Source organism: Vibrio sp. Y20_XG_PY13 (assembly GCF_024181925.1).
Classification (GTDB): Bacteria; Pseudomonadota; Gammaproteobacteria; order Enterobacterales; family Vibrionaceae; genus Vibrio; species Vibrio parahaemolyticus.
This window is the reverse complement of the sequence record NZ_JAMZAL010000003.1, coordinates 344,156-447,868: the sequence shown is the minus strand read 5'-3', so window position 1 is coordinate 447,868 and position 103,713 is coordinate 344,156. Positions and strand designations below refer to the sequence as shown.

General features: G+C 46.1%; 90 protein-coding genes and 1 pseudogene. 35 read left to right on the top strand and 56 right to left on the bottom strand.

The genetic code is table 11. The features are described 5' to 3' along the window. Nucleotides 1–453: pseudogene (locus NL646_RS10970) on the top strand (hypothetical protein); the annotation flags it as partial. 4 nt (nt 454–457) lie between these two features. Next, nucleotides 458–2,104 (top strand): BatD family protein, encoded by a 1,647-nt coding sequence (locus NL646_RS10965; RefSeq protein WP_253664223.1) that lies wholly within the window; start codon nt 458–460, stop codon nt 2,102–2,104. A 47-nt stretch (nt 2,105–2,151) separates the two neighbouring features. On the opposite strand, the gene NL646_RS10960 is transcribed toward NL646_RS10965, so the two are convergent. From NL646_RS10960 to NL646_RS10935, 6 genes are all read right to left on the bottom strand, one after another. Further along, nucleotides 2,152–2,697 (bottom strand): outer membrane beta-barrel protein, encoded by a 546-nt coding sequence (locus NL646_RS10960; RefSeq protein WP_224067160.1) that lies wholly within the window; start codon nt 2,695–2,697, stop codon nt 2,152–2,154. A 178-nt stretch (nt 2,698–2,875) separates the two neighbouring features. Beyond that, complete coding sequence (locus NL646_RS10955) at nt 2,876–4,942, bottom strand: GGDEF domain-containing protein (protein WP_025605658.1); 2,067 nt, start codon at nt 4,940–4,942, stop codon at nt 2,876–2,878. A gap of 379 nt (nt 4,943–5,321) precedes the next feature. Next, nucleotides 5,322–6,071, bottom strand: coding sequence for a phosphate ABC transporter ATP-binding protein PstB (pstB, locus tag NL646_RS10950; RefSeq protein WP_020838153.1), 750 nt, complete (start codon nt 6,069–6,071; stop codon nt 5,322–5,324). 60 nt (nt 6,072–6,131) lie between these two features. Next, nucleotides 6,132–6,995, bottom strand: coding sequence for a phosphate ABC transporter permease PstA (gene pstA, locus NL646_RS10945; protein WP_005478161.1), 864 nt, complete (start codon nt 6,993–6,995; stop codon nt 6,132–6,134). 22 nt (nt 6,996–7,017) lie between these two features. Continuing rightward, a complete protein-coding gene (gene pstC, locus NL646_RS10940) occupies nt 7,018–7,950 on the bottom strand; it encodes a phosphate ABC transporter permease subunit PstC (protein ID WP_193253157.1) in 933 nt (310 codons plus the stop codon). Nucleotides 7,951–8,049: 99 nt separating this feature from the next. Further along, nucleotides 8,050–8,871 (bottom strand): phosphate ABC transporter substrate-binding protein, encoded by an 822-nt coding sequence (locus tag NL646_RS10935; RefSeq protein WP_005462954.1) that lies wholly within the window; start codon nt 8,869–8,871, stop codon nt 8,050–8,052. A 337-nt stretch (nt 8,872–9,208) separates the two neighbouring features. Here NL646_RS10935 and NL646_RS10930 point away from each other — a divergent pair, with 337 nt between their 5' ends. Then, nucleotides 9,209–10,852 (top strand): methyl-accepting chemotaxis protein, encoded by a 1,644-nt coding sequence (locus tag NL646_RS10930; protein WP_021450598.1) that lies wholly within the window; start codon nt 9,209–9,211, stop codon nt 10,850–10,852. 105 nt (nt 10,853–10,957) lie between these two features. Here the strand turns inward: NL646_RS10930 and NL646_RS10925 are convergent, their stop codons facing one another. The 6 genes from NL646_RS10925 to NL646_RS10900 all read right to left on the bottom strand — a co-directional run bounded on the left by NL646_RS10925 (nt 10,958) and on the right by NL646_RS10900 (nt 21,101). Further along, complete coding sequence (locus NL646_RS10925) at nt 10,958–11,524, bottom strand: DUF1566 domain-containing protein (RefSeq protein WP_005462950.1); 567 nt, start codon at nt 11,522–11,524, stop codon at nt 10,958–10,960. Nucleotide 11,525: 1 nt separating this feature from the next. Continuing rightward, nucleotides 11,526–12,968: a DUF1566 domain-containing protein gene (locus NL646_RS10920; RefSeq protein ID WP_253664222.1), complete on the bottom strand. Its 1,443-nt coding sequence runs from the start codon at nt 12,966–12,968 to the stop codon at nt 11,526–11,528. A 5-nt stretch (nt 12,969–12,973) separates the two neighbouring features. Next, nucleotides 12,974–15,280, bottom strand: a complete 2,307-nt coding sequence (locus NL646_RS10915) for a proprotein convertase P-domain-containing protein (protein ID WP_253664221.1) — start codon at nt 15,278–15,280, stop codon at nt 12,974–12,976. Between the two features lie 12 nt (nt 15,281–15,292). Beyond that, nucleotides 15,293–17,431, bottom strand: coding sequence for a TonB-dependent hemoglobin/transferrin/lactoferrin family receptor (locus NL646_RS10910; RefSeq protein WP_253664220.1), 2,139 nt, complete (start codon nt 17,429–17,431; stop codon nt 15,293–15,295). Next, nucleotides 17,432–19,432, bottom strand: coding sequence for a prolyl oligopeptidase family serine peptidase (locus NL646_RS10905; RefSeq protein ID WP_253664219.1), 2,001 nt, complete (start codon nt 19,430–19,432; stop codon nt 17,432–17,434). Nucleotides 19,433–19,754: 322 nt separating this feature from the next. Continuing rightward, nucleotides 19,755–21,101, bottom strand: coding sequence for a DEAD/DEAH box helicase (locus NL646_RS10900; protein WP_253664218.1), 1,347 nt, complete (start codon nt 21,099–21,101; stop codon nt 19,755–19,757). A gap of 551 nt (nt 21,102–21,652) precedes the next feature. Between NL646_RS10900 and NL646_RS10895 the strand changes: the two genes are divergently transcribed. Next, the gene (locus NL646_RS10895; RefSeq protein ID WP_005462467.1) at nt 21,653–21,907 is read left to right on the top strand and encodes an Lpp/OprI family alanine-zipper lipoprotein; all 255 of its coding nucleotides are present in this window, start codon (nt 21,653–21,655) and stop codon (nt 21,905–21,907) included. Nucleotides 21,908–21,933: 26 nt separating this feature from the next. Here NL646_RS10895 and NL646_RS10890 read toward each other — a convergent pair whose 3' ends face one another. Genes NL646_RS10890 through NL646_RS10875 form a run of 4 tightly spaced genes read right to left on the bottom strand, consistent with a single transcriptional unit; the run spans nt 21,934 to nt 26,044 of the window. Further along, entirely contained in the window at nt 21,934–22,860 is a 927-nt protein-coding gene (locus tag NL646_RS10890; RefSeq protein ID WP_005462944.1) for a L,D-transpeptidase family protein, read from the bottom strand. Between the two features lie 6 nt (nt 22,861–22,866). Beyond that, nucleotides 22,867–24,282: a deoxyribodipyrimidine photo-lyase gene (phrB, locus tag NL646_RS10885; protein WP_253664217.1), complete on the bottom strand. Its 1,416-nt coding sequence runs from the start codon at nt 24,280–24,282 to the stop codon at nt 22,867–22,869. Between the two features lie 9 nt (nt 24,283–24,291). Continuing rightward, the gene (locus NL646_RS10880) at nt 24,292–25,104 is read right to left on the bottom strand and encodes a MerR family transcriptional regulator (RefSeq protein WP_253664216.1); all 813 of its coding nucleotides are present in this window, start codon (nt 25,102–25,104) and stop codon (nt 24,292–24,294) included. Then, nucleotides 25,094–26,044 (bottom strand): DUF523 and DUF1722 domain-containing protein, encoded by a 951-nt coding sequence (locus NL646_RS10875; protein ID WP_025592283.1) that lies wholly within the window; start codon nt 26,042–26,044, stop codon nt 25,094–25,096. Before NL646_RS10875 ends, NL646_RS10880 begins: the two co-directional genes overlap by 11 nt. Before the next feature lie 398 nt (nt 26,045–26,442). Between NL646_RS10875 and deoD the strand changes: the two genes are divergently transcribed. From deoD to NL646_RS10830, 9 genes are all read left to right on the top strand, one after another. Then, entirely contained in the window at nt 26,443–27,153 is a 711-nt protein-coding gene (deoD, locus tag NL646_RS10870; RefSeq protein WP_005462930.1) for a purine-nucleoside phosphorylase, read from the top strand. Between the two features lie 68 nt (nt 27,154–27,221). Next, the gene (locus NL646_RS10865; protein WP_005462928.1) at nt 27,222–28,691 is read left to right on the top strand and encodes a transposase; all 1,470 of its coding nucleotides are present in this window, start codon (nt 27,222–27,224) and stop codon (nt 28,689–28,691) included. 163 nt (nt 28,692–28,854) lie between these two features. Next, nucleotides 28,855–30,339: a hypothetical protein gene (locus tag NL646_RS10860; protein ID WP_005462926.1), complete on the top strand. Its 1,485-nt coding sequence runs from the start codon at nt 28,855–28,857 to the stop codon at nt 30,337–30,339. After that, on the top strand, nt 30,323–31,906 hold the full coding sequence (locus NL646_RS10855) for a GGDEF domain-containing protein (RefSeq protein WP_005485863.1): 1,584 nt from the start codon (nt 30,323–30,325) through the stop codon (nt 31,904–31,906). The genes NL646_RS10860 and NL646_RS10855 overlap by 17 nt, the downstream gene beginning before the upstream one ends. A gap of 245 nt (nt 31,907–32,151) precedes the next feature. Then, a complete protein-coding gene (locus NL646_RS10850; RefSeq protein ID WP_005478107.1) occupies nt 32,152–32,532 on the top strand; it encodes a DUF3302 domain-containing protein in 381 nt (126 codons plus the stop codon). After that, entirely contained in the window at nt 32,532–33,662 is a 1,131-nt protein-coding gene (locus NL646_RS10845) for an HlyD family secretion protein (RefSeq protein WP_021452976.1), read from the top strand. The genes NL646_RS10850 and NL646_RS10845 overlap by 1 nt, the downstream gene beginning before the upstream one ends. Nucleotides 33,663–33,999: 337 nt before the next feature. Beyond that, on the top strand, nt 34,000–34,548 hold the full coding sequence (locus NL646_RS10840; protein WP_005375133.1) for an ECF-type riboflavin transporter substrate-binding protein: 549 nt from the start codon (nt 34,000–34,002) through the stop codon (nt 34,546–34,548). 6 nt (nt 34,549–34,554) lie between these two features. Beyond that, on the top strand, nt 34,555–36,294 hold the full coding sequence (locus NL646_RS10835) for an ABC transporter ATP-binding protein (protein WP_253664215.1): 1,740 nt from the start codon (nt 34,555–34,557) through the stop codon (nt 36,292–36,294). Continuing rightward, complete coding sequence (locus NL646_RS10830; RefSeq protein WP_253664214.1) at nt 36,291–37,130, top strand: energy-coupling factor transporter transmembrane protein EcfT; 840 nt, start codon at nt 36,291–36,293, stop codon at nt 37,128–37,130. Before NL646_RS10835 ends, NL646_RS10830 begins: the two co-directional genes overlap by 4 nt. Before the next feature lie 82 nt (nt 37,131–37,212). On the opposite strand, the gene NL646_RS10825 is transcribed toward NL646_RS10830, so the two are convergent. The 3 genes from NL646_RS10825 to napG all read right to left on the bottom strand — a co-directional run bounded on the left by NL646_RS10825 (nt 37,213) and on the right by napG (nt 40,221). Continuing rightward, nucleotides 37,213–38,394, bottom strand: coding sequence for an MFS transporter (locus tag NL646_RS10825; RefSeq protein ID WP_005499771.1), 1,182 nt, complete (start codon nt 38,392–38,394; stop codon nt 37,213–37,215). A gap of 202 nt (nt 38,395–38,596) precedes the next feature. Continuing rightward, nucleotides 38,597–39,451 (bottom strand): quinol dehydrogenase ferredoxin subunit NapH, encoded by an 855-nt coding sequence (gene napH, locus NL646_RS10820; RefSeq protein WP_029824341.1) that lies wholly within the window; start codon nt 39,449–39,451, stop codon nt 38,597–38,599. Continuing rightward, nucleotides 39,451–40,221: a ferredoxin-type protein NapG gene (gene napG, locus NL646_RS10815; RefSeq protein ID WP_025499671.1), complete on the bottom strand. Its 771-nt coding sequence runs from the start codon at nt 40,219–40,221 to the stop codon at nt 39,451–39,453. The genes napH and napG overlap by 1 nt, the downstream gene beginning before the upstream one ends. 395 nt (nt 40,222–40,616) lie before the next feature. Here napG and NL646_RS10810 point away from each other — a divergent pair, with 395 nt between their 5' ends. After that, a complete protein-coding gene (locus tag NL646_RS10810; protein ID WP_029824340.1) occupies nt 40,617–41,117 on the top strand; it encodes a GNAT family N-acetyltransferase in 501 nt (166 codons plus the stop codon). 46 nt (nt 41,118–41,163) lie between these two features. Here NL646_RS10810 and NL646_RS10805 read toward each other — a convergent pair whose 3' ends face one another. Then, nucleotides 41,164–42,138 (bottom strand): ecdysteroid 22-kinase family protein, encoded by a 975-nt coding sequence (locus tag NL646_RS10805; protein WP_253664213.1) that lies wholly within the window; start codon nt 42,136–42,138, stop codon nt 41,164–41,166. A gap of 2 nt (nt 42,139–42,140) precedes the next feature. After that, nucleotides 42,141–42,416, bottom strand: a complete 276-nt coding sequence (locus tag NL646_RS10800) for a GNAT family N-acetyltransferase (RefSeq protein ID WP_005462904.1) — start codon at nt 42,414–42,416, stop codon at nt 42,141–42,143. A 150-nt stretch (nt 42,417–42,566) separates the two neighbouring features. Between NL646_RS10800 and NL646_RS10795 the strand changes: the two genes are divergently transcribed. After that, nucleotides 42,567–43,301 (top strand): flagellar brake protein, encoded by a 735-nt coding sequence (locus NL646_RS10795; RefSeq protein WP_005462902.1) that lies wholly within the window; start codon nt 42,567–42,569, stop codon nt 43,299–43,301. A 123-nt stretch (nt 43,302–43,424) separates the two neighbouring features. On the opposite strand, the gene NL646_RS10790 is transcribed toward NL646_RS10795, so the two are convergent. Both NL646_RS10790 and NL646_RS10785 read right to left on the bottom strand, forming a co-directional pair. Next, the gene (locus NL646_RS10790) at nt 43,425–45,053 is read right to left on the bottom strand and encodes a methyl-accepting chemotaxis protein (RefSeq protein WP_005478090.1); all 1,629 of its coding nucleotides are present in this window, start codon (nt 45,051–45,053) and stop codon (nt 43,425–43,427) included. Nucleotides 45,054–45,287: 234 nt separating this feature from the next. Next, nucleotides 45,288–47,648: a Lon protease family protein gene (locus tag NL646_RS10785; protein WP_253664212.1), complete on the bottom strand. Its 2,361-nt coding sequence runs from the start codon at nt 47,646–47,648 to the stop codon at nt 45,288–45,290. Nucleotides 47,649–47,835: 187 nt separating this feature from the next. On the opposite strand from NL646_RS10785, the gene NL646_RS10780 reads away from it, so the two are divergent. Together NL646_RS10780 and NL646_RS10775 are read left to right on the top strand one after the other, a co-directional pair. Next, nucleotides 47,836–48,333, top strand: a complete 498-nt coding sequence (locus tag NL646_RS10780) for a hypothetical protein (protein ID WP_065779280.1) — start codon at nt 47,836–47,838, stop codon at nt 48,331–48,333. 89 nt (nt 48,334–48,422) lie between these two features. Then, nucleotides 48,423–50,054 (top strand): ABC transporter ATP-binding protein, encoded by a 1,632-nt coding sequence (locus NL646_RS10775; RefSeq protein ID WP_253664211.1) that lies wholly within the window; start codon nt 48,423–48,425, stop codon nt 50,052–50,054. Between the two features lie 236 nt (nt 50,055–50,290). Here the strand turns inward: NL646_RS10775 and NL646_RS10770 are convergent, their stop codons facing one another. Both NL646_RS10770 and NL646_RS10765 read right to left on the bottom strand, forming a co-directional pair. Then, a complete protein-coding gene (locus NL646_RS10770; protein WP_253664210.1) occupies nt 50,291–52,324 on the bottom strand; it encodes a prolyl oligopeptidase family protein in 2,034 nt (677 codons plus the stop codon). Between the two features lie 115 nt (nt 52,325–52,439). Further along, nucleotides 52,440–53,339, bottom strand: coding sequence for a LysR family transcriptional regulator (locus tag NL646_RS10765; protein WP_005499789.1), 900 nt, complete (start codon nt 53,337–53,339; stop codon nt 52,440–52,442). A 162-nt stretch (nt 53,340–53,501) separates the two neighbouring features. On the opposite strand from NL646_RS10765, the gene NL646_RS10760 reads away from it, so the two are divergent. Next, nucleotides 53,502–55,193 carry an L-lactate permease gene (locus NL646_RS10760; protein ID WP_024702140.1) on the top strand — a complete coding sequence of 564 codons (1,692 nt, stop codon included), beginning with the start codon at nt 53,502–53,504 and terminating at the stop codon, nt 55,191–55,193. 314 nt (nt 55,194–55,507) lie between these two features. Continuing rightward, nucleotides 55,508–56,647 (top strand): FMN-dependent L-lactate dehydrogenase LldD, encoded by a 1,140-nt coding sequence (gene lldD / locus NL646_RS10755; RefSeq protein WP_020838182.1) that lies wholly within the window; start codon nt 55,508–55,510, stop codon nt 56,645–56,647. A 93-nt stretch (nt 56,648–56,740) separates the two neighbouring features. On the opposite strand, the gene NL646_RS10750 is transcribed toward lldD, so the two are convergent. Next, on the bottom strand, nt 56,741–57,088 hold the full coding sequence (locus NL646_RS10750) for a helix-turn-helix transcriptional regulator (protein WP_005462888.1): 348 nt from the start codon (nt 57,086–57,088) through the stop codon (nt 56,741–56,743). A 259-nt stretch (nt 57,089–57,347) separates the two neighbouring features. Between NL646_RS10750 and NL646_RS10745 the strand changes: the two genes are divergently transcribed. After that, entirely contained in the window at nt 57,348–58,445 is a 1,098-nt protein-coding gene (locus tag NL646_RS10745) for a mechanosensitive ion channel family protein (RefSeq protein WP_005462887.1), read from the top strand. Nucleotides 58,446–58,528: 83 nt separating this feature from the next. Here NL646_RS10745 and NL646_RS10740 read toward each other — a convergent pair whose 3' ends face one another. The 11 genes from NL646_RS10740 to NL646_RS10690 form a co-directional block, all read right to left on the bottom strand. After that, a complete protein-coding gene (locus tag NL646_RS10740) occupies nt 58,529–59,245 on the bottom strand; it encodes a carbonic anhydrase (protein ID WP_005485792.1) in 717 nt (238 codons plus the stop codon). Nucleotides 59,246–59,386: 141 nt separating this feature from the next. Further along, a complete protein-coding gene (locus NL646_RS10735; RefSeq protein ID WP_021450574.1) occupies nt 59,387–60,355 on the bottom strand; it encodes a spore coat protein U domain-containing protein in 969 nt (322 codons plus the stop codon). Then, nucleotides 60,352–62,727: a fimbria/pilus outer membrane usher protein gene (locus NL646_RS10730; protein ID WP_253664209.1), complete on the bottom strand. Its 2,376-nt coding sequence runs from the start codon at nt 62,725–62,727 to the stop codon at nt 60,352–60,354. The genes NL646_RS10735 and NL646_RS10730 overlap by 4 nt, the downstream gene beginning before the upstream one ends. Nucleotides 62,728–62,786: 59 nt before the next feature. After that, nucleotides 62,787–63,545: a molecular chaperone gene (locus NL646_RS10725; protein WP_069546035.1), complete on the bottom strand. Its 759-nt coding sequence runs from the start codon at nt 63,543–63,545 to the stop codon at nt 62,787–62,789. Nucleotides 63,546–63,566: 21 nt separating this feature from the next. Continuing rightward, on the bottom strand, nt 63,567–64,064 hold the full coding sequence (locus NL646_RS10720; protein ID WP_069545964.1) for a spore coat U domain-containing protein: 498 nt from the start codon (nt 64,062–64,064) through the stop codon (nt 63,567–63,569). A gap of 39 nt (nt 64,065–64,103) precedes the next feature. Then, entirely contained in the window at nt 64,104–64,649 is a 546-nt protein-coding gene (locus NL646_RS10715) for a spore coat U domain-containing protein (RefSeq protein ID WP_005478315.1), read from the bottom strand. A gap of 399 nt (nt 64,650–65,048) precedes the next feature. Continuing rightward, on the bottom strand, nt 65,049–66,080 hold the full coding sequence (gene tdh / locus NL646_RS10710; RefSeq protein ID WP_005478141.1) for an L-threonine 3-dehydrogenase: 1,032 nt from the start codon (nt 66,078–66,080) through the stop codon (nt 65,049–65,051). A gap of 165 nt (nt 66,081–66,245) precedes the next feature. Further along, nucleotides 66,246–67,439 (bottom strand): glycine C-acetyltransferase, encoded by a 1,194-nt coding sequence (locus NL646_RS10705; RefSeq protein ID WP_253664208.1) that lies wholly within the window; start codon nt 67,437–67,439, stop codon nt 66,246–66,248. Between the two features lie 212 nt (nt 67,440–67,651). Then, a complete protein-coding gene (locus NL646_RS10700) occupies nt 67,652–69,976 on the bottom strand; it encodes a bifunctional diguanylate cyclase/phosphodiesterase (protein ID WP_253664207.1) in 2,325 nt (774 codons plus the stop codon). Continuing rightward, on the bottom strand, nt 69,973–70,905 hold the full coding sequence (locus NL646_RS10695) for a transporter substrate-binding domain-containing protein (RefSeq protein WP_005462861.1): 933 nt from the start codon (nt 70,903–70,905) through the stop codon (nt 69,973–69,975). Before NL646_RS10695 ends, NL646_RS10700 begins: the two co-directional genes overlap by 4 nt. 63 nt (nt 70,906–70,968) lie before the next feature. After that, complete coding sequence (locus NL646_RS10690; RefSeq protein ID WP_005478185.1) at nt 70,969–72,375, bottom strand: aminotransferase class V-fold PLP-dependent enzyme; 1,407 nt, start codon at nt 72,373–72,375, stop codon at nt 70,969–70,971. A 545-nt stretch (nt 72,376–72,920) separates the two neighbouring features. On the opposite strand from NL646_RS10690, the gene sodC reads away from it, so the two are divergent. Further along, entirely contained in the window at nt 72,921–73,436 is a 516-nt protein-coding gene (gene sodC, locus NL646_RS10685) for a superoxide dismutase family protein (protein WP_029795473.1), read from the top strand. Between the two features lie 27 nt (nt 73,437–73,463). Here the strand turns inward: sodC and NL646_RS10680 are convergent, their stop codons facing one another. The 4 genes from NL646_RS10680 to NL646_RS10665 all read right to left on the bottom strand — a co-directional run bounded on the left by NL646_RS10680 (nt 73,464) and on the right by NL646_RS10665 (nt 77,154). Further along, nucleotides 73,464–74,837, bottom strand: a complete 1,374-nt coding sequence (locus NL646_RS10680) for a sensor histidine kinase KdpD (RefSeq protein ID WP_140089062.1) — start codon at nt 74,835–74,837, stop codon at nt 73,464–73,466. A gap of 24 nt (nt 74,838–74,861) precedes the next feature. Continuing rightward, complete coding sequence (locus NL646_RS10675) at nt 74,862–75,593, bottom strand: response regulator transcription factor (protein ID WP_253664206.1); 732 nt, start codon at nt 75,591–75,593, stop codon at nt 74,862–74,864. Between the two features lie 172 nt (nt 75,594–75,765). Further along, entirely contained in the window at nt 75,766–76,461 is a 696-nt protein-coding gene (locus NL646_RS10670; RefSeq protein ID WP_005499831.1) for a spondin domain-containing protein, read from the bottom strand. A 9-nt stretch (nt 76,462–76,470) separates the two neighbouring features. Then, a complete protein-coding gene (locus NL646_RS10665) occupies nt 76,471–77,154 on the bottom strand; it encodes a spondin domain-containing protein (RefSeq protein WP_253664205.1) in 684 nt (227 codons plus the stop codon). A 220-nt stretch (nt 77,155–77,374) separates the two neighbouring features. On the opposite strand from NL646_RS10665, the gene NL646_RS10660 reads away from it, so the two are divergent. The 3 genes from NL646_RS10660 to NL646_RS10650 all read left to right on the top strand — a co-directional run bounded on the left by NL646_RS10660 (nt 77,375) and on the right by NL646_RS10650 (nt 79,231). Beyond that, the gene (locus NL646_RS10660; protein WP_024700201.1) at nt 77,375–77,848 is read left to right on the top strand and encodes a hypothetical protein; all 474 of its coding nucleotides are present in this window, start codon (nt 77,375–77,377) and stop codon (nt 77,846–77,848) included. Nucleotides 77,849–77,925: 77 nt separating this feature from the next. Next, nucleotides 77,926–78,855, top strand: coding sequence for a LysR family transcriptional regulator (locus tag NL646_RS10655; protein ID WP_020841459.1), 930 nt, complete (start codon nt 77,926–77,928; stop codon nt 78,853–78,855). Next, nucleotides 78,848–79,231, top strand: coding sequence for a VOC family protein (locus NL646_RS10650; protein ID WP_023584531.1), 384 nt, complete (start codon nt 78,848–78,850; stop codon nt 79,229–79,231). The genes NL646_RS10655 and NL646_RS10650 overlap by 8 nt, the downstream gene beginning before the upstream one ends. A gap of 47 nt (nt 79,232–79,278) precedes the next feature. Here NL646_RS10650 and NL646_RS10645 read toward each other — a convergent pair whose 3' ends face one another. From NL646_RS10645 to NL646_RS10620, 6 genes are all read right to left on the bottom strand, one after another. After that, nucleotides 79,279–80,718 (bottom strand): PepSY domain-containing protein, encoded by a 1,440-nt coding sequence (locus NL646_RS10645; RefSeq protein ID WP_218756284.1) that lies wholly within the window; start codon nt 80,716–80,718, stop codon nt 79,279–79,281. A gap of 149 nt (nt 80,719–80,867) precedes the next feature. Beyond that, on the bottom strand, nt 80,868–81,227 hold the full coding sequence (locus tag NL646_RS10640) for a hypothetical protein (RefSeq protein ID WP_071936908.1): 360 nt from the start codon (nt 81,225–81,227) through the stop codon (nt 80,868–80,870). A gap of 163 nt (nt 81,228–81,390) precedes the next feature. After that, a complete protein-coding gene (locus tag NL646_RS10635) occupies nt 81,391–81,780 on the bottom strand; it encodes a cytochrome b562 (protein ID WP_005462833.1) in 390 nt (129 codons plus the stop codon). Between the two features lie 153 nt (nt 81,781–81,933). Then, entirely contained in the window at nt 81,934–82,686 is a 753-nt protein-coding gene (locus NL646_RS10630; RefSeq protein WP_180757815.1) for a phosphatase, read from the bottom strand. Between the two features lie 139 nt (nt 82,687–82,825). After that, entirely contained in the window at nt 82,826–83,278 is a 453-nt protein-coding gene (locus NL646_RS10625) for an SRPBCC domain-containing protein (protein ID WP_005462830.1), read from the bottom strand. Between the two features lie 100 nt (nt 83,279–83,378). Continuing rightward, the gene (locus NL646_RS10620) at nt 83,379–84,305 is read right to left on the bottom strand and encodes a DMT family transporter (protein WP_031812657.1); all 927 of its coding nucleotides are present in this window, start codon (nt 84,303–84,305) and stop codon (nt 83,379–83,381) included. 112 nt (nt 84,306–84,417) lie between these two features. On the opposite strand from NL646_RS10620, the gene NL646_RS10615 reads away from it, so the two are divergent. Continuing rightward, complete coding sequence (locus NL646_RS10615) at nt 84,418–85,308, top strand: LysR substrate-binding domain-containing protein (RefSeq protein ID WP_253664204.1); 891 nt, start codon at nt 84,418–84,420, stop codon at nt 85,306–85,308. 87 nt (nt 85,309–85,395) lie between these two features. Beyond that, complete coding sequence (locus NL646_RS10610; protein ID WP_253664203.1) at nt 85,396–86,433, top strand: trypsin-like serine protease; 1,038 nt, start codon at nt 85,396–85,398, stop codon at nt 86,431–86,433. Between the two features lie 37 nt (nt 86,434–86,470). Here NL646_RS10610 and fliJ read toward each other — a convergent pair whose 3' ends face one another. From fliJ to NL646_RS10570, 8 genes are read right to left on the bottom strand one after another with little or no spacing between them, the layout of a single operon-like run. Next, nucleotides 86,471–86,911 carry a flagellar export protein FliJ gene (gene fliJ, locus NL646_RS10605; RefSeq protein WP_005462826.1) on the bottom strand — a complete coding sequence of 147 codons (441 nt, stop codon included), beginning with the start codon at nt 86,909–86,911 and terminating at the stop codon, nt 86,471–86,473. Nucleotides 86,912–86,926: 15 nt separating this feature from the next. Beyond that, nucleotides 86,927–88,276, bottom strand: coding sequence for a flagellar protein export ATPase FliI (gene fliI, locus NL646_RS10600; RefSeq protein ID WP_005478244.1), 1,350 nt, complete (start codon nt 88,274–88,276; stop codon nt 86,927–86,929). Next, entirely contained in the window at nt 88,269–89,024 is a 756-nt protein-coding gene (fliH, locus tag NL646_RS10595; protein ID WP_253664202.1) for a flagellar assembly protein FliH, read from the bottom strand. Before fliH ends, fliI begins: the two co-directional genes overlap by 8 nt. A gap of 3 nt (nt 89,025–89,027) precedes the next feature. After that, complete coding sequence (locus NL646_RS10590) at nt 89,028–90,047, bottom strand: flagellar motor switch protein FliG (RefSeq protein WP_005478340.1); 1,020 nt, start codon at nt 90,045–90,047, stop codon at nt 89,028–89,030. Next, nucleotides 90,010–91,764 carry a flagellar basal-body MS-ring/collar protein FliF gene (gene fliF / locus NL646_RS10585; RefSeq protein WP_031831263.1) on the bottom strand — a complete coding sequence of 585 codons (1,755 nt, stop codon included), beginning with the start codon at nt 91,762–91,764 and terminating at the stop codon, nt 90,010–90,012. Before fliF ends, NL646_RS10590 begins: the two co-directional genes overlap by 38 nt. A gap of 3 nt (nt 91,765–91,767) precedes the next feature. Then, nucleotides 91,768–92,124, bottom strand: coding sequence for a flagellar hook-basal body complex protein FliE (gene fliE, locus NL646_RS10580; RefSeq protein WP_005462799.1), 357 nt, complete (start codon nt 92,122–92,124; stop codon nt 91,768–91,770). A gap of 16 nt (nt 92,125–92,140) precedes the next feature. Then, nucleotides 92,141–93,472 carry a sigma-54-dependent Fis family transcriptional regulator gene (locus NL646_RS10575; protein WP_253664245.1) on the bottom strand — a complete coding sequence of 444 codons (1,332 nt, stop codon included), beginning with the start codon at nt 93,470–93,472 and terminating at the stop codon, nt 92,141–92,143. After that, nucleotides 93,472–94,494: an OmpA family protein gene (locus tag NL646_RS10570; RefSeq protein ID WP_025539821.1), complete on the bottom strand. Its 1,023-nt coding sequence runs from the start codon at nt 94,492–94,494 to the stop codon at nt 93,472–93,474. The genes NL646_RS10575 and NL646_RS10570 overlap by 1 nt, the downstream gene beginning before the upstream one ends. A gap of 386 nt (nt 94,495–94,880) precedes the next feature. On the opposite strand from NL646_RS10570, the gene NL646_RS10565 reads away from it, so the two are divergent. The 9 genes from NL646_RS10565 (at nt 94,881) to lafA (ending at nt 103,097) form a co-directional block, all read left to right on the top strand. Further along, nucleotides 94,881–95,699 (top strand): FliM/FliN family flagellar motor switch protein, encoded by an 819-nt coding sequence (locus NL646_RS10565; RefSeq protein WP_017447233.1) that lies wholly within the window; start codon nt 94,881–94,883, stop codon nt 95,697–95,699. Next, nucleotides 95,696–96,067: a flagellar motor switch protein FliN gene (gene fliN / locus NL646_RS10560; protein ID WP_005462794.1), complete on the top strand. Its 372-nt coding sequence runs from the start codon at nt 95,696–95,698 to the stop codon at nt 96,065–96,067. Before NL646_RS10565 ends, fliN begins: the two co-directional genes overlap by 4 nt. Nucleotides 96,068–96,085: 18 nt before the next feature. After that, on the top strand, nt 96,086–96,844 hold the full coding sequence (gene fliP / locus NL646_RS10555; protein ID WP_005462793.1) for a flagellar type III secretion system pore protein FliP: 759 nt from the start codon (nt 96,086–96,088) through the stop codon (nt 96,842–96,844). 12 nt (nt 96,845–96,856) lie between these two features. Continuing rightward, nucleotides 96,857–97,126 carry a flagellar biosynthesis protein FliQ gene (fliQ, locus tag NL646_RS10550; protein WP_140056777.1) on the top strand — a complete coding sequence of 90 codons (270 nt, stop codon included), beginning with the start codon at nt 96,857–96,859 and terminating at the stop codon, nt 97,124–97,126. Next, a complete protein-coding gene (gene fliR, locus NL646_RS10545) occupies nt 97,126–97,902 on the top strand; it encodes a flagellar biosynthetic protein FliR (RefSeq protein ID WP_253664201.1) in 777 nt (258 codons plus the stop codon). The genes fliQ and fliR overlap by 1 nt, the downstream gene beginning before the upstream one ends. After that, nucleotides 97,899–99,026, top strand: a complete 1,128-nt coding sequence (gene flhB, locus NL646_RS10540; RefSeq protein ID WP_005462787.1) for a flagellar biosynthesis protein FlhB — start codon at nt 97,899–97,901, stop codon at nt 99,024–99,026. Before fliR ends, flhB begins: the two co-directional genes overlap by 4 nt. Before the next feature lie 31 nt (nt 99,027–99,057). Next, complete coding sequence (gene flhA / locus NL646_RS10535) at nt 99,058–101,148, top strand: flagellar biosynthesis protein FlhA (protein WP_005478396.1); 2,091 nt, start codon at nt 99,058–99,060, stop codon at nt 101,146–101,148. After that, nucleotides 101,141–101,938 (top strand): EAL domain-containing protein, encoded by a 798-nt coding sequence (locus NL646_RS10530; protein WP_253664200.1) that lies wholly within the window; start codon nt 101,141–101,143, stop codon nt 101,936–101,938. The genes flhA and NL646_RS10530 overlap by 8 nt, the downstream gene beginning before the upstream one ends. 304 nt (nt 101,939–102,242) lie before the next feature. Next, entirely contained in the window at nt 102,243–103,097 is an 855-nt protein-coding gene (lafA, locus tag NL646_RS10525; RefSeq protein ID WP_253664199.1) for a lateral flagellin LafA, read from the top strand. Nucleotides 103,098–103,167: 70 nt separating this feature from the next. Here lafA and NL646_RS10520 read toward each other — a convergent pair whose 3' ends face one another. After that, the gene (locus NL646_RS10520) at nt 103,168–103,455 is read right to left on the bottom strand and encodes a hypothetical protein (protein ID WP_253664198.1); all 288 of its coding nucleotides are present in this window, start codon (nt 103,453–103,455) and stop codon (nt 103,168–103,170) included. Between the last annotated feature and the right edge of the window lie 258 nt (nt 103,456–103,713).

Below are 103,713 nucleotides of genomic sequence, written 5' to 3'. Positions count from 1 at the left end.
CAGCAACAGCAACAGCAACAGCAACAGCAACAGCAACAGCAACAGCAACAGCAACAGCAACAGCAACAGCAACAGCAACAGCAACAGCAACAGCAACAGCAACAGCAACAGCAACAGCAACAGCAACAAAAGTCTCAGAATAGTACTAAACAAGAGCAAGGACAGCAGTCACAAAATCAGCAAGACGCTGAAAATAAAAAAGAAAAACAAGAATCCGAACACAAAGCTAAGCAGCAAAAGGCCGAAACGGAAGTAGAAAAGCAAGGTGAGCAAAAAAGAGGTGAACCTATGCAGGCGCAAGTCCAACCAAAAAAATCACATCAGGATGATCCTGAGTTCCGCCGCCTAGAAGCTGTCGAAAGTGCTCGAGATCCAAGCTTTTTGATTCGTGCACAAATGCAGTTGCAAGCTCAACAAAAACAACGTCCACAACAATCTCAGAAGGAGTGGTAAGCCCGTGATGAAAAAAGGCGTACATCTGGTCTTTATTCTTGTGGCCAGCCTGTTATCTAGTTTCTCGGTGATGGCACAAAGCCTCCAGGCAAGTGTCAACAAAACTGAAGTGGCTAAAAATGAAGTCATCAACCTACGGATAATGGCAGACTCAGAAGTTGCGTCCGACGCCATCGACTTCAGCGTATTGGAAAAAGACTTCTTCCTAGGACAGCCTCGCTACGGGCGTTCGAGTAACAACATCAATGGTCGAAAATATCAGCGCACAGAATGGAGCATTTCTATAGCGCCAATGAAAGAAGGGATAATTACGATCCCGAGTTTTTCGGCCGATGGCATGAAAACCGAGCCAATTCAGCTAAAAGTCACGGCGAACAAATCGGCACCCGATCTGGATGATTTGTTCAGCTTCAATATGAGTGTCGATAACCATACGCTATATCCGCAGCAATCTGCGAATTTACGCATGCAACTGATCATCAAGGCCGACACTCGCCGTTTAGACAACCCACAAGTTGTGCCACCACGTATTGAAGGCATGAAGCTTGAACCTGTTGGTGAAATGCAACAAGGGCAGCGAGTCATTGCTGGGCTTGAAGTAACAGTGGTGGAGCAATCTTTCCGCTTAACCGCAGAACAACCGGGAACATTCACGCTCCTTGGCCCACAACTGACTGGATCTTATATCTATGGCGATAGTCTGACGGGCTCAACCAAGATCATGCCGATCAGCACAAAAGTGGAGCAAATGCCAATAACGGTAAAAGCCATACCTAGTGCGTTTAAAGGCAGTTGGTTACCCGCATCGGCACTGCAAATGACTCAGAGCTGGCAAGACGATCAAGGCAATACGCTATCCGCCAATACGGTAAATAACGTGAAACAAGGTTCGTCTATTACTCGTACCATTCAAATCAAAGCTCGCGGTACACAAGCCGAATACTTACCGCGTATTACTATGGATTACCCAAACTCCTTACGCGTTTACCCTGAGCAGCCTCAATTCGACACAGCAAGAGATGGCACGGTAATCATGACGGTAAAACAAGTGCTGATCCCAACAGAAGCAGGCGAATTCACGCTGCCAGGCTACGCACTGAATTGGTGGGACAGTAAAAGCGATGAAGCAAAGCAGGCAAACTTGTCTGAGCTAAAACTGAATGTGGAACAAAGCGATGCAGGCTTGATTACCTTACCTGAAACCGCGCTTCCTATACCAACCGTTTCAAATGCAGCTCCTACCCAACAAAATAGCGTAGACAAACTTTGGCAAACGCTCACTTTTGTTTTTGCAGGCTTGTGGATTCTTACTTCCGCAATTGCATTTGCAATTTGGAAAAAGCGTCCTGTTGCTTCCACAGTACCATTGTCGGCATCAGAAAGACCACTTTGCGTTGAAGCGTTGAAACGCATCATTAATGAAGGCGACGAAGCGAAAATCGAACGCTCAATAAACGAGTACTTGAGTACCCATCGTGACCGACTAAATCCCGAAGATGTTCAAGCGGTCAAACTCGAACTCGATGCCATGAACAGAGCACGTTTTAGTCCAAATCAACAGCCATGGAGTCACAAAGCCCTGTTGGAGAAAGTGCAAAAACTGGCCAAGGCCAAACGTGACAAATCTAGCCACCAGCTAGAAAAACTATAAACTATAAATAAGAATGGCAGCGCTCTAAACGCTGCCATTTTTATGAGTTATAGACGATAAACAATATTTAAATTAATTCCGCTTAAATCTAATCCGTTATCGTCATAAAGCTTCATCCATTCAATCTGTAGTTCTAATGGTGTTCCTTTATTAAAAGCAAATCCAATCCCATATTGCAAATCTTCATCACTTTCAGAAGCGCCATCCGCTGACGCTGTTATTTTCCCGTATCCTAATAACCCATACAGGTCTACGTTTTCACCTAAAGGCACCAGGCCTTTTGCCAACAAAGCAAAATTACGCTCTACTTCTAGTGAAATGCCGTATAACTCATCATCAGACACACTTCCATAACCTCGGACTTCAACACCAAAGTTTTGATGAAACCTATAGCCAAACATCGCGCCGAGGAGAGAGTTATTCAACGAGTACGATCCTAAAGAACCAAGATTTATATCAGCGTCGGCATACTGATAACCAATCCCCAAGTATCCGAAAGGTTCAAACTCACTTACATTATTGTATTGCTTTCCTTGAGATACACCGGTGAAACTCAACGCGAGTATTGCTAGTAGCACATTACCTTTTTTCATAATCACATCCATATTGATCAAATTGCACACTGCAATATAAAAGTAGTGGACTAGATAGATACCAGCAGTAAATTTATAAATAAAAATAACAATAGTGAAGACGTTGGCCAAACCTAAAAAGCACTAAGTACTCTTTGATTTTGGGATAACTCGTTAGCAGATAAAATTTTTGCTCATGTCACGCCACAATTTGATCTTTTAACTCATATCGTTTCACGCAATTTCTCCCACTGCTTTTCGCCTGATAGAGCGCCTTGTCGGACAACTGATACAAGTGGTCGAAATTGAAGTCTTTACCTTTGGTTTTGTAGCATGAGTACCCCACCGAAACCGTCAGCAATTCACCTTCAGGGTTATGTTGATGCTTGATGCCTTCATCTTCAATGCATTGACGAATGCATTCCGCTCTCAATCTAACCTCTTCTTGGTTTGAGCCGATCATCAATAACACAAACTCTTCACCCCCAATACGACAAAAGACCTCGTCTTCATCTTTGGTATGGTGTTCAAGAATGTTCCCAATCCGCATCAATGCAATGTCCCCTTCAAGATGACCATAGTGATTGTTAAACAAACCAAAATGGTCGATATCAATCAGAATCAGACCAAATGACATCGCCTCTTCGCAATCCAATGCGCAGTATTTTTGCATCACATGCTCCAGCATACGGCGATTGCCAAGGCGCGTAAGTGGATCGAGTTTAGACAGTACTTCGAGCTGGCGATTCGCCTCTTCTAGCTCTTTGGTTCGGTTCTGCACTTCTAACTCAAGGTTTTCATTTAACTCTCGAATCGCCTCTTGAGCTTGAGTGCGTTGCAGCACCTCGGCCAAACTGGAAGAGAACATACGAATCACTTCGCGCAGTTGAGAGGTTAACGGCGCGCGAGTGAGCAGGTTATCGACGGCAATAAAAGCGATGGGGCCACTGCTGTTTGAGGTGAGAACCGTCATTGCCGCCCAACCAAAACCGACGATATTACAGTCGTGGTAAATGGGAACGGATTCTTCGAATGCGACTTCACTCGGTACGGCGCGAGCTAAATTGATCAGAGAAAAGTTTTGCGTCTCACCAAAGAAATAGGACTCATCGACGACATTCCCTTGAATGTCCGTGCCCCAAGTTCCCTGCATGTATGAGCAGTTTTCATCGGTCAAAAATACCGCCATACGATCAATGCCGAGGTTTTTAATCGCGAAAGTCACTGCCGATTTACACACATCACTCACGGTTGTACAGCGTGATAGCTCAACCATGCTTGAGTGCAACATGCGCACATTTTGCTCTTGGCGCTTACGGATATAAATTTGTGAGAAAAGAGAACCAAACGAGTCCAACATCTGTTTTTGATACGCCGTTATCGGCTTGCGATGAATGAAGTTATCAAGCGCAAACCAACCGAAGGGCTCATTGCCGTCACGCAGGATTAACATCGCGTTCCATCCCTGCCCGACCACTTTGCCCGCCGTGTATATTGGCGCATCTTCGATGATCACTAAATTACTCTCAAGGCTCGACAGCGCAGCGATGTATTCCTCACTCAGTTGATGTAGATCGTATTGCGTGTGGAATTCATCGATCGTAACGCCAGACTCATCTGTGCCGTATGTACCGCTGAAACTGCGCTTTTTCATGTCCAGTAGCATCAGTGTGGTGCGGTCAAAGCCCAATCGTTCACGCAGGGCTTCGACGGCTTTGTAATACAAATCTTTTAAGGAATCAGGGTTGGAGATCTCGAGTGCGACTTGCTGAACTAACTTCATGTTTTCGATAAAACGTTCGCGCTGGCTAATTTCATCGACGTATTGAGCTTCACGGATGTCTCGATGTCGCATCTCTTGTGATGCATTTTTCTCGGCTCGAATGCATTGCCAACGCGCAGCCGCGAGCTGCATTGCGTCGTAGCTTTCTTCGTAAATATTGTGTGCGGTGCGAGCTTGGACAGATTGGATAAGTAAATAGGTGCGTTTTATTGGCGTGTTGTCGAGCATCATTATGTAGCTGTCGCCACCTAAATCTTGGGTGTGATTCCAGTTACAAGTGTTAATCGCCAGAGGAATAATGCTTTCGGATGTATCAAATTGGCAGGCCCAGTCCCAGAAAATCTCAGGGTACTTTTGAATAGGGTAAAGCTCTCCGCGAGAAAAACTCACAGAACAACGAGGATTGGTTAAAGGGTCTTCAAAAATGGCGATCGCGTGGGGGGAAAAGAGGTTCTCTAATTGATCGAATATTGCTTCGGCCAGCAGCCGGTGGTCCCTCGTTGAAGACACTTTTCTCGTAAAACTTTTTAAATTCACCCTACCAACCTAATTTACTTTTTTATCCTCGATAAAAAACTACGCAGGTGGTGATATGCAATCAATATAATCAATTTTGAGCTGTTAAGTAATTCGCAAAATTTTCGGACTAAATTTCACATTCGAGAACTCTTCAGCACTTTTAGCACCATGTTTCACGAGAATTACATGTTGCATAAAAGTGGCCAATGTCGCTTAATTTTTAATAACTATTTATGCAGATAGATTTTATAAATCAGCATCTTAAAAAGAAAAAGGCCCCTCATAAAGAGGGGCAAAGTTACCATCGCTTATAGTTATTTGGTTATTTCAAAAAATGCGGTTGTTAACCGAAGTCGCCGTTTACGTACCCTTGCGTACGGTCGTCTTGAGGGCTACTGAAGATCACTTGAGTATCGTTGTGCTCAACCAGTTCACCCATTAGGAAGAACGCGGTGCGGTCAGAGATACGACGCGCCTGTTGCATTGAGTGAGTCACGATTACGATGGTGTAGTTCTTCTTCAGTTCTTCCATCAATTCTTCAATTTTGTGAGTTGCAATCGGGTCAAGTGCCGACGTCGGTTCATCCATCAGGATTACGTCCGGTTCCATCGCGATAGTACGCGCGATACACAAACGCTGCTGCTGACCACCAGAAAGGCCGAATGCGTGTGATTTAAGGCGATCTTTCACCTCATCCCAAAGTGCAGCGCCACGCAGCGAACGCTCTACCACTTCATCAATTGTCTTTTTGTCTTTGATACCTTGAGCGCGCAAGCCGTAAGCCACGTTCTCGTAGATGCTCATTGGGAATGGGTTTGGCTTTTGGAATACCATGCCGACTTTGATGCGAAGATCCGCAACGTCAATGTTGCCGTAGATGTCTTCGCCATCCATCGCGAGCTTACCCGTAATTTTTACGCCTTCGATAAGGTCATTCATGCGGTTCAAACAGCGTAGAAGCGTTGATTTACCACAACCTGATGGGCCGATAAGTGCCGTCACTTGACGAACAGGAATAGGCAGGTTGATCGATTTCAGTGCTTGGTTTTCACCGTAGAATAGGTCTAGGTTTTCAATATCAAACTTGTTCATTGTCTTAATCTCTTAAATCTTGAATTCGTGTCTTTTAACGTGCGTTCTTAATTGGTTTTGTTAGTAAGTTGCTGTGTTAAAACGTCTTGCAATCAGTTTAGTCACCATGTTGATCAAAAGAACAACGACGATCAGCACTGTTGCCGTACCGTAAGCCTGATTCCATTCTTCAATGGTAAACAGCTCGGTAGTCAGTTTGTAAAGGTGAACGGTTAGCGTACGGCCTGAATCCAATAGAGAATCCGGAATACGTGCAACCATACCTGCTGTCAGGAATACTGGAGCAGACTCACCAATGACACGACCAATACTTAGAATGACCGAGGTTAAGATACCTGGCATCGCGCTCGGAAGAATCAAACGCCAGATAGTGTAAATTTTTGAAGCGCCAAGGCCGTATGAGCCTTCACGATACGTTTGTGGCACTGCCATCAATGCTTCTTCCGTGGTACGGATGATAACTGGCAGGATTAGGATACTTAGCGTCAGTGCACCCGATAGAATCGAGAAACCAAGACCAAGAATTGCCACGAAGAAAGTCATACCAAACAGACCGAAGATGATCGACGGGATACCTGCTAGGGATTCTGTACAGAATCGAATCACTTTCACCAAGCGGCTGCCTACTTTTGCGTATTCAGTCAGGTAAATTGCCGTCATGATACCCAATGGTGCCGCTACCGCGATGGATGCAATAACCATGTAGATGGTCGACACAATCATCGGGAAGATACCGTGCTCATCGCCGGTACGAGTGTAATTGTCAGTAATGAAGTTCCAATCTACGTGTTGTAGACCGTTTGATAGGATGTACCAGATAATCCAGAACAGAAAACCTACCGTTAGTGCAGCCGAAATCCAAACGAAAGCGTTAAAGACGTTATCTTTGAACTGGCGTGCTTTTTTCAGTTTTGCGCGATCCATAATAGTCACCTTTAACGAGCGATTACTTCGCTTTTTCTCGGTTTAGGTAAAGAAGTACAGCGTTCAACGACATGATGAAGACCAGCAGTACCACACCTGTTGCGTACAGTGCGTTCGCGTGAACACCACTTGCGTAAGACATTTCAATCGCGATGTTCGCGGTCAGCGTACGTGCTGAGTCGAGAATGCCTTCTGGCATTGCCGGTGCGTTACCCATCACCATGATGATTGCCATTGTCTCACCCAACGCACGACCGATACCAAGAATCACACCAGTCATGATGCCTGAACGAGCCGCAGGAACGAGCAGTTTGAAGATTGTGTAGATTTTTGAAGCGCCAAGAGCCAAAGAGCCTTCTTTGTAAGCACGAGGCACCGCTCGAATAGACGTTTCAGATACCGTGATTACGGTCGGTAGAATCATCACACCAAGAACAATGATACCCGCCAAGATGGTGTTACCCGCTGGCACATTGAAGATGTCTTGAATCAAAGGAACGATGATAACGAGGCCGAAGAAGCCATACACCACCGAAGGGATACCCGCTAGCAACTCAACCGCAGGACGAATAACATCAGCCAAACGCTTAGGCGCGATTTCAGCGATGAAGATTGCGGTAAGCACACCAACAGGAACGCCAACCATCACCGCACCCGCAGTAGAGACTACAGAAGCGACAATCATTGTTGCTACGCCGTAAAGCGCAGGTGGAAGCCAGTTTTGGCCAAGAACGATGCCCGATACTCCAGCTTCTTGGAAGGCAGGAATACTCTCTCGAACAATAAAGTAAGCAATTACTGCTAACGACACAATGCCGATAACAGCACTGGTTAGGAACAAGCCGTGGAAGATACGCTCTTTCCAGTCTACACGACGTTTCTCGCGCAGGCCTGTCTTGCTGATAGCTTTAGCGTCAGTATTCATAAGCTTTTCACTATTTGTTGCGATGGTCATTTAAAAATCTCACGGTTCTGGGTATTGCCAATGAACGCTATGGATAGAAAAGGCTCAGCCCTAAACGGTGGGCTGAGCAAACTTAAGAGTCCCGATAAATTAGTGAACTGAGATGTAACCGTTTTGGTCAACTAGCTTTTGCGCATCTTCAGTTAGCATCCAATCTAGGAATTTTTGCGTTTCTGCAGATGGCTTGCCTTCTTTGTAAAGCACAAGGAATGGGCGAGCTACTTTGTAAGAACCGTTTTTCACGTTAGCAACTGTTGCATCAACACCGTCGATTGCTAGAGCGTTAACTGTGTTGTCTACTGTACCTAGTGAGATGTAGCCGATTGCGTATGGGTTAGATGCAACCATTGTTTTAAGTGCGCCGTTACCATTAGCAACTTGAGCACGTTGAGAAATTGCTGAAACTTTCTTGCCAGAAATTTTCATTTTCAGCGCCATGATGTCTTCAAATGCACCACGAGTACCAGAAGCGGTATCACGAGTGATTGCTACGATAGGCTTATCTTCGCCGCCCACTTCTTTCCAGTTTGATACTTCGCCTTTGTAGATTGCTGTCACTTGCTCAGCTGTTAGACCTGCTAGCTTGTTTTGTGGGTTAACAACAACCGCGATACCGTCACGAGCAACCACTTCTTCGACAAGTGTTGGCTCTTTTTCTGATTCCTTCAGGTTACGAGAAGACATACCTAAGTCTGCTGAACCGTTTTTCGCCGCTTTAACGCCAGCTGAAGAGCCAGGGCCTTGAACCTCGATGAATACGTTCGGGTTCGTCTTCATGTATGTTTCAGAGAAAACTTCCATCAGTGGAGTTACGCTGCTAGAACCCACTGCAGAGATAGTTTCTTTAGCAGAAACAGGAGTCACTGCCATTGCGCCTAGAAGTGCGATTGCACCGATTACTGTCTTTTTCATCACAATTTCCTTAAAGTGGCTTTATTGCCGTTGTGTTTCACTTGAACGGTGCCCACTTTAGAATCCGAATATGACAGTTGTGTTTCACTTAGTTGAACCCTCTATGACACGTTGTCATTTCTGTATATTAATTCCGCAACATTTCAGGTTGTGTTATTTCCTCGCCTACTTCCGCGCCTTTCTACTTCTATACAAAATGCCAAGTCCTTCAATTTTGCTACATTTCATAACAATTCGGCATTAGTAAGTAATTGATTTGAAAAATGTATTCATTAGAATCCTTAAGGTTATTAATAATAATAATAATGATAATAATCAAAACTATAGAGGGTCAATCATGCGTCAATTTCTTAGTACGCTTTCTATTAAACTTCAGGTCTTTTTACCTGTTCTATTCACCGTTGTATTACTCGTCATTGGATTGAGCGTCGGAATCGGCAAGCTCGATCAAGCATTCAATAAGGTTTCCACTTCCACCAACAAGCTGATCATTCATAAAGAGGAACTCAGCGCCATCGTAGACAACACCTACGCCATGCGCATCAAAGCCATTTACAGTCTATTTAGAGCCAAAGATGTCCAATCTCTCAACCAAGAACTGTCTGATAGACAAAACAAAAACCGCGATTTTCTGAATTCCATCGATAGCCTCCCAGGCGTTAAAACCGAAGTGAATGCCATGCGCAAAGCCATGGATCACTATGTTGATTTCACGCGCGTCACCATGACACCTCTGCTCACCACCAAACACTCTTCTGGCTACACCACATCCGATTTCAATCAAAAGTACGAATCTGCGATGGCAGAATATCGATTGGCTGGCGAAGCAATGATCAACGCCATCGACAACCTGTCTAAGCAATTGAATCAAATCGTCACTGATGAAGTGGAAGCGAATGGCGAACAGCATTCAACCACGCTCACTTACAGCGCGGTCTCGCTTGCAGTGATCTTGAGTGCCGCTTCGCTTATTAGTTGGATACTAGCTAGCTATATCGTTGCACCGATTCGTAACCTTCAAGGAACCATGCAAGAAGTCGCGAAGGGAAATCTATTGGTTAAAGCCGAAGCCATCGGAAAAAACGAAGTGTCGCAGCTGGCTCAGGATGTAAACCAAACCATCGACAAACTGCGTGAAACAGTGAGTGCATTAGTTCGCATTAGTGAAGATGTGGCATCAGCATCGACCGAGTTAGCGACCGTTATGACTCAAAGCAGCGTCAATTCGGATCAAGAAAAACAAGAAGTTGAGCAAGTGGCTTCGGCGATCAACCAGCTAGAATCTACCGCAGCTGAGGTGTCGACCAATGCACAAGAAGCAGATAGCGCATCAAATCAAGCACGCATGCTGACCTCACAAAGCCTGAGCATGTTTGAAGAAAGCACTCGCGCAAGCGAAAAAATGGCGGAGCAACTCAACGAAGCCGCTGCCGTCGTGACGTCGCTAAAAGATCAATCAGAACATATTGGTCGCGTGATCGAAGTGATTGAAGGCATTTCTGAGCAAACCAATCTGCTTGCACTGAATGCAGCGATCGAGGCTGCACGTGCGGGCGAAAGTGGCCGAGGCTTCGCGGTAGTGGCCGATGAAGTCCGTATGCTAGCGGCGCGAACTCAGGAATCGACAAAAGAGATCCAGACCATCATTGAAGAGCTTCAACAGCAATCTGGTCACGCGAATGAAAGCATGCACTCTAGCTTAGCCATGCTGTCAGACAACCAAGCTCTGGCACAAGAAGTTAGCCAATCACTTGCTAATATCAGTAACGCTATCGCCGAACTGAACTCAATCAACACTCAAGTGGCGACCGCATCAGAAGAGCAGAAACAGGTCACGGCTGATATCAACAACAACTTAACGAACATCTATGAGCTGGTGAGCCAGAACGTAACTGGCATTACGCAATCCGCCGCTGCCGCTCAAGAGCTTTCTGGCCTAGCGGAAAACCAGCAGCAACAGTTAAGACAGTTCCAAGTGTAATCACTCATTGTGGCGTAAACACATGCGAAACACTGAATGAAATACGAAAAAAGCTCCGCAAATGCGGAGCTTTTTAACGTCATTGTCTTAACAGCCACTTGTCGATTAATCTTCGTCTGTGACAAGCAACACTGAAAACTGGTTCGCCTCAGGAGAATAGCCAATAACATCTCCATTCACGCTTTCGAACGTCATGATTTGTCTAGCGTCGGTGCCGGGCGTGTTGCTCCAGATATAGCTACCTAAATCACCAGTTTCCAACGAGTATGCGCTTTCAAACGCCGTACCATTCATCGAAGGATGGAAACAAGCACGCTCTGTGAGTGTAACTAACTCTTTAATATTCGGTAATCGCCACTGTTTTTTATCTGCAAAATTGTGTAGTACATGGTTGCCCGAGGCATTCCGAATTTGCTCCGCAGTAAGCAGCGCGTTTTGCCATGTTACTTTTTGAGCTTCCCCAGAACACGCTTTTTGAGCCATATCCCATGTCATACCAACTGGGCAGCGCATCCAAGTGAGTCCTGTTTTCAAATCAGTTACAACACCTAGATCAGAGTATAAGTAGCGAGAATTCGGCGCTGACTTCACAAAATCCAAAGAGCATTCCTGAGCGGCCATCGACGCGTAAGAAACAAGTACAAGAGATAATGCGGTAATAAGTTTTTTCATCTTACTCTCCTTTCTCAGCAACTAGACGAATTGGAAATTGGTATGAGTCATCAGCTGTTGGATCTTTTTTATCGGAATAAATCTCAATCGAGCTAGATTGTCCACGGTCGGCACCTCGAACCGTTACCAACGGCATTCTTAAGTACTCGGGCGTTTTTACCTTGTCATTTTCAGTAAAGGTAAACGCCTGGAACCAAACCGAACCGTATTCCAAATAAGGACTACCTAACGTTTGCTGTGGGAAGAACTTAAAATTCATTCCATAAGCGACGCCACTTGCATCTTTCTCTGTTTCACCGAAGTCGAGAACATCATAAAACTCCTGATAATCCGGTAAGCGCCAATTTGTGATGCCACACAGTGATTTCTGGTTGATGTGCTCAATGTATTGCTTAGTTGAGCAAATATCATCTCTTGCGTTGACACAGCCAACCTGTTCCAAGTCTTTAGAAAACGGCTTAAAGTCTTCTGATTCGTAAACAAACAGACGATCTTTAAACTGAAGCGAATTTTCGTCAGCACTTTTGTTTTCCCAAACCAAACCCGTGCGCTCATCTAATGTACAAGCCCAAGTGGTTGCATCCACCTTTAGCTTCTCGCCCGTTGCACTTAACTTAACAAACTTGAAGCCATTACCTGTCGCCGCATGCTTCTCTAATTTGTCAAAACCAAATTCAGCATCTTGTCCTGGGAAAAGTTCTTGAGGCGTCGCTGTGTTCGAATGTCCTTTAGCGACCGTATAATACAAAACGGTACCCGTATCATTACCTACCGAACCAAGCGCAGATAAAGAAGACAACTTGGCCGCTAACTCAGAGACCTCCGCATCACTCAACAAGTACGCTGCGAGAGATTTGTCGTTATAGCTGAGTGTTTGCGCCATCGTCGTCATGCCAAGTGTGATGTGTTCTGGCTTCATTTTGCTTAGCAACCCGACCGTGTTTTGCTCGATGTATTCCAACTCAGACGCATTGGGATCCGACATCACGGTGCCAGGCAGCTTCACGTTAGCATGTGCAAGCCAATCTTTTAGAACTTGTTCTGCTTGGCTGACGGTTTTACCATCAATAACCAGCGCCGCGATTAATGTGGTAACGCCATTAATGTCGTTACCTTTGCTCAAACCACGTCCCGGCGTCATCATGTTCAGTGTGAGCTCATCGCCTTGGTCAACCTGAGCCAAAATTGGACTGGTTAAAATGTTCTTGTTTGTCGAGGTAATCGAGAACTCACCTGCGTTATCACTTTTTGTGCTCGGCTCAGTCGCATCACACACAAAGTTCTGGTTGAGGTCGATGCACACTGGTGTATCTAACAACGTACCTTTCGCAGAAATGGTTCCCGCTACGTTGTAACTTGGCGCCGTTGCGTCACCACCACCAGAACCGCCACCACAACCAACAAGGGCCAGTGAGACTGCAATGAGAGAATATTGAAACTTCATAGGTCTTATCTTCTTTTTGATGAATCGTTATTACGAGAGCGAACCACTCTCAACATTGAAAGCACAAGCAAGCCAAAGAGCGCCCAAGGTGAGCCACTCCCACCCGAGCCATTGCCGTTGCTTTTCGAAGTGGTATCAGCACCGCACTGATACTGGTTAAAGTGACTCACACCCCACGCTTTTAGTGCGCCCGAGTTACCGACCACCCGATCGGAGACTTCTAGTCGCCACGTTCCCCAACTAGGCTCTCCAACCAATGCTTGCAGCTGTGGATCGTGCTGAACCGTGAAATAGCCCGTAAACCCACCCGATTGACTTGGCTGATGGTTAAACAGCACTACAGACTGGCCTTGTGGCGACGTCAACGTGATGTGTAAATCCGCTAAATTCGCGTGTTCGATATCGAGATAAACGGCAAATGAGTCATCAATTTTCTGCGTTTTGTCTGATAGTGTTTGAACAAAAATTTTGTTTCCTTGCACTTCTTGACCGCGCGAGTTAATACTCGCATCGGTGAGCGCATCCTCGATAGACTTGGGCTTATTCAGAAGTAGAGGAACACCGTTCACTAGCGCCGTCACGTTTTGCCAAGATTGCGCCTTAAGCCCTTCAGCAAACTGATAATCCAACGAAACTTTAGATTCAAACGGTGCACCACACGTCAGCCCCGTTGGTAAGTTGGCACTGAATGAGGCCGTGTTTGCCAGTTCCACATCGACCGCTTTCGATGTGTCGTTGTTCAGTGACCAATTGCCCTTTACGCTTGCAGATCGGCCAGTGTGAGAAAGCGTCAACTCGACCGTTTCTCCAGCGTTGATGTAACGAGATTGATATCGGGCGTTAAAAGGAACTTTGAGTAAGTTATGTTGTGCGAAGCTGTCTTTCAGAATTTGTGCGTACTCTTTTTCAGGGAAAAGCATTGTCGCGGCAAATACGGTGGACTCCGCCAAATCATGCATTTTTACACCACGACCCACGCCGTACATGCCTTCAAGCACAATCGAGTCAAAGTCACGGAAAACACGATCCGAACCATCGCCATAACGAGCAACGGACGCTTTCAAGGCTTGGAACAAAGGTGTCGACCACAACTCGTCGCCCAATTCACCACCAACGCTTTCATGCGCTCGGTATTCCGCTCCTTCAAAGTAGCGAGCACGTTGATTCCAGAGACTGCGTGTTGCGTGGCGAACGCCAAACATGCCATCCCAGTTGAACACGGTATCAATCTCAAATTCCTGACCACGGCGAGCCGCATCTAAATACTGTGTTCGGTAGCTCGCGCTGCCCGCCCAGTAATCACCGACACCTTCTCCAATCGCGCCAGTGTGGCCATACGCCCAATCGGGAACAATTTGATAGTGAATCCCGTGTCCTAGCTCGTGCAAAATCACATCTGCATCCGCAGCATCCGGAGATACTCCACCCACGCCTAACATCAGCGCACGCGAACCTGTGTAGTAAGAAGAGTTGTCTAGCGCTAAACCACGTCCATCAAAACGAAGCGGCTCTTCAAATAAGTCATAGCTCAAGCTCGATAGGTACTGCAGTGAGTTGTCAAGATGGTAAAACGCCATCAACTGCAAAAAGGCATTGTCGCCAAGCTGAGCACTTTGCATCGCTTTTACATCAGCAAAAGATTGAACGCCTTCAGGCGGCAAAATACTGCTTGTATCGCGTACAGGCTCCGCACCTACCGCAGGTGTAGGCAGTAATGCAAGTGCATCCACCTGTTTAACGCGCTCGTTGGCTAGGTAGAACTTGCCGTCAGACTGCAAAACTTGAATCTGCTTCTCAACATATTGAAGTGGCTGCGGATAATCCTCTAACGAATTCCAAGCGGAATCAGGCGCAGCTTGTTGCTGCATCGTACGTAAATCAGGATCAAACACTGAGACGGGAACCGTCACTAACTCACCGGAGCTCAACGCTGGCGGCTCGGTCACTTCCAATCGAACAGGCAATTCCAGTTCTGCGGCTGGCATCGCCTCGCCATTACGAATAACCGTATCTTCAAGGCTTTTGAAAATACGCTCGATTTGGCTGTCTTGGTTAGTCGACAGCACAATGGTGCGTTGCGGTTGATACTGACCATCGACACACACATCAAAGTTGTAATGATCTCCAAGCTGAGAACGGGTCTGATAGCGAAACTTGAGTTCGCCAGCGCTAGCGTAATTGTCTTGTAAGTAGCGTAGCGCTTCGGCTTGGTTCGTGACCGTAATAGCCGCGCTAGGGTAATCCCACTGCGCTGCGTTCGTCACTTGAGCGCCTGCCAACGCAAGAGAAAGCGCTAAAAGTTTGAGTTTCATGCTGAGCTCCTACTAAAAGATGTACTTCGCGTTAACCGTAAAGTAACGACCTGGTTCCGTTGAGTAGCGTTTGCTCTCATCTGCTATGCCAGCCACGTCTTGGTAACGAATGTATTCTTTGTCGAACAGGTTGATGATGGTCGCACTCAAACGAAAATCTTTGGTGATTTGGTAACTAGCCCCCAGCTCGAGCGTGTTCCATGCCTCTGTTTGTGCGCATTCTGTCTTTTGTCCGAGCGACGTTTGGCAACTCGGCACACGATCCATTGAACCAGCCCAATTCCACGTCGCGAACGCATTAAAGTCTTGTTGCTGGTAGTTCAGCCCAACATTGCCCTCAAAAGGCGTGATGCTACGAACGTATTCGCCCTCAGCGTCCTTTCCATCCACATAACCAAGCTTGGTACTTAGCTTCCAAGACGATGTGAAAGCATACGCAGCAGAAAGCTCCGCGCCGTAGGTTTCAACGCCGTGTAAGTTTTGGTATTGCTTGACGTAGTTGCCGAAGTTATCTTGACCCGTGGTAACAACATCAATGAAGTTTTGGAACTTGTTGTAAAACGCAGAAACGTAAAGTTGCGCTCGGCCATTATCGAATTTGTTACCGATTTCAAACGAGTCCGAAGTTTCAGCCTCTAGATCCATATTTGGTGCAATAACAAAAGGCGTCAGCGGCACAAAGTCGTGGCTTACGAAGCCATACGCCTTATCGTATTCTGGCGCTCGATAGCCGTGATCGTAAGAGAGGTAAACGCGGTTGTTTTCGAACACTTCACGAGAAATCGACAAACTTGGTGAAACCTCAGAACTGTCGATATCTTTCAATGGATATCCACCGATATCATTCTGGCCATCAGGTGAAAGTCGGTGCGCATCGAAACGCAAACCGCCAGTCAATGTCCATTTATCCAGCTCAATCATGTCACGGAAATAAAGCCCAATGTTGTATGCACGTGCAGCGGCAAAGGGTTGTTTTTGCGATGCGTTGGAACCCGTCCAATCGAGGACTTTTTGATTATCTTCACGTTGGTAGTAATCCGATGCTATCTCAACGCCATACGCTAACTTGTGCTCAGCCGATGAGGCGTGAAGCGTCTGTTTGAAATCCGCTCTCAAACCGACGGTGCTATCGGTAAATGTTTTGTGCTCAAGTTCGCGGCGCTTGATCAACAGACCATTGGCGTCGGTAGAGTTCATTAAGCGATTGGTGTCTGTGATCACTTCGGTATGACGCCAATAAACTTTGGTATCCAACTCTTCAAACCATATTGGATCAAGCGGCGTTAGCTCGGCACCTAAATATGCACTGTATTCTTCTGTCGATTCATCTTCTGCAAAGTCTTCGATATGCCACTTGCCATCTTTTTGTATGGATGACGAACCTTCAAGGCGTTGTTGGTCTTGTCGATAAAGTTCGGCACGCGCTTTGATCATCACTTCATCACTGAAGAAATGATTGATGGCGTATGACGCGCTGTAACCATCCAAATCGCGGTTGTACAAATCTTGGCTGAAGTTACGCGTCTCTTCACCTTGCCAATAAGCCGCGTTGACCAAGCTTTCCGTATCGCCAGAACGAAATGCCAAATTGCTCGCACCTTTGTATTTATTGCTGATCCCCGTATAAGTGCCCGTGGCGTCAACATAAAAGTCACGATCTTCTAAAAACTCGCCCGGCTGTTTGGATTTTAGAATCACAGCGCCACCAATGGCACCAGAGCCCAAAACTGAGGAGCTTGCCCCTTTCACTACTTCTAATGATTCAAGATTAGATAGATCGAACGTGTCGCGGCCCACTTTGTCATTGTTGTCATTCGCACCAAAACCGTCTGCAGAGCGAATACCGTCACGAATGATCATAATGCGATTACCCGTCATGCCCCGAATCGTGATGTTTTGTGGACGACCAGCGCCACCCGACACACTTACCCCAGGCTCGTGACGCAGCGCATCATAAAGCTCTGTTTCGCCCTTTTGTTCAATCTCTTCGCTGGTGACAACCGCAACGCTGCCTGCTACTTCAGACACAGGTTGTTCAATCCGATTCGCCGTCACCACAACCTCTTCCATAGAGAAAACGTCAGATTTGGCGTGCACTTGGCTGGCAGCTAGTACCGAAAGTACTGCCGCTGACACTGGGGTAAGCTTCATTTACTGCTCCGCTTTAGATGTATTAATCAGTGATAAAAGAAAGGCGTATTCTTTTGCTTGTTGTTCTTGCGCTTGTCGTGGGTCCATTTGATGACCCGAGTTAAAATCGGTCTGTAACAAGTACGGCCCGGTGTGCTCACTTAGCTCAGAAACCTTGGCGAGATACTTGGCACCTTCCCAGTAAGGCACGCGCTGGTCGATCAAACCGACTTGAACCAGCATGGGTGGGTAAGCGTCTTTGTGAATGTTGAGAATTGGATCGTACGCCTTCATTAGTGCCAGTTGCTCAGGTTTGGTTGGGTTACCCCATTCGCCATACTGCTGTGTGGTCAGCGGAAGTGAGGTATCCGACATGCTGGCTACCACATCAACAAAAGGCACTTTAAGCACGACGCCTGAAAACAACTTAGGATCTCGATTAACCGCTCCCGCGACCAACGTGCCACCAGCACTAAAGCCAATGGCGAAAACCTCTCTATTACCGCGTTCAAACGTTTTCAGCGTCTTAGCGGCCGCGACAAAGTCGCCAATAGAATTGGCTTTGCGCACACCACGGCCTTGCTCATGCCACTCATCACCAAAGTACCCACCGCCACGAACATGGGCGATAGCGTAAATCACGCCTTGGTCGAGCAAGCTTATGACTTGAGGCATAAAGTACGGTTTCATCGTAAAACCGTATGCGCCATAGCCATAAATCATCACGGGTGATTGTGCGTGTAATTTGTCTTTGCGATACGCTAAAGAGACGGGAACAGAAACACCATCGTGCTTAATGAAAATTCGTTTTGAAACATAATGTTGGCTATCAAAATCTTGGTAAGCATCTTGAGAGTACAAAGATTTAGTCAGCGTTTTTACATCGAACTCTTCCCATTGAGGAGGCGTGGTCATCGACATGCTTCGGATACGAATCTTGTTTGATTCAAAATCGCCTAACGTGCTCAACCAAGCGACATTGCCATCGTGTTCCAATGGCAGTATCACTTTTTCCTGACCTTGATAAGAATACACCGTCAACGTCGACACATTGTTTGGCTTACTAAGTGCCACAACTCCTGCATCATAAAGGTAGAACTGCTCAAGCGGCTCACTAGGGTTGGTAAAGCGTTGCCATGTTGCGCTAAGCGGCGTGAGTTCGGCTTGGTAAAGCGCGAACTTTCCTTCAAGATTACTGTTGAGGTAAACATGCCCTTTCGCGACATCTGCGTAATATTCCACGCCCACTTCTGGCACTCGCAATGAATCGGTGACGGTGCCCGTTTCTAGATCGACAAGCTTCTGCTCTGTTGTTGACTCGTTGTTGCTTTGCAGCACAGCGTAACGGCTATCTGCCGCGCGATAAAAAGAGAGTAACCAATCTGATTTGTACTCATTCCATACTACTGTTTTAGCCAAAGACTCCGTGGAAATACGTAGGATCTGATGAGGTCGCTGGGTACGCTTGTCCTTTGCCACAAGGTACGCCATTTTTCCATTTTGTGATAACAGTGCACCACTATCGACGTGTGTTGCCAGTTCCGAAGATTGGCCTGAGAGTAAATCAACAACCACGGCTCGATATTGCTCGCTGCCGTCGATATCCTCAGTGAAAAGCAGTTTATCGCCACTCACATGCCACTGACCAAGTTGATAGTATTGATGCGCCGATTGTCGCTCAGCGAAATCAAACACCGCGTTTTCTGGTGCATGCTGACTCGCACGTGATAACAACACGTAGCGACCGTCACGACGCGTTAACGTCCACTCTCTTCCATTCACAATCGACCATGGCTGCTCGCCTTTGTCTGCCACCATGGTTTCCCACTGTGCCAGCAGATCTTGTGTCAGTGCCTGATAACTTTTTTGATACTGTTTGGTCTTGCGGTTTTGCTGCGTCAAGTAGGTAAGAACTCGCTCATCTTTACGAGCGTCATCTCGCAGCCAGTTAAAATCATCAGCGGCAGTAGCGCCAAAACTAGAGGTAACTATGAGCCCTAAAAACACATGAGTAAATTTCATATAGAGAGCGAATTCATTTATAGGATTAATGGAATCCGCGTATTCTGCCCTTAAATAAAAATGAGATCAATTATCATTTTCATAATTAAATGATATTTTTATCTAACCTGCTTGAAAAAACGTTTGCTTTAACCAGTGTAAACACAATAAACATCTTGCTAAATTAGCAATCTGTACTGTTTATATGAAGTCAGACAAATATAAGCATTGGGAGAAACGGCTAGTAAGAAAAGACAAGGGTTGGCTAAGTGACGGGCATAAAAAATCCGAGTGCGAACACTCGGATTTTGTAAACATCAGAATCAGTTTAGAACTGAGGCAATCATGACTCTTCAGAGCTTGGTGCCGCAGGCTTTTTCTTAGGGATGAACACGTCATCACCCACCGATACGTTTTTGTAGAAGCTTTTGTCGCGTTTAGCTGGTTGCTTCGCCACTTTCTTCGCTTGAGGACGCGCTTTTTTCGTCGTCGCTTTCTTATTACGGAAATCTTTCTTAGGTGGTTTCAGACCTTTAAATTTACCTTTCAAATCTTCAAACACTGAGAATGCAAGATCTTGCTGTAGGTAAGTTTCGATACGCTTGAAGCTATCCCAGTCTTTTGGACCAACAAGAGAAATCGCATCACCTTTGTTACCCGCGCGGCCAGTACGACCAACGCGGTGCACGTATTCTTCTGTATGCTTTGGCATATCGAAGTTGATGACGTGAGTCACTGTCGCAATATCCAAACCACGAGAAGCGACATCAGTCGTTACCAGAATCTTAAACACTGCACGCTCAAACTGGCTCATGATGGTGTTACGTTGCGTCTGGTTCAGGTTACCACTCAGAGCAACGGCCTTCAGTTTTTTCTCGTTCAGCTTCGCGGTTAGACGTTCGGTATCGTCACGCGTTGCCGTAAAGATGATCACTTGACGGTATTCTGCTTCAGAAAGTACGCGTTCCAGAATCGCTTCTTTGTGATCAAGGTGATCACACAAGTAGAATTTTTGCGTGATGTCTTTGTGTTCTTCGTTAGATACGCCAACTGCGATACGTTTTGGTGCATTGAGCATTTCAGAAGCAATATCGTTCACTTCTGCGTGGTCCAGCGTTGCTGAGAACATCAACGTTTGACGACGACGGTGCTTCGCCGCGTTATGGATTCGACGTAGCTCAGGCGCAAAGCCCAAATCCAACATACGGTCTGCTTCATCAAGAATCAGCGTTTCCAAACCGTCAAGGTACAGAGAGCGGTGCTCTAGGTGGTCAGCCAAACGTCCTGGTGTTGCCACGATGAATTTCGGGTAACGACGCAGTGCTTTTACTTGATCGTTAAAGTTCTCACCACCAAGAATCAACGCTGCATCGTAAGATAGACCAGCCTGCATAGAGCGAAGTTCGCCATACACTTGTTTAGCCAACTCACGCGTTGGAGCCAGAATCACAGCACGAGGATCTTTCGCTGAAAACGATTTTGTCTTCAGTGACTTGTGAAGCATTGGCAATACAAACGCCAAAGTCTTACCCGAACCCGTTTTCGAAGATGCCAATAAATCCTTGCCTGCAATCGCAACAGGAATAGCCTGTTTTTGAATGTCAGTCGGTTTTTTAAAATCGTAGTGTTTTAGGTTCTTCAACAATCGGTTGTCTAGGCCTAGATCTTTAAATTGCAAAGTATTCTCCAATAAATCAGTCAGCGTCTGAGCGCTCTGTAATGTCGTTTCCGCTCTAACGCAGCAAAAAAATAAAGCTCGGTATAATACCGCAAATCATAGGAGTATAGATAGAGATCACACAAACTAATTCCCGCGGATGAAAACAAAACATCATTTGCAGCCCAGTGAAGAAGAAGCGTCGTCTGTAACTGGCGAAAACCTTGGCTAGAATTCGAGAAAAAACACGCCCATAAAAGTGTCGAATTCACTTCGTAGAATTAAGCTGATTGCAGTTATTTAGGGGTAGAAACTTTCATTTGTGTCAATATCGTCTAAATTATTGATATCAGGAACGTGGCAAAAATACCTGCTATGTGGACTGTTGTGGGAGCAATCGAAAGGATGAGTAATTACTTTTGTTAGGCTCAGGTAAAAGTTAACGTCAGGTACTCCATGAAATTCTTGGATTTTTTTGACTTTTGCTACATCATGTACTGATAAAATGTAACCACATTTAACCTCGCTACTGTATAAAAAAGAGTTATAGGGCGAGACTTTCACTATAAGCAAGGAGTTCTTATATGAACAAAACGTTGATCGCAGCTGCAGCAACTTCAGTACTTCTACTAGCAGGTTGTGCTTCATCTGATGACGCAGCAACAGCAAACGCAGCTAAACTAGATGAACTAAGCAACCAAGTTAGCCAACTAAGCCAAGACGTACAATCTCTTCAATCTGACGTTCAAAAATCAGGTGACGCAGCAATGGCTGCTCAAGAAGAAGCAGCACGTGCTAACGAGCGTATCGATAACATCGCTCAGTCTTACACTAAGTAAGATGTTGTTCCGCGCTTTAACGCCCGTTAAGGCGCGGTTATTTCTACTGGAACCCCATTCTGAGCGGCAATAACGGCTTTCGCTTTCACATTCGTCAATCCAAATTCATTTAGCCACCAGCCCAATTCTTTCGGAACTTGTAAATGATCTTTCTCGCCATTGCTACGAGTTAACGGTTCATGCGCTTCCACAAACACACTACGATCCGGCTCTAGAGACACTTTCACTGGCTGATTGATGATGTTTACTTTTTCACCACGACGAACTTTGTCGAACAACCATTCGATATCACTTGGGTCCATACGAATGCAACCAGCACTCACGCGCATTCCGATGCCGAAATCTTTGTTGGTACCGTGAATAAGGTACTCACCATTTCCGTAAGCTAGACGAAGTGCAAACAACCCAAGCGGGTTGTCGGGGCCAGCTGGCACAACCGCAGGTAAATCCACCCCTTTCGCTCTGTATTCGGCACGAATAGACGCAGGTGGCGTCCATGTTGGGTTCGGACGTTTTTGGCTGATGCTGGTTGTCATCACTGGTGTATCTCGACCAATTCGGCCAATACCAACAGGGAAAACATGCACCACATCTTCGCCCTCTGGGAAGTAGTACAAACGCAGCTCTGCCAAGTTAATCACGATGCCTTGGTGAGGAACTTCAGGAAGAATAAGTTGAGATGGAATAGTAAGCACGCGCCCTTCTTGAGGAAGAAATGGATCAACGCCTTTGTTCGCTGCCATCAACGCTAGCATACCCACGTCATAATGCTTGGCGATGTTTGCCATGGTCTCGCCTTCTTGCACGACGTGGTTTTCGAGGCGACCAATCAAACGGCTGCCGTCCTCTGGTAACTCGTACATTTTGGCGAATGACAATCCACTCACTAATGATAACGAGACAGATAACAGGGTTCGTTTTGCAAAACTCATTGATCGCTTTTTGCTAAGCATTTCACTCTATTCCTTGGCACTTTTGAAGAGCCGTAAGGTTATCTCTCTTTCAACCTTGTGATCAACCATCGGCTTGTGATATTCCAGTAAAGAAAATCCCTCCCAAGTCCATGGTTTATGGACGAACTTATTCGGCACCCTCTTAATTTCTGGCACCCAGTGACGCACGAATTGACCGTCGGAATCGAACTTCTCGCCTTGGCTTATTGGATTGAAGATACGGAAGTATGGTTGGCCATCACAGCCAGTCGATGCCGACCACTGCCACCCACCATTATTTGCCGCAAAGTCGCCGTCGACGAGCTTGCTCATAAAGTATTCTTCGCCCCAGCGCCAGTCGATATGTAAATCCTTGGTAAGAAAGCTTGCGACAATCATGCGAAGTCGGTTGTGCATCCAGCCAGTTTGGTTGAGTTGACGCATTGCCGCATCAACAATTGGATATCCAGTCGTCCCCATTTTCCAACATTCAAAAGCTTGTTCATCGTAAGACCATTGAATTTTGTCTTCCCAGTCGATGAATCCGCGACCTTTGACAAGTTTAGGTTCAAACACCAATAAGTGCTGGTAGAACTCACGCCAGATGATCTCGCTCAGCCACGTTGCTTTGCCTTCTGATAAATCCGGTTGTGGATTCTCAGCATACAACCTCGCGATGCACTGTCTTGGCGACAATGCTCCGATGGCAAGATAAGGCGAGAGCTGACTCGTACCATCGATAGCGGGGAAATCTCGCTTCATCTGGTAACCGTCACTACGCTCGCGTGCAAACGTCCTCAATTGCTTGAGAATGTGGTTGGTCGATGCACACCAAGCTTCGCTCGATTCCCTCGGATAAGAGAACGTAAAATCGTCATCAAAACCGTCTTGTTTTACCGCTTCTAACTGCTCACTAGGCAGTTCATTTTGTCTCTGAGGCTTGGATACCGTTGGCAAGGAAAACTTTTGCAACCATGCTCGTTTGAATGGCGTAAATACTTTGAAATACTCGCCTTGCTTGTTGAGTACGGTCGTTGGCGCATGAACACATTTGTCGTGAAAGGCGTGAAACTCTACCCCACGATTATCCAGTGCTTGAGATACCTTTCTATCCAACTCAACTTCATTCACTTCATAATTGATGTTGACCATTACCGCCGTTGCGTTGAGCTTATCCGCCCAATCGCAAATGACTTGTGTACAGTCGTCAAAACGCGGAACTTCTTTATACAGAAGAGGAATGTTTAGCTCTGTGAGCTCTTGATGAACATGCTCAAGACGCCTAGCGATTAAATCCGCCTGCATAGGCGCCATGTGGTGCTCTTGCCACTGTTCTGGCGTTGCAATAAAACAAGCAACAACAGGTTGTCCTGTATCAAGTGCCGCCTTTAACGCCGTGTGGTCTAACGTGCGTAAATCACGCCTAAACCAAACCAGAATCATGTGGTCTCCTTACTGAATCTGTGTTTGTGCAAGATGAAGTTTCTCAATAACTTCCGAACACTGCACTTGCTCAGGATAACGCGCTAACAGCGCTTTGAATGCTTCCACTTGCTTGGCAGGTAGCGCCTTATTCGAGAACAAATAAACACGCTGGTAGCGTTCAATTACGTCGTGCCCCACCAAGCCAGAAACGTCGTCCACCTTGTCGATTAAGGTGATGTGGTAACCTTGCTCACACAACTTCGCCGCCTGAATCCAGCTTTCTGCATCTCGACTTTGTTCAAAGCTGATCAACAGACATTTCCCCTTAGTAGATGCTTTGTTTTCAGAATCGATCACCAATGCCAAACGCGTGATTAAACAGGTTTGGAACAATCCCATCTGCAAAGAGCGCAGCGAGCCCTTAACCAAATCCAATGCCTCAAACACAGGATTGATAAACTGATCTACGACTAAGTTGAGCGGGTACTCTTTCAATACCGATGACAGGACGCTTTCCGTTTTGCCACGATTAAGTTGCGACAACGCAGACAGTACGGTTTCCACTTCTTCAAGCGAATGGTTTTCTGCACTGATTTCTACATCCGATTGGCCGAGCAATCCTTTCACTTTGCCGATCGCAATGCCTTTGGATAACCAACCTTGAATTTCACGAATCGTATCGAGATCTTGCTGACAATATAAGCGATGCCCTTTTTCCGTTCTTTGTGGTTGGATTAGGTTATAGCGTCTTTGCCAAGCTCTCAGCGTCACAGGCTTAACGCCCGTAATCTCTGCAACATCTCGAATTGCGTATAGTTTTTCTTCTGAACTACAAACCATATCGTAATCTCATCTCCTGCGGGTGTGGCTCTAAAAACTTCTGTTTTTGCAGATATTCATCTGGATAAGCATTTAGATAGTGTTTAATTAATGTTAGTGGCGCGAGCAATGGCAGCGTGCCAGTGCGATAGTCTTGAATCACGGTCGCGAGTTCTTCTTTTTCATCTTTGTTTAGAGAGCGTTTGAAATACCCTTGAAGATGCATCAACACATTCGTGTTGTTTTTGCGACTGGCACGATTCGATAGCGCCGTCATCAGACCTAATCGATATTCTCGGTAAAACTCGTCAATCTCATAGCTGGCAACATCTGCGACTAAGCGCCCCAAAGATCGATACGACTCTGGATGGTGCGCCATAAGCGTTAGCTTATAACGAGAATGGAAATCGATGATCTTACCGCGTGTCGGCTCACCTGCCATCGATTCATAAAAATCGTTGAGACAGTAAATACGAGTAATGAAGTTCTCTTTAAGAACGGGATCATTTAAGCGTCCATCTTCTTCGACAGGTAACCACGGCATTTTTTCCATCAACGTTTTCGTGTAAAGACCAACCCCTTCTTTTGCAGCGTTGTTTTTGCTGTACACTTTTACGCGTTCCATACCGCATGTTGGCGATTTGGCACAAACGATGTAACCACACAATTGCTCATTTTGAAGCTCGTCCACTTTATTTTCGGAGTAAGTCAGCATGTTATCTGTGTGATCATTGTCGGGGTTTTTCGTTTCAACCAACGCGATGCGTTCTTCATTACTGATTAAACGAATCGTCGGGCGTGGCACCGGCATGCCTACCCCCACCTCTGGGCATACAGAAACAAAGTCAAAATAATTGCTAAGCTCTTTAGTCACAAAGTTACTGACTTTATGACCAGAATCGAAACGCACGCGTTCACCTAACACGCAAGAACTGATACCTACTTTGATTGAAGATTCCATAGCAACGTCATCCCTATACAAAAAGTTTAGTTGTATAACTAATAGCAAACCACCCTAAATTGTACAAGAAAATTAGTTGTACAATTTAATCGTTTTACTTACTCCTCCGCGATTTCGATCAGCTCGATTTAAAAAATATTTATCTTTTTCTTTGGCTATTTTGTGTGCGCAATCAACAAATCGCTCAAAAGCAAATCGATTGCCTTTTTGCTTTCAACAGATTTAGTTATCAATAGCTTGGTTAGTTTCGAAAAGGGTGGTTTTTGTGACTAACCTCTCAAGGGATCACTGTACGTCCCGATATTATTGCCTCAACGAAAACGAACAAGTTCAACAGAATTGGTAATAGCATCCTATAATAGATGCGTTTTATCAGAACAAAACTTTGGAGAGCACTTATGGCAACCCCACACATCAACGCACAACCAGGTGATTTCGCTGAAACAGTTCTAATGCCAGGCGACCCTTTGCGTGCTAAATACATTGCAGAAACTTTCCTTGAAGATGTGAAGCAAGTTTGTGACGTTCGCAACATGTTCGGCTTTACTGGCACTTACAAAGGTAAAAAAGTGTCTGTAATGGGTCACGGTATGGGTATCCCTTCATGCTGTATCTACGTACACGAGCTAATCGCTGAATACGGCGTGAAAAACGTTATCCGTGTAGGTAGCTGTGGCGCGGTACGTGACGACGTTAACCTAATGGACGTTGTTATCGGTATGGGTGCTTCTACAGACTCAAAAGTTAACCGTATCCGTTTCAACAACCACGATTTCGCTGCAATCGCTGACTTCAGCCTTCTAGAAGAAGCGGTTAAGCAAGCTCGCGCTCAAGAAGTGCCAGTGAAAGTAGGTAACGTATTCTCTGCAGACCTGTTCTACACACCAGAAGCAGACATCTTCGAGAAGATGGAAAAACTAGGTATCCTAGGTGTAGACATGGAAGCGGCAGGTATCTACGGCGTAGCTGCAGACCTAGGCGCGAAAGCTCTAACTATCCTAACGGTTTCTGACCACATCATCCGTGGCGAAAAACTAAGCTCAGAAGAGCGCCAAAAGTCGTTCAACGACATGATGAAAGTTGCACTTGAAACAGCAATCAACATCTAAGAAGTTATTAAGTAATAATTTGCAGCCAGTGCCTGACTGGCTGCCCGAATTATCCCGAGGGGGCGATTGTGTCTAACGGCGAACTGCCAAAAGACGCAGATGGGTTACAACTCAACTTTTGTAAAACATTGGCGTGTGACAACTTTGGATTGAGTGATGCAAAGCGTTACGTTCTGCAACATGCGAACCCTAAGCGTCCGGCGATGGTATGCCGTGAATGTGGAGCTTTCCCCCCCTTACTTAACAACCGCGATGTCGTGAACGAACTTCATCGCCTCCGACACGTCCACAGTGACGGGTTACCTGCTTGTCGCAACGACGCGTGTGACAACTTCGGACTCTCTGTCCACACTCATAAACACCTCTATCACGCTTTCGGTTACAGTGGCGATCGTCAACGTTACCGTTGTAAAGCGTGCCAAAGCACTTTTGTCGATAAATGGTCTGGCGCCAATAAAAAGCTGCAGTTTCAAGAAAACCTGATGGGCCTTTTGTTCACCGGTTATTCCGTGCGCGAAATTTGCCGCAAACTCAGCATCAACCCAAAAACGTTTTATGATCACGTTGACCACATCGCCAGTCGTTGTCGTCGTAAGCTCGCGACCATTGATGCTCGTTGGGTTAATCACGCCAGTCACTACGAGTTGGCTTCCAGCTACATTGCGTTGCAGCCACACAGCAATAATGGTGTGTACTGGATTGTGTCTGGTGAAGCGCACTCGGGCTACATTCTTTGCCAACACGTGAACTACTCTTCGGATGAAGAACCTATCGCGACGCTGGATCACAACCCGTACGACGAAGTTTCTCGTTTTGTCTCTCAAGAGTACACAGCGGAAGCAAGTGAGCCACCAGCGGAACCTTCTAATCACCTTAGAGAGCGTATTGACCAAAAATACCAAACGATTTTGGCTCGTGGTAACGTCGAAGATCCGCTCGGTAACTTATCGGTATTTCATTACCCATCGAAAGGCGCGTTAGTTCGTCCTCCTTACACCTCGTACGCGCACTATTTGCATGTACTTGATATGTGTTGCCCTAACAAGCGGGTTTCGATTTACATGCCACAAGATCCCCTGCTCCGCTCTGCAGCGTTGAGCGTTTGTTTGTCTCGTATTCAAGAGAAAAATGTCGATCTGATGTATGTAGAAGAAGACGCTGGCTGGGACATGACCGCTCCGTTTGGCAAAGTGGATATTGCCTACATGAGTTGGTGGCGCGATCGCTGGGCGATCTCCAGTCAAGGCGAAAGCCACAAAGGCATTTGCTACCTTGCTGGCGATAAAAATGAACCAGAAAAGTGGTTTAACGTTGCAACAACTCGCCATGTGCAGTTCTATCAAAATCGCTTCCAGCTGTTGTTCGAAAGTTTCATTAACGAGCCACGTCGCAAATTGCGACCTGCCGGAATTTTACCTCTTTTAGATATATTCAGAGCTTGGCATAATTTGTGCTATCAGGACAAACAAGGTCTTACTGCCGCACAAAGGCTAGAAGTCACTGACGCACCTCTAACCATTAAGCAGCTCCTATCGTAACTATTTAACTCATTTAGATGTGGTAATTAGGGGCAGTGACGGTATACATTACGGCACCTGATATTTTATGATGTGGCTTTCATGCTGCACTCGTAATGAAGTACGCATCTAACCACTTATTATTTAGGTGTAAATTCCAGTTCGATAGTCATGGATGTGAACGTTGGATAAAACCCAAATTCAGCTAGAAGACGAGCTTAACTCACTCAAAGGGCAAGTGAAAACGCACCCTGAACGCACTCTTCGCCTCGCCGAGCAGTGCCGCATTCGCGCGGAACAAATACTGTTTATTGACGGAGAAATCAAAGCGTTACTCGTCATGGCACACAGTTGTTGGTGTTTGATGGAATATCGCCAAGGGCTGAAATTCATCAAAGACGCCTACAATAAGCAAATCCAACTGGACACTGACGATCACCTTCCAGAAATTCTGCATATCTTCGCCCTTCAATACTGGGGACAAGCCAAATATTACTCGGCGCAGCAATATTGGATTAATGCCTTGGAGCAATCGGCTTTGGTCGATGATATTGAGATTCAGATTGAATCCCTGATTGGTCTTGGCAATGTTTGGCGCATCACCAACGAACACAAACTTGCCGCATCGACTCATGAGCTGGCAGTTAAAGTGGCAAACAACGTCCGAATTGCATGGTTAGAAGGGAAAGCTCGCATTCTGCTTGCTTGGGACTACTACCTCCTCAACAACTTTATTGAGATGCTAACGGTACTTGATGGCGCAACAGAAGTGCTCAAAGACCATGAAGACAGCACTTGGCAAGCCGAAATTTGGGACTTTAAAGGCTTGGCTCTCCTTGGCTTAGAACGCCTAGACGCAGCGGAAGAAGCAACCCAAAAAGCACACAAGCTGGCCATTGAGCACGATCTAACGTGGATGAAAGCACACTCTTTCATCAGTCGAGCAAGACTAGAGCTACTGCGTAAAAACACGGACAGCGCAGCCGAGTTGTTGCTTGCCGCAGAAGAATCCGCGCTTAATTTCGATAACGGCGAACTGCTAAGTCAGATCTGTTTTCAGCAATCTCGCGTTGCTGAAGAGCAAGGCGATTTCGAAGCGGCATTTAATGCGTTTAAAAAATACCGAAAACATGCACTGAAAATGCTCAAAGAGCAGACCAATCGGGTTAGCATGGATAAAGCACGCGGCTCAAAACGCCAACTCGAACAACGTGCTCGCAAGCTCATCAATCGTATTCGCTCTCAACATGAATACGATCCCGAAAAGCAGTTTTCTAACGTCGTTTCCGAAACGTACTGGTGGGAACAACTGGTTCTATTTAAGACTGAGCTTAAGCGCTCTAACCATGCCGTGATCATGATTCGTCACTCCAATCCTGCGTTTCTCGATGCGTGCACTGAACTGGTTCACTCATTAACGACGCCAAGCGATCTCATTTCACGCCTATCTAGCGATCGACTCGCTATGCTGATTGCCGAAAAAGATCAAGCCGCAGAAGAGCTCTACCGAACCGTGCATGCCATGTTAGACATTTATCCATGGGAACGACGTGGTCTCAAAGGGCCAAAACCGACATTGTATTTACAAGACATCCTGACTTTCCCATTTACTTTAGAGCAGTTGGAAGAAAGCTATATTGAGGTAATGAAGAATGGAACTACTGCTTAGCAAAGTCACTGACGCAGGCATCGATCCTTCTTCTGTTTCTGGGGAAGAAGCCATCACGCTTTGGGAACATATCGGTCGACACATTGCGTCCACCAGCCGTGAAAAAGCACACTGCCTAGTTATCAGCGCAGAATACCGCCGCGAAATCAAACAGCTTTGTGACAGTATCGAAGAGCTTAGACAAGCATTAGAACTGCTCTCATTACCTGAGGATGTCGAAGATATACTGTCGGTCAAAGCAAGTTTAAGCGAACGCTTAGTTGAAGTTGGTGATTACAACTCTGCCCTCACCGAGTACATCGCTTCCACCAACATCGCAGTGGAATACGGTTTTATCGACGAATACGTTTTAGCGATCATTGGTATGGGCAACTTATGCGATGCTTATGGCGATCATAACCGTGCTCTACGTTACTACCAAAAGATCGACGCGATCGATCATGCCATCAGCAGTCGCTCACTTCGTTTGCGTTACAAACTGTATATGCTCGCCTGTTACATCAGTCTAAAACGCGTGGCCGAAGCCAGCGAATTATTGGGTGAATGTGAAGAGCTCAGCATCCTAGTAAGCGACAAAAACCTCGCCGCTCAAACGCATTTGTATCGCGCTAAATTGCATCGTCTGCAAGAAGAGTATTCCGAAGCGCTGCTTTCCATATCCAGCATTAAGTACACCACCGGAAGTGCGACCACCTATTGGCTCTCAACCATGGTCAAAATTGAAACGGCCTATTGCTTGAATGGTGTTGGCCACACTTCGTTGGCTAATTTGCTGTTGGAGTCCATTGGGAAGCGAATTAAAAAGCATTCTTCGCCCATTCTGGCGAAACGTTTTTACAACGCAATGAGCAAAGTCAGTGCGTCACAAGGGCAGTTTCAGCAAGCTTTAAGCTGTGAGAAACGCGCTTTTCGTATTGAATCAGACTTAATAAAACACATCCCAATCAGCGAATTGGGCGCGGCTCAACTGCGTCGATTGTCTCGCTTTGAATTGCAGTTAAAGCTCATTCTGTCTGAGATTGAAAATAAAGAGCTTAAAGAGACGACCAAACAACACAAAAATACCGTAGCTCAGTTGCAGCAAGACGTATTTACCGATCCCCTTACCTCGTTGCACAACCGCCGCTGGTTAGAGGTAAAACTGAAAGACATGTTGCTGCACGACACTCCATTCGCATTGATGGTCATCGACATCGATCACTTCAAATCCATCAATGACGAACTGAGCCATTTGGTGGGTGACAAAGCGATCAAAAGTGTGTCACAGGAGCTGGCAGCCTACTTCAAATTTAAAGGTGCATCGTGCGTGCGATTTGGTGGTGAAGAGTTCCTTGTAATTCTTGAGAACAGCCAATTGGAACGCGCAGAAATGCACGCTGAAAACTACCGCGAGCGTATTTTTAAATATGCATGGCGAGACATTCTTGGCGAACGCGGCCTAACCGTTTCCATCGGTATTACACTCCATCGCGAAGGGGAAAACACTCAGCGCACCTTCTACCGCGCCGATAAAGCCTTGTATCGTGCCAAAGCCAATGGCCGAAACCAAGTCTGTACCGAACTTTAAGCCACGCCCCAGTTGAAATCTGGGGCTTTATCATGCTTTTTATCAGCCCTACCCGAATCTATTCACTTTTTGTTTAAATCTGTACTCAATCTCGCCAAACTTGCCTACAACTATCAGTACGTACTGATATCGCATAAACATAATTCGCACATAAAAACCGCTTGATTCATCTATAGTTAAGACAAATACTTAAACCGTTAATTTACGTAAGTTTTTCCAATTCGCAACAAGCACAGGTAAGTAAGATGTTTCTAGACTATTTTGCACTTGGGTTACTCATCTTCGTTGCTTTAGTTATCTTCTACGGAATCATTGTTATCCATGACATCCCGTATGAAATTGCTAAAGAGCGTGAACACCCGCACCAAGACGCAATTCACTACGCAGGTTGGGTCAGCCTGTTCACACTGCACGCACTTTGGCCATTCCTTTGGATATGGGCAACATTGTGGCGCAAAGAGCGTGGTTGGGGTTTCAAACAACTTGAGCAAGAAACACACGACATTCATCACCGTCTTGAAGAACTCATTGACGAAGTCAACGAACTCAAAAACGAAGTATCGATGTTGAAACAACAAAAGATTCAGCAAAAGCCTTTGACTGAACAAAGTAAAGAGGACGAATAATGGATTTATTGCTGATTCTGACTTACGCAGCTCTTTGTATCGCCATTTTTAAAATCTTCAATATTCCTCTAAACAAATGGACGGTCCCGACAGCTGTACTTGGTGGCGTAGTGTTGGTGGGCACACTTGTGCTGCTTATGAACTACAACCACCCATTTACTCAGTTAGGTAACCAAGTGTTCCCAACTACGCCTATCGTCTCTGGTGTACGAGGCCGCGTTGTGGAAGTGCCAGTTCAAGCGAACCAACCGCTCAAAACTGGCGATATTCTTTTCAAAATAGACCCTGTGCCATTTGAAGCGGAGGTCGCTCGCCTTGAAGCGAAAGTCAAAGAAGCAAGCCAAGGTGCGTTGGGTTTAGAGTCTGATCTAAGAGAAGCAGAAGCTGCAGTTTTAAAAGCACAAGCTGATAGAGATAAAGCGCAAAGAGAGTTTAGCCGATATCAAAGAGGCTTTGATCGCGGCGCGTTTACTGAACAAGATTTAGATACTCGACGCCAAGCGTATAAAGCGGCAGAAGCCATGCTAGACGTTGCGATTTTGCAACAAGAACAAGCGCAAATCGCTCTGGACTCTGAAATTGGTGGTGAAAACACTCAAGTCGCGCAACTTCTCGCAGAGCTGCGTAAAGCAGAGTTTAACCTAGAACAAACTATCGTTCGTGCGCCAACCGATGGTTACGTTACGCAATTGGCCTTGCGTCCTGGCGTGATGGCTGTGCCGTTACCGCTTGCTCCTGCAATGACCTTCGTACATACCGAAGACATTACGTACACCGCAGCGTTCAGACAAAACTCGCTACAACGTTTGAAGCCGGGCTTTGAAGCAGAATTTATGTTCCGCGCAATTCCGGGCAAAGTGTTCCGTGGCGAAGTCATTGACGTGATTCCGGCCATTGGTGAAAGTCAAATTCAAGCCAGAGGTGCTCTACTCGGTACCGATGCCTTGCGCACGAGCGGACGTGTATTTGCGAAGCTAAAAATCACGGACGATTTGAACGAATACCACCTGCCAATGGGTACTGCGGTTGAAGTCGCAGTTTACTCAGACAGCTTTACTCACGTATCAGTGATGCGCAAAGTGCTTATTCGCATGAAGAGCTGGCAGAACTATTTGTACCTAGACCATTAATGAACTGCTAGCTCATTCATTTATCGATGAAAATAGCATCATAAAGTGTAATCGGGGGCTGACAATCAGCCTCCGATTTCATTCTAGCCATCCAGACAGATAGCATTCCCACTTTTATCAATATTCTGTATAATGCGCGCCTTATTTTTAATGCTTGCTAAAAAACAAAGCCAGTCAAAGGGATACGTGAATCAAATCACACATTTCCTGAAGAAAAATAGAGCAAACAATAAGCAGCTTGGTTGTTTTGGATATATGTTACACAATCAAATAACCAATGCTTTCCAACAATATAAATGAACGTTCTTTAAAATCGACAATTGAACTGAGGTTATCTATGAATCTTTCTGCTAAAACCGTTGTGGTTATTGCAATTGGTGCTGCTCTTTACGGCATCGGTGGCTTACCTATGTTTGGCATCCCTGTGTTTGCAAACACAACGCTAAAACCAGCAATGGCAGTATTAGCATTGTTCTCAGTACTATTTGGCCCACTTGTTGGCTTTTTGGTTGGTTTTATTGGCCACTGGGTCACCGACCTATTTGCAGGTTGGGGCGTATGGCTCACTTGGGTACTTGGTTCAGGTATTGTTGGTTTGATTATCGGTCTATTCCCTTCTCTAACACGCTACCGTTTGGAGAAAGGTGATTTCAATATGAAAGACTTCGCGTTATTCGTGGTACTTGCACTATTAGGCAACGTATTTGGTTACGGTTGCTCTGCATTCCTCGACACGATTTTGTACGCAGAACCGTTCACTAAAGTGTTTACCCAGCTTTCTATTATCGCAATCGGTAACACCATTCTTATTGCTATTGTTGGCTTCTTCATTCTTAAGTCTGTCGCTAAACGTAACAAGCAAAGCCGTAACTTAACAGAGGCTTAATGTCGAATGACAATCGAATTTTCTAACTTCTCTTTTAGATATGAGTCGCTGGACAAACCGACGCTAAAAAATATCAATCTAAGGATAGAGAAAGGAGAGAAAATCGTCATTATTGGTCCAAGTGGTAGTGGTAAATCTACCCTTGGGCAATGTCTTAACGGACTGATCCCACACGCAATCAAAGGGGAAACCAGTGGAACATTGACCATCAATGGTCAAGACACCGCCCCTTTCGACATGCATCAATACACAGAGCAAGTTGGCACCGTACTGCAAGATACGGACAGCCAATTTGTCGGCTTGAGCATTGGCGAAGACATCGCATTTGCGCTGGAAAACCAGCTAACTTCTAACATCGACATGTACCCATTGGTCAAAGCCACGGCCAAAATGGTCGACTTGGAACAGATGTTAGATCGCTCTCCCCACGATTTATCTGGCGGGCAGAAACAGCGTGTTTCTTTGGCGGGTATTCTCGTCGATGACGTCGATATCCTTTTGTTTGATGAACCACTAGCTGCGCTTGACCCTAAAACGGGTAAAAAAACCATCGAGATCATCGATGATCTACACCGCGAAACAGGCAAAACCATCGTAATCATTGAGCATCGTCTTGAGGACGTTCTGCATCGCTCAGTTGACCGTATTATCTTGATGGAAAGCGGCGAAATCATTGCCGATACAACGCCAGATGAAATTTTAGCGTCGCCTCTGCTAGAAGATTACGGCATCCGCGAACCGCTTTATATTTCGGCTCTGAAAGAAGCAGGCTGCGCGATTGAGGGTGATGCAAAACCTTCTAGCTTAACTACCTTACCGTTGGAGCAATATAAACCAGCAGTACAAGCATGGTTTGATGGTTCAACAGCACAACCACCTAAAACGCCAGCCGAGACTTTGCTTGAAGTCCGTGGCCTCACCTATTCTTACGACGGTGATAAAAACGCGCTAGAAGACGTGAGTTTTGACATCAAGCGTGGCGAGTTTGTCTCTGTACTTGGCAAAAATGGCTCGGGTAAATCGACCATCACCAAACTGATTATGGGCGTTATTGAAGCGGATAGCGGCTCAATGAGCTTGAATGGTCAAGATCTAAACGAACTGACCATCTTCGAGCGCAGCCAGAAAGTGGGCGTGGTGATGCAAAACCCGAACCACATGATTTCCCATCACATGATTTTCGACGAAGTGGCCTTCGGCCTCCGTAATCGTGACGTTGAAGAGAAACAAATCGAAGCTAAAGTACTTGAAGTCCTTGAGCTGTGCGGTTTGAGCAAATACCGTCACTGGCCAATCGAAGCATTGAGCTACGGCCAGAAAAAGCGCGTAACCATTGCGTCAATTTTGGTCTTGGAACCAGAGCTTCTGATCCTTGATGAACCGACGGCAGGTCAGGACTACCGGAACTACACGTCTATGCTGAGTTTCATCGAAAAGCTCAATCGCGAGTTGGGCGTAACCGTGATGATCATCTCCCACGACATGCATTTAGTGCTGGAATACACCACGCGCTCTATCGTTATTGCAGACAGTAAATTAGTCGCGGATGCACCAATGACACAGGTATTCAGCAGTCCAGAGCTACTAGACCAAGCAAACCTCACCACAACAAGTCTGTTTGAGTTGGCTACGAAAGTTGGCATCGAAGATACCAATGGCTTTATGCAGCATTTTATCAATGTAGAAAAAGCGCACCGCCAACAAAAAAGCGGCGAAGTAAACCAACCAGAGAAAGCGGTGGCATGAAAGACAATAAGATGAAGTTTGGTATCAACTACATCGATACCCAATCGCCACTTCACAAGTTGAATGGCATTACTAAGTTCTTGCTTTTCATTGCTTGGGTGACGGTGGTGTTGACCACATTTGACTTGCGAATCATCGCTCTGTTGATCGCGCTTGGTTTAGGCTTACTGAAAATGACCAAAGTGCCATTTCATGTCTACAAACTGCTTTTACTGGGTACAGGCACGGTATTGCTGATCAATGCCCTGTTTATGTTCGCGTTAGCGCCACAACAAGGTACTGAGTTCATGGGCTCATCAACGGTTTTACTCTCGTTACCCGGTAATTACTCGCTCACTCAAGAGACGTTGTTTTACTTAGTAACAGTGACGTTGAAATACTTCAGCATGTTCCCAATCGCGTTGGTGTTTGTATTTACCACTCACCCGACGGAGTTTTCAGCCAGCTTGAACCGCTTAGGTGTACCTTACAAAATCGCCTATGCCGTGAGCTTAACGCTGCGCTACTTGCCGGAAGTGAAAAAGGACTTTGTTAACATCATGCACGCGCAACAAGCACGCGGAGTAGAACTGAGTAAGAAGGCTCCGTTGTTCACTCGTATGAAGAACGTGGCGAAGATTCTTGGCCCTCTGATTTTCTCTAGTTTGGACAGAGCCGACCAAATCTCCAACGCGATGACGCTGCGTGGTTTCGGCCGTCACTCATCTCGCACCTGGTACAGTCTAAAACCCCTGACCAAAGCCGATATGATCTGTATGACGGGGATTGCGGTGATAGTGATTGCTGCAATCAGCAAGCGTATTATGGACACACAACTGTTCTGGTATCCGTTTTAACGCGAGATAATCATAAAAATGGGATGCCGATGCATCCCATTTTTCTATCCAGATTATGGCTTAGTCTTTTGAGTAGTGAGCACTAACTCCACCTCAACAATCGCGTTTCGTTCCCCTCTTCCGGCTTCGCTGGAATATTGAGTGACAACAATAAGCTAACGGCGGCCATACCCGCTCCGATGTAGAAAACGCTAGAAGGCGACACTAACCAAATCATCCCGAATGTAACGGGAATCACCACCGCTGCGATGTGGTTGATGGTAAACGCAACGCCAGCGGTCGACGCCATATCGGCCGGATCAGCAATCTTCTGGAAGTACGTTTTAATCGCCAAGGCAAGCGCAAAGAACAAGTGGTCGACAACATACAGCGCCGCAGCCCATTCCGCCGTTTGCACCAAACCATATCCCACAAAGACGAAAATCAAACCGACGTATTCAAACGTTAATGCCTTACGCTCACCGACAACACCGATGAAACGGCCAATGCGCTTGGCAAATAAAAAGTTAAACAGGTAGTTGATCAAAAACAGTAAGGTAATGTCTGCGGCAGAGTAGCCAAACTTCTCTACCATCAAGAAACCCGCAAATACGGTGAAAATCTGTCGACGCGCACCACTCATAAAAGTGAGCGCGTAATACAACCAATAGCGTTTACGTAGTACGAGTTTCTTATTTTGTGGCACAGCCGTTTTGAACTGAGGAAACGCCAGTGCCATCACGATGATCAACACAAAGCCAACGCCACCCGCCAGCAAATACACGGTTTTGAAATCAAATTTAAGCTGCTCTAGCAAAATCCAAATCGCGCCGTAGGTAAACAGCGAAGCCAGCGCGCCGACCGAGATAAACTTGCCTAGCATTTCTGGCGCTTCTTCTTTCGATAGCCATTGCAAAGACAGGGACTGCTTCAATGTTTCAAAGTAGTGAAAACCAGTGGACATCAACAAGGTCGTAAAAAGTAAACCGTACAAAGTGGGAAAGTAACCTGTTAATGCTGTACCAAGTGTTAGCATCGCTAATGACACCAACATGAATCGTTGTTCGCGGATAAACAACAACACAAACACGGCGGTAAAGGCTAAAAAGCCCGGTATCTCACGCACGCTTTGTAACAAGCCAATGTCCGCCCCATCAAAGTTCGCTTTTTCAATAACAAAGTTATTCAGCAACGCCATCCAGGTAGAAAAGGCAATGGGCACAATAATCGAGATCAACAGAAGGAAATTTTGCGGCGTTCTCCAGCCGTGAGAAGAGGTATTCATGATGCATCCTTTAGATATGAAGTCATCATCATAGCTTTAAATGTAACAAATTCGCAATATCATTATTATTTATGGTCACATACGCACTGTTGCGATTCTAAGTGCACTGAGGATATGACCAATACAGAATACATCGCGCCCAATGAGAAAGTGAGCGCGATGTGTAAAAGGCAAGAAAAAGGTTGATAAGTGACTTATCGACTTAGTCGATGTTTTTCACATTAAGGCGATTTTTGAACTCAAATACATGCTCTGGACAAACATCCAAACAACGGCCACAACTTATGCAGTTTTGATCCATAACTCGACGATCTCCCTCTTTCAAAGGCTGCCGAAGCACTTCTGGCTCTGGGCAAACGTAAAAGCAATCCATGCATTTCGTGCAATCCTCGCGGCGAACAGCGGTAACGCGCAACAGGCTTTTTCGGCCTATCACGCCATAGGTAGCTCCCAGTGGACATAAGTGCCCACACCACCCATGCTCAACCAAGAGTAAGTCCAGTACGAACACCAGTGCGATAAGCACCCAACCTGCGCCTATACCAAACACCAATCCGCGATGCAGTGCCGCCACAGGATCTAACCATGTCCAAAGAATCGCGCCAGACAGCGCACTGCCCAACATCAAAACAGGGATCAGCCAATAGCGAATAGCCGGAGACCAACGATAGCTCGCTTTAATGTTGAACTTTCGGCGCAGCCACGCCGCCAAGTCCGTCACGATGTTCAACGGGCATACCCAAGCACAAAATGCGCGCGGCGCTAAAATCGCGTAGAACACCACAACAATCACTACGCCTAACAACGCATTGAACTCCGGAATATGGCCTGTCGCCAAAGCTTGAAGCACTATTAACGGGTCACTTAAAGGGACCGTATCGAGCAACATACTCGATGAAAGGTTACCGGTTAGAACCCCTAATGTCGGCCCAGCCATAAACAGCGCAATGATGGTGAGCTGACATAGCCGACGTAAAACCAGAAACCGATGCGCGCGCCACCAACCAAGCTTTTCAATCGCCTCTTTGCCAGCATTTTGAGCTAAGTTCTTTGCCATTACTTACCTCCTTTTAGCGATTCAAGCGCACCTTCCGGTACAGGCGTCTCACTGGGGAGGATATTTTCGAGTGGTTTGTCGATCTCTTTCCAACCAAAATTGTAGTGACTGCCCACTTTGCCTTTCGCCAAATCCGTCGGGACAATTTTAATAGCAGCGACATCCAACACGCACGCTTGTTCGCACTTACCGCACCCAGTACACACTTCTGAATTCACTGTAGGGATAAGTTTGGCGTGATAGCCAGTTCGGTCGTTATGAACCATCTCTAATGTGATGGCTTCATCAATCAGCGGACAAACGCGATAACAAACGTCGCATCGCAGCCCTTGCCAGTTAAGGCAAGTTTCATGGTCAATAAGAACCGCTGTGCCCATTCGAGCATCATCAATATCGGTTAACTTCGGATCCAGCGCCCCACTAGGGCAAGCCACCACACAAGGAATGTCTTCGCACATTTCGCAGGGAATATCGCGCGCAGTAAAGTAAGGAGAACCAGTGGCTACAGGAGAAAGTAATGTCGCGAGTTTCAATGTGTCGTAAGGGCATGCTTGAACACACAAGCCACATCGAATACAGGCTGATTCGAAATCGCCTTCTGGCAAAGCTCCGGGTGGGCGAATAGGCACACCTTTGGTTTCTCGAGCTTGGCTTTGCAGCGATTGTAAGCCCAACACACACGCCGCTGCGCCAACGCCTGCCGCAGTTCGGACCGTATCACGCAAAAATCGGCGCCGACTTTGCGATGTTTTAGACTGAGAGGATTTCATGCTATTTCCTCAACGAAACTCCTTTATCAAGTTAAGCATAAATAGCGCTAAACGTACCTCTTCCCCATACCTCATAAGAGGTAACTCCACCCTCAATTGATTCAAGTCAACTGATGTACAGTGCCGTCGTCACAGTTTGAATAATTCCATTTATTTCCTCCAACATGAAATTCACCACGATACTCTGCCGTGCACGCCATTTTCAGTACAATAATTCAACACCTTTGCAATCTATTTGCTAAATTCGAAGATAAATGACTACTAAAATTTAGAAAAACATCCCTATAACAACCTAATTTAAAAGGTGTTTATCTCTCAAACATCAAAAAATACTATCCAAAATAAAGAACTGTGGTTAGATTGAAAATTAATACTAAAAAGCGAAGGAGAGAAGCATGGAAATTATCGTACGTCCAACGACCGTTGAAGACGCAGCGGCACTCGTAGAAATCTATTCACAACCAAAAGCACAACGTGAAACCCTGCAACTCCCAAAACCTTCGCTCACAATGTGGGTAGAACGATTGTCAAATATGCCCGCTGGCGTTTACAGCTACGTCGCTGAAATCGATGGTAAAGTAGTGGGTAACATTGGCTTTCATCACTCGCAGCGTCCAAGAACGGCGCACACGGCCGCGTTTGGCATTGGCGTTCACGACCAGTTTCACGGTCTAGGCGTGGGAAGCAAGTTGATTGAAACCATCACCGAGTTGGCGGATAACTGGTTGAATGTAAGACGCATTCAGTTAGAAGTGAATGCCGACAACGAGGCCGCGATTGGCCTGTACAAAAAGCATGGTTTTGAAATTGAAGGAGAGGCGATTGATGCCTCATTCCGAGATGGCGAGTTCATCAATACCTATTACATGGCACGTATCAGACCAAGTAAAAAATAAAGAAAAGCCTCCTACTAGTTGGAGGCTTTTCTTTTTAAACTTCGACTCACTTTCGTAAGTAAGCCAACGCTCTACGAGTCAATGCTTCTGTGTAGGGATTGATCTTCCAGTGGTCAGGACTCCAACCTTTCACAAAGCGCTGAAAGTCAGCCCAAGCAACCGCAAACAAAGAACGCCATTCACGCTCGACTTCATCGGGGTCGAGATTCGGCTGATAAACCATTAACGCCTGTTGCAACTGAGCGAAATACGTGTCCAAGACCCAAACTTCCATCTCTGCACAACGTTCTGGCTTGACGGCGCTACTCATAAACAGTGCCACATCTTTCATCGCACAGCCATGTCCGACGTATTGAAAGTCGACCGCAGCAACGCTCAATTCATCTTGCTCAAAACAGAAGTTCGCCAATTTGGCATCACCGTGTACAAGCGTCTTGAACTTGGCTTGCGAAAGCGTTTGATCAATCAATTGAGCGGCATTTTTTAGCTCACTGTCTTGCAACGCCTCAAGCTCATCGGGTCTGGTTGCCAAGTGCCAATACGTGCCGGTATGCCACAGCTTATCCGAGCAAACACCGATGTAGCGCGCATGAAAATTCGCCAACCAAGTAAGGCAGGCTCGTAGATGTTCTAGCTTTGCATCGGTGATGATTTTTGTAAAACCCGCGTCTGCGAGATCTTCCATCACAATGAGCCATTCATTCTCCGACTGGAACGTTTTTAAGCCTTGTGGTACCCGACAGGACGAGTCCATGACTCCGGAAAAATGCGCGTACCAACTGACTTCAACCTGATAAGAGTGCAGCTTTCTTTGGTGAGAACGGTCTGTATTCCAGCCTCTAGGGTGTTCAGAAGGTTTAGGTAATTTGACATGTTTTACAATGACAGAGCGTTTAGCGAATTTCAGCCGAACCAATTCTCCGTAACCGCCCCAAAGTGACTGGATTACTTCACTCGACAGCAATTCACCGAGATCAAGATCCTGGCTGATATTTTGATACAAAAGGTGGTGATCATTCATACTCAAGCAAGAAGATGCGACCAAGCTTGGTTACGGTTGATGTAATGCGCCACATACGGGCAAACCGGTTCGATTTTATAACCCAGAGCTTCAATTTCTGGGAGTACCGCTTCCATCATTACTTTGCCATAACCTTTACCTCGCAGCTCTTCTGGTACGACCGTCGATGTTATGTGCATCACATCATTTTTCAACTCGTAGACCACTTTTGCTTTGAAGTCTTGCTCTAAATCAACCCAAAAGAGGCCACTTTCAGTGTCGTGAATCACTTTATGCATATCTTCTTCTCTAATTTTGTTACGGATTTATTGAATCAAACTATATCACTGAATAAAATCATTACCACGCAAAGACACCCAGTCGTTTAGTGCTAAATTTCATAGCAGTCACCTCTTCTCAAATCAGGTACGACAATAAGAATGAGAAATATGATAACCAGTGCCAGAGACGGCAATCTACCTCTGCAGAGTAAGAGAGCACCAGAACGTCAGGCCACCACATTAAACAGCACCGATGCAATGGCGATGGTTGAGCATGGTAGTGAAGTCACTCTCAATGTGACCACGCCTGTTGGAACGAAGTTCATCACCACCAGTACGTTTGTCGGCTGCCACTCTAACAATACGGCATTGATCGAAGTTCCGAATATTTCCGATGAAGATTTGAAATTCTATTTTCAAGAAGGCTTTTGGATAAACGTAAAAGCGTATTCTCATCGTGGCGAAGGCGCAGTCATCCCTTTTAGGGCTCAGCTTCAACATCGCTTGGGCGACCCTTATCCCATTTTAGTGCTTAGCCTTCCCAATACAATGCAGGTATTCCAACTTCGTAAAGAAGTGCGTTATGAGGTGAATTTGAAAGCGCGAGTCCGCTTGGATGAATATCGAAGTGAGTGTGAGATCAGAGACCTATCTCGCAGCGGCTGCCGTTTTGTGACATCGCCAATGAGCCGACCTTTACAAGTTGGCGACCGTATCACTCTAGACCTAACCATGCCGAGTGATGGTCGCCTGTTAGCGCCACTGAATGGTCGTATTTGCAACCTGCAAAAATCGACTCACTATGCCCGCTACGGAATGGAGTTTGATGAGGTAGGCAAGACTAACGCCAAGAGTCTGCTGAGCCATCTCAAATTCGACGGCACCAAGCTGAAGTTAAAATAAATTCGAACGGCCTAGAGCCATGAAGTTGCTAGAGCACGTATTCGTTCTTGAAAAACGAGCATTAAAAAGGCACCCGAGGGTGCCTTTTTGCTGAGACCATATTTAAAAACGTAAAGCAAAAGCTTACAGCTTAAAGAAGCTCAACTGTTCTTTTTGCTTTTCAGCCAGTAGTGATAGCTCGCTACTTGCGCTTGCGCTTTGGCTGATGCCCGCTACATTTTGGTTCACAAGTTCAGACATGTTAACCACGTTGCGGTTGATGTCTTGAGTGACTTGAGATTGCTCTTCCGCAGCTGTCGCTACTTGCGTGTTTGAATCGTTGATGTTCGCAACAGATTCTGTAATACCGATCAACGCATCGTTCGCTTGCTGAGTCAGCTCGTTGTTGCGAGTTAACATTTCTAGGCTAACCTGCATGCTGTCGTTAGCAAGGCCTGATTGCGCTTGTAGCTCTTCAATGATTGTTGAGATTTCTTGCGTTGAATCTTGAGTTCGTGCCGCTAGCATACGAACTTCATCCGCTACTACCGCAAAACCACGACCAGATTCACCAGCACGTGCAGCTTCAATCGCTGCGTTCAACGCCAACAAGTTCGTTTGTTCAGATACACCGCGAATCACTTCGATAACATCGTTGATCTGTACTGATTGCTCTTTTAGACGCAGTACAACTTGCGCGGCATCGTTCAATGCTTGAGACATTTGCGCACTTGCGTCTGCACTTTCTTGGAAGATAGCCAAACCAGATTGCGCTAGACCGTCCGCTTCGCGTGCTGTCGCGTCAGCAGAGGTCGCATTGTCACTTACGTTGTTTGCAGTGCTTGCTAGCTCATTTACCGCAGAAGCAACTTGTTCGATTTCTGCCAATTCTTGTTGAGCGTTCGCTTCTGCTTGCGTCATTACTGCAGCAAGTTCTGTCGATGCAGACGCCACTTCTTCACTGATTCGAGTTAACTGATCAACGATGCTGTAAAGTTGAGACGCGGTTTGGTTAACGTCTTTGCTTAGCTGAGCAATCTCGTTGTCGCCTTCGACATCCGCACGAACAGAAAGGTTACCAGCCGCCAGTTCACGCATCACACGTTGCAGCTTTTGGATTGGTGTAACAATCATGCCAGATAGGAACCAAGCGCCAATAAGCGAGAACACAAACACAGCAAGAACCGTCAGCATCGCATTAGTTTGAACACGCTCGTTTTGTGCGTTACTTTTTGCTGTTGATTCAACCGCTTGATCATTCACGTGTTTAGACAAAGTGTTGATGCCTTGCACCATTTCGTTACCAACACGGCGATACTCAGAAATAAATGCACGGTATTCGTTGTCTGATTTCAGACCTTGATCGTATTGGTTGAAAAACGCTACAGAGCGCTGTGAGTACTGCACATACGCTTCAATCGCTTTGCGCACTTCAATCGCATCTTCACGAAACAGGTTGCGCGCTTCGATTGCACTTAGATCCGCTTCAACTTGTTTCAAGCCTGCTTTTAGCTCATTTAGGAAAGTTTCACGACGAGAAGCATCGTAAATTGCGTAAACCGCGCTGATGCGCAATGGGTAAATTTGATCGTCGATACGCGCCAAAGTGTCTTTATGGAAAACCAAAGACTCTTGGTTAGAAGCAATAACGTCTTGCTCCGCTTGAAGATTGTTTTTAGTAATCCACAGAGCAATAAACAAAACAATAGCGGTAAATAATACCGGAACCAAAATTTGGGTTCGTACTGACAAGTTTTTCAGTGATAGCTGCATGACTGGACCTCAGTTATATGCGTGATGCCTACTTGCTTCCATGCGACGGGATTGTTCCCGGACGAATAAACAAGTGGCGAATATTAGAGGTCGATCACACTTTTATCTAGTACAAAAAGTCCCCATTTTCAATCTGTTATTGACAATATCCCGACACTAGTGTCGGAATATTGTCGTTATTACAAGTTGTGATTAATTGTGATGATATTTATTCACATCCAGAGCAAATATCGCTTACTTTCTCAGCGAATTGAGCTTCGCTTGAGCAAGGCCAAAAATCGTATCAATCGGGTAAGAACCTTCATCTGTCGGCTCACCTGCCACCTTGCCGGTGAACAGTTCAATGGCCTCAGTAACGTGGTCAATTGCCCAAATATGGAACTCCCCTTTTTCTACCGCTTTCACGATGTCAGCTCGTAGCATCAAGTTATGAACATTCGAACGAGGAATGATCACACCCTGTCCGGAGTGACGACCTTTGATCACACACACATCATAGAAACCTTCGATTTTTTCGTTTACGCCACCAATCGGCTGCGCTTCACCAAATTGGTTCATTGAACCCGTGATCGCGATATCTTGTCGATTTGGTTGTTTAGAAAAAGCCGAAACGACCGCGCAAAACTCCGCCATGCTCGCGCTGTCTCCGTCGACTCCGCCGTATGATTGCTCAAAGGTAATCGTCGTCGTGAGTGGCACTCGCGCGGTTTTGCCGAATACGGAAGACAGATAAGCCGATAGGATCATCACACCTTTTGAGTGGATACTGCCGCCAAGATCGACGCTGCGTTCAATATCGATAACGTCGCCATCGCCGTAGCATGTCGTGGCAGTGATACGGTTAGGCGCACCAAACATATAATCGCTGGTACTCAACACCGACAACGCGTTCACTTGCCCTATCGCCGAACCCTCAGTGAGAATCAACGTAGTGCCGTTTAAGAACGTCTCCATCACGCTGTCTCGCAAACGGCTGACGCGCATCTCCTGATTTTTCATCGCCTCTTCGACGTGGCCAATGCGGATCATGTTTGAGTTTGCTTGGCGAGCCACGTAGTTTGACTCTCGAAGCAAGTTGGCGATATTAGCCGAATGCAGAGATAGCTTGGATTGGTCGCCAGACAAACGTGAGCTGTATTCGATGATTCGAGCAATGGCTTTGCGATCGCAATGCAGCATATTGTTGTCATGCACCACGCTAGAGATAAAGCGCGCGTAATGCAGCTCAGACTCCGGCGTACGTTTCATTTCGTCTTCGAAATCTGCCGTCACACGGAACAACTCGCTGAACTCTGGATCGTAATGTTGGAGTAATTGGTAAGTTCGGTAATCACCAAACAAGATGATTTTGATATCAAGCGGAATCGGTTCAGGATCTAATGAAACCGCCCCCGTCAACGTCACCTCTTTTTCTAATGACGTAAAGCTTAGTTGGCGAGAGCGCAGCGCACGTTTTAAGCCATCCCAGACATACGACTGCTCCAACACTTTTTGCGCGTCCATTAACAGAACGCCGCCGTTGGCTTTGTGCAAACTACCTGCACGGATCAGTGAGAAGTCGGTAAAGACTGTTCCTTTGAATGTCGCAGTTTCAATCGAGCCAAACAGTGAGTGGTAATTTGGGTTCTCTTCCACCACGATTGGGAAATCGCTGTTGTTACGACTCACTAACACGTTCACTTTGTAGCGACGAGGCAACTTTTTATCTAAAGACGCAGCAGCAATCTCACCTTGTTCACCACTTTGATCGAGGAAAATATCCGCGTTTTCAACGATATCTTTTTGCAGCTCCGTCAAATAGGTTTTGATTTCGGAGTATTCCGAATAATCCACTTTGAGCTTTTTAATGAAGTGAGTAATCACGTCGAGCGTGACTTCATCATTCAACTTTTTGATTTTGTCGCTGTAGGTATCCTCCCACTCGGTCAGTTCACGCACCATGGAACGTAAACTAACCTCTAACGCGTCAATGCTGTCACTGAACTGTTCTTGCTCTTTTTTGCTCAAGGCATCAAAAGATTCTTCAGTGTGCAACTCATCGCCATTCATGGCGACAAATTGATAATCGCCTTGCGATGTGATCGTCAGGCTGATGCCGTGCTCTTTAGCTTCACGACTAATGCGGTCCAATTCATTTTGCTGTTTGTTTGCCAACTGGTTTTTCAAACGATCAGCACGGCTAAAGTACATTTCGTTATCAAAAGCTAATGGCAGCGCGTTAAGCAATTTCCCCATTAAGGCTTCAATATCAACACGCAGTTTGTTACCGATTCCACAAGGGAGCTTTAACACTTTAGGCGTGCGTGTATCTTCAAAATTCGCGACGTAACACCAGTCAAATAACGCATCGGCGTCATGCTGGTGACGATTCAAATAGCGCAGAATCATCGTGCGCTTACCTAGCCCGTTCTGACCGATGGCGTAAATGTTGTACCCTTTTTCCTTAATTGACATCGCAAACTCGACCGCTTTTTGCGCACGCTCTTGTCCCACGATTTCGTCAATAGGAGGCAGTTCCTTGGTCGACTTACATGGCATATTCTCTAGATCCGCTACAGAATATAGCTGTTGAGGTTCCAATCTTAGTATTGCCATATCCGCTTCCTTTTTCTTATTGTCGTAACTTGAGTGTAGAGATTATTTGTTTAATTTTAAGTGATTTAGCTTACACCATGGTTTAATCGCACACTTTATAACCATAAAAATGAAAACAATACGCACTTGCAATTGATAATTAATTTCATTTAATATCTTCAGCAAATCAACTTTTGTGGAGATGGACATGAATATTGAGCAATGCTGGATGCGCTATTTGAAAGCGGAGCAATTGATGGAGCAAGGCCATTGGCCAGAAGCTCATCGCTTATACGAAGATGTGCTCAATCACTTGCCTAGCCATATCCATAAGGCGCTAGAGAATGACCTTACCAAGCCTTGCCAATTTGTGTGTCTGGTCAGCGGATTACGCGATGCGAGCGTGGCGCAATCTGAGATCCTCAACAAATTGGGATTACAGCGCGAAGCATTTTCGGTTCTCAACCAAACTTATGCGCTGTTCCAATTTTTGCAGCTTGAAAGCCATGACCTGATTGAGCGTGTTGGCCACCTACTCGGCCAGCAAAGTGAGGACTTACTTGCACACATGGCCGCATTTTGCTCTGCGCAGCGCAATGCTCAATGGATGATAGAGCTGGACCATGTCACTCGCGCCCATGAACAGTTTTTGCATTTACAGGCAATGAGCTCAGCAGAAGCGGTTGCTCCCCACCTCTACAACTAATGAGTACCAGAGCAATGGAAAGCAGCAGGATTTCAGCGCCATCACCATTGCTCTAGGTTTATTTGCTATATCAAACACAAGGATACGTGATGTCTTCTCAAACCATTCTTTCGGTGAACAACTTGTCTGTCAGCTTTACGACAAACGATGGGATCGTCGATGCAGTAAAGAATGTTGGCTTCGAGCTACAAGCGGGTGAAACGCTGTCTATCGTCGGCGAATCTGGTTCGGGTAAATCAGTTTCCACCAACGCTTTAATGAAGCTGCTACCAGACAACGCCATTGTCCATCCAGACTCGTCGATCATGTTTGAAGGCGAATCCATTCTGGACAAAACTGAGCGACAAATGCAGCGCATTCGCGGCGATCGCATCGGAATGATATTCCAAGAGCCAATGACTTCACTGAATCCGTATATGCGGGTCGGTATTCAAGTGGCGGAAGCCATGATGTGTCATCGCTCCGTCAATCAGCGCAAAGCCAAAGAACGTGTGCTTGAACTGTTTGATTTGGTTCATTTGCCGAACCCGCAACAAGCCTATGATAAGTATCCCCATGAGTTTTCTGGAGGCCAATTACAGCGCATCATGATTGCCATGGCGCTAATTAACGAACCAGACATCTTAATTGCCGATGAGCCGACAACCGCGCTTGACGTTACCGTTCAGGCGGAAGTGCTACTGCTGATTAAAGAGATTCAAGCAAAAATGGGGATGGCTATTTTATTTATCACCCATGACCTAGGCGTGGTGAAACACTTTGCCGATCGTGTGTTGGTGATGTGCAAAGGTGAGGTCGTTGAAGAAGACATCACTGAGCACCTATTTTCTGATCCTCAGCATGAATACACCAAAATGCTGATTAACTCGATTCCGAAAGGAAGCAAAACCCCCGTTGACGAGAATGCGTCGGAATTGCTCAACGCTGAAGACATTCGTGTGAAGTTTTTGGTGACGCCTCACTTTATCGCAAGCAAAAACGAGTACTTCGAAGCGGTAAAAGGCATCTCGTTACAACTGAAACAGGGCGAAACACTAGGCATTGTTGGTGAATCCGGTTCGGGTAAATCCACGTTAGGGCGTGCGTTGATCGGTTTGCTACCGTCTACCGGAAAAATTGAGTTTAAAGGTCAAAATATGGCCTCACTCAGCGACAAAGAGCGGTTCGATCTGAAAAAAGACGTACAAATGGTGTTCCAAGACCCATACGGTTCGCTTTCACCACGTATGACCATCGGGGAAATCATCACTGAAGGGTTAACCGTCCACCGGCCATATTTAAACAAGAAAGAACGCATGCAGAAAGCGCGTGATGTTCTGCGCGAAGTACGTTTGGATCCCGCATCTATAAACCGCTATCCGCACGAATTTTCCGGTGGGCAACGTCAACGTATTGCGATTGCACGAGCCTTGATTTTGGAACCGTCGTTTATCTTGCTTGATGAGCCGACCTCAGCCTTAGATCGCTCAGTGCAACTCACTGTCATCGATCTTCTCAAAGACTTGCAGAAAAAACACAATATCGGTTATTTGTTCATAAGCCATGATTTATCAGTGGTTAAGGCGCTTTCTGATCGCGTATTAGTGATGCAAAAAGGAGAAGTGATGGAGCAAGGAAGCGCACAAGAGATTTTCCATCACCCAAAAAGTGAGTACACTAGAAAACTGATTGATGCCTCATTTGATCTTGAAAACAATGAAAATCAAAATGATGCTGCTTAGATTCATCACAGTTTCATATTAATGAACTAGGATTAAGTAAAGATGATTATTTCATCTTTACTTGAGAATGGCGTAGCTGCCTTTCGGTTTGGCCGCCGAGACTGGTTGGTTCATCGAGTCAGACTTAGTCAACCTGACTCAACAATACTGAAAAATAGTATTACTTGAGTTCCCCCAACCATGAAAAATGCCGCGATTCTGTCGCGGCATTTTTTATTCTCTAAAGCTCAAAATCGTTAAATCGACTCGATACCCATGTTGTATAGCGTAAATGCGTACACATCGGTCGTGAGATCGATTTGCTTGCTGAGCGGCATACCGGCACCATGACCGGCATTCACATCAATACGAATCAACACCGGATTTTCGCCTTGCTGTTTGTCTTGCAGTTCAGCAATAAACTTATACGAGTGAGCAGGAACAACTCGGTCGTCATGATCAGCGGTTGTCACCAAGGTAGCAGGGTATTGCACGCCTTCTTTTACATTGTGAACAGGTGAATACCCAAGTAAGTATCGGAACATCGCTTCACTTTGTTCTGACGTGCCGTAGTCGTACTTCCAGCCTTCACCAGACGTAAATGTGTGGTAACGCAGCATATCAAGCACACCAACCGCAGGCAGCGCAACTTTGAATAGTTCAGGGCGTTGCGTCATACACGCTCCAACTAACAAACCTCCGTTAGAACCACCACGAATCGCTAAGCGCTCCGAGCTGGTGTAGTCGTTTTCAATTAGGTATTCCGCCGCCGCAATAAAGTCATCAAACACGTTTTGCTTTTGCTGCTGAGTGCCCGCATTGTGCCAAGCTTTACCATATTCACCGCCGCCTCGCATGTTGGCGACAGCGTAAATGCCACCCAATTCTAGCCAGTTGGCCACATTGCCAGAAAACATCGGAGTGAGGCTGATGTTAAAACCGCCATAACCATACAGCATGGTTGGCGCACTGCCATCAAGCGAGATGCCCTTCTTGTATGAGATGATCATTGGAACTTGCGTGCCATCTTTTGAGGTGTAGAACACCTGTTTTGACTCATATTCATTGCGATCGAACGGCGCTTTGGATTCTTGGTAAAGCGTCGATGCACCAGATTCGACATCAAATGAGAAGATCGTCGGTGGTGTCACGTAGTTAGTAAAGGTGTAATACAGCGTGGTTTCTTCTTTTTTACCTGCTAGACCATAAGCCGTGCCTTCTCCCGGTAGTTCTACATCTCGAATCCACTCACCTTGGTAGGTAAACTGCTTCACTTTAGAAAGCACATCCACCATATAAGTCGCAAACAAATAACCGCCACCTTTGCTGATTTCTAGCGGCTGTTCTTGTTCAGCAATCACGTCAGCCCATTGTTCTGTCTGAGTGTTGTAGCTGACAACTTTGCCGTTCGGCGCATCTAGGTTGGTGTAAAGCAGCAAGGTCTCGTCTTGACTATCAATCAAGTAGGTGTCGCCTTGCGTCGTATCGCGCAGTGTCACAATCGCTTGGGAGTCAGACTGTAAGTCGATATAAAACAGACGATTACCCGATGTGGATTCTGCGCCAGAAATAATGAGGAAGCGATCATCTGTCGTCGTCGTACCAGACACATAACGATGAATCTGAGCACCCTGCTCACCAAAAATCACTTTGTCTTCAGATTGAGAGGTACCAAGTTCATGATAATAAAGCTTGTGATGCTCAGTTCGAGCAGACAACTCACTGCCTTGCGGCTTGTCGTAACTTGAGTAATAGAAGCCTTTGCTGCCCAGCCAAGAAATCGACGTAAACTTCGCATCAACGATCTCTGGCTCTAGCTGTTCTTTAGTTTCCGTATCAATGACAAAGATCTTACGCCAGTCACTGCCTCCTTCCGAGATGGAATATGCCACCAAACGATAGTCTTTCGAGAAGCTGACTTCGCCAAGAGAGGTCGTGCCCTCTTCGGAGAAAGTATTTGGGTCAAGGAAGACCTCGGCTTCTCCCTCGCCTTTACGGCGATACAATACGCTTTGGTTTTGCAAACCGTCGTTTTTGTAGAAGTAGGTGTAGTCACCACGTACAAATGGCTGGGAATATTTTTCGTAGTTTTGGCTGTTCGCGACTAAGTCACGGATCTGTTGGCGGTACGAGATCTGACCAAGAAAATCGAAGGTCACTGAGTTTTGACCCGAAACCCATTGTGCGGTTTCTTCACTGCGATCATCTTCTAACCAGCGATAAGGGTCGGCAATGTCGTGACCAAAATAAGTGTCCACGACAGAATCTTTACGTGTTTTTGGGTAATGCATAACGTCCGTGTTACTCCGTTTGAAGTGTTTTGTTTTTATTGAGATTTATTCTCAATAGCTAGATTAGGGCTCAAGTGGCGAAATTCAACCAAAAAATACAAACAATATGAAGCACCTAGAAGTAATGAGAAATGGTGAGGTAACGTTCGCGAATGTGCTCGATAAGCAGCTTAACCTTATTCGGCGGCTGACGCGTAAACGGATATACCGCGTAAATGCCCAGCTTTTTGCCGACCAGTTCGGGGAAAATATCCACCAACTGGCCATTACGAATATCGTGGTACACCAAACAGCGAGGTACATACGCAATGCCGTGTCCGCCTAATGCTGCTTTGCGCAAAGCGGTGGCATTGTCGGTTGAAAAGCTTCCAGAGACTCGAACAATATAATTGCCTTCGTCACTCTTAAATTCCCACTCCGATGCACCGGTGGTTTGATAAGCGTATTGCAAACAGTTGTGCGAAGTCAGATCGATAGGTTCGATAGGTTTGCCGTTTTTAGCAATATAAGAAGGCGATGCGCATACCACCCATTGAGAGTCGAGTATGTGCCGAGCAATTAAACTGGAGTCTTCCAAGTAACCGGTTCGGATGACTAAATCGTAACCATCGGCGACAAGATCAACAAAGCGATTATCGAGCGACATATCGACAGTGAGACCCGGATGAAGGTTACAAAACTCCGCCACCGCGTCGGCAAGAATCAAGTCACCGGAGATAGTCGGCACCGACATCTTGATATGACCGCTCACATTCTCCCCAAAGCCTGCAACAGCGTCCATAGCCTCCTGAGTGGCTTGCTTCACATTTTTAGCACTGTGTAACAACACCTTCCCAGCTTCGGTCAGGGTCAATTTGCGCGTAGTTCGATATAATAGTTGTGCACCTATCTCTTCTTCTAGTCGCGCCATTCTTTTGCTAACTACCGAATTTGTAAGGTTATTTGCTTCTGCAACCTTACTAAAACTGCCTAATTCGATGACCTGAGAAAACAGGATTAAGTCGTCTGCTCGCATACAATTATGTCACTTTTGGAATTAATTATTTTCATTATTTCCCTATATCAATAAAAAATAAAGGAGTAAATTCACGCCAAATTAACAAAACCATTACAACAAAAAGTCGCCTCTACAGCGGATTGACACCGTTCGAGAAGTCAGCGTACGAAGGATGTACAAATGAGTGAAACCCTACTAGCCCTAGTGGCCTTTTCGCCAATTGTTGTTGCCGCCATTTTATTGGTTGGTCTCAACTGGCCTGCTAAAAAAGCTATGCCTGTTGCGTTCGGTTTAACCGTCGCTATCGCCCTAATGTTTTGGGATATGTCAGCTACTCGCGTACTGGCATCAGTATTCCAAGGTTTAGGAATTACTGTCTCTGTTCTTTGGATCGTGTTTGGTGCCATCTTCTTGCTCAACACTTTAAAACACACTGGAGCGATCACCACTATCCGTAACGGATTTACCGATATCTCTGCCGATCGTCGAGTTCAAGCCATCATTATTGCTTGGTGTTTTGGCTCATTCATCGAAGGTGCATCGGGCTTTGGTACACCAGCAGCGATCGCCGCGCCACTATTGGTTGCGATCGGTTTCCCTGCCCTAGCGGCGGTACTAATGGGCATGATGATTCAATCAACACCAGTATCGTTTGGTGCTGTGGGTACGCCGATTATCGTCGGTGTAAACAAAGGTTTGGATACGCACAACATCAGTGAAGCGTTGGCAGCTCAAGGCTCAACATGGGAAGCATACCTACAGCACATCACGGCTAACGTTGCCGTAATTCATGCCGTGGTTGGTACGATGATTCCTGTATTGATGGCGATGATGTTAACACGTTTCTTCGGCAAGAACAGAAGCTGGAGCGAAGGTCTGGATATTCTACCGTTTGCGCTATTCGCAGGTGTGTCATTTACCGTTCCTTACGCATTAACTGGCGTGTTCTTGGGCGCTGAGTTTCCATCGCTGATTGGTGGTTTGGTTGGTCTTTCTATAGTCGTAACTGCTGCGAAAAAAGGTTTCCTAGTTCCTAAAACAAAATGGGATTTTGAAAGCGAAGACAAATGGCCAGCAGAGTGGCTAGGCTCTTTGAAAGTGGATCTGCACGACAATCCTGGTAAGCCAATGAGCTTGGTAAAAGCGTGGATTCCTTATGTAATGCTGGCCGTTATTTTGGTAGCAAGCCGCGTAAGCTCTGAGTTTAAAGGTCTATTGCAAAGCGTCAGCATGTCGTTTAGCAACATTCTAGGCGAGACAGGCGTTAGCGCTGCGATTCAGCCGCTTTACCTTCCTGGTGGTGTATTGGTGTTCGTTGCTCTGCTTGCTGCTGTACTGCAAAGTGGTAGCGCAAAACCTTTGCGTGAAGCATTCGGCGAGTCAAGCAAAACGCTAATCGGTGCAGGCTTCGTATTGGTGTTCACTATCCCGATGGTACGTATATTCATCAACTCAGGTGTAAACGGTGCTGACCTAGCAAGTATGCCTGTAACAACCGCGAACTTTGCCTCAGACCTCGTTGGCTCGGCATTCCCAGCATTAAGTGCAACGGTTGGTGCGCTAGGTGCATTCATCGCGGGTTCGAATACCGTATCGAACATGATGTTCAGCCAGTTCCAATTCGAAGTCGCGCAGACATTGTCTATCTCAAGCGTGGTTGTAGTATCACTGCAAGCCGTTGGTGCGGCTGCGGGTAACATGATTGCCATTCACAACGTGGTGGCGGCATCCGCAACCGTCGGTCTACTAGGTCGTGAAGGCGCAACCTTGCGTAAGACGATCATCCCAACGTTCTACTACCTAGTAATGACGGGCATCATCGGTTTGGTTCTGATTTACGGATTCCAACTCACCGACGTCTTGATGAAGTAATACGAATGCAGGGCTCACTGCCCTGCCCGATTTGACACAGCTGTCAGCACTACTACCCCGACATGTTGATTTAGCTTGCTACATCAATTCCCCCGGCAGCTGTGTCGCCTTTCCAGTTTGCATAACTGACTGAGCGATTAAATCAAGATTGTTCAACCAATTATGTAAGTGGGTTACCTAAATCGCAGATTCAAAAGTAAGTGATGCAAAGGTAACTATACTCATTTTGATGCTTTTAGCGCTTAGTGCGATGAAAGCTCACTTAAGAGCAAATGCTCCACAACTTTGCTTAGAATAACCGCTAGGACACAATTATGATTATCTCAGCTTCTACCGATTACCGCGCTGCCGCGAAAGCCAAGCTACCTCCGTTTCTATTCCATTATATTGATGGCGGCTCTTACGACGAACGCACTCTGAAGCGTAATACTGACGATTTAGGCGATGTTGCACTACGCCAGCGCGTCCTACGCGATATGACAGACTTGAGTCTGGAGACCGAGATTTTCGGTGAGAAACTTGCGATGCCAATCGCACTGGCACCTGTTGGTCTAACTGGCATGTACGCTCGCCGTGGTGAAGTACAAGCAGCAAAAGCGGCAGAGAAAAAAGGCATTCCTTTTACCATGTCGACTGTGTCGGTTTGTCCGATTGAAGAAGTGGCACCAGCCATTGAGCGTCCAATGTGGTTCCAGCTATACGTGCTAAAAGACCGCGGCTTTATGAAAAACGTTCTTGAGCGTGCAAAAGCAGCAGGTGTTACTACATTAGTGTTCACGGTAGACATGCCAGTTCCAGGTGCGCGTTACCGTGACATGCACTCTGGTATGAGTGGCCCTAACGCAGCAATGCGCCGCGTATTCCAATCCATGCGTCACCCAAGCTGGGCGCTGGATGTTGGCTTGCTAGGGAAGCCACACGATCTTGGTAACATCTCAACGTATCGTGGTGAACCAACGAAACTAGAAGACTACATCGGCTGGTTGGGCGCGAACTTCGACCCATCGATCTCTTGGAAAGATCTTGAGTGGATTCGTGATTTTTGGGATGGCCCAATGGTCATCAAAGGTATTCTGGATGAAGAAGACGCGAAAGATGCGGTACGTTTCGGTGCAGATGGCATTGTGGTATCAAACCACGGTGGTCGTCAGCTCGATGGTGTACTATCAACAGCGAAAGCTCTGCCAAGCATTGCGGACGCCGTAAAAGGCGATTTGAAGATCTTCGTAGACTCTGGTATTCGTACTGGTTTGGATGTTGTTCGTATGCTTGCACTTGGCGCAGACTGTACGCTGCTTGGTCGTTCATTCGTTTACGCGCTTGCTGCACAAGGTGGCGCTGGCGTAGAAAACCTACTCGACCTATACGACAAAGAAATGCGCGTTGCTATGACGCTGACTGGCGCAAAAACCATTGCAGACCTATCTCGCGATTCGTTGGTGAAAATCCCATAATCTTTACGAATACGCAGAAAGCAGAAACGAAAAAACGAGCCTCAATTGGCTCGTTTTTTTATTGCTCTTCAACCCGATAATTTGACGAGCAAGCTAGCTAACTTGGTGAACGTACTCAATGACGACTTGGTTGCCCTCAATGAACACATTGCGAATGTCACCATCCACTGTCACTCGGTTTTGCAAATGAACCGATCCCGCCGCCGACAGTTCTCTCTCAGTCAATGATGGAATCACTTGCCCAGGACGCACATGCAGCTGTTCACAAAGTTGTTTGATAAAACCTAGCGTCAGTGGCGAATTACCACGTAACAAGCCAGAAAACTCATGTAGGCTCAAACCTAGGCGCTTTGCCATTTCCATTTGAGTGATGTGCATTTTGGCTTTTTGTGACATCCAGATGTCGTAGAGCGCGTTTCTATCCAGCTCTGTAAATTCCATATCTGCCTCCGATAATTCAAGTGCCAATACACTCTCACACTTGCTTGAGATAAATGTTAGCGATAAGTCAGAGAACTTATAATTGATCGTTCGAATATTTGCGCTCAGCAAAGGTATGGCAAGGCTTGCACGCGTCCGCTTTCGATTCAAAATTCATCAGATAATAGTGATAAATGGATGAAATCCCGGAAATTACTGGGGTGATACTTCAATATCTGCTACCTTTCCCACCATGGTTCATCAGAAATAAAAGTTACTTATGTCACAGTGGTTTACCGATTTACAAAACTATGTACAAGCGCATAGTCAGGATTGGAGCGGAAGTGTTCTTTTTATCACGTTAGCCAGTTTTATCGCATGGATCGCTTGGCGAGTGATCCGTTCCCGTCTTGCAATTCTTGTCGAGAAAACCCCTTTTCATTGGGATAACATGTTGCTTGATGCGCTCAAAGCGCCAGTGAGCACTCTCATTTGGTGTTGGCCTGCTACGGTGTCACTTGGCATCATTTTAGAAAGCGAACTGAATGACAAGATCAATTGGCTGAGCACGCTCAAGCTGATTCTTATTATCAGCGTCTTCGTATGGACCGTCATGCGACTGATCACCAATATCGAAGATTTCGTTCTGGAACAGAAAAACCGAGACGAAACCACCGTTCAAGCCATCGCAAAAGTTGGGCGCTTATTCATCATCACTATCGGCGTATTAACCATCATGCAGGCATTTGGCTTGTCTCTGTCTGGCCTGCTGACGTTTGGTGGTGTGGGTGGCTTAATCGTAGGTCTTGCTGCAAAAGATTTGCTGTCGAACTTCTTCGGTGGTCTGATGATTTACTTCGATCGTCCATTCAAAGTAGGCGATTGGATTCGCTCTCCAGATCGTCAAATCGAGGGCACCGTAGAACGCATTGGTTGGCGCATGACCAGCATCCGCACGTTTGATAAACGCCCACTTTATGTGCCGAACTCCGTGTTTAGCAACATCGTGGTTGAAAACCCTTCCCGAATGCTAAACCGTCGAATCTACGAAGTGGTGGGCTTGCGTTATGATGATGCCGACAAAGTGCCAGAAATCATCACCGCAGTGCGCGAAATGTTAAAGAACCACAAAGATATCGATACGCGCCAAACCTTGATTGTGAACTTTGATACCTTTGGCCCATCATCGTTGAATTTCTTTATCTACACCTTCACGAAAACCGTGAACTGGGTGAGATACCACGAAGTGAAACAAGACGTCTTATTGAAAGTCGTCGGCATCATTAAAGAGCACAACGCAGATATCGCGTTCCCAACTCAGACACTGAAGCTCGACCCGATTCAAATGGCGAAAAACCAAGAAGACAGCGGTTTTTAATTCGCTCTTAAACACACAAAGCCCACTCAACATTGAGTGGGCTTTGTTTTATTTCGGGCTTACAAAATCTCAAAAAACATCGGTTATTTGGTAAGAACCATACGCGCATTGAGCGGTTGAACTGGACGATTGTTTTCCCCCATAACGTGTTCAAATTGCGCAATTTGCTCTGCCGAAATGCTTTGTGGATCTTTGATCACAAGCCAACGCACGCCTTCTGAACATGGTGGCGTGGTCAATGAGCCGTTAAATCGGTAGTAGTCTTTGTCGCTAGGAATCAAAGCGTTTGCATCGAAAGGAGCGCGAATCGCTACGTTTTGATCTCTTTCCGGCACATTTTCTAGCAGATTAGCCAACGCCGGATTGGCTTTGCCTTGTTCAAAAAATACCGCCACTACTGCGAGATTGCCTTGCTCATCGGCATGAACGTAATGCGCTTCCAATGGGTAAGATTTGCCGTCGACATGGTTTTCAGATGGTGTGTGGAAATGAAACTGCTTTAAAGCAAACGCTTTGCCATCAATGGTCAGAACATTCTCTCCCTCAATGCTGGTTTGCAATGTGTGGCCATTGTTTGTTAGCGCAACCACTTTGCCTTGGTAATCCAATTGCAGTTTTGCTAATTCAGCTTGCGTCGCCGAATGAATATCAATCGGGCTTTGGTTTTTACCTTGCGCACATTCAGAAGCAAACTCGCCCCAATGCTCTGGTCCGTGACTTCCTTCGTAACCCCAGTTTGCTGCGTTGGCCGAACCAACGAATACCAAAGACAATCCAATCGCTGTAAGTGACTTTTTCATGATTTTCCTTATCCCTTCAAGTGAAGTGTTGTAAAAGCAAAGCCATACTAATCTCACAGGATTCGGTCGTTACAGAGTGGAAACTATGATTGCAAACAAACTTTGGAATCAACTCCTCTAGTCATGCAATTGATATGATGCTCAAAATTGAACATCAACGATTATTGAGTCGGTATAAGTGCCCGCGGGAGGGGTGGTTTGGCTTGTCATTATCTGCGCGCGATAATTGTAGTTCTGTGGAGTGATACCATCCGGAATGACATCGCCAGTATCGACATCGCTCTGTTCGCGGCGCTCAGCACCAGCCGAGCCCCAGCGCTCCGTCGATGAAGACTTATAGATTTCATATTCCAAATAGTTACCATCAGATACCATCCTTCGTTGGCCTCCTGAAGCATTTACGCCGTCGTTTAAACCAATGGTGAAGGAACTGTTCTTGGTACAAGTTAACGATATAACCTGACTAACGGGATCGAAGCCCGCCACCAATGGGGATGAACCAAAATCAATATCCGGCGCGGTTATCATACAGTCGGGAGTCACTTCCAACTCGACCGTAATAGTACTTTGAGCACTCCCGTCAGTCCGAATAATACATACTCCTGGTAGACCTACGCCCTTGCAGTAATTCCAATCCCAAGACGCTATAATTTGGTCTGTATAAGTTCCGGCCGAAAGGTTACTTCCAGCTCCCGTCCGAGCATAAAGAGGGAACTCAACTTGGTCTCCAAACAGCCCCAACAAATCTAACAAGTCGGTGTCTGTGAAAGTGTACAATTGGCCAAAAACATACTCTTCTGAAAGGCTTGAATCGCCAAAGATCTGATAGTTAATTACCGAACTGGCATCTCCTTGGGTGGTCATCTGCCCACCATTGAGGCTGGTAAATGTGACGGACACATAGTCGCCACTCAACAACGACACAAGTGTCGAAAAGTCACATGTTATCCCCGCATGCGGCTGGGCTGAACTTTGTTGCTGAGTGCTCGACACCGTAAATGAGGAAACGCTACCAAACTGGATTGAAGGTGTTGACGCAGTGAGCTGACAAGCTATTGTCGAGCACGAGAAAAAGAGAAGTAGACTAGCCAGCCAGCGATGCAAAATCATAGTGCCGCCTCATCTTCTGTTTTGAGGCAAACCTGACTATTCAGTGTTTGTATTTTTTGACTCTCGCGCTCATACAACCCTTCAATTGAAACTTTACATGGTGACTGCCCTTGAGGATAAAACAGAATGTAACTGCCCGGATCAATGCCTTCAAAGTAGGTAAACCCATCCCACCCAATTTGACTGACTAATCCTGTCTCTGAACGCCCAAACGTACCAAGCGGCAGGACTAGGTGATTTTCATCCACAACGGTCATACTCAATGCAATTTGCAGCTCAATGGGAAACTCTAATAAATAACCGTAACCTGCATGTATCGAAGCGAACTGCTCTGTCGTCGAAAAGGCCGCATTCGCTGGTAAAGTGAGTGGGTCAATTTCATATTTGGCGGTGTAATACGCGGTAGCCCAAGGCACTAGCAAATAGCCATCCTCGTCAGTCACGCCAACAATTTGGTTTTCATATTTAACCGGAATACCGTCAAAACCACTGGTGCTGACCACGGCAAAGCTGTCATACACTTCGTTAGCAGGGAAGATTTTGCCATCCAATGTCGAGACTGAACCCGCCATTTCCGCAAAATAATCATAATTCCCACTGGTGCCATTGAGCCCTCCTCGAAACTGAGCCCACGAGGCACGATAGGTCAAATCGGCTTGCTTACGGTTTTCAGGATCTTCATTGAGGTCATGCGCTAAATTGATACCCCACCCACCTTTTATAGGCGCGAGGCGACTGTAACCAACGCGTCCTCGCACATCGCCATCATCTTCCCTTTTCAGCGTTAAGCCGGCACTGCCGCCAAGCGAACCAAAGGGCAACGAGAACTGCGCTAATGTCACTGCCTGACCACCAATACTGTGGTTGTAAGAGAGCGACATATTGATGTCAAAAGGCAGAGCATAACTGTACGTAAGATTGAGCGTACGCGAGCTAGAATCGGTTTGCTGAATATCGAAATAGCCACCGGAAAGTGAGCCCCAATCCCCTAGCCGTACTCCCATGTTGACTTGCGATACATGACGAGACTTCAGCGATGCCTCCTCCCCTTTATTAAGCTTCTCGTAATTTGGCAAATGCGACAGGGTATAGAAATCAGCTTGCTCCACTTGCGTTCTAGCAGCGAAGCTAAACAACCTAGATTGGTAACTGTAACTCAGCGCGTATGAGCTGGATTGATCTTTAAAATTACTGACTCGAAATGAGGCATCTATCGTACCTAAGTTGAACGCATTACTAACAAAACCCAGCCCCGCAACAATTAGGTCATCTTTTGCTTCAGCTTGCGTTTCCAAGGTTAACCAATCCGTCATGCCATGACGCATCGCTACAACAACGCCACCAGCACCATATTCATTCGATGCGTTTCCAAAATCTTCTCTGAGCGCACCAATACTGGCACTGTAGGAAGTAAATCCTGTTTTCAACAAATCGGAAGAGAGGAAAAACGGGCTGGTCATGACCGTTTGTCGGCCTTGAGCATCAGTCGCAATGACGGTTGCTTCACCCGCGCCAGAGATCATGGGAATGTCGTTAATAACGAAAGGGCCTGGCCCGACGGCCATTGAGTCGGTTTTAAAGCCATTGATGAATAAATCCAAGGTCGTGGGCGCAGTGACCTCACCATAAAACGCTGGCAATGGCGTCGTCACTACGTCGGGGCGCATAGAAAAGTCATGCGACAACTGAATGCCCGCCATTCTCACCGGCTGACTCCAAGACAAAGGACGGACGATGTAGTCTCCGACTTCCAAACGAAGTCGGCGCGCCTGATTGGCGTACTCATACCCTGTATCGAAACGGGTGTATTGACTGCTTTGCTGAGACTGAACATCGCGGTGAAAATTGGATTTAAATATTCCCGTTGTAGAAAAAACACCAAACTCAGAAAAGGCTCTGATTTCATGATCGATAGAAACCTCCTTTTGTTGGCTTTCGTTTTCATACGCACCAAAAACGTTGTAGTTAAACAGTCCCCCACGACCAAACTTAGCTGGAGAAAATCGCCCCATATCGTGTGCAGATAAACTCTGCATCGGCAGCCAGTTCGGCGGAACGTCGATCGCCAGTTGCAGTGACGATTGCAAATAACGCACGTTAACCCCAGCGATGGAAGAAACGTCAATCCTGTCTTCCGTTCCTGGCAACGATTTGGCCGTAACGCCAACCGCTATTAGATCTTGCCGCTGGAGAAAGTACTGCTCGCCAATGCGCTCGACTTCGGTAATATGCCCCGTCGCTCTTTGATTGATCACCAATTCTAGTTTCAAGCTAATATTGTTAAACTTATCAAAAGAAAAGTTTTCAGGATTCGGTAACTCAGAAAAACTGTTGGGTGAGTTCGCACAAAGGCCAATATTGCTCCACGCCATACTTAGTAATCCAAGCCAAAGCAAGACATACATTTCATTGCGTCTGTTCATTATTATCATTATTGCGTCAATGGTATTTTGTAGCGTTTACCTCCAATATTCGCACTCAAACTCATATTGTTTATATTCTTATATGAAATAGGCCAAACCTTATATTGCTCTGGAAGAATATAACCAGCTAATCCTTCAGAAATCATTAACGGTTCTTTATTCGGATAATCCAGTTGTAAATTCACCAGACGCACATGATGATTTCCTGAGTTTTTAATGTGAATAAAGCGTTGATTATTTTTCTTAATCAATTGAGCTTGCAAACCATTCCACAACTCACTGTCCTTATTCTGCTGTTGAGTATTGTTGAGCCCTTTTCCATAGATAAATAAGGGGATGGAGTAGCGCATTCGAACTTTAACAGCGAGTTCATTTTCCATCGAATCGGTTAGAGGGTCGTGAGTTGGAGGCAGTTCATCGATGATCACTCGGTAAGCGTACTCTTTACCTGCTGTGGCTTCATCTTGATTGAGGATGCGAATCAGCTGTTTTTCACCAGGTTCAATTTTGACAAATGGTGGCGTGGCAATCAGTTGATTTTGATTAGAATAGTTATCTTCACCTTCATTTTGTCCCCATTTAAAAATCCTCACTTGTAAGTAAGAATCAACGTTGCCTTTATTCACCATCCAAAGGTATGTCGCATTCGTCTCCGCTGTTATTTTGGGGTAGATCGGCCAAATTAATAATGAATTGGCGTTAGCATTGGAGATAAAAACAAAAAGGAAGGTCGCTATTAATAATGATTTTTTGAGTATGAATTCCATTTCATCCCTCCGAAACATCACTTACCACTCCAAGGTCAGCGTAAGCGTATCCATATAAATTCCGGCCATTTCATTCCCATTTATTATTGCCTTTGCCCAGATAGGAAACTGAATATTATCTGGGTCTTGAGTGGTATCGACGGAATATCGTGTATCGATATCAAGCACTTGTGTGTAATCCAGATCCTGAAACAAAAAGTAGTCTACCGTCGAGACCTCTTCGCTATGCTTTAACTTGCGCACGCCATCCGATGAATTCAGCCCACCGTTTAGAGAAACATTCATCGCAATACCCGGAGTACAACTTAATGTAAGTGATGAGCTGTATGTGACACTGCCTTGTACTTCCGCTGCATAAACAGAAGAATGTTCACCAAAATCCAACGTTCCTATTTGTCCAGCTTGCGTTGCGCTCTCTTCTTGTACTGCGCCATTAATCAAACAGCCTGTGTCTACTGTTGCTGATACTTGAAAAGTTTCTGTCACATCAGCCAGCACAGTTGAAGAGCACCAACTCATCACGACAAGTGAAAAGCCTCTAACAACCAGCGTCACGGTTTACCAGCTTAATGTCACACTGATTGTATCTGAGTACGATCCCGCAGTGCTGCTCGTACCGTAAGCTTTCGCAAAAAGCTCAATGGTCTGAGCCGTTGCGGTCGTAAACTCAGTAAGCGCCACCGTTCCATTTTGCACTATTTGGGTATTTCTGTCTGAATCGGTAAACAACTTATATTCGATATACTCGGAACCATTCGACATCGCGTAGGAGCCAGCTGCTACACTTCCGTCATACAAACCAGTGCCAAGTGTAAAGGTCGGAGTCACACCGTTACTACAGAGCACTTCAATGCCCGTCGCGCTGCCACCATTGACTACAGCGTCTTGCTCAGTAAAGATCGCTGGCACGTCGCCGAAATCAAGTGAACCAAAACCAATACCAGAAGCAGTGTCTACCGCATTATTTCCGTTGATCACACAACCTTGTACAAGGTTAATGGAAACATCAATGGTGCCGCTCACTGAGGCGCCGTTTGCTTGCCAACTGAATGACGTTAATAACAGAGGCATCATCAAATATATTCTTTTCATATAAAGCTCCATTTTCTAACATTCCACTGTATATCGATGATTGTTTTATTAGTTATAGCTCAAGTATGACAAACTAAGTGCATATAAAATACGAAACATATAAAAGAAGTAAGTTAGGTATAAAAACAGGCATACTTAAAAAATAAATAACCACAAAAAACAACTTTTACGAGATATAAAACTACAAAACACCCTTAAAATTAAAAAGGTCATTTGGTTATTCTAAATACTGAAAGTGAAGCTTTGCTGAAGTTTCAGAAGAAAATAAAGTCGATTTGAACAGAGTCGAGCAGGAAATTGGTTATTAAACAGCAGTAAAATTCTAGGCTGAAATTAAGAAAATGGACGAAAAAGATAGGGCTAAAATAAACAAAAAGCGCCCCTTTTGGAGCGCTTTCTTACTAAAACTGACTATTCCCAATCAAGAATAACTTTGCCCGACATGCCAGAGCGCATAACGTCAAAGCCTTCTTGGAAATCATCAATCTTGTAGTGGTGCGTGATGATTGGCGATAGATCCAAACCAGATTGAATCAGTGAAGCCATCTTGTACCACGTTTCGAACATTTCACGGCCGTAAATGCCTTTGATAACCAGACCTTTGAAGATCACTTGGTTCCAGTCGATACCCATGTCTGATGGCGGAATACCCAACAGAGCGATACGACCACCGTGGTTCATTGTTGTTAGCATTGAGTTGAATGCTGCTGGATTACCCGACATTTCAAGACCTACGTCGAAGCCTTCTGTCATGCCTAGTTCAGCCATTACATCTTCAAGCTTCTCTTCAGCCACGTTTACTGCACGTGTTACGCCCATTTTACGAGCAAGCTCTAGACGGTATTCGTTTACGTCTGTGATAACCACATGACGAGCACCAACGTGTTTTGCAACTGCAGCAGCCATAATACCGATTGGGCCAGCACCTGTGATCAGCACGTCCTCACCCACAAGGTCGAAAGAAAGCGCAGTGTGTACCGCGTTACCAAACGGGTCAAAGATAGACGCTAGATCGTCAGAGATCTCGTCTGGGATCTTGAACGCGTTGAACGCTGGGATAACCAAGTATTCTGCAAATGCGCCTTCACGGTTTACACCCACACCGATAGTGTTACGGCATAAGTGAGTACGACCGCCACGACAGTTACGACAGTGACCACACGTGATGTGACCTTCGCCAGATACGCGGTCACCGATTTCAAAGCCACGAACTTCCTGACCAATCGCGACCACTTCACCCACGTATTCGTGACCGACAACCATAGGTACTGGAATGGTTTTTTGTGACCATTCGTCCCAGTTGTAAATGTGTACGTCTGTACCACAAATCGCAGTTTTCTTAATTTTGATCAGAATGTCGTTATGGCCAACCTCAGGTTTGTCTACTTCGGTCATCCAAATGCCTTGTTCAGGCTTTAGCTTTGATAGTGCTTTAATTTTCATAGTATTCACCAAATATTGCCCCGCTCAGTGCGAAACAAAAAATCTCTATAAGGTTCATCATCACTCAACAATGCGGGATAAAAGGCTTAACCCAATGAGCCTGCTCCAACGGAGATTTGGGCAAGCCTTTGTCATCAAACCGCATCAACATGAGAGATATCGAACTTAGATAATGCCCATGTCTTTACCAACTTGGATGAACGCATCGATCGCACGATCTAGCTGCTCACGAGTGTGCGCTGCTGACATTTGAGTACGGATGCGCGCTTGGCCTTTTGGTACTACAGGGAATGAGAAGCCGATTACGTAGATGCCTTTTTCTAAAGCACGCTCAGCGAACTCCGCTGCAACTTTTGCATCGCCCAGCATGATTGGAATGATCGCATGGTCTGCGCCGCCCATTGTGAAGCCTGCTGCTTCCATACGAGCACGGAAATGCGCTGCGTTTTCCCATAGACGGTCACGTAGGTCGCCGCTTTCTTCTAGTAGATCTAGAACGCGGATAGAAGCGTTTACGATTGCTGGTGCAACAGAGTTAGAGAATAGGTATGGACGAGAGCGCTGACGTAGCCAGTCAATCACTTCCGCTTTACCAGATGTGTAGCCGCCAGAAGCGCCACCCATTGCTTTACCTAGCGTACCAGTGATGATGTCGATACGGTCAACCACATTGTGGTACTCGTGCGTACCTGCACCCGTTTTACCCATGAAGCCAACCGCGTGAGAGTCATCAACCATGGTCAATGCACCGTATTTTTCAGCTAGGTCACAAATAGCCGGAAGGTTAGCCACCACGCCGTCCATAGAGAACACACCGTCCGTTACGATAAGAATGTGGCGAGCACCTGCTTCTTCCGCTGCGATCAGTTGTTGCTCTAGCTCTTCCATGTTGTTGTTTGAGTAACGGAAGCGCATTGCTTTACATAGACGAACACCGTCAATGATTGATGCGTGGTTCAGTGCATCAGAAATGATCGCATCTTCTTTACCAAGAATGGTTTCGAACAGACCTGCGTTTGCATCAAAGCAAGAGGTGTAAAGAATCGTATCTTCTTTACCGAGGAATTTAGAAAGCTTTTGTTCTAACTCTTTGTGGATGTCTTGAGTACCGCAGATAAAACGTACTGATGCCATGCCGAAGCCGTGCTCATCCATGCCAGCTTTACCCGCTTCGATAAGCGCTGGATGGTTTGCTAGGCCTAGGTAGTTGTTCGCACAAAAGTTCAGTACTTCTTCACCTGTCGAGATTTTAACAGCGGCTTGCTGTTGAGAGGTAATGATACGCTCTGCTTTGTAAAGACCTTCAGCCTTCACTTCTTCAATTTGCTGTTGAATCTGTTGGTAAAATGCAGAAGACATTCGCAATTCCTTCCTGGTTGTTTTGACGAGTTTTCACTCGTTTCGAATTTGGTTTAGCCTTTACGTGACGGGCGTCACAGGCCATCAGCTATCAATTAATTGTAGTGTAAAACAAGGAAAGGAAAACGATTATCCCTCAAGGTGGAAAAGCATTAATGAATTCGAGGAACAAATAACATCAATGCTTTTCTATGAGGTTGTATTGAAAGGAGTTATGACCAAGTAGGTTGGTTTAGAAGTTGCTCAAACTCCTTCGCTGGCACAGGGCGGCTATAGTGGAAACCTTGGCCGAACTCACAGTTTAGCTCGTTGAGATAATCCACATGGCGCTGCTCTTCGATACCTTCTGCGACCATTTTAAGACGCAAGGCTTTGGCCATAGCAATGATCACGTTGACCAGTTCACGATCAGAGTCGTTCTCAAACACGTTTTGCATAAAACTGCGGTCGATTTTCAGACGGTCAAACGGGAACTTCTGCAAGTAACTCAGTGCAGAATAGCCCGTACCGAAGTCGTCAATCGTCAGCTTGGTACCGAGCGCACGTAGGTTATCCAGCATGTCCACCAACTCATCATCATGGTTAAACAACAAGCTTTCGGTTACCTCGACATCAAATTGCTCAGCAGGCAAACCCGATTCTTCTAAGCTTTGCCTGATGAACGCCAATAAGCGATCACAATAGCGGAATTGAACGCTAGAGAAGTTCACCGATACAAACAACGGCGAAATGGATTGCCACTGTGCTGCTTGATAACACGCTTGCTGAATGGCGAACTCGCCAAGTTGATGAATCAACCCATTTTTCTCTGCAATCGAGATGAACTCTTCTGGATTGACGAAACCAAACTTCTCATCGTTCCAACGCATCAATGCTTCTGCGCCAACAATTTTACCGCTTTTCAGTTCGATGATTGGCTGATAGTACATTTCGAGCAGTTGGTTCGAAATCGCATTACGCAAACGACTTTCTAGATCCAAGTAACGCTGTAGATCTTGGTTCATGTTGTGGTTGTAGAAGCAGAACGCATCGCGGCCATCTTGCTTCACGCGGTACATCGCCATATCGGCACACGCCAACAGCTGCTCGGCGTTATCACCGTCGTCTGGGAAAACCGACATGCCGACACTGCCTGTCAGGAAAAACTCGTGATTATTCCAAACAAACGGTTCACTAAAGGCCGATAACACACTCGAAGCAACGCGCTTCGCGGTATCGTTATCTGGTAAATCTGGAATCACCAACAGGAACTCATCCCCACCGATTCTCGCGAGCAAATCGGTTTTTCTCGCGACGTTTTGAAGACGCTGAGCACTGAGTTTGAGAATTTCATCCCCGACAAAATGGCCCATAGAATCGTTGATCTGTTTGAAGTGGTCCAAATCAATAAACATCACCAATACTTTTGAACCCGTGCGAGATGCACGGATAAGTTCCAGCGCCAATCGTTCTGAGCCATAACTGCGATTTGGCAATTCTGTTAAGGTGTCGTATTTGGCTTGGAATGCGAGCTCTTTCTCCGATGCTTTTCGGCGCTCTATTTCTTTGGTGAGTTTGTGGTTTTGTTGAGAAAGAATATCTTTACGCTTTTTCTCTTCCTCAAGCTTAATCTTTAATTCCAATTTATTATTGTTTGCGACAAATGCATAACACAGCGCAATAACAATCATCACGGCGAGAATACTTAGCCCAACAATAAAGAGTCGAGAAGTAAAAATATCTCGCTCGTTGAGCGGTTCAAACCATGCCATCAATTTAAAGTGATGTTGTTCCACTGGCACTTCGAAATATATTTTTCCATCCAAAACTTTAGAAAGAAAATGATTCTCATCTGCATTAGTGGTTGAATTTTTAGTGATGGAATCCCACACCACCATTTCAACATCTTTTATTTTTAGCACCATGCGACTGTAGCTGTCTTCGTGCTCTTGATTGGTTAATTGCTCAATAACAATATCTTTATTGATGTCCGCAATTAAAAAAGCCACTGGTTTCCCAGAAAATTTGACTTGCTTAATCACTTGAATCCGAATGTTGTCACCATCACGAGTGGCACAAACTTCTTCCGGATGCCCGTGTTGGGTCATCAAATCATGAATATCCATTGGCTTGAGATCTTTTGGGCCAGTCGTGACGATGGTTGTTCCGTCACTGCCCACCAGCGTTAACTTGTTGTAGATGTTGCTACTGTTGATCAACTTGCCGTCAATCTTCTCATCAAATCTACGCTTTAAGTTGATTAAACTTGCACCTAGGCCATATTCCATCGACATACCAGATGCTAAGTTTGCAAAAAATGTTTGAACGGTTTTGTCACTCGATAAATTATCTACGTCTTCACTTGCGATAGTAAATAAGTTGTCTAGTGTGCTTGCATAGCTTTTTACTTTTAAATCCAGCTCTCTATATTGAGAGTCTTTTAATTTATTCTGTCCAAGACTTGTAACAACAATAAGTATCGCTAAATAAATAGAAACGATTATTGCACTTATCGTTATTATCTTTTTACTGGATATTTTTTTAACAGCCTTTTTCATCGAATTTTCTTACTATCTTCTAAGAAGTAATCGTTATAAAAGTAGTAAATGGACGGGTAGTATTTTTTAACGAGCTTTTCATACGTCCCATCTTTTTTAATAGAATCTAAATAACGATCAAACGCTTCGCGTAATTCCGGTGAATTTTTACGGAACGCAACAGCCATTTTTTGATTTTCAGAAACAGGGCCAATAACTTTTATTTCTCCCGGCCATTTTTCTAAAGCAATTAATGTGTCTGCTACATCCAATAAGGTACTTTCAGCATCATTTTTCATGATGGCAGGTACCATTTCGTTTAGGAGTCGTTTGCCATCGGGCAAAATCACTTTGGCACCCGTGTCGTACAAGTCGTAAAGGTTTGGGTCTAGGCACGAATGCTCTAGCGCCAACACTTCTCGTCCATCGATCAACTCTTTCACTGTCTTGACGTCTTCGTCGATCGAGCCACTTGGCTTAATTGGACTTAAACTTGAATCGGTACGAGAAACAAGCCATACCGCCGATGGGAAGTAGTCCTGAGAAAAGTCCAATACCTCTTCCCGCCAATCCAAAATCGTCACGCCATTGGCGATCAGATCACCCTCAATTGGCACACTGCCACCCACGACTGCGCGGTTGTGTCGGTATTGAACATCTTGACCTGTCAGCTTACCGACCATGTCACTCCACTGAGCCGGTACGTACTCATATCGCACACCTAACGAGCTCGCAAATCCTTTTACGATATCGACATCTAATCCTGTCAGCGTGTGCATTTCACCTTGCTCGATGTAAGAAACAAAGTTGGCATAAGGCACACCGATATGACGAAGCACACCACGTTCACGGATTTCTTTAAGGTCATTAGACCAAGCCGAAGAAGACATCACGGACGCGGCCAAAATCGCCACTGCAGTGATGGTTCGTTTAAGTGTTTTGACTGACATTGTGTATATCCTTCCCTTCAACAAAGCGCCCATAAATGGGCGCTTGAGTGATAAACAACGACGTTAGAACGAGTAGTACAGATCAGCAATCGCTTCGACCAATCCTTCTACATCTCGCTCATCATGGAACAAGTGTGTAGAGATACGAAGCGCGTACGTGTCGTGTCCATCATCTTTGTACAGCTTGAAGTTCGTTGTACGGATGATGTAGCCATATTCTTCACGTAGACGGTCACGGAACTCAGTCAGGATTTCTTCGTTCGTCACATCATAAAATGGGTTGAACGTCGTTAATCCACTCGTCAGCCCTTCCACATTTGGCGAGAACATTTTCGCATGTGGCAGCACGTCTTGGAGTGAGGTTTTACATTGGTCACTCAACGTTAGAATGCGGTCTTGGATTCGGTCACGACCAATCTCATCCCACATTTTACAGCTATCAGCCAGAGCTTGTTTAGCTGGGTAGTTGTCGTTACCAATGTACTGCATTTGGATTTGCTTACCTAAGTAATCCGCATGAGAAAGCGACGAGTTTATCAACCACAATGGATTTTCACGGTCGCTCCAGTATTCGTTCAAACGATTACCGTTGTCGCGCACGTATAAAATGCCTGTTGCGCCCGGGCCACACTGCCATTTATGGCCAGAACCAGAGTAGAAATCACAATCCAGATCATGTAGGTCAAGATCGAACATACCCACCGTGTGAGCACCATCCACTAACGTTGGAATTTGGTGCTCTTTTGCAAGAGAACAAATTGCCTTTGCTGGCAGCGCAGTACCGGTTTTGTATGTGATGTGAGAGAACACAATCAGGCGAACATTGTGGTGCGCTTCAATAGCGTCACGGAATGCTTGAATGTAGTCTGCTTCAGAAACGTCTTCAGTACCTGTAAACACTGGTAACTGAATTTCCACGACTTCTACACCAAAGCGGTGTTTTACAACATTCAGCGGAGATGTCGCTGCAATGTGTTCGTGGTGTGTAGTAAGAATCACGTCTCCCGGCTCGAAATGCAGACCATTAATGATCGAACATAGACCGTCAGTCGTGTTGCGGCTTAGGATGATTTCGTCAGCATTTGCGCCAAAACCTGGTGCAATCTCTGCGATCATGTCTGAAACGTAAGGGAACTTACCAAACTTACCTTTCATGTCCCACGGGAACTTCGCCACTAATTTGTTGTTGTCTTCATAGCCTTCAAGAACATGTTTCGGCATTGAGCCTGTTGTACCAATGTTCATGTAAGTCGTTCGTTTATCCAAAACGAACTGCTTTTGCACTTTACGCCAAAAACGCTTATCGTGCTTTCTACCTAGCCCGCGGCTGCTCCAATCAATTTTCTGTTCTCGAGCTTGTGCTACACCTGAAAAAGCAGAAGCACCAACACCAGCTACAACGGCACCCGTTGCGCCTTTAAGAAAATTACGTCGGCTGCGATTAGTCTGAATAGAATCCTTGTCGCTCATTTTTTTCGATCCTTGTCGGAAATTAGCCATATTATTAATTTTTAAACGCGTAACTATCTGTTACTAAAACATTATTACCTATTCAAACCAGACTTTAATTTTTTACTCTGCTATTAAGTGACTTTAGTTCCACTTTTTTAGCTTATTTGATGACATAAGCAACAGTTTCGCTTCCAACCAATAAACAACTGAATACATATTAAAATATTCATTAAATTGACTATTTTTATGATAAACGCTTAATAATAGTTTTATCTATAAACAAACAGTGAGCTTTGTTATAAATTCATTAAAAATTTAACTTTGTATTAATTAGAAAATTCAGCGTCATATTTGTTCAACTGCGACTATTCTTTTTATAACCAAGTAATCTCAATATGTTAAGTTTCATAAAATGGCTTGATGTTTAAATGAACAGTTAATTTTTAGACCATATATAGCGAGATCTAAAGTAGTTCAAACAAATGTACGGTCTAACTCTTAGCTGCGAGAACAAACCACTTGGATATACGCTCAAATGAATACTTTATAAAGAAGGAAATCGCATGTTAAAAGGATTGCTGTGCATGTCAGCGGCGGCTGCTTTCGTGATGACACCAAACGCGTTGGCCCAATCAATCACCATGACCGATTTGGGTACTAACCAAGCCGTCGGTACGGTGGAATTATCAGAGAGTGACTACGGAATTGTATTCACGCCGAATCTGTCAGGAATTCCTGCCGGACTACATGGTTTTCACGTCCACGCTAACCCATCCTGTGACAGTGCAGAAAAGGACGGTAAAACCGTAGTAGGTGGCGGTGCGGGCGGCCATTACGACCCAGACAATACTGGCCAACATGGTTTTCCATGGACCGATGGCAACCATCTTGGCGATCTGCCAGCGTTGTACGCCGACATGGAAGGAAACGCCAACCAACCGGTTTTAGCTCCGCGCCTCAAAATGTCGGATTTAAAAGGCAGAGCCTTGATGATTCATGCTGGTGGGGACAATCACTCGGATCAACCAGCCAAATTAGGTGGCGGCGGTGCGCGCATTGTGTGTGGCGTGATCGACTAAATCATGATCTGTCTGATTCACACTTCCTCATGCGGCAGGAAGTGTGAATCGTTGTGTAAACCGATGCGATGCCGCATCGGTTTCAAGATGACTGTGATGCAGCATTAAAATGGACTGAACAATTTTAGTACCAATGCCTAGCGCGCCAGCTTGCGCATTCAGCTCTATTTGGTTGGAAAAAGTAAAACGAACTTGAGATGTATTATCGCTCCGTTTTACATCGCAACTCACGGTCGCATCCGACGGACTATGCCGAAGTGCATTTTCCAATAAATTCAATATCAATCGTTCTAATAATCCCCTATCCCCTATCGCTTGGAGTGGCTCATCTACGGTAATGTTCAACGTCACGCCTTTACGTTGAAACTGGCTTTGCATGGTTTCGGCGCATTCTGCCATTAGTTGGCTAATATCAATCGGAAGATACTCATAGCTCGGCAGCGGAGCTTCTTGTTTTGCCACATCCAACAGAGCGTGCAATTGCTGGGAGAGTTTTTCACTGTTGCGAAACGCCACTTCAATGAGCGGATCGGGGTCAGGATGCTGCAAACGCCAAGTTTCCAAATACCCAAGCACACTCGAAAGCGGCGTTTTTAAATCGTGGCTCAATTGCAAAAGACTTTGGCGGCGATGAGAGGATTGATATTCAAGTTGTAAAAATTGCTGCTGGATGTGTTTTGCCATCAATTGATAAGAACGAGCAATCGGCACCAGCTCCGGCACTTGATGTGCAAAATCCGGTTGTAGGCGAAAGTCGTGTTCGGCTTGTTTTTGCAGTTGATCGGTCACACGTTCAATCGGGTTTAACAAGCTGCGCTTAACCAAGAAATATGAGCCAAAAGCGAAACCTAAAATCGAAATGAGCACTAAACCCGCAAGCGCCAAGTACGGCGAATCCACTTGAGCGTTGGCAATGGCCGTATGACGAGAACTCCCGATCACCACGTACAAATAACCAATGGTTGAGCCAAGCTCCTCTATCGCTGCGACAGAAAAGACTTTATGTTCATCACGATTACGCGGGTCATCGCCTAGAATCGGGAAAGGTTCACCACTGAGAAACTGACGAATAGGAGCCAGATTCACCGCGCCCATCAATTCCGTCCCTTCTGGCGCAGCGTGCGTAGTAATGTTGCCTTGGCTATCAAGAAAATAGATTTCGAAATCCGGTCCTATCAACATGAGGGTGTGGAAAATCGACTTAAGCGCTTTGGGATTGTAGTCCGTACCAATCATGAGCGGATTATCATCCCGCATGTGACTGGCTAGATCTTGATGTAAGCTTTGCTTGGTGCGAAGCTCAATGGTCTCTTTTTGCCAATTGTACGTCAGCGCAATGGCCGCCATCGCCAAACAAAACCAAACCGTGGTGAATACCACCAAACGAGATTTGAAGCTCATCCTATCGCCTCCTCACACCGCCTATTATGGGCGCGGCTGAAATTTGTACCCAACACCCCAAACCGTTTGAATAAAATGATGCTCTGAGTCCGACAACGACAGCTTGCTGCGCAAGCGATTGATGGTGCTACAAACCGTGTGATGATACCCTGCATGATTGGTGTTCCAGACATGATCCAACAGCTCGTCCTTACTGTAGACTCGACCGGGACGAGTGGCGAGAAACTGTAGTAAGGTAAACTCGGTTGCCGTCAGCGCGACGTCTTTATCGTTGAGCGAAACCTGATGCAATTGGGGAATGATCTTCAAGTCACCAAAGTTAAGTGCCCCATCTTCTGCTTTTTCTGGAGTCGGCTTTTCAGCGACTTGATTAACGCGCCGAAGTACATTTCTCACCCGAGCTTGAAACTCTAAAACACTAAACGGCTTTGTAATGTAATCATCGACGTCAGCTTCCAACCCATCCACTTTATCCATCTCACCGTCTCTTGCGGTCAACACCAAAACCGGCGTCCAATCTTGCTGCTGGCGCAAGTGATGACAGATATCTAAACCATCACCATCGGGTAAACCTCTGTCGAGGATCACCAAATCAAACGACTGCTGCTGATAAGTATTTCTACTCGCTGCAACGCTGGATTCTCGACTGACTTGATGCCCCTGAAATTTGAGATGCATTTGAACCAGTTCGGCCAAGTCATCATCGTCTTCAATCAACAATATGTTCGCCACCACGTTGGTTGTATGCCGTTCCATGATCCTTTCCTTGTCTGGGAGACGCCTCATTCTGCAAATGACCGGGACGAAGCCGTATTTCTTTCAACAAGGTCAGCTTCCCACAAGGTCAGAAAGTGCTCTGGTGGTGGAATGAGGGATAAAAGCACGAACAAACACTTTTAGGAAAGGATCCGCCACCAGAGCAGGTGAGTTATTCAACGCGCGTGATCGTGACCTTCGCTCCAGGATTTAGAAAACGATGGTTTGCCGACAAGGTTGAATCCGCCAGTCCATCATCATGGCTGATGACGCCAGCGTGAAACGCGACCGCATCATTCATATCATTTCGGGTTGAGTTAAATCCTTCTCCGCCACCCGCAGGGCCGGGAATCGTGGCTGCTAATTCATCATTAAGCTCTGTGCCAGAATCCCACACGTTCATGTTCATCTCGTAACTCTCACCCACTGCGAGTGACTTGAGCGATAATCCCGTTTCGCCAACAAAGGCATCATTAGTGTTCACGAGCATCGAAGCCAGCGACAAATAACCATAACGATGAGGATTGACTGTGATGGTGACTTCGTCCGATGAGCCCGGCAGCAGTAAACCGTTACCAGAGACACCTTGGTAGACGTTGTCGTCACTGTTCATCAGAGCAATCAGCTCGGCATTGCTGCCACCCTCGGCTAAGTGTTCTAACTCAACCGACGCACTTTGACCAATTTCGAATAGCTGAAAATTGCTATTGTGAGTCAGCACTGCCAATGGAGACATCGGTTGATTCGCCGTTAAGTTCTCGACATTCACCGTATATCGGTATGACTTCGCGACATCATTATCGTCATCATTCGGACAACCAGCGAGCACTCCGACAGAGGCCGCTACCAGTAAGATTTTGTATTTCATACCTCCTCCTTATTTCACAACAATTGTGATGGTTGCTACTGGGTTTAACCAACGATGATGACTGCTATCGAGATCACTCTTGGCACCAGCCGGATCGCTGTCACCCAAATTACCCGGATGAATGTGAACCTTGTCGTTGCTCACCTCCGTTTCTACGCCAGTACCACCGCTACCGAAGGTAATAAAAGGAGGATTAGGAATGCTGGACGCTAACTCGTCGTTCGCTTCGGTGCCTGCGTCGTAACTGTTCAAGGTCGCTTTGTAAGTTCCCGCTTCGGTTGGAATTTTCCAACTGTCTAAGCCGACAAAACCATCATTGGTTGGCAATAACATCGCGCTAAGTGAGAGGTAACCGTGATCGCCACTATCCAAAATAAACGTGGTCGCAGCGCCCGGATTGAGAATACCGCCCGCAGGATTTTCTACGACTGCGCCGCCTGCGTTGCCAATCACGGTCGATAATCCAGAAATATCCCCACCTTCAGCCATCGCTTCAAGCTCTGCTGTGGCGGATTCTCCGACTTTAAACATATGTAGATCTGAGCCATGCGCCGCGACGATAAGCGGTGTAAAGTAAATGCCTTTGGTTGCGTTGGTAACCGTAATTTCTAGTTCCGCCGCTTGAGCTGATGCCGCGCCAACCGCCAGAGCAACAGACGTCATGACAAGACTAAGTTGGGTACGTTTTTTCATTGTGAATCCATCCTTTTATGAGAGTGAAACCCAAGCCCTTGAACATCGTCTTTTGTTGGCTTGAGCAGCATTGCTTTCGAACGTTTGTCATTCTTGTCTTTAAGCATGACGAGCAAATATCTCGGTAACTTCATCGAATTCTCATAAAATTCTCACAACTTCTTATCTCTTTCATTCCGTTATAAAATAGCGTCCATCCGTTCCCCAAACGCACATTAAAATGCTCAACAATTTACTTACTGCATACTATGGAGAAATCTACGGTATTGCCTTTTTCAGTCACTATCTCAACAACTACAAACAGGCAGAGCAACGCGCGCTTTGGCAAACTTTAGTCGACGTGGAAAAACTGACCGCTGAAAAACTCAAACCTGTTTTGCAAGCACATGGACTGGAGATAGAAAACCGTCATCAAGAAATGATGGAAAAAGGTCTTTCCGATGCAGAAAAGTGGATCGATTTACCTTGGTCCGAGCTGGTTGCCACGCTACTCAATTGGGTTGAGCCGTACGAAGTGACATACCGAGAATGGCAAACACTCGCGATAGAGAAGAATTCAAACGCTGTCAATTTTCAAACTGCATTTGATTTAGTCGCAGAACATGAAACCGCCATTTATCAATGTTGGCAGCGTTATCATACTAACGAGTCTGGGTTGCCGATTCTTCACGCCTTTTTGGCAAAATATCGTTAAAGCGAGACTGGCACACTTGCACCTCGTAAAGCCCTGCCAGACAATACTTTTAATACGCCGCTTAGAACGGAATCTTTATGGTTAATCCAAAACTCATTGCTCTACTGCCCGATTTGGCCTCCTTTATTTTGGTGGTCAACGAAGGCAGTTTTACTGCCGCAGCCAAACAGCTTGGCGTTACCCCATCTGCGTTAAGCAAACTGATCACCCGTTTGGAGCAAGCCCTCAACGTGAAGTTGTTTGAACGCACCACGCGCAAGCTGATCATTACTCAAGCAGGGCAAAAAGTGTATGACCAAAGCATTGCGATGGTTAATGCCGCGCAGCAAGCCGTTGAGCTATCTGCGGAAGAACATGCCGAACCAACTGGCGCGCTCACGGTAGCGGCACCAGAGGCGTTTTTAAACTCGGTCTTGCAACCGTTCGTGCTGCCTTTTTTGCAACGTTATCCAAAAATTCAGCTCAAGCTGCGCGCTGCCGACGGGGAAATCGACCTGTTTCGTCAGGGCATTGATGTTGCCTTTAAACTCACCGATAAACCGGATGAAAATTTGGTGCTCAAAGAGATCAGCAAAACCAATCTGGTTTTGTGTGCGTCGCCAGACTACCTCGCACAAAGAGGCATGCCAGAACATCCGACGCAACTTGAACAGCACGACTGTATTTACCTAGCAGAAAACGACAAAGACAACATTTGGTCGTTTTTTAAAGAAGAGGCGTTTCATTCCATCGCGGTCAGTGGTCGGTATGCGGTCAACCATTCGCAAATGCGCCTAAATGGCGTCAAGGCCGGTTTAGGGATTGGCATCTTCCACGATTTCGTGGTGAAAGAGGCATTAGAGCGCGGAGAAGTGGTCGAAGTGTTGTCCGATTGGATGATCAAAAGTAACTACCACGGTGCGGTCGCCATGCAGTACGCACAAACCAAATACATGCCTGCACGTCTGCGTGTATTTCTCGACTTTGTAAACGAACATCTCGTGTCTAAGGAACCCAACCATGTTTAATGCGATTCATCACGTCGCTATCATTTGCAGTGATTACCCAACATCAAAGCGTTTTTACACCGAAGTGCTAGGGCTACAAATCATCGCAGAAAACTATCGTGAAGCGCGAGACTCCTACAAACTCGACCTTGCGTTGCCGGACGGAAGCCAAATCGAGCTGTTCAGTTTTCCCGGCTCACCGGAGCGACCAAGCTTTCCGGAGGCGCAAGGCTTGCGACATTTGGCGTTTCAAGTCGACAACGTTGAAGAAGTAAAAGCGTATCTGGAATCCAAACACATCGCTGTTGAACCCATTCGCATTGATGAGTTTACGGGCAAAGCATTTACGTTCTTCCAAGATCCCGATGGCTTACCATTGGAGCTTTATCAGAAGTAAAAAGAGCCAGCAATTCGCTGACTCTTGTTTTATACCAATACGACACCTTAGTTCAGTGCTGCTTTTAGCTTCTCGACACGGTTGAACACCACCCAGTCCAACAGCAAAACGCTCACAATGGCTAAACCGCCCATCGGGAACGCGGCACAAATGGCAACCAATGTGGCTAACCCCAATTTCCACACTCCGTCATGTTGAAATTGTGGCGGCGCTCCAAGCGATGCGCTGCGACTTGGTCGACGTAACCACCACATCACCACTCCGGAAATAGCAATCAGAATAAATGCCAGACAGAACAGCACATTCAACGCCTTGTTGATGATGCTTACGTCTCCTTGGTGAAGTGAGACACCCGCAGCCATTAACTTGGCAAACCAGCTGTAATCCTGCCAAGTCACATCCACCAGCAAACGACCTGAGTATTGGTCAAAATGGCTGGTTCGATCTTGTCTTGGGTCAGAGATGTCCCCTCCCATTGAGTTGGCTGCAACGGTGTAAACACCGTTATCTGAACGAGGCAAGAATACTTTGTAGCTGGTAAAGCCCATCATTTCGGCTTTAAGAATAATGTCGTCAATCGATAACGCGCGATGGCTCGCCGTGTAAGACGCCCCCCTTTCCATGTTCGCGTGATCATGGGCGGGTTTATCTTTCGATTCAGGTACGGCAGCAAGCTCTAAGTTCCAAGGCATTTCTTCTGACGAACCGTGGTTAAGATCCTGATGCGTCAATGTCGACTCTGGCTTTTCACCCCAAGTGTAATAGGTCGGAAACGTGTTCCAAGCTTGAACCATCTTTGCCCCCCAAATTCCAGCCCAAGACAAACCAGAAATCAGGAAAAACAGTAAAACGAGGGACAACACACCACCTAAGTTAGCGTGCACATCGCGCAATACAATACGAGAACCTTGGGCAACACGGATTTTCAAAAAGCCCGATCGACTGGCGTTGTCGCGAGGAAGCCAGAGATACAAGCCCGACACCAACAGTAAAATACCTAAGCTGGCTGATATTTCGATTAAACGATCGCCAAGCTCACCAATTAGCAAGGTGCCATGAATGTTATTCATCAGCTCATAAACGCTGTCTGAGCGATCAATAGTGCCTTGAACCTCGCCCGTGTATGGATTGACTGCAGCAACGAGCGAACGTCCATCTTCCGCTTTAATTGAAAACCGGCTGGCAAGATGCGCTGTTTTGGCAGGCACAAATTGAGTAACGCTGAAATCGGGATAGGCTTGCTTAACCGACTCTAACTGGACGGACACTGGTACTTTGTGCTCTTGCGGCACCACTTTTAGCGTAGTCTCATAACGAGCCAGTTCAATCTCATCATCAAACAGCATCACCAGTCCGGTGACGGACAGCATGAGCATAAATGGGATAACGAATAATCCTGCGTAGAAATGCCATCGCCACGTCATAAAGTAGATGGATTTTGCGCGCGACGCTTCCTTGAGTTGAGGCTTTGTTGAGTTTCTCAACATGTTTATTTCCTTTTCATTTTTGCACGCCAAAAACGCTGACAAAATGCTTCCCCCACATGCTTTTCTATGCGGTGAAACTTGGACAGGTTTGGGAATGCGACTGCTTGAATGAGCAGTGTATGTGTGACTTTACTTATTGTTTTTATTGATTATGAAAAAGAAACCACAGGCGGCGCGCGCGGAACTGGCGTTTCAAATCGTACACTTAGAGCCAAAAAAGTGTAGCGTTCAGAAATTACCGAGCTCAGTCGTGAAAGTATCGGTGTAGTTGGAAGTGAATCTTGGTGGAAAGTGGAAAAGTGACTAAATGGACACGGCTTGCCCTTGTGCGTCACCGAGCTGTCGCCCTCTTCTATCTGAACCAGCTCGAAACCGTTTAGCGTACAAAGCGTCGCCCACACGCCCATGCTGTTACCATGAGCATTGATAACAGGCATCAGTGTCACGAGCACCCAACTTAAGGCGCTAGCGAATAACATGGAGCGATAAAAAGGAATTAATCTACGCATAACGGTGACTTAACAAATTTCACACAGAGTAGCCAATTCTGAGTTTCAGCTCAAAAAGAGGATCAATAAGTGATTACTACCTCACAATCATTATGTTGACAGAGACAAAAAAGCCCGCAAATTTGCGGGCTTTCTTTCAATCATTCATGCACGTAAGAGCTGCTTAACCAAACAGCTTGCTCCAAATGCTTGGATTACGCTTGTCGTGGTACTCTTCACGAAGGCTATCGATCTCACGCAGTTGCGCTTTTGCTTCTGTCAAATTACCTGCATCCAGATCCGCTTCGATTTTGTCTAGCGTTACCGACAGCTTGTTGAAACCTTCTAGGTAAGTATCAAACTTTTCTGGTGGGTAATTACCACGTTTTGACTGTTCTACAATGGCTTGCAAGCTATCAATCGCTGATTTCATGGTTTCCACGTCAGACGCTTCTGCTGCCTGTTTGAATTCCATCTTCATCTGCTTCATGTTTTGCTTCAAATCAACCGCTTCTGCCATCGCGTATGTTGAGCCAAACGCAATCGCACACCCTAAAACTAAAGGACGTAACATTTTCACTTCTCCATTTTAGTGCCGAATTCTGTGTCGGCTTCGTTTACCCAAATAACTCGCCACGCTAATGCGCATTGTAGGAATATTCGGGTATTTAAGAGGGGCAGTGTAAAGCAATCTTACCTAGGGTGCATACCTAAAATGTAATCAAGTTTATGCGTTGCGAATCTCGTCATACTCTGCGATTGGCAAGCGGCCACGCAGTTCAAGAAATGACAAAAACTGCTTAGCAGAGTGAGTAATCACTTTGTTGCTATCAATATCAAGGTTGTCCATCAGCTCACTGACAAGCTCCAGATTGCCCACATCATGACAAAAGTGTGCATCGCTTCCCGTAGTAAAATACACATCTAACGCTTTGCCGATTTGCGCAATTTCATGGCAACGCTCCACACTGCCAACACGGCTGTTGCCTTTGAGCGTGGTGTTATTGATTTCTATCGCTACATTGTGCTCTTTAGCGCACTTCAGCACTTGTTCAAAATCGAAGTCGAAGTTCGGGTTCCCCAAATGCCCTAAAGCATCAACGCGACCGCTTTTGACGACATTTATCAGCGCTTCAGTGTGTGCTTCTTTATTGGCAGGTGGAAAAACGGGCTCGTGGAAACTGGCAATAACCCAATCCAAATTGCGATCGACGCTTGGCGGAATATCAATTTCACCTTCAATGTTAAGTATGTTGGATTCCACTCCGCGAACGATGGCAACACCTTCAAGAAAACGAGGCAGAATTTTTTGGTTGGAGAAAAACCAGTAGTGAGGCGCACCCGGCATCGACTCCGCATGGTCCGTCGTGCAAAACATGGTTAACCCGTTCTCTTTTGCCGACTTTGCGTTTTCAATCAACGTACTATACGCATGACCACTCGCGTAAGTATGCGTGTGGGTATCAACCTTAAATTCCATCATCCAGTCTCTTGAGTGCTCAAATTTGCGGGTATTGTATACCCTCGTGCGGTCAAGATGTAGCGAACACCGAAAATGCGGCGGTGAACGCTCTCTTACTCAGCCTAGAAATGGAAAAAGTGCGTCTCGATATTTAGTGCTATTGCGAGTCCGTTTCCTCACAAATACTTTTAATCAATGGCAACGCTTTTTCCCACCCATTGTTGAACATCGATACAAAGTCACTGTGAGTGTGAATGGTGATGTTGAGCAACAAGCGTTCGTCTTCTGTGTCGATCTGATAGATCTCACGAGATCCAATCCACTTGGCGGCGATATCGGCGTCCAACTGTTGCCTATTGTCGGGGTTAAAGATGGCAACATGATGAAACTCTAGCCGATGCAGTGGCTGCACAGAATCAATCACTGCGCGAGTACCGCCCATATCCGGATCAAAAAAGGTGATGTCGCTGCCCTCTTCCCACTCCCCTTCGAATTGAGATTGAGGTGAAAATGCCTGCGCCCAACGCTTGTAAAGCTCAGCATCCGTCAGCACTCTCCATACGCGCTGCGGAGTTGCGGTTATTTCTACGTAATAGTTTAATGTAAGCATGTTTTCTCTCCCTGAACCTTCATTGACGCTAGTTTATTCTCAGGAAAAATCAAATTTGCTTGCGTTTTAAATGCTTATCTCAACTAACTTTTACGAGGCACTAAGATGTTTTCGTTTGTAACGCCTTGCTTTGGTGATGCTTGACCAATACATCCCAGCACCCATTCAATACCGTCGCGAGCACAATTAAGCCCATGCCCGCGATTTGAGTGCGGCTCATTACATCAGCGAAAAAAAGTGATTGCCAAACGGCCGTAAACAACAAGTTGGTAAAAATCAGTGGTGCGAGTTGAGAGCCGCTACTGGCCAGTTGATAGGCTTTTGCACGAAACACTTGAGTATTGATGATCAACATCGACATGACTAATAGCCACAGCACTCTAGGCTCAACGGATAGTGAGAATGAATGAGCCCCCAACAGTCCAGAGCCATCGTTGATAAGCGCCAAAGGCAGAATAAATAACGCGGCAAAGCTAAACGCCCAGAAGTTGATCTCTAGCGGCGACATATTGCTTTTGCTGACTTTATACAGCGTCAATTGTGAGCCGGAGTTAAACAGGCCACCAGCCAAACCAAGCAGTAAGTCGTATCGCAAAGTAAATTCGCCTTCCGTTCCAGCCAACAACACCACACCACTAAACGCCATCACAATACCAAAAACGGTGGACGCACGAATTTTTCCATGCCAGACAAGCTTCTCAATCACAGGCATAAACAACGGGCCTGTAGCAAAAAGGACCACACTTTCGACCAGCGTTAACGTTTGAAGAGACGCAATAAAGCACAGTTGAGACAGACCAATACAAAGTGCGCGTAGCAAAGTGGCCTTCAACTCGGTCGATTTCGGCAGTTTGATGCCTTTCGGGATCAGAACTAAGAGCAAGATAAGCGCAGGTAGGAAAAATCGCAGAAAGCTGAACATGGTTACCGAAAGCGCCTCAGACAGCTGCTTTGCTAGCAAGCCCGTAACAGATAAGCTTAATGTAGACATCAACATAAATACGATGGGTTTGTGAACGTGATTCATTAGATACTCCTTAATTCTCGGAGCATTTTATGAAAAGTGACTTTATAGAAATAGCGAGTAATATTAACCACTATTGTAAGCAAAACTTACACATTGAAAACAGGTTCGTTCCATGCGCAAATTAGTACCATTAAAATCCATCTACGCGTTTGTGACGGTGGCAGAATCAGGCAGTATGACGGAAGCCGCCCAGCTTCTGAGCGTTAGCCACTCGGCGATCAGTCAAGCGATTAAATCTCTCGAAAGCCAAGTAAACAAACCGCTTTTTGACCGCATTGGACGCCATGTGTACCTCAATACCGAAGGCAAAAAATACTACCGCAAAGTCGGGCCAGCGTTGGAACAAATCGTCGATGCAACCGAAGCACTGATGCACGATCAAAACTCTCAACGCATTACGCTAAACATGGTGAATTCCTTGGCACTGCATTGGTGGATCCCACGTATGCCACGCCTTCAAGCCTATGCGCCCCAACTTGATGTGCGCCTATCTAACCTTTCTGGACGGTTCAATTTGGAACAAGAAGGCGTTGATGCTGCGTTGGTGCATGGCAAACCTGAAGAGTGGCAAGACTACTATTGCGAAAAGCTCAGTGAAGACGAACTGGTATTAGTGTGCAGCCCTGATCTCATCGACCACAGCAATCCAGTTAACCTTTCTGACATCTTAAAGACGTATCCGCTCATTGAGGTCACGAATGAGCGCAGAAAACACGATTGGCAAGTCTGGTCAGACGCGATAGGAGTCGCTCGTCCAAAAAACAAAAAGCCGATCACTTTTAATATGTCGATTCAAGCGGTACAGGCAACCACGCGTCGTTTGGGTGTGTTGGTGACTCACCGTTTGTTTGTGAAAGACGACATCAAGTACGGTCAGCTGATCGAACTTGGTGAGCCTGTGATCAATCCTAATCAGCAGCTTTATTTTGTCTGCCCACCGCATAAACTCAAGCAAGAAAGCTTTCACCTATTGCGCTCGTGGTTAAAACAAGAATTTGCGTAACTGAGCCTGTTACTCAATACGTTAACTTGAGCTTGGTGAACTCTCGGCTAAAGTAAATAGAGTGCGAAAAAACTCAAGGATGAGGCTATGCGATTGTTTCATAGAGTAGTGATTGGGGCTTGTCTCGTTGTACCAGCAGTGGGTAATGCCAGTGACGGGGCGGAGCTTGACGAGCAAGGCATTTCAACCGCGATTATTGGAGGCCAGCAAGCGTCTCAAAATCAGCTCCCCTTCTTTGCTCGGCTAATTTTACACAAAACGGGCGACCGACAATTCGCGAATATTTGTGGTGGTTCTATCGTTAATGATCGTTTCATATTAACGGCCGCCCACTGCGTAGAATCCTCGGTTTTTACTGACGGTTGGACAGCAAATGACCTCCGTGTTCTGGTAAAAAATCCAACCATGAACGATGTTTATGTCGAAGAGTTCAAAGACGTTCGCACTATTACAATTCATCCCAACTATGATCCTAATGACCTATGGATTAACGACTTGGCGGTATTGGAGTTAACCCGACCAATTACCGATAACGTTCAGTCCATCACTCTGCCTCAAGATTTTGGCGATTACAGCGGCGAATCGGTTTATCAAATCTTTGGATTGGGACAAACGTCCACGACCGACACCAGTGGCCCGAACTATTTACGATGGGCGGAGGTTCAACCGCTTTCTGATGCCCAATGTGCTTCTCTCGTTGTGGGGTATAACGATCAAGAAAACATTTGTGCAAATGGCTTTCCAGACCGTAGCTATACTGGAATATGTAGCGGAGACTCTGGCGGCCCACTCACCTATCAAGACAGCAACGGTATGTATCAGCAAATCGGGATTGTGAGCTACGGCTCATCCATTTGTGAGTCGGCAGCCATTCCGAGCGTGTTCACAGAGATTCTGAATTACACCTCGTGGATAGAGGCAAGAACCAGTTATGGGGTCAAAACCGTTTATAACGCAAGCTTAGCAGCCTTAGAGGATTACCATAGCGAAGGTGATTCAGGCTTTGATCCAGAAGACACTAATGTTTCAGGATTTAGCGACAACGGCAGCGGCGGTGCAATAGGTGCAGGGATGTTGTTCTTTGGAGGATTATTAGGGTGGCTGCGACGCAGAAAAACGACGTAACGTTTCTCTTTATTAGATAAAAATAAACGCAAAACGCTTACAACGTTTTGCGTTTCACGCGAGAGTTGATGATGTCTTCAATCAGCTTTTGCTCTTTTTTGGCTTTCTCATAATTTTGCTTGGTACGCCATCTCTCTAATACCTTTTCCAACCCTTGAACGCGAGCGTGTTTGTGTTCTAACGTTTTTTGTACTGATGCACATTCAGCTTGCATCACCGCTTGCTCTTGCTCGTGGTGACGAAGCATTCTTTGCAGCATCTGATCAACTCGGTTGAAGTTCATCAACGCCGCGCTATTCAGAGACGGAGAGGACAACGCCGATTGACCAGCGTGTCCTTTGAGGGCTGAAAGTTGTTGCAACTGCGTTGAAAGATGATTGTGACGCTGACGCATAGCGTCGAGCTGCTGCCCGACTCTATCACGCTGCTTTTCTTCCATTTGTTGCAGTTTGCCGACCGCTTTAAGTTTGGCTTTCATCGCTGCGTTCGCTCTCTACTGTGCGCCTTGGAACATTTGAGCCAGCTCAGTCAAACTGGTGGTGTAATCCACCGCCTCGTTCGCTGATTGCTGTAAGTACGAACGCAAATGCGGATACATCGACACAGACTGATCCAACTCAGGATCCTGACCCGGTTGATAGCCACCAAGCGGCAGTAACTCTTTCACCTGAAGGTAATTGGAGTACATTTGGCGGAAGTTGTTTGCGATGGTGGAATGAGCAGGTTGCGTACAAGTGCTCATACAACGGCTGATAGAAGCGTTGATATCAATCGCCGGATAATGCCCTTGTTCCGCCAGCTGGCGCGACAACACAACGTGTCCATCCAAAATGGCACGAGCAGAGTCCACGACTGGGTCTTGCTGATCGTCGCCTTCCGCCAGGACAGTGTAAATCGCCGTTAAGCTGCCATGAGGGTTTTCACTGTTACCCGCTCGCTCTAATAGCTGCGGTAACACACTGAATACCGAAGGCGGATAACCGCGCGACGCTGGCGGTTCCCCCAAAGATAACGCGATTTCACGTTGAGCCATCGCGTAACGCGTTAGGGAATCCATCAACAAAAGTACATCTTTGCCTTGATCTCGGAAATACTCCGCGACGCGGTGACAAAGCAGTGTCGCTCTAAGTCGCATCAATGGTGATTCATCCGCAGGCGCAGCAATGATGATGGCTTTTTCTCTCGCTTCTGGCGTTAAGTTGCGTTCAATAAACTCACGAACTTCTCGACCACGCTCACCAATCAAACCCACCACAATGACGTCCGCTTCCGTGTTTTTGGTGATCATCCCCATCAACACACTTTTACCAACACCACTGCCCGCCATTAGACCAATACGCTGACCTTTACCGACCGTCAGCAAACCGTTGATCGCACGAACGCCAACATTAAGCGGTGTATCGACAGGACGACGCTTAAGGGGGTTGATCGGTTTAGGTTCAAGTGAAACACGATCGCCCCCTTTAAGCGGCATGCCGTCATCCAATGGCTCGCCTAAGCCGTTCACCACGCGTCCCATCCACTGAGAGCTGAGTTGCACGGTACTGTCGCCGTCTAATGGGATCACCTTCGCACCTGCAAACAAACCGCCTAAACGGCGGATTGGCATTAAGTACGCAACGGTATGATCAAAGCCGACCACTTGTGCTTCGATCATATCGCCTTCGGCGGTTTCCACTAAGCAACGTTGCTCAAGCTTAAAACGACATCCAACCGCTTGTAACATCAAGCCGTTCACTTTAATCAAGCGTCCGGTTACTCGCGCAACGGGAATAGAATCAAGCGATGCTAATGCATCGCTCAAACGCTCACTTAATAGTTCGTGGCTTAATGTACTACTCATTTTCAGACTCAACCTGTGGAATGCTGACTTCGTCTAACAAGTGCTGTTTTACGTTGTCCATACACGCCTCTAAGCGTGAGTCACAACTGGCGTCTGCTTCCGCATCATCCGTCACTAACTGACAACCACCAATTGGCAGTTCGTTGTTGGCAACCAGCTTCCAAGACTTAGGCAGATCCGCGTTAATGTGCGTAATGCGTTCTAGATCTTGTGGGTTGAGATGAACCGTCACAGTCTCCGCTTTGCCCGGCATCGCAGACAGTGTTTCATCCACCAGCGCCAGAATTTGCTGTGGCATCAGAGTAAGTTCGGCACGAATCACCTGCTGAGCCACCTTCTGTACCAACTCACAAATCATGTGGCGTTGCTGCTGCTCTTTTTCACTTTGCCAGCGAGACAAGGCTTGGAACAAGTCATTAACTGGCTTCGCCGCTTCTAAAAAGCCTTGCTTACCAGCTTGTTCACCAGAAACAAATCCTTTCTGAAAACCTTCTTTCTGACCATCGAGCAAGCCTTGTTGCTTACCTTGCTCGATGCCTTGGCGTAAACCTTCTTCATGACCTTGTTGCAGCCCCAGTTGGAAACCTGCTTCAAGTTGCTGCTGAATGTCCACTTGCGACTCTTGCCAACCTTGGTTGTCCAAGCCGAACTCTTCATCAACCGCAACTGGCTGAGCCAGCGGCGGAAAACGGTGTAAACGGTAACCACTTGGAGGCAGTCGCATAATGTTCGATCTTTGTTCTGCCATGCTTTATTCCACCGTTGGCTCTTCGTATAGAAGCAACTGAACTTCGCCCGACTCATCAAGCTCGCGCACCATTTGCATGATGTCTTGGCGTGCTTTCTGAACTCGACTTAGTGCAACTGCACCACGCGCTTCCATATCGTCTTCTAGCGCTTTCACCATACGTTGTGGCATTGAGCGTTTGATCGCTTGCTGCAACGTGATATCCGAACCTTTCAGTGCGGTAGCCCAAAGCTCGAGTGGAATTTGCTGTACGAGCATGTCCATGGTTTCTTCGCGTTGACGGCCCAGCACCATGAAGTCAAACATGTTCTCTTCGATGGCGTTAACCACTTCTTCATCATGCAGTTTGAGCATTTCCATCAGTGAACCACGGTCGCCTTCAAAGCGGTTGATGATGTCTGCCGCTTGCTTAACGCCAGAAAGCGGTACACTTTGGCTTGCAGACACTTTTTCGATACAACGTTCAACCAGTTCATGCAGATCGGTCGCGACTTGGTGATCGATGTCTTGTAGCTGCGCAATACGGAAGATGATTTCATCATGGTAGTCTTGCGGCAGATGCTTCAGCACGGCAGATGAGCTATCCGCTGGCAGATAAGCCAAGAAAATGGCTTGCATCTGCGGGTGCTCGTTGACGATAAATCGCGCCAGCGTTTCAGCCTCAACCCATTGCAGACGCTGCATGTTGTTGCGAATTTCGTCACCGTACAGGTTGTTCAACAGACCTTTAGCAAGATCGTTGCCGAGCGCCTTACGCAAGGTGTTCGACAAGTACTCTTTTGATGCACCACGAATACCACTGTGCTCACGAAAATCTTCAAAAAAGTTTTGAATCACGCCGCGTGCTGAATCGCTTTTTATGCCATTCAGTTTCGCCATTGCGCGAGTCACACGCTGTGTTTCATCGCGGGTGAAATGCTGCAACACTTTGGCCGCTGCATCCTCGCCCATGCCCAGTAGCACAAGCGCGGTTTGTTCTACATAACTAAGCGTTTGTTTTGACGTCAACTGAGCTGTGTTCATTGATGTTTACCCATTGTTTCAGTATTTCGGCTACGCGCTCTGGCTCTTCATTAGCAATAAGCTGTAGGTGTTTCAATTGAATCTCTAGTGGAGAACCTGCAGGAGGCAGCATGTCGCTGTTCACATCCAGACCCGTCGAGGCAGAAATGCCTTTTTCAGACAGACGACGGTTAAGCACTTCTTCATGCTCACGCTCTTCACGTGTTTGCAAGTTGTCGTAATCTGGCTCTTCTTGTGGCGGCTCAGCAAAGTTCAGTTCAGGAACTGGCTTGTCTGCGCCGGTTAGGTGCATGATCAATGGACGCAACACAAAGAAGATCATCGCCAAGCCCAACATCCCGCCGATCACGTAACGTAATGGCTGTTGAACCGTAGGGTCTTGCCACCAAGGCAGAGCTGTTGGCGCATCGATATCAATCGGTGTGAAGTTGAAGCTCATCAAGCTCAAGCTGTCACCTCGCGCAGCTGAAATGCCAACGGCATCGGTGATCATGGTAGAGATTTGCGCCTTGTCTGCATCGCTCCAAGCCACGCCGTCTGGCGATGCTTTTGAGTTCAATAGAACCGATACGCTCAATTTCTCAATCTGACCTTGTTGGTACTGAGTACGGCGCACGCTGCTGCCAACCGCATATTGACGATTCACTTCAGAACGCGCATTGGTGTTTTGGCTGTCGTTTGTCGCCGCCTCACCAGTCACTGGAGGCTGGTTGCTGAGGGAACCTGGTACGCCAAGCGCGATTTGGTCAATCGAATTGTTTTGAATGGTATGTTCGTTACGAACCACTGGCGCGTTATCAAGGATTTCTCGCGTTTCTTCCACTTGGCTGAAATCCATATCGGCTGCAACCTGAACGCGGAAATTACTAGGACCAACAATCGGCGTTAGCATGTCTGCCGCACGTTGGATGATTTGCTTCTCAACGTTCTTTTGGTATTCCAGATACTTCGCGTTTACTTTGCCCGCTTCTGCTGACGCCACATCTGCACTCAACAATCGGCCATATTGGTCAATGACAGAAACAAACTCAGGCTTCATTGCCGTCACACTGCCGACGATCAAGTTGATGATCGCTTCAACCTGTTCTGGCTTGAGGTCTTCACCAGGTTTGAGTTCGAGCATGACAGATGCAGACGGATTTTCACCGTTTTGGCGAACAAACAAAGTTTGACGAGGAATCGCAAGGTGAACACGCGCATTCGCTACCGAGTTTAGCGACATGATAGTGCGTACTAACTCACCTTCTAAGCCATGACGGTAACGCGCAGTCTCCATAAACTGGCTAGTACCTAATGAGCTGTCTTCTTTCAGCGAATCCAATCCGGTTGGCAGTTTCGCTTTTACGCCTTTTGACGCCAATAACATACGAATGCGAGCCACCTCACCTTCAGGAACCAGCACTTGGCCGTTCTGCTCCTGCATGCGGTAGCTCACACCTTCACTCTCTAAGACCGAGACAATCTCGCCAATATCGAATCGCTCTTGTTGGCTGTAAAGCGGACGGAAGCTTTGAGAAGAACTCCAAAGCGCAACCACAATGATCGCCGCTACAATCGCCGCGAGAACAGCGGATAGAACAAGATTTCGTTGGCTACTTGACCAAAGCTGCTTAAGCTTATTTGCCACGTCGTCCATGTTGCCTGCTGGCGAGAACGCTTGTGTCGTGCTGGTCGTCATGGCCGTATTTCCGGCAACTTGGGGGGTTAGTTCTGACATGAATTACACCGGCATCTTCATAATATCTTCAAAAGAGGCAACCACTTTGTTGCGCACCTGCATAAGAGCGTTGAACGATAAGCTGGCTTTCTGGCTTGCGACCATTGCGCCAACTAAGTCGTCACTTTGCCCAGTTTCTACCGCCGTCATTTTTTGACTGGCCGCAGATTGATGTTGATTGACTGTATCCAACACGTTCGTCATCGCTTGAGAAAACGACAGTGGAGCATTCAGTGCTTGTTGATCTAAAGGGTTGGCACTCACGATAAATTCAGGCGGCTGCACTTGAGCCTGCATCGCCTGCATTTTTGACAACATGAGTTGCTCTGCCGAGACCGCATTAGTAGGTTGACTTGCCATCTATATTTTTCTCCTATTAGGCAGCCGAGCCTAGAGCCGACTGTAAATCAATACCGTGTTCTCGCATGGCTGCGAGCTTGTAACGTAGCGCTCGGGTTGATACTCCCAAGGCGTTTGCGGTTTTGGTTCGGTTTCCACCAAACTGACGTAATTTGTCCAAAATAAATTGGTATTCAGCCTGCTTCTTCGCTTCCACATGACCAAAGCTGGACTTTGGCTCCATGGAAGGCACTGGGGCAATGAGTTCAATCGGTAACATCAGATCATGCGCTGTAATGTAGTCACCATGGCGCATCACCAAGGCACGTTGAATAACGTTCTCTAATTCACGAATATTGCCCGGCCAGTGATACTGACTCAGAGCGCTGATCGCATCCTGAGAGAAGTGACAGCGGCTGCTATCTTGATATTTTTCAATAAAGAATTGGCTGATCGGTAAAATGTCTTCTTTTCTTTCGCGAAGTGGTGGCCAATGCAATGGCAACACATCCAGTCGGTAGTAAAGATCTTCACGGAAGGTGCCTTTTTGCACTTCTTCTCGTAAATCTTTGTTGGTTGCGGCAATCACTCGAATATCAAGCTTGATGGCTTTGTGACTGCCCACACGTTCCACTTCTCGCTCTTGAAGTACACGCAAAAGTTTGGCTTGGACTGCAGGAGACATTTCACCGATTTCATCTAACAAAATCGTGCCGCCGTTTGCTTCTTCAAACTTACCGCTTTGCGAATTCGTCGCGCCAGTAAACGCGCCTTTCACATGACCAAAAAGCACCGCTTCTAGCATCGATTCAGGAATCGCGGCACAGTTCACTGCAACAAATGGGCCATTAATGCGAGGAGAGTGTTCGTGTACATATCGAGCTAGCACCTCTTTACCTGTACCAGACTCACCCGTGATCAACACACTCGCGTTCGTACACGCTGCACGGTGCGCCAATTGAAGTACCTGCTTACTGCGCCACGACTCAGCCACAATGTTTGCCATTGGTTTGCCAAGAGCTTCAACACGCTTTAGCAAATTGATGAGCTGATTCGCTTCAAACGGACGCAACAAGTAATCGGTAGCGCCCGACTTCATAGTCTCTGCCGCCAAAATGCCTTGTTCTTGATCCACAATCGCAATCACAACGCCAGCATTACGCTGCTTCTGGTGACACGCAACAAACTCACGTACGCACATATCCGGTAGCGTAGAGCTCACTAACGTGATGCTTGCGCGCTCTTCTAACAGTGCGCTTCGCCCTGTACGTGTGTGCTTTGCGGTGTAACCGGCATTCTTCAGCACATCCAGTACAGGTTGAGCAAGGTGTTCGTTCGGCTCAACCAACAAAATATTCGTTTTCGTCATCATTGAACCTTAACCTTCTTCTGTTGAGTCTGTTGTTGTACGTACATGGTGTTTTTTTCTATGGTGCGTTCGTTGTCTCTGACTAGGCGCAACGTCACACGTCGATTTTTGGCCTGACCAGCTGCTGTATTGTTATTTGCGACCGGATATCGGTCACCATGAGATCTGACTTCGATAATATTTGGGTTTACACCGTGAGCAATCAGTGCATCGGCCACTTGTTGAGCACGTAAACGTGATACCGAAAGATTGGTGAGCCTTGGTCCAACATTGTCGGTATGACCATCGATTAGCACTTTCGTCACTCGGTCATCAACAGAAAGATAGCTATAGAGCGCAGCTAACGTCTGTTGCTGATTCGCATTTAGTGTTTTCTGACCGAATTGAAAAGGCAAAACGATGTCTCTTGCTTGTGAGAACGACAGTTTCGGTAGTCGCTCAAGACACGCATTAAATTCGCTCAGTGCCTTTTGAATTTGAATTGTTGGGATTCTTACTTCTGACAAAGCGGAAGCGTCTTTTCCTTCCAATACCAGCGTAATCCAACTACCACCGGCAATCGCCTTCATTAGTGAGGGTGCGCCTTTACGGAATACAAATCGACGAGAAGGCTTGGTAACCGTAAGAGAAGATTCAACTTTTCTATAAAGCTCTTTACCCCACGGTGCATTTTGACTAATTAGTGTCGCACCTTGCCATTTATTCCCTTCGTTGCGTATATCGGAAATAAATAAAATTTGATTATTTGGTTCCGCACGGAAATAAAACTTCCCCATTGGAACTTTTGAATGCATCAGGTTGCACTCAAATTTGCTTCCTTTGAAAGACCAATTAGAAATATCCATTGGAACAGTCAATACCTCACCAGACATGGCTGGATTAAAATTGACCAAACCCAAAGAAAAAAAGACGTTACAAATTATTATCAAACTACGAAAGGAAAGGTATATCTTACATTTCCATGACTTAAGCAGTTTAATTAAATATGCCACTGAAGCTCTATAACTGGCATAGCTAATCATGTTAATTACCTATTCTGAAATACTTAAATTGATTGGCAAACGTTTACATGAGCTGGAACACCCATAAAACAAACGAGATAAGACCAATAAAACAACTAGTTATATTAATTTTTTTATAATAATCACGTTAGTCACCAGATAGAGGAACCTGGTGAAATAACAACAAATATTGCTCAAAAGTTGCTATTTTAATTTATTAACCGATTTATAAATGAAACTAACCCTTTTTAATTTTTATTAAAAGCTTCGCATGTACTGACATAAGCAACATGTGAACTAAAGTCACATAATTCGAAGTTAAAACTAAAACATCATGAAAAACTCTGTGTAGACTACCGAATATTAAGTTAGAAGAACTTAGTTTGTTAACGCACGGTAAAATATAAATGGAAACTAGAGTTAGTGAGTCTATTTCCGATATCAAATCTCTTGATGTCGAATTATTAGGCAAGCCTATTCATATCATTCGAGATAAGCTTGAAAATTTAATTTCAGAATCTTGTTCAAGCCTAACGAATGAATTGCAAAATTGGCTCAGTACAAACAAAGTGGAAGCTAGCTTAACCTCCGTAGACCTGCATCGATTCTCTCCTGCAATGATGGACAAAGATCAGACATCCACCCATAAGCACCAAGAAGGTGGCATGGTATTTGTTCACGGTGATACTCAGACTCTCGTTAAATTAGCAGACCGTTTTTATGGCGCTAATACAGAGCGTTCAGTCGCAACATTGACTGCCAGTGATCTTCGCCTACAGGAAAGAATCAGCCGCATTATTATCGGTTGGCTAGCACCGCAAGACATGTGGGAAGCATGTGAGTATGAAGCTCCACGCGGCATAGGCTTATGTGTCCAATTAAATATCACCTTTGAAGGTTATCAAGGGTCGATGTACTTAAAACTGGACACGCATCTGATCCAAACCTTGATTGAACAGCTTGAGCTGCAATCAGACGTGGATTTGTATGAACCTTTTTGTCGTTCCCTAGAATCAACGCCAGTTCGTCTTAACGTGGTATTGAGTAAAAAAACGATGGCTCTAAGTGACGTTGTCAGCCTAAAACCTGATGACATCATGCCAATCGAATTACTGAATACCGTACCGGTAAGCATTGGCAATCAACCTCTCTTTACTGGCCGTATTGCTGAGCAAGACGGACAGCTTGTTTTGATTTTTAACCCGGATAAGGAAACGCAGCGATGAGCGAAGCGCCTGAAACTAAAGCGTTCGACACAGATGAACTGAACTTTGATGATTTTCAATTAGAAGACTTTGAAGCTGAAACAACGCGCCAACCTGAGCCTGTTGCTGCAGAGCGCGACCTGAGCTTTTTCAAAAGCATCCCTGTGACTGTCACGCTTGAAGTCGCAAGTAAAGAGATCCCACTTGGTGATTTGATGAAAGCGGGCGAAGGCACCGTCATTGAACTTGAAAAGCTGAACGGCGAACCGTTGGACGTAAAAGTGAACGGTTCCCTACTTGGCCATGCGGAAGTAGTTGTCGTTAATGACAAATACGGTCTTCGCTTGATTGACGTACACGATTCGGCATTAAGCGGCGTTGGTCGATAATTTTTGGTAGGCAGTACAATGAACAATCTGAGCGCTTGGCATCGTTGGTTACCTTTGTTGGTATTGGTGTCACTTTTGTTTGCATTCCCAACAATGGCAGCAGACAACGGCTTAACAATTCTGTCCGTTACGGACGGCGACGCACAACAAGAGTATAGCGTTAAACTACAAATTCTTTTGTTGATGACGGCGCTCAGTTTCCTTCCTGCTTTCATTTTGATGGCGACGAGCTTTACACGCATTATTGTGGTGCTGGCTATCTTGCGCCAAGCGCTTGGTTTGCAGCAGAGCCCGCCAAACCGCGTGTTAGTGGGTATTGCATTAACGCTTACTCTGCTCATCATGCGCCCAGTTTGGACGGATATCTACGAGAACGCATTCCAACCATACGACAATGGTGAAATTACGCTGGTTCAAGCATTTTCCGTGGCGGAAAAGCCCGTTCGCAACTTCATGTTGGCGCAAACCCATCAAAGCTCTCTTGAGCAAATGTTGCGAATTGCCAATGAGCCGCTCGATCAAAAAGTAGAAGACATCTCGTTTGCCGTTGTTCTTCCTGCGTTTGTGATAAGCGAGCTTAAAACTGCGTTCCAAATTGGCTTTATGCTGTTCATTCCGTTTTTAATCATCGACTTGGTGGTCGCTAGCGTCTTGATGGCCATGGGTATGATGATGCTTTCACCACTTATCGTCTCTTTGCCATTCAAGTTGGTGGTGTTCGTTCTGGTCGATGGCTGGGCGATGACGGTCGGCACTCTTTCAGCCAGTTTCGGTTAACAGGAGCTCATGATGACACCTGAATTAACCGTTACTCTATTTTCTGATGCGGTATGGCTCATCATCTTGATGGTGGCCGTACTGGTAGTGCCAGGCCTGATTGTGGGTTTGGGTATTGCGGTATTCCAAGCGGCAACGCAAATCAACGAACAGACATTGAGCTTTTTACCACGTCTGATCGTCACTCTGTTGATGGTGATTTTTTCAGGACACTGGATTCTTCGCAAAATCATGGAGTTGTTTGATTTCTTGTTCCACAACATTCCGGGGATGATTGGCTGATGGCCATCACATTTGCAGACCTCTCCGCAATTCTCGGTCAACTTTGGTGGCCGTTTTTTCGTGTGGGAGCGGTATTTTTATCCATGCCATTTTTTGGCGATGCATTGATTCCGATTTGGGTTCGCAGCTTATTAGCACTCTCAATCGTGGTCATCACAGCGCCATTAATGCCAACAATGCCTACGGTTGAACTCTTCTCATTAACCTCTTTGTTTCTCGCATTTGAGCAAGCGATTTGGGGTTTGATGTTCGGTCTGATTCTGCACATGCTGTTTAACGTGTTCACCATGCTCGGCCAAACCATTTCTTTGCAGATGGGTTTAGGTATGGCAATGATGAACGACCCTGTGAATGGTCTGTCGGTGGCGATTCTAGGCCGTATCTTTTTGATTTTTTCGACCTTACTCTTTTTGTCACTAGAAGGGCACTTACTGGTGATCGATATTGTTATTCAGAGTTTTGTGGTGTGGCCTGTTGGCTCAGGCATCACGGCCCTATCACTGCAAGGCGTGATCAATGTGTTTGGTTGGATGTTTGCGGCTTCTCTCGCACTTGCGCTGCCCGCCATCGTGTCAATGTTGTTGGCGAACATCAGTTTTGGTGTGATGAACCGCGCCGCACCGTCTCTGAACGTTTATGCGCTAGGTTTTCCGATGACCATGCTACTTGGCCTGTTCAGTGTTTTGATTTCTGTGTCCGGTGTCCCGGGCCGCTATATCGCGCTGGTGCATGAGACGATCCGACACTTAAACAACTTTATGTTGGGGGGCGCATGAGCGATCAGTCGTCACAAGACAAAACCGAAAAGGCCTCCCCCCAGAAAGTTAAAAAAGCCCGCCAGGAAGGCCAAATTCCACGAGCGAAAGAATTCACCACTGCAGTCATTTTCATGGCTGTAGCGCTGTATTTTTACTCTCAAATCAATAGCATCTGGGAAAGCATGTTCGGCATTTTTCGCTATAACATGTCGTTGACGAAAGCCGACCTAGAAAACCCACAGCAAATGGTAGAACAAGTGGGTCAGAGCCTTGGCATGATCATCGAAATGCTGTTGCCACTTTTCACGGTTATCATCATCGTGACGTTCGGTAGCAGTATGGTCTTGGGCGGCTGGATGTTTCGTCCCGCAAACATGTTGCCAAAACTGAGTAAACTCAACCCGCTCAGCGGCATTAAGCGTATTTTCTCAACGCGTTCGTTGGTGGAACTGGTTAAGTCGACAATCAAAGTAACGGTGATTTTCGGCATCCTTTACGGCTACTTGGACAATCACCTTCAGCCATTGTTAGGCATTCAAAACCTTCCGCTTAACCAAGGCTTCTCGATGGTGATGTCTATCTTGTTTGAAGGGCTGCTCTTGATGGGATTTGCTTTGCTGTTGTTTGGTGTGATTGATATTCCTTACCAACGTTGGGAACACCTCAAAGAACTTCGCATGACGAAGCAAGAATTAAAGGAAGAATTCAAAAACAACGAAGGCCGCCCGGAAGTCAAACAACGTATACGCCAAATTCAGCAGCAGTTTGCGCGCCGAAAAATCGACAAAATGGTACCGACTGCCGACGTAGTGATCACGAACCCGACACACTATGCGGTCGCTCTAAAATATGAGCCGTCGCTCTCAGATGCGCCATTTGTGGTCGCCAAAGGCGTCGATGAAACAGCCATGCACATTCAACGTATCGCGCGAGAAAATCAGGTGGAAATCATTAACTCCCCACCTTTAACACGTTCGATTTATCACACCACCGCGATAGAGCAAGCAATTCCAAGCCAACTTTATATCGCCGTGGCACACATTCTTACTTACGTTTTGCAGTTGAAAGCCTTTCGTAAAGGAGACGGAAAAAAGCCGACACCTTTGCCTCATTTTTCAATTCCAAAACACTTGCAGCACTGATTAACCCGCGTTTATCCAAGGACACGAAAGTATGCTTACTCGGTTAAAACAACTTCAAACCTCAACCAAAGGCTACATTGGCATCCCCATTGTTTTGCTGATGATTCTGGCGATGGTTATTTTGCCATTACCACCATTGCTATTGGATGCGCTGTTTACTTTTAACATCGTATTGGCGATCTTGGTATTGCTGGTCAGTACCACAGCAAAGCGACCACTCGACTTTTCTGTTTTTCCAACCATTTTGTTGGTGGCAACCTTACTTCGCCTAACGCTGAACGTCGCCTCAACCCGAATCGTATTGCTAGAAGGCCATAATGGTGGCGATGCCGCTGGTAAAGTCATTCAAGCTTTCGGTGAAGTGGTGATCGGCGGCAACTACGTTGTCGGTATGGTGGTCTTCATCATCTTGATGATCATTAACTTTGTGGTTATCACCAAAGGTGGTGAACGTATTTCAGAAGTCTCCGCGCGTTTTACATTGGATGCCCTACCGGGTAAACAAATGGCGATCGATGCGGACTTAAACGCCGGTTTGATTGATCAAGAAACCGCTCGTCTGCGCCGTAAAGAAGTTGCGAACGAAGCCGACTTCCACGGTTCAATGGACGGTGCGTCGAAATTTGTTCGTGGTGATGCGGTCGCGGGTCTGTTGATTCTATTCATCAACATCATCGGTGGTATCAGCATCGGTGTTTTCGAACACGGCTTACCAGCGTCTGAAGCGTTCAAAACTTATGCATTGCTAACCATCGGTGATGGCTTGGTAGCACAAATTCCATCGCTATTGCTGGCAACCGCAGCTGCAATCATCGTGACTCGCATCAATGACAGCGACAACGGCATGTCAGAAACCATGCAGAAACAGTTGCTCGCAACTCCAGCGACCTTGTTTACGGTTGCAGGGATCATGGCCGTCATTGGTATGGTTCCGGGCATGCCGCACCTTGCATTCTTTGCATTTGCTGGTGCACTAGGGTTTGCAGGTTGGAGACAAAGTAAGAAACCAGTTCAAGACACGCAAATCGAACAGGTGGAAGCACTTTCTCAAGCCATGCAAGAGGAAGACACACCACTCACATGGGACGACATCCCACACGTGCACACCCTGTCTCTTGCGCTTGGTTACCGTCTTGTTCACTTGGTAAACAAGGATCAAGGTGCGCCACTTTCGCAACGTATTCGTGGCGTACGTCGTAACCTCTCAGAACAGGTAGGTTTTCTTTTACCCGAAGTTCGCATTCGCGATAACCTAAGCCTAAAACCGAACCAATACACCATTTCTCTTAATGGCGAAGTGATTGAGCAGGGCTTCATCGAACCAGAGCGTTTAATGGCGATTGCCGTTGGCGACACCTACGGTGAAATCGATGGCATTCTAGGGAGCGATCCTGCTTACCAACTTCCTGCGGTTTGGATTGAACATCAAGACAAGGCGAAGGCACTCAACATGGGTTACCAAGTCGTGGATGACGGTACCGTGATCGCAACGCACATCAGCAAAATCATGAAAACCAACCTTGCAGAATTGTTTACACACGATGATGTAGAAGCGATGACGCAGCGCTTAACCCAACAAGCGCCGAAATTGGCAGAAGCCTTAGCCGCTGCACTTAACCCAGCTCAACAGCTCAAAGTGTACCGCCAGCTATTGCTTGATCAGGTGCCACTAAAAGACATCCGAACCATCGCGAATACCATGCTGGAGTCTTCAGAAAACACGAAAGACCCGATTTTGTTAGCTGCTGATGTTCGCTGCGCACTAAAACGCACGCTGGTTAACTTAATTGCAGGGCAAAAACCTGAGCTCAATGTTTACGCTTTATCGGATGAATTGGAGCAAATGCTACTGACGTCGCTGCAACAAGCGCAAGCTTCAGGTACAGTGGTTCTCGATAGTTTCCCAATCGAACCGAATATTCTTGGTCAGTTCCAACAAAACTTACCTTTGATTCGACAACAACTTAAGCAGCAAGGCTTACCGCCAATACTACTTGTAATGCCGCAATTACGCCCACTACTGGCGCGTTATGCGCGTACTTTCACTCAAGGATTGGCTGTGCTGTCTTACAACGAAATTCCAGAAAACAAACAGATCAATGTGGTAGGAAACCTTGGTTAATCTTATTTCAACACACGCGATATACGAATATCTTTGTAGTCTCGCGGTACAACACATCGTCACGGACGACGATCAATTGGTATTTGAAGCACTCAAACATAATGACATCCAACACGCTTGCCAAGCCATTCGTGAAACTCAATCCGGTGAGGTGGTGTATCAACACCTCACTTTGAGATTCGGATTGCGCGGAGAGCAAAGCGTTTATCAGTTTGAGCTTTCCGAACAAATGCAATACTGCTTAGATTTGTTCAGCCTTTATCTCGCCATACGACAAACTCAATTTCAATTAGAAGCTTTTCATCCAGATTTAATCAGCAACGTCGTCGTACCCATTCGTGTCGATGCACTGCTGTGGGATCCGGGCGTGTATTTTCTTGAGCAGATGGTTCAGTTTCACTCAGCCGCTTTCCAGCATGTCATCCCATCCTTACAAGCAGATGAAACATTGTGCCTTCACGAACGCATGGAAACGCTTGTCGAAAAACTAAAGGAAAATGCGTTTGCATTGTGGTTTGAAGTAGCCACATCCCAAACGCATTTTGAGCGCATTGCTGAATTTGATCCAGATATGATCAAACTCTCGGTAACGATAGAGAACAAACAAGATCAACACTCATTTTTACCCATTGCGCGATTTCTAAGAAAACACAAATACCAGTGGGTTGCTGGTCGCGTTGCAAGCCAAGTCGAACTCAGCCGCTATCGACTGCTCGGTGCAAGTTATTACTTTGGTTACTTCAGTGACATCCCTACTTCCCTGTCTTTCCGTTCCTTTGATGAGGAATAGCTGAAACCCAACCCTCATGGCTAAACTAAAAAGCGCGAATGATTCGCGCTTTTTTACTTTTCTCGTTTTAGATTTTCTCTTTGCCTTAATCTTATGCCGATCAAAGCACATCGGAAACTAACGCGAAAACGGTAGCAAACCCCAACTTGGTGGAATGCAAGTCACTAAAAATCATCAATTTTGATCTTTTTTAGAAAATTTTTAATTTTCAAATTAATCATTAGTGGCAAGCGACCGCCTCTAGTTAGTGACTAGGGAATATCCCAAGGCCTGAAAGAAATAGTGATAAACTAAGGAGACTAAGATGGCTTTATCAATGCACACTAACTACGCATCACTTGTAACTCAAAACACTCTAAACAGCACAAGTGGTCTTTTAAATACTGCGATGGAGCGTCTAAGCACGGGTTTCCGCGTAAATTCAGCTTCTGATGACGCTGCAGGTCTACAAATTGCTAACCGTTTGGAAGCTCAAACTCGCGGCATGTCTGTAGCAATGCGTAACGCTCAGGACGGCATCTCTATGATGCAAACTGCTGAAGGTGCAATGGAAGAGATGACTAACATCACTTACCGTATGAACGACCTTGCAACACAATCTTTGAACGGTTCAAACAGTGATAAAGACCGCGCAGCAATGGACGCTGAGTTCAAGCAGCTTTCAGCTGAACTAAACAACATCATGGGCAACACATCTTTTGGTGGTCAAAAACTACTAGCTACTGGTGGTGGTTTTGAAGCGGGCGCAGTTACTTTCCAAATCGGTGCTTCTTCAGCTGAAACTCTAGGCGTAGACGCATCTGCAAGCATCAAAAAAGTAGCAGCTACACTTGCTGACGGAGCTATCACTGACGGTATCGGTGATGCAACTAAAGCTAAAGCAGCTCTTGATAAAATCAGCAATGCTGGTGGCCTTATCGAAGATATCGGTGCTACTCGTGCGCAGTTTGGTGCAAACATCAACCGTCTAGAGCACACAATGACTAACCTAGGCAACATGGTTGAGAACACTTCCGCAGCTAAAGGCCGTATCATGGATGCAGACTTCGCAGTAGAATCTTCAAACATGACTAAGAACCAAATGCTTATGCAAGCTGGTACTACAGTTCTTTCTAAAACCAACCAGCTACCTAGTATGGCAATGTCTCTACTTCGTTAATAACGAATTAGAACGTACGATATTGTTAATATGTACAAAAGCAAAAGCCTCCCTATGGGAGGCTTTTTTATCACCTACGTATATAAATAGAGCTTGTATTCCCGCATTGTTCTTCAGGAACCCTAAAGCCTATTTTTCGCATCATGTTGTGAAGTACTTTGTTAAATAGCTCCAATTCAACTGTCTCGCTTCCCTGTCCTTGTTGATAAGTTTTTAACTCAGGGAAAGTGGATATCGCTTCCCGCTGGATACTGGCCAATTCATCCGCATTAATATTTTGTTTGCTCAGTAACTTAGCACTAATAAATGTCTCGTAAGATCGAGCGCATTTCATCAGTCGTAAAACAAATTCATTCATTTCTGTCGTTCTTTTCTAAGTGATAGCCTGACGTTGGTAAGGTGCGCTAAAACACCAAAATATGCCGAGTTAAAAGATACCAAAAATCGATGTACTTCCTCTGTAGGAATAGTCCTATTTACATAGCAGGAAACACCTAAAGCAGCGCTTTATTAACGGCTTAATCAACACGTCACATTCCTAAAATGAATTAAATATTTTCAGCTTTTTAGTCGCCTTGTCTTATAGGGAAACACTAGATGTTTTCGAGAGGAAGGC

Bases quoted from the DNA above. Each gene is read 5' to 3' on its own strand.
- NL646_RS10960 (WP_224067160.1), bottom strand. From the start codon at position 2,697: ATGAAAAAAGGTAATGTGCTACTAGCAATACTCGCGTTGAGTTTCACC.
- pstB (WP_020838153.1), bottom strand. From the start codon at position 6,071: ATGAACAAGTTTGATATTGAAAACCTAGACCTATTCTACGGTGAAAAC.
- pstA (WP_005478161.1), bottom strand. From the start codon at position 6,995: ATGGATCGCGCAAAACTGAAAAAAGCACGCCAGTTCAAAGATAACGTC.
- pstC (WP_193253157.1), bottom strand. From the start codon at position 7,950: ATGACCATCGCAACAAATAGTGAAAAGCTTATGAATACTGACGCTAAA.
- NL646_RS10935 (WP_005462954.1), bottom strand. From the start codon at position 8,871: ATGAAAAAGACAGTAATCGGTGCAATCGCACTTCTAGGCGCAATGGCA.
- NL646_RS10930 (WP_021450598.1), top strand. From the start codon at position 9,209: ATGCGTCAATTTCTTAGTACGCTTTCTATTAAACTTCAGGTCTTTTTA.
- NL646_RS10925 (WP_005462950.1), bottom strand. From the start codon at position 11,524: ATGAAAAAACTTATTACCGCATTATCTCTTGTACTTGTTTCTTACGCG.
- NL646_RS10920 (WP_253664222.1), bottom strand. From the start codon at position 12,968: ATGAAGTTTCAATATTCTCTCATTGCAGTCTCACTGGCCCTTGTTGGT.
- NL646_RS10915 (WP_253664221.1), bottom strand. From the start codon at position 15,280: ATGAAACTCAAACTTTTAGCGCTTTCTCTTGCGTTGGCAGGCGCTCAA.
- NL646_RS10910 (WP_253664220.1), bottom strand. From the start codon at position 17,431: ATGAAGCTTACCCCAGTGTCAGCGGCAGTACTTTCGGTACTAGCTGCC.
- NL646_RS10905 (WP_253664219.1), bottom strand. From the start codon at position 19,432: ATGAAATTTACTCATGTGTTTTTAGGGCTCATAGTTACCTCTAGTTTT.
- NL646_RS10895 (WP_005462467.1), top strand. From the start codon at position 21,653: ATGAACAAAACGTTGATCGCAGCTGCAGCAACTTCAGTACTTCTACTA.
- NL646_RS10890 (WP_005462944.1), bottom strand. From the start codon at position 22,860: ATGCTTAGCAAAAAGCGATCAATGAGTTTTGCAAAACGAACCCTGTTA.
- phrB (WP_253664217.1), bottom strand. From the start codon at position 24,282: ATGATTCTGGTTTGGTTTAGGCGTGATTTACGCACGTTAGACCACACG.
- NL646_RS10880 (WP_253664216.1), bottom strand. From the start codon at position 25,104: ATGGTTTGTAGTTCAGAAGAAAAACTATACGCAATTCGAGATGTTGCA.
- NL646_RS10875 (WP_025592283.1), bottom strand. From the start codon at position 26,044: ATGGAATCTTCAATCAAAGTAGGTATCAGTTCTTGCGTGTTAGGTGAA.
- deoD (WP_005462930.1), top strand. From the start codon at position 26,443: ATGGCAACCCCACACATCAACGCACAACCAGGTGATTTCGCTGAAACA.
- NL646_RS10855 (WP_005485863.1), top strand. From the start codon at position 30,323: ATGGAACTACTGCTTAGCAAAGTCACTGACGCAGGCATCGATCCTTCT.
- NL646_RS10850 (WP_005478107.1), top strand. From the start codon at position 32,152: ATGTTTCTAGACTATTTTGCACTTGGGTTACTCATCTTCGTTGCTTTA.
- NL646_RS10845 (WP_021452976.1), top strand. From the start codon at position 32,532: ATGGATTTATTGCTGATTCTGACTTACGCAGCTCTTTGTATCGCCATT.
- NL646_RS10840 (WP_005375133.1), top strand. From the start codon at position 34,000: ATGAATCTTTCTGCTAAAACCGTTGTGGTTATTGCAATTGGTGCTGCT.
- NL646_RS10835 (WP_253664215.1), top strand. From the start codon at position 34,555: ATGACAATCGAATTTTCTAACTTCTCTTTTAGATATGAGTCGCTGGAC.
- NL646_RS10830 (WP_253664214.1), top strand. From the start codon at position 36,291: ATGAAAGACAATAAGATGAAGTTTGGTATCAACTACATCGATACCCAA.
- NL646_RS10825 (WP_005499771.1), bottom strand. From the start codon at position 38,394: ATGAATACCTCTTCTCACGGCTGGAGAACGCCGCAAAATTTCCTTCTG.
- napH (WP_029824341.1), bottom strand. From the start codon at position 39,451: ATGGCAAAGAACTTAGCTCAAAATGCTGGCAAAGAGGCGATTGAAAAG.
- napG (WP_025499671.1), bottom strand. From the start codon at position 40,221: ATGAAATCCTCTCAGTCTAAAACATCGCAAAGTCGGCGCCGATTTTTG.
- NL646_RS10810 (WP_029824340.1), top strand. From the start codon at position 40,617: ATGGAAATTATCGTACGTCCAACGACCGTTGAAGACGCAGCGGCACTC.
- NL646_RS10805 (WP_253664213.1), bottom strand. From the start codon at position 42,138: ATGAATGATCACCACCTTTTGTATCAAAATATCAGCCAGGATCTTGAT.
- NL646_RS10800 (WP_005462904.1), bottom strand. From the start codon at position 42,416: ATGCATAAAGTGATTCACGACACTGAAAGTGGCCTCTTTTGGGTTGAT.
- NL646_RS10795 (WP_005462902.1), top strand. From the start codon at position 42,567: ATGATAACCAGTGCCAGAGACGGCAATCTACCTCTGCAGAGTAAGAGA.
- NL646_RS10790 (WP_005478090.1), bottom strand. From the start codon at position 45,053: ATGCAGCTATCACTGAAAAACTTGTCAGTACGAACCCAAATTTTGGTT.
- NL646_RS10785 (WP_253664212.1), bottom strand. From the start codon at position 47,648: ATGGCAATACTAAGATTGGAACCTCAACAGCTATATTCTGTAGCGGAT.
- NL646_RS10780 (WP_065779280.1), top strand. From the start codon at position 47,836: ATGAATATTGAGCAATGCTGGATGCGCTATTTGAAAGCGGAGCAATTG.
- NL646_RS10775 (WP_253664211.1), top strand. From the start codon at position 48,423: ATGTCTTCTCAAACCATTCTTTCGGTGAACAACTTGTCTGTCAGCTTT.
- NL646_RS10770 (WP_253664210.1), bottom strand. From the start codon at position 52,324: ATGCATTACCCAAAAACACGTAAAGATTCTGTCGTGGACACTTATTTT.
- NL646_RS10765 (WP_005499789.1), bottom strand. From the start codon at position 53,339: ATGCGAGCAGACGACTTAATCCTGTTTTCTCAGGTCATCGAATTAGGC.
- NL646_RS10760 (WP_024702140.1), top strand. From the start codon at position 53,502: ATGAGTGAAACCCTACTAGCCCTAGTGGCCTTTTCGCCAATTGTTGTT.
- lldD (WP_020838182.1), top strand. From the start codon at position 55,508: ATGATTATCTCAGCTTCTACCGATTACCGCGCTGCCGCGAAAGCCAAG.
- NL646_RS10750 (WP_005462888.1), bottom strand. From the start codon at position 57,088: ATGGAATTTACAGAGCTGGATAGAAACGCGCTCTACGACATCTGGATG.
- NL646_RS10745 (WP_005462887.1), top strand. From the start codon at position 57,348: ATGTCACAGTGGTTTACCGATTTACAAAACTATGTACAAGCGCATAGT.
- NL646_RS10740 (WP_005485792.1), bottom strand. From the start codon at position 59,245: ATGAAAAAGTCACTTACAGCGATTGGATTGTCTTTGGTATTCGTTGGT.
- NL646_RS10735 (WP_021450574.1), bottom strand. From the start codon at position 60,355: ATGATTTTGCATCGCTGGCTGGCTAGTCTACTTCTCTTTTTCTCGTGC.
- NL646_RS10730 (WP_253664209.1), bottom strand. From the start codon at position 62,727: ATGGCGTGGAGCAATATTGGCCTTTGTGCGAACTCACCCAACAGTTTT.
- NL646_RS10725 (WP_069546035.1), bottom strand. From the start codon at position 63,545: ATGGAATTCATACTCAAAAAATCATTATTAATAGCGACCTTCCTTTTT.
- NL646_RS10720 (WP_069545964.1), bottom strand. From the start codon at position 64,064: ATGAGTTGGTGCTCTTCAACTGTGCTGGCTGATGTGACAGAAACTTTT.
- NL646_RS10715 (WP_005478315.1), bottom strand. From the start codon at position 64,649: ATGGAGCTTTATATGAAAAGAATATATTTGATGATGCCTCTGTTATTA.
- tdh (WP_005478141.1), bottom strand. From the start codon at position 66,080: ATGAAAATTAAAGCACTATCAAAGCTAAAGCCTGAACAAGGCATTTGG.
- NL646_RS10705 (WP_253664208.1), bottom strand. From the start codon at position 67,439: ATGTCTTCTGCATTTTACCAACAGATTCAACAGCAAATTGAAGAAGTG.
- NL646_RS10700 (WP_253664207.1), bottom strand. From the start codon at position 69,976: ATGAAAAAGGCTGTTAAAAAAATATCCAGTAAAAAGATAATAACGATA.
- NL646_RS10695 (WP_005462861.1), bottom strand. From the start codon at position 70,905: ATGTCAGTCAAAACACTTAAACGAACCATCACTGCAGTGGCGATTTTG.
- NL646_RS10690 (WP_005478185.1), bottom strand. From the start codon at position 72,375: ATGAGCGACAAGGATTCTATTCAGACTAATCGCAGCCGACGTAATTTT.
- sodC (WP_029795473.1), top strand. From the start codon at position 72,921: ATGTTAAAAGGATTGCTGTGCATGTCAGCGGCGGCTGCTTTCGTGATG.
- NL646_RS10680 (WP_140089062.1), bottom strand. From the start codon at position 74,837: ATGAGCTTCAAATCTCGTTTGGTGGTATTCACCACGGTTTGGTTTTGT.
- NL646_RS10675 (WP_253664206.1), bottom strand. From the start codon at position 75,593: ATGGAACGGCATACAACCAACGTGGTGGCGAACATATTGTTGATTGAA.
- NL646_RS10670 (WP_005499831.1), bottom strand. From the start codon at position 76,461: ATGAAATACAAAATCTTACTGGTAGCGGCCTCTGTCGGAGTGCTCGCT.
- NL646_RS10665 (WP_253664205.1), bottom strand. From the start codon at position 77,154: ATGAAAAAACGTACCCAACTTAGTCTTGTCATGACGTCTGTTGCTCTG.
- NL646_RS10660 (WP_024700201.1), top strand. From the start codon at position 77,375: ATGCTCAACAATTTACTTACTGCATACTATGGAGAAATCTACGGTATT.
- NL646_RS10655 (WP_020841459.1), top strand. From the start codon at position 77,926: ATGGTTAATCCAAAACTCATTGCTCTACTGCCCGATTTGGCCTCCTTT.
- NL646_RS10650 (WP_023584531.1), top strand. From the start codon at position 78,848: ATGTTTAATGCGATTCATCACGTCGCTATCATTTGCAGTGATTACCCA.
- NL646_RS10645 (WP_218756284.1), bottom strand. From the start codon at position 80,718: ATGTTGAGAAACTCAACAAAGCCTCAACTCAAGGAAGCGTCGCGCGCA.
- NL646_RS10640 (WP_071936908.1), bottom strand. From the start codon at position 81,227: ATGCGTAGATTAATTCCTTTTTATCGCTCCATGTTATTCGCTAGCGCC.
- NL646_RS10635 (WP_005462833.1), bottom strand. From the start codon at position 81,780: ATGTTACGTCCTTTAGTTTTAGGGTGTGCGATTGCGTTTGGCTCAACA.
- NL646_RS10630 (WP_180757815.1), bottom strand. From the start codon at position 82,686: ATGGAATTTAAGGTTGATACCCACACGCATACTTACGCGAGTGGTCAT.
- NL646_RS10625 (WP_005462830.1), bottom strand. From the start codon at position 83,278: ATGCTTACATTAAACTATTACGTAGAAATAACCGCAACTCCGCAGCGC.
- NL646_RS10620 (WP_031812657.1), bottom strand. From the start codon at position 84,305: ATGAATCACGTTCACAAACCCATCGTATTTATGTTGATGTCTACATTA.
- NL646_RS10615 (WP_253664204.1), top strand. From the start codon at position 84,418: ATGCGCAAATTAGTACCATTAAAATCCATCTACGCGTTTGTGACGGTG.
- NL646_RS10610 (WP_253664203.1), top strand. From the start codon at position 85,396: ATGCGATTGTTTCATAGAGTAGTGATTGGGGCTTGTCTCGTTGTACCA.
- fliJ (WP_005462826.1), bottom strand. From the start codon at position 86,911: ATGAAAGCCAAACTTAAAGCGGTCGGCAAACTGCAACAAATGGAAGAA.
- fliI (WP_005478244.1), bottom strand. From the start codon at position 88,276: ATGAGTAGTACATTAAGCCACGAACTATTAAGTGAGCGTTTGAGCGAT.
- fliH (WP_253664202.1), bottom strand. From the start codon at position 89,024: ATGGCAGAACAAAGATCGAACATTATGCGACTGCCTCCAAGTGGTTAC.
- NL646_RS10590 (WP_005478340.1), bottom strand. From the start codon at position 90,047: ATGAACACAGCTCAGTTGACGTCAAAACAAACGCTTAGTTATGTAGAA.
- fliF (WP_031831263.1), bottom strand. From the start codon at position 91,764: ATGTCAGAACTAACCCCCCAAGTTGCCGGAAATACGGCCATGACGACC.
- fliE (WP_005462799.1), bottom strand. From the start codon at position 92,124: ATGGCAAGTCAACCTACTAATGCGGTCTCGGCAGAGCAACTCATGTTG.
- NL646_RS10575 (WP_253664245.1), bottom strand. From the start codon at position 93,472: ATGACGAAAACGAATATTTTGTTGGTTGAGCCGAACGAACACCTTGCT.
- NL646_RS10570 (WP_025539821.1), bottom strand. From the start codon at position 94,494: ATGATTAGCTATGCCAGTTATAGAGCTTCAGTGGCATATTTAATTAAA.
- NL646_RS10565 (WP_017447233.1), top strand. From the start codon at position 94,881: ATGGAAACTAGAGTTAGTGAGTCTATTTCCGATATCAAATCTCTTGAT.
- fliN (WP_005462794.1), top strand. From the start codon at position 95,696: ATGAGCGAAGCGCCTGAAACTAAAGCGTTCGACACAGATGAACTGAAC.
- fliP (WP_005462793.1), top strand. From the start codon at position 96,086: ATGAACAATCTGAGCGCTTGGCATCGTTGGTTACCTTTGTTGGTATTG.
- fliQ (WP_140056777.1), top strand. From the start codon at position 96,857: ATGACACCTGAATTAACCGTTACTCTATTTTCTGATGCGGTATGGCTC.
- fliR (WP_253664201.1), top strand. From the start codon at position 97,126: ATGGCCATCACATTTGCAGACCTCTCCGCAATTCTCGGTCAACTTTGG.
- flhB (WP_005462787.1), top strand. From the start codon at position 97,899: ATGAGCGATCAGTCGTCACAAGACAAAACCGAAAAGGCCTCCCCCCAG.
- flhA (WP_005478396.1), top strand. From the start codon at position 99,058: ATGCTTACTCGGTTAAAACAACTTCAAACCTCAACCAAAGGCTACATT.
- lafA (WP_253664199.1), top strand. From the start codon at position 102,243: ATGGCTTTATCAATGCACACTAACTACGCATCACTTGTAACTCAAAAC.
- NL646_RS10520 (WP_253664198.1), bottom strand. From the start codon at position 103,455: ATGAATGAATTTGTTTTACGACTGATGAAATGCGCTCGATCTTACGAG.